Genomic DNA, 115,343 nt, shown 5'->3' with positions numbered 1-115,343 from the left:
GAGAAAAAAAACTACTTTTTTCATCAAAGCTCCTTAAAATTTCGCGATATTGTAACAAATTTATATGCTAAACTCGCTTATTTCATTAAAATTTAGATATTTATAAATTTCATCTTTATTTAAGCTAAGGCTATCTTTTACTATCTTTTTATATTCATCTACACTTGGTAAACGCCCAAGTAGCGCACAAACAGCGGCTAGCTCGGCACTTCCTAGATAGACCTTCGCGCCCATACCCATTCTGTTATCAAAATTTCTAGTCGAGGTAGAAAAGACAACGGCATTGTCATTAACTCTTGCTTGATTGCCCATGCAAAGCGAACAGCCTGGCACCTCTGTCCTTGCATTTAATCTTTTAAAAATTTCATAAACGCCTTCATCTTCAAGTGTGCTTTTATCCATCTTTGTTGGTGGCGCGATCCAAAGCCTAGTTGTAAGCTTGCTCTCACGCTCCAAAATTCTAGCGAGCGCCCTGTAATGGCCGATATTTGTCATACAGCTCCCCACAAAAACTTCATCGATCTTATGCACCCTAGAGTCATCAGCTAAAATTTCACTTAGCGTTGCCACATCGTCCGGATCATTTGGACACGCCAAAATCGGCTCATCTATCTGCGATAAATCGATCTCTAAAATTTCAGCGTATTTTGCATCTTTATCGGCTCTTAAAAGAGTTGGATTTTCAAGCCATTTTTGCATTTTTTCTTTTCGTCTAAGCAGAGTCTCACGGCTCTCGTAACCAGCTTTTATCATCGCGTCAATTAGTGCAACGTTTGAGCGAACATACTCCACGACACTATTAACGCTCAAATTTACCACACAAGCCGCGGCCGAGCGTTCAGCTGAAGCATCACTTAGTTCAAATGCCTGCTCTACTTTTAAGTTCTCAAGACCTTCTATCTCTAAAATTTTACCCGCAAAAATGTTCTTTTTATCTTTCTTCTCAACGCTTAAAAGCCCTTTTTTGATCGCAAAATACGGTATCGCATTTACAAGATCCCTAAGCGTCACGCCCTCTTTTAGCTCGCCTTTAAATTTGATCAAAACCGACTCTGGCATATTTAGTGGCATCATCCCAAGTACCGCTGCAAACGCCACTAGGCCGCTGCCCGCTGGAAAACTAATGCCAATAGGAAATCTCGTGTGACTATCGCCGCCAGTGCCCACCGTGTCAGGTAGAACCATGCGGTTTAGCCACGAGTGGATGACGCCATCACCTGGCTTTAGGCTCACGCCGCCGCGTAAATTTATAAATTTTGGCAAGCTCTCATGCATCACAAGATCACTTGGCTTTGGATAAGCGGCCGTGTGGCAAAAGCTTTGTAGAACAAAATCCGCGCCAAAACTAAGGCTAGCAAGCTCTTTTACCTCATCTCTAGTCATCGGCCCTGTCGTATCTTGCGAGCCAACAGTTAAAATTTCTGGCTCTACATAAGCCCCAGCTCTAACGCCAGCAACACCGCAAGCTTTGCCGACCATCTTTTGAGCCAGCGTGTAGCCACCGCCCTGCTCTTTTGGCTGATCTGGCTTTATAAAAATTTGCTCCTCGCCAAGCCCTAGAGCCTCTCTAGCCTTTTTGGTCACTTGGCGTCCTATCATAAGTGGTATCCTTCCACCTGCTCTTATCTCATCGCTTAGAGTATTTGGGTTTAGCTTGAAATTTGCCACGAGCTTTTTCTCGCCGCCAATAAGCTTATAAATTTCGCCTTTAAATGGCCAAATTTCTATCTCATCGCCCATTTCTAGCTCATTTACGTTTGCAACTATCGGCAGTGCGCCGCTGTCTTCAGCAGTGTTGAAAAATATCGGAGCTATGGTCGTGCCGATCACGATGCCACCTGTTTTTTTGTTTGGCACGCCCTCTATCTCATCGCCTAAGTGCCACTGGATAGAGTTTATACCGCTCTTTCTGCTGCTGCCAGTGCCGACCACGTCGCCAACATACGCCACGCTCTTGCCGCGACTTTTTAGCTCTTTTAATATCTCCAAACCCTCTGGCATCTTTTTAACGAGCATAGCCTTTGCGTGAAGCGGTATATCAGCCCTTGTGTATGCCTCACTAGCTGGGCTTAGATCATCAGTATTTGTCTCGCCAGGCACCTTAAAAACTACTGCCTTTATGCACTCATCAAGTGGCTTTTTATGCCTAAACCACTCCGCATTTGCCCAAGAAGCAAGCACCTCTTTTGCAAATTTATTGCTATTTGCTAGCTTTGTTATCTCGTCAAAGTGTTCATGCACCAAAATGATATTTTTTAGCTCATTTGCCGCAGCTTGTGCGATATCTTCATCGCTATTTTTTAGCGCTCGCACCAAAATTTCTACGTTATATCCGCCAAGCATCTTGCCTAAAATTTTAATGGCACGCATCGCGTCAAGGCCGTTAACAGCAAACCCGTCTATTACTTCACCAAGAAATACTGCCTTTATCTTCGCTGCGTCGTCAACGCCAGGATTGATACGAGTTTCAAGCAAACTTATAAGAAATTTTAGCTCGCTTTGTGTCTTTTCATCGCCACTAGACTTGCTGGCAAGCTTGATTAGCTCGCAAACTTCACTTGTTTGCTTGGCGTTTAGCGCAAGCGGTGGCACGCCCTCTTTTTCTCGCTCGCTCACGTGTTTTTCGTAGTCGGTAAAAAAGCTCATAAAATTCCTTTGTGGTTTTTTGCTCGTTATTTTTAGTCTAAAAATCGCTAGTTTTGCTTGCATTTTATCAAAAAGCAAAACAAACTAAAGTAAAATTTGCCCAAATTTTCAAATTTCAAGGAGCAAATGTGTCAAAAGCTTACCTAAAATCGCCTATCGGAATTTTGGAGATCATCACTAGTGAAAATGGAATTTGTGAGATAAATTTTGTAGATAAATTTGAAAAAATAGCGGTAAAAGATGAAAATTTAAGGCTTTGCCTTGATGAGCTAGAGGCTTATTTTAAGGGTGAGCTTAAAAAATTTAGCATTAGACTTGATATAAAAACAACTAATTTTAGAGCAAAAATTTACGAGGCTTTACAAAAAGTACCATACGGGGAAACGACCACATACGCAGCCCTTGCACTTGCCGTAGGTCATAAAAATGCCTACCGAGCAGCAGGATCAGCCAATGCTAAAAATCCAGTGCCTATCATCGTCCCTTGTCACAGAGTGCTAGCTATCAGTGGGCTTGGCGGATACTCTGGCGGAGATGGTCTACCAACTAAAATTTGGCTTTTAGAGCATGAAGCAAAGCATAAATAGCTAAAAATTTACAGCAAAATAAAAGTCCATAAAATTTTAAAATTTACAAGCGAACATTTTTAAAATTTATCAGAGTATTTGAAACGCATGCAGTGCTTTAGCGCCATTGAATGCACCTTGAACGTGAGTGATTTAGCAGATTTAAAAAGTAAAATAAGAGGACGGCCTCGTAATTTGAGTCCTCTTGTCTCTCTTTTGAATAAAAAGGAATTTACAAATTTAATCAAGCCGTCTTTACAAATTTTAAAACTTCATTCACTTGCAAGAGCTGACTACTAAAATCTGAACTTACTACTTAGCTCAAATTTTAGAGCCAAAATTACTCGTTTATGAAATTTTAAAATTTACTTGACACTCACTTGATTTAATAAAGCAAATTTACAAATTTTAAAACTTTACTCACTTGTCTTAGCAACTTACCAAATTCAGGTTTCATTATTTGCTTGTCACTGAATTTAGAAGCGTGATATACTCGCTCATAAATTTTAAAATTTATTTTTCTTTAGTGTGCTGTATGTGATTATATTGTTTAAATTATTAATTGTTTTTATGCGTTATATGGCTTTTTGTTTGGATTTTAGGATCGCCAAAATTTATAAATTTCCCTAGCCCAAAATGAGATGTAGGGCTAGAGTAAGGATTATTTTTTAGCTACAAGAGCGTTTTTTAGCACGTCATCGATCGTATCTACGGCGATGATCTTCATGTCAGCTTTTACTTCGGCTGGGATATCTACTAGGTCGCGGTCATAGTTTTTGCGAGGTATCAGAGCGGTTTTGATGCCAGCTTTGTGAGCGGCGATTAGCTTCTCTTTTAGCCCACCGATAGGTAAAACTCTACCAGTTAGCGTAATCTCACCAGTCATTGCTATGTCGTGTCTTACCTTTGTGTCGGTTAGTATAGATGCGATCGCGGTTGCCATCGTGATGCCAGCACTTGGTCCATCTTTTGGTACAGCGCCCTCTGGTACGTGCAAGTGAAGATCATAGCGCCTATAAACATCGCTAGCTTCGAGCTTGCGCTTGTCGTCATCTAGTTTTGGCACGATTGCCATTGGTACTTTTAGTTTTTTGTTATCGATCAGCACTTTAACGACGCTAAATGCGATGTGAGCACTCTCTTTCATTACATCACCTAGCTGACCGGTGATTTGCATGCTGCCTTTACCCTGGATCCTTATAGCCTCGATCCTTAGTACGTCGCCTCCAACGCTAGTCCACGCTAGGCCATTTACTAAGCCGATCTGATCTTTTTTATCAGCTGGCTCTATCTCATAGACCTTTTTCTCTAAAAATTCTTTTAAATTTTTAGCCGTAACGCTGATCTTGCCCTCATTTTTTTTGGTGAGGATATTTTTGGCGACTTTTCTTAATATATCAGCGATCCTACGACGTAAATTTCGCACGCCACTCTCTCTTGTGTAGTCGCTGATAATTAGCTCAAGCGCCTCTTTACTGATGCTCACATCGCTTGGTTTTAGGCCGTGCTTTTTAAGCTCCTGAGGCAATAGATATTTTTTAGCGATCTCAAATTTCTCTTGTGGAGTGTATGAGCTAAGCTCGATAAACTCCATCCTATCTCGAAGTGCGGCTGGTATCATACTCACGTCATTTGCTGTAGCGATGAAAACAATCTTGCTAAGGTCAATATTAAAATTTAGGTAATAATCTCTAAATTTATTATTTTGCTCAGGATCTAAAATTTCAAGTAAAACTGCAGTCGGATCGCCTCTATAGCTTCTTCCAACCTTGTCGATCTCATCTAAGACAACCACTGGATTCATCTGCTTAGCTTCTATGAGCCCTTGCACGATACGCCCTGGCATAGCGCCTATGTAGGTGCGGCGGTGGCCTCTTAGCTCGTTTACGTCCTCGAGTCCGCCAAGAGCGATCCTAACTAGCTCACGCTTTAGCGCCTTTGCGATCGAGTTTGCAAGGCTTGTTTTGCCCACGCCTGGAGGGCCTGCAAAGCATAAAATGGCGCCGTTATTTACCTTTTCGCCAACACCTCTAAGCTCCAAAAGCTCACGCAAAGCAAAATACTCTTCTATCCGCTCTTTTGGTTTTTCAAGACTATAATGATCGGCATTTAGATGCTTGCTCACTTCGGTGATAGAGGACTTTTTCTTAGCTATATTTTCAAATGGAATTTCTAACACCCAATCAAGGTAGCCTTGTAAGGTATTTGCGTCAGCTGAGTCTGGATGCATACGACTAAGTTTATCTATTTGTTTTTTGATCTCTTTGTAGGCGTCCTCGGCCATAAATTTCTTCTTTGCATCAAGCTTTTTGCGGTACTCTTCAAGCTCCTCTTCACGGCTCGTATCCGCTCCAAGTTCGGCTTGGATTTGCTTTAGCTGCTCTTTTAAAAAGTACTCTTTATTTGTCTTGTCGATCTTTGAATGGACTTTATTTTTTATCTCTTTTTGAAGCTTGTTTGCCTCGATCTCTTCGATGACATAGTCGATGAGTTTTAGCAGGCGTTGCTCTAAATTTTCCTCGACAAAAAAGCTATAAGCGATCTGTTTTTTTAGGCGAAGCGCACTTGAAACTAGGTCGCAAACTCTGATCGCCTCAGCACTCTCTTCTATCGTCTTTAAAAGATCAGGCGGAAAAAAGTGGCTAAACTGCGAAAGCTCTCTTACTTTTTCTCTTAAAACTACGATAAGAGCGTCAGTTTTGACCTGCGATGGGCGCTTGACGTGGAGCATATCGACGATGCCACGGAGTGGGTTTATGCCTGATTGTTTTAAAATTTTACCTTTGTCGATGCCCTGAAATAGTACTTTTACGCGTCCATCAGGTAGTGGCACACGGCGCATTATCGTGCCGATCACACCAGCATCATAGATACCATCAAAGTCTCTAGCGCCGTCTTGCTGAGGCTTTGTAGGCACTACAAGGATCGGAGTCTCTTCTTGTATGGCAAGTTCAAGTGCCTTTAAATTTTCATCGTCGCTTAAAAAAAGCGGAGTTATCATAAATGGATATAAAAATAGCTCGTCCTCAACGATGATAGGAATTTCGGTTGGGAAGCCTTTATTTTCGTTTATTTGCAAAATTTCTCCTATTCAAACAGTTTTCTATACCATGCTACATCAGGCTTGATAAGGTCAGAATTTCTAAACGGCGACTCTTCTAGCTTTTGCTCATAAATTTTAGCCGAAACATCACGACCAGTCCTATTGTAAAGATCAGCTATTTGCATATCTAGGAAGTAAAGCGCGAGTTTAAATTTAATAAGCATAGTCTCAATAAGTGGCTTATATTCAGTATTTGGATACATATAAAGAAATTTTTCGATCTCTGTTACGCTATCTTCCATTAGCTTTTGGTTACGGTTTGGCTGAGTAAATGAGTCAAAATTTGCTTTTATCTTTAGATACTGAGCAAACTCTGTTTTTGGGCCGTTATCGCCGTATCTTTTAATGTACTCGTCAAGATAGTGATTTGCCATTAGATACTCTTCATCATTTGCGTGAGCTTGGGCAAGGATAAGTAAAATTTGCTCCAAAAGGGGACTTGCTACGTGTTCGCTTGCCATTGAAACATAGTGTTTATCGGCCGCTTCAAGATCACCATCTTTTATATCAGCGATAACCTGAGCATACCACTCATCAGGAGTTAGATTGTAAAGCTCGGTATATTTTTCAGCACAACCACTAAAAAGCCCCAAAAGAGCCACAACTGCTAGAAATTTAGAAAATCTTTTCATGCTTTTCCTTAAAAAGTTTAAATCCTCGTATTCTACATTTTTTGCTATTATTTTTGTATAAATTTTTTAAAACTATGATAAAATACGGCAACTTTACAAAATAGGAGTTAGTATGATTTTTAGTGTTAAAAGCCCTATTTTAGGCTTTGAGCATATCAAGACGATGGAGTTAATTGAACTTGATAAATTTTTTGTTAAGCTAGCGAGCAAAGATGATGAGACATCTTTTACAATGATAAATCCTTTTGCATTAAGAAGCTACGAATTCGATATTCCAAGCTATTATGAAGATCTTATGGAGATTAAAGAAAGCTCTCAACTTAGAATTTATAACATTATCGTTGTTGCACTCCCGCTTGAAAAATCAACTGTAAATTTTGTAGCTCCTATCGTTTGCAATATGGACAACATGACCTTATCTCAAGTAGTTTTAGACATTGCCAAATATCCTCAGTACGGGCAAGCTGAAATGATAGAAAATTTTATACAAAAATAGTAGCTAAAAGCTTTTAGAAAATCTAAGGAGAGATTTTTTATTGTTATTTAGAGGATTTGTTGTGAAGATAGTATACTTACTCTGTCTTATTGTCACGTTTGGTTTTTGTGCACCCAGAGCTTGTACTACAGCAGAAGCAGCATCTATTGGTTGTAGTGGAGCAAATTATTCTTGCTTTATAGACGCTGAAGAGTACCAAGACAACTCTTCTAAAAATATCCCACATTGTATAAGAAAATCTGATAGAACTTGGACGATAGATACTAACAACTTTGTTTCCGGTGTAGCACAAGATCATTATCACATTTATGCAAGACAATCTTCTCCGTGGGGGTATGAACCATTAATTGGTATGTGGGATGATCACTCTAAAGGCTTAAGACAAAGATCAATAAATGGCAATCTAAATACCAGAGTAAATGGCGATATAGCTACCATTGGTGCTACTATTATGATTCCACAATACACTGGATATAATTTTGTTCCAGATCCATCTAACGTAACAAAAACATCATCTACAGCCGATAGAATATTTTTAAATACTGGTAGTTTTACGTCTAGTAATTACACACTTTGTCAAACAACATATATTTATAATCCTAGCAAGCATCCTTATTGTCAAAATTCATCCTCTTCCACATTTGATTTTAGTGAGAAAAATACCTTTATACAAAATAATTTAAAAGGCAAAAACGTAGTCTATGCAAGGCTTTATTGGGGTGGCTCTCTTTATCAAAACTGGGCAATAAAAAATCTTGGGTCAAATTTATATGTAAGTGCCTTAAATTACATAAAAGGATATAGCAGGATTGATTTTAAAGCTCCTGGAAAGAGTGTAATCACAATAGATGCTGATCCAAAAGATGTCTTTTGGTTTGGTTCATTTAGTGAGTATAAACCAAAATCAATGACTCTTGAATCATATAATCAAAACGAGTCTAATAGCTACTATGTAAAGGCTGGAATAAACTACCAATATGTTGCAAGCGCTGATGTAACAGATATAGTTAGAGACTCTCTTGGTACTAGTGAGTCAGATAGGACATTTTATGCTGGCAATATCAGATCAACTACGATTCCCTTTAGTGATGAATTTATAGACCCAAATGATGGCATATATAAAGTAAACAATTCCACTAATAGAAAATTAAAAAAAACATACGGCACACTACTGTTTTCGCCAGTCCAAGGACAAAATGGCTACTGGATACAATCCATTGCACCACAATTTGCAGCTTGGAGCTTGGTCATCATTTATGACTTTGATGATAAAACTGCCGCAGCAAACAATATAGAGCCAAAGCTTGTTAGTATATTTGATGGATTAGAAAGACTTGCAGCAGACTGGATGAAGTCAAGCGATCCATTTGGTACTGTAAAAAGCTCAACCATAGATGTAAAATTTGAAAATATCTATACACCAAAAGCTGGAAATATAGATGCTTCGCTTACAATGTTTTCCTTTGGTGGCAAGCCAGAAACAAAAGGTGAAGATATCAAGATAAAAAATGGTGGCAGCTATCAGAGTATCACCAGCGGATATAACGCACAAGGCGATCAGTTTAACTCAACTATGACAAAATTTGGGCAACTTATAAATCCAGGTAAAAAATTTCACTCTCAAGCAGACTTAGATATATTTGATATATCGGACAAAATGTCATATGCTCAAAAAGAAGCGGATATAAAATTTACAGTTACAACGATTAAAAGCTCAGGCGGTGCTAATGTCGTAAGTGCTGACCGCATAAATTTAGCTCTAGTTGGCTTTTCTTCTCGTATATACAAACCAGATGTTTGCTATATGGAGTATATTTATGCAAAAAAACCTAGCGATAGTACTTTTACAAAGGTGCAAGAAAATACACCAACGGTAGTGCCAGCAAATACTATTTTAAAAACTTTCGTTGAAGTTACAAATAATACAAATGAAGCCGCCCAAGACTTTGCACTAAAAGCCACAATAGATCCAAGCCAAATTTATAATCCAAACTCAACTTACATATACGCAGATAAAGCATCGCAAGGGCCTAGTGATCTGCTTACTATGTCAGGACAGGTACACTATAACGACAACACAGGCTTGCAGCAATTAAGCGGAAATGACTTAACTTTTTACTTAGGACAAGGTGCAGCTACAAATAAGGGTGGAGAAATGCTAATTCATCAAGGCAACTACGCTTATGCCATATATGAAACGACCCTTAAATCTAAATTTGAGCCAAATAGTTACAAAGCCACGGTCGCAAATGCTGATATAAATTTACAGCCCTATGACACATACATAAGAAGATGTAGCAATCAAAACTACAACATTACTTTAGGCGTTAGTGCCAGTCCAAATAATTTCGTCGCAAGTAATAGACAAGACGATGATTCAGCGACTTTTAAAACTAAATTTAAAAATAGACTTCTAACAAAAATCGTTTCTACGCCATTTAATGTCTATATCACAAACTATGATACGGATGGCAACAAAAAAGTACCAGATGCCCCAGTAGATGTAAAAGTAGAGTTGGTCGAGTCTTGCAGTGCTCCAACAAATTTATATGAACAAGATATAACATTTAATGGCGTAACTGATATTTTGTTGTCAGGCATTAGTATTGATAGAGCCTATAAAAGCGTAAAATTTAGAATTTCTCATCTTGATCCAGTGACAAATACTACAAAGGTTGAATGCGAAAAATTAGATGATTTTGCCATAAGACCAAGTCACTTTAGGCTATGGGATACTGACAAGAATACGATCAATAATAACAATGTTTTAATAGGCGGCAAAGTTTATAATAACATTGCTCTTGCGGCTATGAAACCTCTTGATAGTGGCTTAGCAAATGGTTATATAAATAACATAAGTGGCTCAAATGGAGAGATAAAACTTGTACCAGCATATAGTGCGACTTGCGATCCTAGCATTATAGAGAGCGAGAACAAACTAAGCGTAGATTTTAAGGATCCAAATAAAGCATTAGGTAAAATTTTCCGTCACACATCAAGTGGACCTGTTGGCTTTTCTTACTCAGATATAGGCGATACATATTTTTATGTATTAGACAAAGACTATACAATAACTGATCAGCATACACCATCAAGAGCTGATGATTGTGTAAAAAACTCAATTAGCAACGATCCATCACAAGATACTGCTCAAGAAGGAAGGATCGGATGCAATATAAAGCTAGAAGGTAATAGAGATTATTTATTTAGACCAAAAGATATACAAATAAGCAAGTTAAAGATAACAAAAGATAACGATATAACATATCTTGATAATGAAGGCATACAAAAAGCAAAGCTTGACTTTGAAGTAACTGCTAGGCTGTTTAACGATGACCCTGCAAAGCTTTATAATGAAGATTGCTATGCAAAAAATATGAACTTTGATATAAAGCTAGACAGAGTTCCTTTAAATTTTACAGATAACGATGGCAATGCCGGCACACTAGCAAAAGCAAATGAAGAAATTTTATTTTTTGAAATTCCTGGCTCAAATACTAGAAAAGCAATAGATCCAAGTGCTACAAAATCAACATTTTATGTAGAAAAAAATACTTTTGTAAATGGCGTAGGCAAAGGAGAAGTATATTTTAATTTTGAAAGAAAAGTAAATCATGCTAAAAATCCTTTTACTATTTCAAGTAATGATTTTAGCTTTAGTGGCATGTCAGACAGCACCGATACAGTAAAAAAATATGAAAAACCAGCAACAGAAACGACAGCAAAATTTTACTTTGGTAGGGTTTATGCACCATTTTATGAAGGGCTTTATAGCGGTTTTTATGCCAAAATTTATTATGGTGCCTACTGCGATGGATGCAATAAAAATATCTATATGAAAAATGATGGCAAACTGTGGCAAGACTTTCCAGCTGCACCATTTTGGGCTACCAATCCAAAACATAGCGCAGGAGTACTTAACTATCATGACTTTGGCTTTACAAATACTTACAGCGGCACTGTTTTAAGAAATGATGTAAGCAGTATAAGCAATGGCGAGCAAATAATTTTTATAAGAAACCCGTCGGCAGTTACCGATGTGGCTAAAATGAGAGCACCTAGCTGGCTTCTTTATAGTGAATTTGATGAGAAAACCGAAACAAATAATTTCAATCTAAATTTTCTAGTACCAAATGGCGAATGGGCTGGTAAAGTCCTAAAGAGCAATAACATAGAAGATAAGACAAGCGGCGCAGTTGGAGGTTTTATAGGAGTAAAATCAAATAGTGATAGTAACCTAGATATAAGCGACAAGACAAACAGGAGAATAGAGTGGTAAAAAGGGGCGGCTTTTCATTGATAGAGCTTATCTTGTCAGTGCTTGTAGTAGCCATAGTAAGTGCAAGCCTGCCACTAGCGGTAAGAACTACTTCAAATTTAAGCGAGCAATCCTTAATGCAAGAAGGACTAATGAATGCTAAAACTTATATGTCATTAATATTAAAAGCACCATTTAGCGATCAAGTCTTAATAGCCGGTAAAAATACTATGCCATCATCTATAACGACTCAAGAGGCTATAATTTTTCCACTTATTATCTGCGACCAAGGGGCAAATCCGGATTTTTATGAAAAAAGCGGTGTAAAAGGAGAAGGACATAGGATACTTGCATATCCGGTGCAAAATTCATCTGCATGTGCCACAAGGCCTATTGATTCAAAGCTTCCAGAATCAATCAAAAGCGTAAATTTTAAAGTAAAATCTATCAAAAATTTCAATACCCAAAAATCCATCTCACCAACTGCTAGCACTACTAAACGTGACTTTATCATAGATACAGAAACGACTCCAACCATAACAAATGGAGCTGATAAATTTGTAGTTAGCACTCCTTTAAACGATAGTGACGTTTTACAGATAAAGCTAGATACGACTATGAAAACTACAAAAGAGAGCAAAAGTGTGCTTTATGGATATGCCTTTAACATAGGTGAAAGTAGCACTCTAAGTGTAAAAGAATGGAAATGAAAAAAATAAAAAAAGCTTTTACATTAATTGAGCTAATAATAGTTATCACCGTACTTGGCGTTATCTCACTTATGAGCTTTAATACGCTTATGAATTTATATCAAAACTATTTTCAAAGCAAAGTAATAAACGAACTAGAAACACAAAGCGAAATCGCTCTAGAGCAAATTTCAATGCTACTTAGCCACAGAATCAAGCAAAGCGTTATCGCTAGAAAAAAAAATGGAGATTACCTAGCTCTAAATGATAGTGGTGTAAATTTAAGTAGCGACTTTGAAATTTTAGAATTTATCCCAGCTGCTTATGAGCTATTTGATGGCATAAACGAATATAAAGGAGATGATACTAACGGAGATCCCATCTTTGAAGAAGGTATATATAGTGGATATGTAGATCTTGCAAATAGCTCTATTGCAAATGGATTAAAAAGCCCTGGAAGCAAATTTAATGATGCTTTTAGAAACGGCGTAATGGACTTGACCTGCGAAAATGATAGCAATGAAGAAGATGTAAATAGTGGCTCTAGGTGCATAAATGCCGATAATGAAAATGGTGGTTTAGTAGCGATATTTTCTAGCATACTTTATAGAGTTGGTAGCAGCTTTGGTTATCAAGAAAATTTAGACCAAAGGCACTTAGATATCGCAAAAGTTGGCATACAATCAATCGACACACTTAAGATTTCAAGTGATTTTAAAAATAAAAAAATTTCAGAACAGTATAAACTAGCTTATACAGCCATTGCCATAGCACCAGCTGAGCAAAGTGCCGAGGATATACAAAATGGCTCTTTTGACCTTAAAATTTACTACAATTATAGGCCATGGCTAAATGAAAGCTTTAAAAAATTTAACTCAACATCTACAAAGGATATCAAAGCCGAAAGTGCAACGCTAGCTAAACATGTAACAAGATTTGTCTTTACAGAAAAAAATGGAGTCATCGCGCTAAAGCTCTGCCTTAAAGCAGAAAAATCAGAAATAACCATTTGCAAATCAAAGGCGGTTTATTAATGAGAAAAGGATTTACGTTAATAGCAGCGATATTTTTTCTAGTTGTAGCAGCTTCTATCAGTACTCTTGCCCTTTCGATAGCTAGCACATCAGCTAGACAAAGCAGTGAAATTTATCTAAGGGAGCAAGCACAACTCGTTGCTCAAGCAGCAGCAGAGTATGCGATGTTTGAAATTTTTAGAACCGATTTCTCAAACAAATGCTTAGATAAAGTAAATGGAGGATTTAACGATATGTTCGACTTTAAAGTAAAAATAACTTACTTTGGCGATATTGGTATATGCACTCCACCGACCATTATGCCAGGAACAAACGGAGTCGCAAGTACTGGCAACATGATCTTTGATGTTTTTGTAACATCAAAAGATAAAAAAACGCCAAATCCTATAAATTTTCACAAACGAACTATTCAGAAACTTTAAAATTTTATAAAGATTTTAGTTTAATTTGTTTTTAGTTTTAGCGTGTTATAATCATCTTACTTTCTATAAAGGAGATTACGATGAACATAAGCATTGTAGGAAAACAATTTGAGCTAACAGAGCCAATCAAAAACTATATCCAAGACGCTTTTGATACTCTTGGCAAATACAATCTCGACATCATCTCAGCAAGATGTGTTGTAGCAGCCGATGAAAAACAAGGGAAAAAAGGCTTTAATGCAGAATTTTCTCTAAATATGGCCCATAAAGATACGATAGTCGTTCGCCAAAAAGACAAAGATCTTTACGCTGCGATCGATCTTGCTATCGAAAAAGCATCAAAAGTTTTAAGAAGAGAGCATGATAAGAAATTTACCGTAAAAGGCAAGGCTGACGACAAAGAATTTCGCTCAAGAATAGGCGAAGAAAAGATCGAAGGTGTTGAAGAAATCGTGCCTATGGAGCTTGAAATTTATAAACCACTTGAAGTTGAAGAAGCACTTGATAAACTAAAATCAAGCGATAAACAATTTTACGTATTTAACGATGTTGACGCAAAAATGCGTGTAATCTACAAAAGAACAGACGGAACTTTCGGTCTTTACTAAAAATAGGGGCAGCTTGCCCCTAAAATTTATGCCAATCTACTATAAATTTCTTCTTATAGTTCAAAACCCTGCTTACAAAGACTGCTACGCCAGCAAATGGCTTTAAATTTTTAAAAATAGAATAGATATCCTTGCGTGAGATAGGTATAGATACAAGGTGAGCTTTCGTGCGAGCGCCTCTTTTTAAAAGATCTTGGCGAACTAAACTAGGTCACAAATAATAAATGGCAAGGCAAAGAATTACATGCCATAAAAAAGTGGGTGATTTTCTTAAAAATAATCTAGATGTAGAATTTTATTTTATAGACTGAGAAAGCGTAGAGGAGCATAGCAGAGCAAGCGAGCTAAAAATACCTGATAGCGTCAGAAATTTTTAAAGATAAAAGAGAGACAAGGCTCTCTTTTTGATTTTTAAAATATCAAATAGCTAAAACAAATGCTATCTATTTCTCTAAATTTTCACTAGTTTTTGGTCTAAAGGCCTTATTTATCTTTCTTATCCAAACTATTAGCGAGATAAACAAGATAAAGTAAAATACATAGCTAGCTACCGGCCAACTAGTATCAGTGCCACTTTCTTTTAGTGAGATGATATTTCCAAATTCTTGAAGCATAGAAATTCTATATCCATAATATTTTACAGTTACGTTTTTATCGCTATTTGCAAAGCCTTGAGCCTTGGCTTGTACATCAGCTGAGTTAAATTTAAAATAAAAAGGAAAACCCCATGCAGTATCTTCATTTCTATAAGCCATGACTTTATTTGAATTATTAGAATCTTTAGTGTAGATAAAATAAACATCTCTGGTAGGGCCATCTGCTGGATTTTTAGCATCGATGATACCATCTTTGTCCATACGTTTGACATCGCCACCTGTGATCTGCACATTTGCATAGTGTGGAAACGAATAATCAACTACAAGAGCCAAAAAAGAGTGTAAGAGTACAATAAAAATAACGCAAATTCTTTTAAAAAATGTAATCATTTTTTTCCTTTTAAATTTGCGTTATTTTATGAAAAGATAGCTTAATAAAGGGGCAAAATACCCCTTTAGTTTTAAGCTTTTTTATTAAGCATAAATTTTAGAAGTTGTGCAAGGAAGCTGATTCCACCAATTATTAAAATAGTATCGCCAATCATTCTTACCCATCTTAAATTTTGTAAGTGTGATTGTTGTAAAAGCTCAGCGCTTCTTGCATACCACATACCATGCTCTAGGCTTGCAAATGCTTGATAAATTCCTATTGGAAGTAGTGAAAGCACGATCATTAGCATAAGGCCTATATTTAAGCCCCAAAAGCCTACTTTCATAAGTTTTTCATCAAATTCTTGGCCTTTGAATAGATAAGTAGCTACTAGCCAAACAAATCCAAGTGCCAAAAATCCATAAACACCAAATAGCGCAGCATGTCCGTGAACTGGAGTCGTATTTAGGCCTTGGATATAAAATAGTGAAATTGGAGGATTGATTAAAAATCCAAATACACCAGCACCTAGCATATTCCAGAAAGCAACTGCGATAAAGCAGTAAAGTGGCCATTTTAATGTCTTAGCCCAAGTTTGAGCAAACTGAAGCCTGTAATGCTCATAAGCTTCAGCGCCAAGTAATACAAGAGGAACTACCTCAAGTGCTGAGAAACTAGCGCCAACTGCCATTATAGGTGTCGTAGTGCCCGCAAAATATAAGTGGTGGAAAGTTCCTGGAATTCCGCCTACTAGGAAAAGTGATGCACTCGTAAGTGTTGAAAACGTAGCAAATCTCTTTGAAACAAGACCAAGACTAACAAACACAAAAGCAAGTGAAGCGGTAGCAAAGACTTCAAAAAAGCCTTCAACCCAAAGGTGTACAACCCACCAGCGCCAGTATTCCATCACTGGAAGTGGACTTCTTTGACCGTAAAATAATCCTGCTCCATAAAATAATCCAACTGCAACAGCTGAAGCTGCAAAGATAGCAAGTAAATTTTTGTCACCTTTGTTCTTAAATCCGCCGATAAATCCGCGAAGTAAAAGTAGCATCCAAATAACAAGGCCAACAAATAAAATAATTTGCCAAACACGTCCAAGCTCGATATATTCATATCCTTGGTGTCCAAACCAGAAGCTTAAATTTATAGGCATAATATTTGCAATCGCTAAATACTCACCAGCAAAACTGCCAACTACAAGGATTAGTAGTGCGTAAAATAATAAATCTACGCCAAGCTTTTGGAATTTTGGATCTTTACCGCCATTTATAATAGGAGCTAGGAAAAGACCGCCTGCTAAAAATCCTGTCGCAATCCAGAAGATACTAGCCTGAATGTGCCATGTTCTAGCAAGTGAATAAGGAATATAAGCTGATAAATTTATACCGTAAAATTCCTGTCCTTCGACTGTATAGTGAGCTGTAAAGCCGCCTATTAAAATTTGGAATGCAAAAAGAGCCAAAGTTACAAAAAGATATTTTTTAAGAGCTTTTTGAGATGGAGTTAGGCTTAATTTACTAAGTGGATCTTCGCTAATAGCTTCCAACTTTTCATCATCTTTTTTGCCATAAAAAGAGCTAAACCAAACAAGAAATCCAATACCAGCAATAAGTATTACAACGCTTGCGATTGACCAAAAGATATTTTCGCTTGTTGGTACATTATCGATTAGTGGCTCATGTGGCCAGTTATTTGTGTATGTAGCATCGCTATTAGGTCTATTTGCTGCGGTTGCCCAGGCTGACCAGAAGAAAAAGTTATTAAGATCATCTCTATCAGAAGCATTTGGAAGAGTATTTTCTTTCATCGCATAAGCTTCTCTTAAAGATTTAAACTTAGGGTCATTTCCAAAAAGTGATGAATACTCTTGGCTTACTTGTTTCATAGCCTTTAATCTATCACTACTAAGTACGATTTTATCGTCTTTTACGCCATTTTCTCGGTACTCTTTTTTAAGTAGAACTTTTAGATTTGCTTTTTGCTCATCATTTAAGTCAGCATATTTTGAGTGATAAATTTCATCTGCTTTTAACTCTAAAAATATAACTAACTCTTTGTGAAGCCAGTCCGCACTCCAATCAGGTGCTTGATATGCGCCGTGTCCCCAAACAGAGCCAACTTGCATACCACCTATGCTTTGCCAGGCCTCTTGACCTTTATAGATGCTCTCTTTGTCGATCACGACATTGCCATTCTCATCTGTAAAATTTACAACTGGTGGCGAGCTTCTATAAACCTCAACGCCGTAGTAGCCTAAAATACTAAAGCAAATTACTAGTACTGCAACAAGTGCTAGCCAATACTTTTTGTATTCACGCATTGATTCTCCTTTTTTTAAAAATTTTAAGGCGAAGTTTATCTCATTTTAAAAAAGCAAATAATGACATATGTCAACAAAAGGAGAGAATTTATCCTATTAGATTTATAAGAATTTACAAGATATGTAAATTTTTCATAATATATATGCAAAATTTACATAGAATTAATATAAATATTATTAATATACATGTTTATACTTCAAAAATAAAGGAAAAAATATGCAAACAAATTTTATGCATAAAGTAACCAAATTTAGCCTTGTTGCTTCATTATTTATGGCTCTTAGTCTAAACGCAGCTGAGTCTGCAAGAAGCATTACCGATATGCAAGGCGTCAAAGTAAGCGTGCCTGAGAAGGTTGAGAAGATCGCTGCACTGTGGAATGCAAACAACGAGATCATCCTAGCACTTGGCGGCATGGATAAGGTTGTAGCCACAACTGATCTGATCAAAAACAACAAGTGGTTTGAGCACGTCTATCCAAAACTTAAAAATTTACCAGCTGCACTAAATGGCAAAGACCTTCAGATCGAAGAGCTTGTTAAACTTGCACCTGACGTTATCATAGTGTATAACAAAAATTTTCAAGATGAACTTATCAAAAATGGCTTTAGCGCGGTAAATTTGATCTTTAGAGACTATCCAGATATGGAGAAAAGCATCTATGCAACAGCTGAAGTCATAGGCACTGATGACGCTAGAAAAAAAGCTGAAAAACTTGCTAATAAAATCCACGATAACTCTGAGTTTGTAACAGCAAGAACAAAAAGCATCCCTGATGCTAAACGTCCAAAAGTACTTCACTTGCTTGGCGGCGCAAATTTGCTAAAAGTTGATGGTACAAATACTATCCAAAACACTTGGATCAAGCTAGGTGGCGGTGTAAATGCTATTAATACTGAGGGTTCAATGATCGAAGTTAGCGCCGAAGAGATCATCAATGCAAACCCTGATATCATCATCGTTGGCGGCAATGACACAGACGCACAGATCAAAAAAATAAAAGAGCACCCTGCATTCTCTGGCTCAAACGCTGTTAAAAACGGCAAAATTTACGGCAACCCAAAAGGTGTATTTAGCTGGGATAGATATGGCGCTGAAAACGTACTTCAAATTTTATGGGCAGCAAAAACTATCCAACCAGATCTATTTAAAGATGTTGATATGAAAGTAAAAACAAAAGAGTTTTATAAAGAGTTTTTAAATCACGATCTTAGTGACAAAGAGTATGGCTATATCTTAAAAGGTCTAAATCCAGACGGTAGCAGCAAATAAGATATGAAAAACACAAATTTTTCAATAGTTGTTATCTTTTTAGCTCTACTAACGCTTCTTTGCGCCTTTGTCGCACTTGGCGTTGGTAGATTTTACATACCTTTTAACGACGTCTTTAGCGTACTAGCTCACAGCTTTGGTTTTGGAGATGGCGCAGCTAGCAACATCACAAACGTGATAGAAAATTTACGCATCCCACGTATCATCGCAGCCATCCTTGTTGGAGCTGCTCTTAGCGTGAGTGGTGCAGCCTATCAAGGCGTCTTTAAAAACCAGCTAGTAAGCCCTGATCTTCTTGGCGTCTCGGCTGGTGCTTGCGTGGGTGCTGCAACTGCGATCATCTTTGATCTATCGCTATTTTGGGTGCAGGCTTTTGCATTTGGCTTTGGCCTAGCAGCCGTTGCTATCACTCTAGCCATACCTAAGATGATGGGGCGCACGAGCACACTTATGCTAGTTCTTTCTGGTATCATCGTAAGCGGCCTCATGGGCTCAATAATCGGCTTTTTAAAGTATGTCGCAGACCCTGAGACAAAGCTACCTGACATTGTTTATTGGCAGCTTGGTAGCCTTGCTAAGCTTGATAGCGATAACTTAATATACATCGCTCCAGTGATGATCATCTGTGCCATTTTGCTAATAGCCATGAGCTGGCGTATAAATTTACTCTCTCTTGGCGACGAGAGTGCAGCAAGACTAGGCGTAAATGTGGCTTTTGAGCGCGCTGTCATCATCATCTGCGCCACGCTTCTAACCGCGTGTAGCGTCTGCATAAGCGGTATAGTCGCTTGGGTGGGACTTCTCATGCCTCACTTAGCGCGCATGCTAGTTGGCGCAAATAACATAAAAAGCATGCCTGCAAGTATATTTATGGGTGCGATATTTTTGCTTTTTGTTGATACTTTAGCGCGCAGCATAAGCGTGAGCGAAGTGCCTCTTGGCGTACTTACTGGCTTTATCGGCACGGTATTTTTCGTCTGGGTCTTGTGGCGAAATAAAAAGGTTGCGTGATGCTTGAAGTTAGAAATTTAAACTTTAGCTACCCAAACGGGGCTGGCAAACTAGAAAATGTAAATTTAAAAATAGGCGCTGGGGAAATTTTAACCATACTTGGTCGAAACGGAGCTGGCAAATCAACAACTTTAGGCTTAATAAGCGGCTCACTAAAGCCAGTTTCTGGAGAGATCTTTCTTGATGGCAAAAATGTAGATAGCCTAAGCAACAAAGAGCGCGCTAAGATCATGGCATACGTCGCTCAAAGCGAGGTTACTGAGTATGACTACACCGGGCTTGAGTTTATCACGATGGGCCGTGCGGCGCACCTTGGTATCTTTGCAAGACCTAGCAAAGAGGACGAAGAGATCGCTAGAATTTACACCAAAAAGCTTGAGATCGAGTATCTTGAGGATCGCTTCATCACGCAGATGAGTGGGGGTCAAAAGCAGATGTGTATGATCGCTCGTGCAATGGCTGCGCAGCCAAAGATGATCATATTTGACGAGCCAACGAGTGCGCTTGATTTTGGCAACCAGTATAAATTTTTACGTACGCTCAAGTGGCTAAAAGAGCTTGGCTACTCGGTCGTGCTAACCACTCACAACCCTGACTTTGCCGTACTTCTTGGCGGATATGTCGCACTTGTAAAAGGTGATGGAAACGTTGAGTTTGGCACGATTAATGAGATCATCAGAAGCGAAAATTTAAGCAAGCTTTACGGACTAAATTTAAACGTAAGCTACATCGACGAAGTAAAAAGAGAGTGCTGTTTAACATATCCTCTTTAAATTTATACTCTCAAAAGAGAAATTCTTTTGAGAGCGCTTTTTGTATTATTTTTCTTATTTAATACTACCTTTGGAGTAAAAATGAAAAAAGTAGTTTTGATTTTATTTTTTGCATTGATGGCAAACGCGGCGGATAAATTTGATTGTTCTAAACGCTACTGCAAAGAGATTAAAAGTTGTGAAGAAGCATATCACTATCTAAGAAAATGCGGACGCAGTGGGTTTGACCGTGATCGTGACGGTATACCATGCGAGAATGTATGCAAAGAGCGTAGAGTAGAAAAATAATTTTATAAATTTTACAAAGCTTAGCCTTGGCACTTACTTCAAATTCGATAAATTATAAAAATTTAAACAAGTCAAAAGAGCCAGTAAAAGAAAATCAAAAATTTTAAGTTAAGTTAAAAGCAACTGGGTATTATTTTTAGCAAGTGCTGCTACTCTAGCCTTTGCAGCCTGTGTGATATCATCCTCGTAGTCGTAGAAGTTAAATGTCGCTCCATGCTGAAAAAAGCCGTTTAGTATATCGCCGCTTTGGCGGTTTTTCAGATCAAGCTCGGCCACCTTAAAGCCGTCGTTTGTCGCGCAAAATTCTTTTAGTCTAGCTGGCGCCTCTTTTAGCTTGGTAAATAAAAAGCAGTATCCATCGCCGCCATTTCGCCCCACCCTGCCTCGCAGCTGATGAAGCGTGGCAAGCCCCAGCCTCTCAGCGCCCACGATCACTATTGTATTTAGCCTTGGTAGCGAGATGCCGACCTCAACAACCGTCGTAGAGAGCAAAATTTCGCCCTCTTCTCTAAACCTCCTTAAAATTTCCTCTTTCTCTTTGTCCTTGCCATGCGTGACGAAGACATTTTTGAAATTCTTTAGCCAAAAGCCCTGCGCCTCGCTTAGACTTTGGTAGTTTGAGCTCTCGCTGCTATCAACTAGCGGATAGATGATAGCTACTTGAAAGTCGCCCGCAAGCTGCTTTTTGATGTGAGCGAGCAGATAGCCAAACTCGCTAGCGCCTAAAATTTGGCTCGTTATATTTTTCTTAAACGGCATCTGCTTTAAAAAGCTAAAATTTACGATCTCAGACTGGATAAGACTAAGCGTCCTAGGTATAGGCGTAGCTGAAAACTGCACGAAATTTGCTCGCTCATACTCGTTTGAGGCAAGCTCTTCTATCTTTTTGCGCTGGTTTGAGCCAAAGCGGTGCTGCTCATCGACCATGACAAGTGGCGAGTTTGGCAGCTCGTGAAATAGAAGCGCATGCGTGCCGATGATCAAATTTACCCCGCTAAAGTCTATCTTTTTCTCCCCACTTCGCACCAGCATCACATTCATAAAAGCGGGCAGCAACCTCTTTGCTTCGTTATAAATTTGCTCGCTTAAGATGCTTGTTGGCGCCATCAAAATGGCACTTTGCGGATATACGCTAAGAGCGGCTGCTAGGATCACTAGCGTCTTGCCGCTTCCCACGTCCCCCATTATGACGCGCCTTTTTGCCTGCACGGCACTAAGGTCGTCTCTTATATCATTTATCGCGTTTATCTGGTCGTTTGTTGGCGTAAATGGCAAGCTTTTAAGCCAAGAGCTTATATCAAAAAGCTTGATCTTAGGACTTTTAAAGTAGGTTTTTTTAGCGCTTAGCTTTTTTATGTAGTTAAAAATTTCTACAAATTTTAAAATGTGCACACCCTCATTATCGTTTTTTAGGCGGTATAAAATTTGTACGCTTTGCTCATCTAGCCTTTGCAGATCAGCTAGAAATTGAGCCTCTTTTCCATTTAAGCCCTCGGCTAATAAATTTTGTAAATTTATATATTTTAAAACAAGTTTTTTGACTTCATCATCTTTTAGCTCGGTCTTAAATTTAGGCACGATCTGGCCTATTTTTGTGGTGATTTTTGGATTTACGATCTGCCACGAGCCAAAGGCGTAGGAGCAAAGCCCATATATCGCCATCTCTTTGCCCATCTTAAAAGCGCCGTAGTGCCAAGACTTTGCGTTAAAAATGACGATCTTTACGCTACTTTGCCACTGCTCACAAAAGGCAAGTGCGGTTAGCATTCCAGGGCGCGAGGTGAGCGAGGTGACCTTTATATTTATGCAGACCTGCCCTTCTCTTGGGCTCTTAGCGATCGTCGTATCCTCAAAGCCCTTTGGTAGCACAAGAGCAAGGTCAAGCAGGCTAAGCACGCCTATTTTTAGAAGTTTTACCCTGTCGCTTGCTTCAAATTTCATTTTTTAAGACGCAAAAACTTAGCTGATTGATCTCTGCGTGGGCTTTTATGAAGCTATTTAGCTCGCTTAGCGAAAGGGCTGAAATTTTATCCAGATCCTTTAAAAATGACCCAAGCTCGCCATGCTCATAAAACTCACTTTGTGCGATGTCAAGGCGCTTAAATAGTGTCTCAAGTCTAAGAGGCAACGAGCCAAGTAAGAATTTCTTTGCCTGCTCAAGCTCGTCCTTACTAACGCCTTTTTTACTAAATTTTAAAATTTCCTCTTTTATAACGGCGATGGCCTCATCTTTTTTTTCATTTTTTGTCTGCATGTAGCCGTAAAGCTGACTGTAAGAGAGATTTAGCAAATTTCTAGCGTAGGCGCTATAAGCAAGACCTCTTTTCACGCGGATCTCCTCCATGAGCCTCGAGCCAAAGCCACCCTCGCCTAGGATAAATGTCGCCACTGCAGCCTTGTATTTTTCTTCAGATTTTACGTTAAATGGTGCACCAAAGTAGATATATGCCTGCTCGCTTTGCCTTGCTATCTCGCTGGTTTCGCACTTGTTGCTTGGACTAAAACGCTCTAGCTTTCGCACCTTGCCAGGCTCTAAAATTTCCAAAACCTTAGCCACTTCCTTTGTCTGCTTCTCATCGATGTCGCCGCCTAGCACGCAGAGCAAATTTGAAAGGTCTAAGTGCTCATTTAAAAATTTACTCACATCTTCAAGCGTGATCGCTTTAACGCTCTTTTTTGTGCCAATGCTTGGCTGAGCAAGCACGCTTTTTGGGTACAAAAGCTCAAAAAGCCCTTGCCTTGCCACGTAGTCAAAGTCGTTTTCATTTGCTGCGATCTCGCCAAGTGTGACGGTTTTGCACCTATTTAGAATTTCTTCTGTTAAATTTGGAGCGCTCAAGAGCTCTTTTAGCTTACCGCACGCAAAAACAAAGTGCTCTTTTAGGCAGTTTAGATCGATGCAAAATGTCTCAAAGCCGCAGCTTGTATTTAGGCTAATCGCTCTTACTTCAAGCTCTTTGGCAAATTTGGCCGAGCCTAGCTTCATATCGCCCTCGTTTAGCAAATTTGCACTTAGTCTTGCAAGGCCTGCTAACTTGCCATTTTGTGAGCTGCCAGCTGCTTTGAAAACTAGTTTTAGGCTCACTACTGGCATTGCTTTTGAGCTTTCAAAAACGACTGGAATTTTTATATTTTTTACATTGATATCTAAAATTTTCATCTAAAATTTCTCCAAAATATCATAGTTTGTGTTGCGCTTAGCTGGAATTTCTCCGACATCTTTTATAAGCTCGATCATCTGGTCTTGATTCATCCTAAAGCTAGCCCCTGCGGCCTTTACGACGTTTTCTTCCATCATTGTTGAGCCAAGGTCATTTGCACCAAAAAGAAGTGCGAGCTGCCCTACGTAGCTGCCCTGCGTGACCCAGCTGCTTTGGATATTTTTAAAGTTATCCAAAAAAAGCCTTGAGACTGCAAGAAGCCTTAGATAGACGTTTGAGCTTTGCTTTTTGATCTCTGGGATTTCTTGCATGAGCTTTGTATTTAGCCCTTGAAAGCTCCAAAGTATAAATGCCCTAAATCCAGCCGTTTCATCTTGTAAATTTCTAATGTGCTCCCAGTGCTCCACGATCTCACGAGTGCTCTCAACCGTGCCAAACATCATCGTCGCAGTCGTCTTCATGCCAAGCTCGTGCGCCTCTTTGTGTATGCGAAGCCAGTCTGCGGTGTCGCACTTTTTAGGGGCGATGATGTCACGAACGCGGTCGCTTAAAATCTCCGCTCCAGCCCCTGGCATCGAGTATAAGCCCTTTTCGTTTAGGCGTCTTAAGACCTCTTTTGTAGAAATTTTTGAAATTCTTGCGATGTAGTCGATCTCAACGGCTGAGAAGCCATGTATCGTGATGCTTGGATAGTGCTTGCTGATGTAGCTAACAAGCTCCTCGTACCACTCGATCTTTAGCTTTGGATGAACGCCACCTTGAAATAAAATTTGCGTGCCGCCAATGGCGATAAGCTCCTCGATCTTCTTACCGATCTCCTCAAAACTTAGCACGTAAGCGTCTTCTTCTTTTGCGTGGCGATAAAATGCGCAAAATTTACAATCCACCCAGCAGACGTTTGTATAGTTAATGTTGCGATCTACGATGAAGGTCGTTATATTATCTGGATGAAGCTCTTTTTTTCTAGCTAGCGCCATCTTGCCAAGCTCGTGAAGCGGTGCATTTTCTATAAGATCGATGGCTTCATTTACACTAAGTCTTTTCAAATTTAACCTTTTATTTTGCTTATTTTTGGGCGAGAGTTTAGCTAAAAATGCTTTTAAATATGATAAATCAGGCGTTATGAAAAATTAATTTTTAAAGGCTAAAATGTGAGAAATTCTTTAAAGGAGCGAGTTATGAAAAAGATAGTATTTGCCGTTATTTGCGGACTATTTTTAGTTGGTTGTGCTAAAAATGAGCCAAAGCCAGCAAGCCACGAAGGTTGCGGTTGCCCTCATCATCAAAAAATGACACAAGAAAAGATGCCAAGTTGCCCTCATCACGGCATGCAAGGTGCTATGCACGAACAAATGCCAGCAGGCTGCCCAGCTCACGCAAAATAGTAAAAGTGCCAAAAAGGCACTTTTATTTTAATATCACCTTGTCACCTTTGGTGCCAAGAACCGTCACCTTCTCTCCATTAGCTAAATTTCCGTCGTATTTCCAAAGTGTGCCTTTAAAATAGACCATATTTTCTCTAATTTCGCCAACTCCGGCTTCGTCTAAAAATTCCTCGTTAAAGCTCTCTTTTCTGGACATAAATTTACTCTTTAACGGCGCTTTTAAGAGCACAAGGAGCACGATCGCAATCGCTGCTGTAATTAAAATTTGATAGCTCCAAGCAAAACTAAAACCAAAATTTATAGCTCCAACTACGATAAAAGCTATGCCAAAAAATAGCAAATAAAACGAGAAAAAGATAAACTCGGTGATGCACAAAACCACACCGATTGCTATCATTATAAAAGGGCTGATCACGCCTTATCCTTAGCTAGGAAATTTTTCAAAACGCTAAGGGAGCCAATAAGCTCAGTCGCTTCATAAGGGACTAAAATTTTATCTTTTGAACTATTTTTAGCTAGCTCACTAAATGCCCCAACTCTATCACGAGCGAGCAAAAATTCTGCTGCATTTGCGTTTTTGCTCATACTATCATTTATCATATCCATAGCCTCTTTTTGAGCCGTTGCGATAGCGATTTGCTCGTATTTTTTCGCATCAGCCATACGCTCGATCGCCTCTGCTTGAAGTACTTTTTCTTGTTTTAGCGCTTCGGCGTTGCGTATTAAAGCCTCTTTTTCAGCCAAGGCTTTTAGCTCGATCGCACGTTTTTCACGCTCGGCTTTCATCTGCATATTCATCGCCTCTTCGATACCAAGTGGGACAGAGATTTCAGAAATTTCTACGCGCATGATCTTTACGCCCCAGTTGCCAGCAGCGTCGCCAAGAGCCACTTGAAGTGCGGCATTTAGGCGGTCACGTGAGCTTAGCGTATCGTCAAGATTCATCGCGCCTATCTCGCCACGAAGCGTAGTCATGGCTAAATTTGCTATGGCACGCTTGTAGTTATCTACATTATAAACCGCCATTTTTGCATCAAAGACCTTTAAAAAGACGATACCATCGACGCTTATATTAACGTTATCTTTTGTGATGACTTGCTGTTTTGTGATGTCTACAAGCTGCTCTTTTACGGTGATTATCGCTCTTATTTGATCGACAAATGGGATAATTATGTGAAATCCGCCGTCAAGCACTTTATGGAATTTACCAAGTCGCTCGATGAGTAGATTATCAGCTTGTGAGACGATCTTGATGCCAGCCTTTAAAAACAAGAACGCAAAGATAACCAGAACTACGACTAAAACGCCAAATGCTTCGATTTGCATTTTTACTCCTTTAATTTATAATTTGTTATTTTCTCAAGTATTATAATACATTTTAAATTTTATTTTCAAAAAGGATTAGCATGAAAAATTTTATATTTGCACTAAGTGCGGCTCTACTTTTGGCAGGTTGTGCCTCATCTAGCCAAAACGCAAACGTCCCACAAGGCAAATGTGAAGTAAAAGGTAGCTGCATGGCTCCAGTAAGCAGCATCGAGGGCACTTACAAGGCATTTTTACCTTGCGCTAGCTGCATGGGTATTGACTCACGCTTAACATTAAAAAAAGATGGTACATTTGAAAGCGTGATGGACTATAAGTCAAAAGACAACTACAAAGCCGTTAGTAAAGGCAAATACTCAATCGAAAATGGTGTGATAACAACTATTGATGAGTATAAAGAAAAGAGCTTTTATAAAATAGAAGGCGAGAACCTAAAAATGCTAGATATGGATCAAAAAGAGGTCACTGGCGAGCTAAAAGATAAATACATCTTTAAACGCGTAAAATAAATTTTAAAGGCAAAATGATATAATTTTGCAATTTTTAAGGAGTTGCAAATGAAATATCTTTTTGCCATACTTATCTCATTTTTCATCCTTGGCTGCGCAAAAAATGAAAATTTAGAGCCAAAACAAAACACACAAAATATAGCAAAAGAAGACAAACCGCTAGTTCAGGCAAATACACCCAAAAAGCCAGAAAAGCTAATACTTCCAAACTCAATTTATAGTAGTTTTCACACTATTTTGCCTTGCCCAAACTGCGAAGGCATAAAAACCATCATTACGCTAAATAAAGACAAAACCTATACAAAAACAATGCTTACTATGGATAAAGAAGTAAGCTTGGTTGAAAAAAATGGCACATTTGATGTTGATGATAGTGCTATCATTTTAAAAGATGAAAATGGCAATCTTAGCTATTTCGCACCAAATAAAAACTCACTTCTTCAGCTTGATGATAAGAAAAATAAGCGAGTTGGCGTGCTAGCTCAAATTTATAATTTTGAACCGGTAAATAAAGCTTACAAAGATAGTTTTTTTGCTAAATTTTATAAATTTAAAAACAAAGATAACTTTTTAGACATTGTAATCGTACCAAGTAAAAATGGTGCAAAAATAAGTTTTTATTCATCATTAAAAAATGGCTCGCCACTTTGCGAGTTTAGCTCTGAGCTACTTTACGACAAAGGAATTTTTTACCTTTTAGATGAAAAAGGCATTGCTCTAAGCATACACAGGATAAATAATGCAATTTTTCTAGTGGCAAACAATAAAATTTGTAAAAATGCTCACATAAGTGGACGATATAAAAAAGATAAAGATCAAAAAAATCTCTTTGGTAAAAGCTTTTTTGCAGAGCTGACAAACGAATCAGCAAATAGAGATGTGATAAAAATTTACGGCTCAAAAAACATAAAACGTGATAACACAAAAAAAGAAAACAGCTACATCGTAACAAGTAAAAGTGAAAGAATTTTTGAATACACCTTGCTAAATGGCATTATCACAAGCATTGAAATTTACTCAAACGAGTTTAAAACTCCAGAAAATATCAGCCTTAAATCAAATTTCAAAGATATAAAAAATTCTCTTGTTATCTCTAAATTTAGTAGTGACAAAAACAATATCTATCTAAAAATAGATAGCCACGATATGCTAATCACACTAAAAAATCCACTTGCCAAAGATATAACAAGCCTAAACGATATCCCAGATGAAACAAAGATAGAGCAAATAACGCTAATGTGGAATCAATAAGTTGAAAGGATATCTTAAACTCTTAAAAGAAGAGAAAAATTTTCGCCTCTTAAGCATCATTCAGCTTATATGCTATTTTGGCGTATGGTTTTCGCACACAGGTATTTTTACCCTTCTTATCAAGCTTGACGCTCCTGTTTGGGCGATTACGCTAAGTGCAGCGATGGCATTTATCCCAGGTGTTGTCATAGCTCCATTTAGTGGAATTTTAGTTGATAAATTTAGCCCAAAACCAATGCTTGTCATCATGATGGCAGTTGAGACGATAAGCGTTTTCATGCTTCTTTTTATAGACTCACTTGATTTTTTATGGTTACTTTTACTTATCATTTTTATTAGAAATGGCACTGGCGGAATGTATTTTCAAGTAGAGATGAGCGTACTGCCAAAAATTTTAAGCAAAGAAAATCTCAAACTCGCAAATGAGATCCACTCTATCATCTGGGCAGTCTCATACACTGCTGGCATGGGGCTAGCGGGAGTTTATATACATTTTTTTGGGATAAAAAGCGCATTTTTACTTGATGGCATACTATACATTCTTAGCTTTGGATTTTTATATTTTTTAAATTTGCAAGGTCTAAAGCCAGAATTTATAGAAAAACCACTAAAAATGCTAAAAAATGGACTTGTGTATTTAAAAGAAAATAGACTCATCGTGCATCTTATATTCTTGCACGCCTTTGTTGGCATTACCGCTTATGACGCATTGATCGCACTTTTGGCTGATTACAAATATGCAAATTTACTCTCAACATCGCTAGTTATAGGACTATTAAATACTTCAAGATCCATTTCACTTATGTTTGCTCCAGCCATACTTAGTAAATTTATAAATAAAAATACGCTTATTTTCGTATATATCGGTCAAGGCCTTGGTATTATTATTTGGGCTTTATCGCTTTGGAATTTTTATCTATCGCTTATTGGCATTATCTTTGCTGGATTTTGCACATCAAGCCTTTGGAGCTACACCTATACGATGCTTCAGCAAAACTGCAAAAAAGAATTTTATGGCCGAGTGATTGCATATAACGATATGGTTTTTCTTGGCTTTAGCGCTCTCATTTCATTTATCATTGGTCTGCTTTATGATATTGGACTTAGCGTTGAGATGATTGCAAGTTTTATGGGAAGCCTCTTTTTTATAGGGGCTTTTTACTATCACATAGTATTAAAAAGCTACAAAATAAGATAATTGATTTTAAATTAAGTCGCCTAAGTTAAAAGGCGACTTGGCAAATTTTTATTTTTTTAGATAGTAGGTAGTTCCATTTGAAAAGCGTTTTTCATAAGCTGGAGTGTAAGGCACAAGATCAGCGTGCCCAGCGTAAAGCCTACCATCTGGCTTAAGCAATTTATGAAGCCTCTCAACGCATTTTAATCTAAAATCATCATCAAAATAGATCATCATATTTCTTGAAAGCACAATATCAAATTTTCCTAGATTAAAAATAGCATCATCAAAAACATTTAAAATTTTAAACTCACACCTTGGTAAAATTTCTTTTTTTATCTTAAATTTATCATCGACTTTTGTAAAAAATCTCTCTTTTTGAAAATCACTTAACCTATGCAAGCTCCTCTCACTAAAAATGCCATTTTGACAGCTTGCTATGGCTTCTGAGTTTATGTCTATACCTACGATTGAAATTTCATGCTGTTTAAATCCCATCTCATAAGCAAGCATCGCAAGCGAATATGACTCATCTCCAGTAGAGCAAGGAGCACACAAAATTCTAGCTCCTCCAAGCTCCTTTGCGTAATATATCACATCTTTAAGTTGAGGCAACTCTCTATAAAAATAAGTCTCATTTACAGTTACTAGATTTAAAATGTCTTGTCGCAAGCTTGAGTTATATCTTATCATCGAAACAAGATCTTTAAAGCTTTTTATCTGGCGATCTCTAATAAAAATGGTAATTCGCTGCAATGTGATATCTCTTTTTGGCTCCAGATCAACTCCGCAAAGGGTTTTGATAACGTTCATAAATTCATTAAAACTATCCATATCTTGTGAAGTATTTGTTTGCATTGTTTTTGTATCTTTTGCGTCATTAGTTAATAGCATTTAAAAAATCCTCCAGCTCTTTTTTTATCATAGTTAGATTTAATGATTTTAAGCTTTGATTTAGCTCCTTTGCACGTTTTGGCATACCATAAACTATCGCGCTCTCTTCATTTTCAGCTATACATTTTGCTCCAGCCTTATAAAGCTTATCAAGCCCAGATGCACCATCATCTCCGATGCCAGTTAGCAAGATAGCTAGGACATTTGCGCTTTTGCAAATTCCAACTCCAGATTTAAACAACACATCAACATTTGGCGTATATATAGTCTTTTCTTCTGTATTTGGCTTTGCGCTAATTGGTAAATTTGGTGACACTACTACATTTTGTTCACAGACATATACGGTATTTTCTTTTAAAATTTTCCTCTCATTTAAAATTTCAACATCCAAGCCACACTCTTTTCCGATTTGCATAGCAAAAGAGTTTATAAACATTTTATTCATGTGCTGGGCTATCACGATGATAGCTCCATTTAGTTTTACGTTTTTTAATAACTTTTTTAAATGCCCAGGCCCGCCAGTAGACGCCCCTATTAATATTAATTTTTGTGCCACAAATAGCCTTTAAAATTTTAATTTAATATTTAGCTTACGCCACTTTTTTGTATATCGTCAATATCCTTGCCACTCTTTATATGCCTTGCTAATTTTTAAGCAAATTTATAGATCATTTCTTTGTGATCTTATATAAAAAGCTAAAAATTTCAGCAACAGCTTTATATAAATTTGGCGGAATTTCTTGATCAACTTCAACCTTGCTTAAAATTTCAATAAGATCAGGATCCTCTTTGATCGGTATATCATGCTCTTTTGCAAGATCAATTATTCTATTTGCTATCTCGCCAGCGCCACTAGCCAGCACTCTTGGAGCATTGTCTTTAGATCTGTTGTAACCAAGAGCTACTGCTTTTTTCTTATTTACTTGCATTAAATTTTCTTATCAAAGCCCACATCAAGGCCACCAAATTTTTTAAATCTATCATTTAGCTTTACTTTTGACAAAGTTTTGATATTAAAGTTTGAAACTATAAGCCCAAGCTTTGATATTGCTTGTTTTAATTCGCTAGAGTTTGAGAGGATTAGCTCCTTAAACTCATTTGTTTGCGTAGCTACCGAAAGATCAATATACCTTTTATCAATAAGTCCAACCATCACATTTATCTGTCCAAATTTTTTAAAATTTAGATCGATCTGAGCGTAAAATTTATCCTTTTTGCCTTGCTTAAATGCGATATTTCCACCCTCAACGCCGTCCCAAATATAAGGCATATAAGTTTGGATCCCGCCTTGAAGGCTTGATATCATTTGATGCATCTCGATCTGCGAAATCATCTTATTTGCAGCATTTACGCTTTGCTGGTTTTGACTCTTTTCACTGATGTTTAAAAGCGTACTTTTTATATCTTGACTTAGCACCTTTGAAATTTCGCTGCTATTTTTAGTCGTAATGTCATTTATATCGTTTGTAGCGAGATTTAGTTGTTTCAAAAGTGCCTTGCTCTCACTTAGTTCATTTTTAGCCAAACTTGCCTTAGCATCAGCAAGACTTAGGCTATGAGCAAGACGTCTCGCTGCACTTTGGAGCTTATCTTGCAAGCTACCATCCTTTGAGACATCGCTCATCTCATTAAACGCCTTTACAAGCCCTACTTCATCACCTATGTTATTTAGCGTTTTTAGATCATTTTTTATGCTATCAAGGATAGTTTTTAGCTCTTTGTGATTTTGGCTAAAACCAAAATTTTGATTTAGCTTTTCATTTGCTAGGCTTGCGACTTTCTCGCTTAAATTTGAGATGAAATTTTGCATTTTGCCTATTTGATTTTTTACTAGCTCGCCATTTTGATCTTTTGAAAAATTTTTATCTAAAAATTTAACCACACTATCAAGCTTATCAACATCTTTTAAGAGGGTTTTTATGCTTGAGTTATCAAGGATGTTTTTTGCGTCACTACTCGCTTTTTCAAGTATAGAAGCAAGCTTTGAAAAAGAGTTTTGATTGTCTAATTTTTCATCATTTAGGGTTAAAATTTGATTTAGTAAATTCCCGCTTGAGAGATTTTTTATATCGCTTAGTAGCTTCTGAACCGAGCTTGGAAGCTTCTCTGGGCTAAGTGCATCTTTTAAATTTGCTTCAAGCATTACGCCTGAGTTTTTGATCTGGTCATTTAGTGAGCCAGCTTTTAGATCGGCTATTGGTTTTAGAAATTCTTTTAGTTTTAGAGCAAGGCTCTTTATCTCAGGGCTTTCGTTTTGCGCTGCTTCTGTTTCTAAACTTTTTGCAAGGTCTGATAGCTCGCTGGCTAAATTTGGAGCGATTTTCGTATCTTTTGCCTGAGATAAAATTTGTTCAGCCTTGCTAAGACTTGAAGCACTTTTTAGATCATCAAGTACTCTTGCAACGAGTTTTCCAACATTATCAAGTGTCTCTGAAATGCTCTGCTCACTAGGCGTTTGCACACTTGGCTGATTTTTAAAAAGCGAGCCTTCATTTTTACGAACTGGCACATTTTGAGTAGTATTTTGTCCAGTTTGAACCGAAGTATTTGATATATTCAAAGAATTTCCTACGTCCATTTTTTACTTTTTATTTTTTCTATCGGCAAAATTTCCATTTTGCTCAATAGTAGCTATGCCAGCCGTTCTTGCAACGAGCCTGTCGTTATACTCTTTTCTCATGTGCTGTGGTATTGTCTTTTGCGTTAGTGCAAATAAAATAAGTCCAGCAAAAAGCACCAAATAAACATAGATAAAGCCAAATGCTCCAAAAATTTTCATCGCATAGCTCATAAGAAGCGGTGAGAAAAGCGAAGCCAAAGAGTAGCTAAATAACAAAGCACGTGCGACTTGCACGCTTTTAGTTTTATCTGTGATCTCATCATTTGCTCTAGCTAAAGAAAGCCCATATGTACAAAAAATTCCAGCCCCAAAAAAGAATGAAAGTAGATATTCAATCGTTAAATTTTTGCCATTTAGCAAAAACAAAACCGCACTTATTAAAGCCACGCTGCTACAAAGCAAAATAGCTGGCCTTCTGCCATATCTATCAGAGAAACTACCGATAAAAACTTGAGCTAAAAAGCCTCCGATCATCGCAACCGTCATAAAAAATGACGCCTCTTTTGTGCCGTATCCTTGAAGCAAAACAAAAAGGCTTGCCATCGAAAAAAAGCCATTTATCGCTAAGCCTGCAATGAGCGCGCCAACAAGAGCAAGCGGGACGATACCAAAAATTTTTGGGATGTTTATAGGCTGACGCTCTGGGATTTGAGGCTGATTTATACGAATCAAATTTAATGGAATGCTTGAGAGCATGATAAAAGCTGCACTTATGATGAAAATTTCAAAGGTATTAAGATCAAGCGCCAAGATCAAAATGCCAAGTCCAAAACTCGTGTAAAAAACGCCTTCATAAAAGGCTATCACGCGAGATCTTATCTTATTTGGAATTTTTGCATTTAGCCAGCTTTCTATAACCATCAAAAGTGCGTAGTAGCAATATCCCAAAAATGCACGCAATATCGCCCAAAATACTAAATTTTGATTTACCGCATGAAGCATAGCTGAGACTGCAAAAATGGCTGAAAAGATGGCAAAGGCTCTAATGTGGCCAGTAGTTGAGATGACTCTGTGAGCTGTAATGGTGCTAATTAACGCACCCACAAAAAAGCCTGTATTGATTAATCCAATCTCTAGCTCGCCCACTCCGTTTTGCTTAAGAAGTGCGCTACAAGATGCGATGACTAGGCCATTTCCGATAAAAAGCAAACTCATGCCCAAAAATAGCGGTCCCATCGAGCGGATGATCCTAAAGCTACTTGCCATCAGTGTCCTTTGCAGTATTAAATTTATTCTCCATAAGTCCAAAAACAAATGCACCAATAGGCATCGGAGCAAGCCCCACTAAAAAACCAGATACATTTAGCAAATTTTCATTTTTTAAAAAGATAAATCCAAAAAAAAGTATCGCATAAGCCACCAAGCGGTAAGGCATAAAGGCTGCTGCGAAACTCTTATCTTTAAATGAAAATCTCTGCTTTTTTAGCCTTGCTTTCTCATCCTTTAAGCTAAAATCTTTTGCCTCATTCTGGGGCAAAATTTCTTCTTCCTCTTCGTCCTCTTCTTCTATCTTGGCTAAAATTTCATCTCTTGCATTTTCTAGCCGAGAATTTATGCGGTTTTTATAGGCAAAAAAGCTAGCCGTTAGGATGATAAGCGAGACAAAAAATGAAATTTGCGAGCTTATAAAAAATTGATTTGATATAAATTTGCCAACCGCGCTAAGAGCTAGCCAAAGCGCAAAGTAGCAAATAAAAAGCCTGCTAATCGTCCTCGTCATCATCGTCTTTTGTGTAGCCTTTGTATCTGCTTTCATCTTTTAGCTCATCTAGGCTTTTTATCTGTGCTTTGTAAGCTTTATAGACGTTTAAAATAGCAGCTGCGATGCCAATAGCAAAGCCTATCCAAAGAGCTGGTGTGAAATTTGTAGCCTTTTTTATAAAATACCCTAGCCCGGTGCCAAGCAAGATAGCAACTACGATTGAAACGCCAAGGCTTAGCTGCTCAGCACCCGCTACGATATCTTTTATCTTAAATTTTGCCATTAGGCTTTTATCTCCAAAAACGCCTCTTTAGCTGCGCTTACCGCTAGATCGATGTCGGCTTCACTCATCGCATCGCAGACAAACCCAGTCTCAAACTGACTAGGTGCAAGATAAATTCCACGCTTAAGCATCGCTTGATGAAATTTAGCAAAAAGTTTTGTGTCGCTCTTTAACGCATCGTCATAGTTTTTAACTGCACGATCTGTAAAGAAGTAGCCAAACATAGAGCCACGAACATCGGTTTGCATAGCAATACCTGCGCTTTTTGCCGCCTCTTTAAAGCCGTCCATTAGTTTTTTAGCTAGTTTTTCAAGTCTAGCATATAAATTTGCGTCGCTATTTATCTTAGAAATCGCTGCTATACCAGCACTCATCGCTACTGGGTTGCCACTTAGCGTGCCTGCTTGATAGACAGCTCCATCTGGGCTTAAGCAGTCCATTATCTCAGCTTTGCCACCAAATGCAGCGACGTTCATACCTCCGCCTATAACCTTGCCAAATGTAATGAGATCAGCGTCCACTTCGTGAAATGGATATGAGCCAAGGCGTGAGGCTCTAAAGCCGCTCATAACCTCATCAAGGATAAGCACAGCGCCAAATTTATCGCAAAGTGTTCTAAGCTCCTCTAAAAATTTCTTATCAGCTGGCACAAGCCCCATATTTCCTGCGATTGGCTCGATTATGACGACGCCTATTTTGTCTTTATTATTTTCAAAGATAGCTTTTACGCTCTCTATGTCGTTGTAGATAGCTAAAAATGTATTTTTCACAACGTCTTGTGGCACGCCGCCGCTTGAAGCGTTGCCGTATGTCGTAGCGCCACTTCCCGCTTTGATAAGAAGTGCGTCACTGTGTCCGTGGTAGCAGCCTTCAAATTTGATAAGTCCGTCTTTTTTAGAGTAGCCTCTAGCCACTCTGATAGCGCTCATCGTAGCCTCTGTACCAGAGCTAACGAAGCGAATTTTATCTATTTGTTTAAACTCATCGCATATTAGCTTTGCTAGAGCGGTCTCTTTTGGTGACGGAGCGCCGTAAGAGACGCCTTGTTTTACAGCAGAGATGATCGCTTCTTCTATGTCTTTGTCGCAGTGACCAAAGATGAGCGGTCCCCAGCTTTGGATGAAGTCAAGGTATTTTTTACCCTCGACGTCGTATAGATAAGCACCCCTAGCATGATCTATCATTACAGGCTCACCACCAACACTACCAAATGCACGAACAGGCGAATTTACGCCACCTGGGATATATTTTTTGGCTTCACTAAATGCCTCTTTATTTGTCATTTTTTATCCTTTTGATTTTGTGTTTTTAAATTTATTTTTTGATTATCTTTTTGATTTGTTACTGATTTAGTCGGTGTTTTTACCACTGGTGTAGTAGCTTTTGCTGGCTCAGCTGGTTTTGCTGTGGTAGTTTTAGCTGACTCTGCTGGTTTTGTAGCAGGGGCGGCTTTAGCAGATTGCTCTGGCTGTTTTTGCGTCGTATCAGTGGAAACTGGCTTGCTTAAATTTTGCGCTTTTGCTGCTTTTGAAGGAGTATTTATCTTATTCGTAATGTATTCATAAAGAATCGTAGTCTCCTCGTCTGTCAAAAAATAGCTTGGCATGACGCCTTTTGGCTTAGTTAGAGCGGCTTTAAAGCTTTCAAAATCTATATCATTTATCTTTGGCGCTCTAAGCTCATCGTCAACCGTTTTGTTTGCCTTTTTGTCAAAGTGTTTGTATTTGGAGATTAGACTGCCCTCGCCCTTTGTGCCGTGGCACTTGTCACATCCTATGCCGCGTGGATTTAGGTAGAGCATCTTGGCGTACTCGGTCTTTGTGATAAAATCAGCACCAAAAATCGCCACACAAAAAAGCAAAATCAAAAAAACAGACCGCATAAACCTCTCTTTTAAAAATTTAATTTAATTTTAGGTATGATACCACCCTTGTGATTAAAAAAGCTTTTAAATAAGGATCCAATATGAAAATTTTAGACGGCAAAGCCGTATCTTTAAAGGTCAAAGAAAGCGTAAAATTAAGGGCTGAAGAACTGAAAAAAATTGGCGTGGAGCCAACCTTAGCTGTTATCTTAGTAGGCGAAGATAAAGCATCTCAAACATACGTTAGAGCCAAAGAAAAAGCCTGCAACGAATACGGCATAAAAAGCGTAGCTCACCGTCTAAGCGAAAATACAACCCAAGCAGAGCTTCTAGCACTTATAAATGTGCTAAATTTAGACGATAGTATCCACGGCATCTTAGTGCAGTTGCCACTTCCAAAACATATAGATACAAATACCGTTTTAGCAACGATCGATCCAGCAAAAGACGTAGATGGCTTTCACGCTGTAAATGTTGGCAAACTTGTTAGTGGGCTAGATGGCTTTGTGCCTTGCACACCGCTTGGCGTGATGGAAATTTTAAAAGAGTATGGCATTGATGTGACTGGACTAAACGCGGTTGTTATAGGTAGAAGTAATATCGTTGGCAAGCCTATGGCAAATTTGCTTTTAAACGCTTCAGCAACAGTTACGATCACTCATAGCAAGACTAAAAATTTAAAAGAAATTTGTAAAAATGCTGACCTCATCGTTGCGGCCATTGGCAAGCCATTTTTCTTAAAGGCAGATATGGTAAAAGATGGCGCAGTAGTCGTTGATGTGGGCATAAATAGACTTGATGATGGCAGACTTGTAGGCGATGTGGATTTTGACGAGGTCGCACCAAAATGCTCATACATCACGCCAGTTCCAGGGGGCGTAGGTCCGATGACCATAGCCATGCTTTTAAATAATACAATCCTTGCAGCCCAAGCTAAGATAGCTAGCCACAAAAGAGCGTAATAATGAAAAAATTTTTTACTAAATTTTATGACTTTTGCTCGAGCTGGACTGGCACTATTATCATTGTTTTACTAGTCATTTTTTTTGTAGCTCAAGCCTTTGTTATCCCTTCAGGCTCGATGAAAAATACGCTTTTGGTTGGCGATTTTTTATTCGCCAAAAAATTTGTTTATGGTATACCAACACCAAGAATTCCGTGGCTTGAAGTAAAAATTTTACCTGAGCTAAACGATAATGGACATCTCGTAACAGGTGATGGCCCAGCAAGAGGAGATATAGTCGTCTTTCGTTATCCAAAAGACGAAAAGACTCACTTTGTAAAACGCTGCTTTGCCACAAGCGAAGATGAGATAGTATTTACCGAAAAAGCCTTGTATTTGCGTCCAAAAGAGGGAGATGATTTTATAAAGGCAAATTGCCGTGAAAATGCTGGAGACAAGAAAAGCAATCTAAACTACTCATGCAGTGATGTAGTTGATCTTGACGGTAGGCTTTTCATCAAAGAGCCATATAAATTTAGTGGCATCCACTATGACGAAAGTGTAAATTTATTTGAGCAAATGGTCTTTATGCTAAACACAAATAAAGCTAGCGTTTTTATGAAGCCAACCATTGTTAACTCGCTACCTCAAAATACAAATTTTGGCTTTAATGCATTTTACGTAAAAGTGCCAAAAGATGAATATTTTATGATAGGTGACAACCGCGATCACTCAAATGATAGCCGTTTTTGGGGAAGTGTGGCTTACAAGGACATAGTCGGAGAGCCTTGGTTTATATATTTTAGCTGGGACAAGAACTACAATGTGCGTTGGGAGCGTATCGGACGTTTTGTAGATACGATAGAAAATGACGAATTTTTCACAAAACAAGCTCTAAAAGAAGGCGAAGTAGATGGGCTTCATTGATAACATAGACATAGTCAAAGTCGCCACTATCGTCATCTCTTTAATAATCGCCATCGTAGGTCACGAGATCGCGCACGGATATGTCGCTTATAAATTTGGTGACAACACAGCAAAAAATCTTGGCAGACTTAGCATAAATCCCATAAAACACATCGATCTTGTTGGCACTATCATCGTGCCACTGGTGCTTTATCTAAGCACTGGCATGATGTTTGGCTGGGCAAAACCAGTGCCTGTAAATACCTACACAGTCGTACGAAATGGCGGCTACAAGGCAGCTATCTACGTAAGTCTAGCTGGTATTTGCTACAACGTCATCCTAGGCATCTTGTCGCTTTTTGTGCTAAAGGCTCTGCTAAACATAGAAACCTTTGAAATTTTACTTCAGTTTTTATTTACACTTGCGCTTTTAAATTTGATGTTAGCCATCTTTAACCTCTATCCGATCCCGCCACTTGATGGCTTTCACGCGCTCGAGTACGCGCTTAGAAATTTTGGCTTTCACGCACTAGCTGAAAAGCTTGAGGGCATCTCGCGATATGGCTTTGTCATCCTTATCATCATCCTCATTTCACCTCTAAAAGATACTATCTTTTATCCGACAAGATACGTTTTAGATATCGCAAGCGCCTTTATAAATGGCTAAATTTAGAGCAAATTTGCTCTAAATTTTTGGCTTTGTGATCTTATAAGAGTACTCTTTTTTAAATTCCTCTTTTGGTGCAAGGCTAAATTTAAGCTCCACCTTGCCATCTTTGCTGATATCTTTTTTATCAAAGCCCTTTATCTCGACCTTTACAGCCTCGTCAGCAGATACTGGCACGCGATCGACTAAGGTGACATCGACGCTCTTACTTGAGTTATTTTTGACACTTATCTCATAGCCCTCTTCGCTTATGCGCTCTTTACCAAGAAACGAGCTCTTTTTAAATTTATTTAATCGCTCTTTTTTAAGCTCGATTAGCTCGTTTTGTCCTAAAAAGAGCTGCACTGGCTCATCTTTTGCTTTCATCTCAAACTCGCTAGGACTACCAACACTCACACCATTAACGTAAAACTGCGTTTTAGCTGGTGTTAGATCATCATTTAGTTTAAAGCTAGCTACGTTATATGCCTTTAGCGAGCCGTAAAAATCAGCAAAAACACTAAAATTTGCATCTATTTTTTGTGTGTCATAAGTTATATATTTGCTCTCACCTTTTGCTAAATTTATCCCATCTATCTTCCAAATTTTGGCAAACTCATTCTCATCTCTTTGCACACGCATATCAGCGACCTCAGCGGTGATTTTCGCAGCTCTTAGCATATTTTTTGAAGCACCATATCCATCAGCTTCCACCTCACTCTCCTCGTACCAAGGGTAAAACTTGCTTGGAGCAAGCGCCTTTTGATACCTGGTCGGATAAATAGCTAGTTTTAAATTTTTAACATCGCTAGCATATGGGTTGCTGAGCAAAATTTCTTGTTTTATCAAGATATTTTTGTTTTTTGTGTCTGCATAAATTTCATTTAGCGTCTTTAGGGCCTCATCATCCATATATGAAAGCGTTACCTCTTTTGGACTGCAAGCAAATTTCATATCAAGCTGCAAAAACCCAGCCATCTCGCTCTTTGGCTCATTTTCTTTAAGCGTTTCAAGCTCACTTTTAGCAGCTGAGATTTTTTCGATATTTTCTAGGCTAAATTTATAAAACTCATCAGCTCTTTTTGTCACATCGTTACTTTTGTTTTCTCCTATCAAAGCTTGCTCTATAAACCTACCTCTTGCATTTAGCGCCTCAAGCTTGCTACTTAAATTTGCAACTTCTTGCTTCCATTTTATGTAACTTGGACTATTTTCTTCGCTGATTTTTTTTAGATTAGCATTCACGTCACAATCACCATTTATAGTGATGCTCTCACTCTGCACACCCTCTGGCACAAAGGCGCTAAAAGAGCTATTTGCGTCACTAAATTTTTGAGTGATTATGGTTTGATCCGTGTAGATCTCTATCAAATTTTCATTTGCAAAGGCTAGCGCTGAAGCCATTAAAAAGAGCGTCTTTTTCATATTTTTCCCTTTTAAGAATTTCTAAAATTATAGCCTTTTCTCACATGCAAGCAAAATTTTATTTTAATGCAACTTTGACTATAATCTGCAAAAAATTTATTGGATTTTTCATGAAAATAGATAAAATTTTTATAGCCTGCGATCATGCTGGAGTAGAGCTTAAAGCAGAGCTAAAGGAAGTCATAAAAAAGCTTGGACATGAAGTCATTGACCTTGGCACGAATGACAAAAATAGCGTTGATTATCCCGATTATGCGCACTTACTAGCAAGCAAGCTTGAACCTAAATGCTACGGCGTACTCATTTGTGGCACAGGTATCGGCATCTCAATCGCTGCAAACAGGCATGAAAACGTAAGGTGTGCCCTTTGTCACGACGAATTTACTGCAAGACTTGCAAGAGAACATAACGATGCAAACGTTATCGCTTTTGGAGCAAGAGTGATCGGAGCTGGTGTGGCTACAGCAGCACTTGAAATATTTTTAAAGACAGAGTTTGCAGGCGACAGACACGAAAGAAGAGTCAAAAAAATAGAGCTTAAGGAAGCCAAATGATAGGCGAGTGGATCGTTTTTACCGCTCTTGTTTGTGCTGCGATCTACCTAACTGTCATGGTTTTTTACTTCAAAACGCTTCTAAAAAAAGAGCGTGCGACAAAAGATTTTATGAAAAATAACCTCCAAGACACCGAGGTCGTCATAAGAAAATTTCAGATCCAACTTCAGCGAAGCCTAGGCAACATCGACATCTTAACAGACGAGCTAAACAAAACTAAAAACGACGTGACCTCGCTTCGCACAAGAAATTCCCAGTACCGCTTAGAAAACGATAAGCTAAGACAACGAATTCGTGAGCTTGAAGGCAAAATCGAAGCACTACTATAACATCAAATTTAAGGAAATTTATGAAAATTTTAGATCAAAAGGGAAGAGAATTTTTACTAAACTCTATTCGCTGCATAAACGACTTTCCAAAGCCTGGCATAGTCTTTCGTGACATCACGACGCTACTAAACAACAAAGAGGCATTTAACTTTTTGATAGATCATTTGGTGGCGAGATATGAGGATTCAAATATCGACTATATCGCTGGTATAGAGTCTCGTGGCTTCATCTTTGGCGCGGCGCTTGCGGCAAGACTAAAGCTGCCTTTTGTGCCTATTCGCAAGCCAAAAAAACTGCCTTTTATCACGCTTTCTCAAAAATATAGCCTAGAATACGGCGTCGATGAAGTGCAAATTCACATCGATGCTTTTGGAGAAAAAGCAGGCGCTAGAGTGCTTTTGATGGACGATCTCATAGCTACTGGAGGCACCGCAAAGGCTTCAGTTGAGCTTATCAATCAAACTAACGCAACCTGCGTAGAAGCGTGCTTTCTCATAGATCTAGTCGATCTAAAAGGGAGCGAAAAACTAAAGTCGCTTACTAAAATTTACAGCGTTTTAGAGGTTTAGAATGGAAGAATTTTTTATAGAACTGCTTAAAGAGTACGGCTACATCATACTTTTTGTCTGGTGTATCATGGAGGGCGAGATGGCCTTAATAATGGCTGGAATTCTCGCTCACACCACGCACATGCACATCGCACTTGCTATCTTTGTGGCTGGACTTGGAGGCTTTGTGGGAGATCAAATTTACTTCTACCTTGGCCGTTATAACAAAAAATACATCGCAAAAAGGCTCCATGCGCAGCGGAGAAAATTTGCAGTGGCACACATAATGCTGAAAAAATACGGCTGGCCGATCATCTTTTTGCAACGCTATATGTATGGTTTTCGTGTCATCATACCGCTTTGCATAGGACTTACCGGCTATGATGCTAAAAAATACGCCTTTATAAATTTAATCAGCGCTTGGTGCTGGGCGGCGATCACCACCATACCTGCTTGGATACTTGGCGAGCATATATTAGTGCTGCTTCAAAAAGCAAAAGAGTACTGGTACGTCGCTATCCCAGTGGTTGCTATATTTATGGGACTTTTAATATATACATTTAAGCGCATCGAAAATAAAATTTTAAACGAAAGGAGAGACAGAAGACATGCAGTTTCAAATAGTTGATAAAAAATTAAAAGATATAAAAGCTGATATTGAACTAATTTTCGTAGTAGATAAGGAGTTAAAACATAAATTTATAAGCGATAAAGAGGCTATTAAATTTAATAATTATAAAGGCGAGAGCGTACTCATCCTAAGTGAGGTAAAAAAGGCTTACGTGCCGCTTTCTAAGCTTAATCTTGACGAGCTAAGGCTTGCGGCGGCTAAAGCTTATAACGCACTAAAATCGCTAAATATTAAGAGCATAAAGCTAGCTTCTTACGTAGCAGAGTGTCAAAAACTAAGTTTTGAAGCACTTGCTGAGGGCTTTTTGCTTGGAAGCTATGAGTTTAACAAGTATAAAGAGAAAAAAGAAAAATACACCCTTAAAGAGATCATCTTTTCTACTGAAGAATTTTCTGGCAAAAAGGTCGATCTAAAAGCTGCAAATGAAGGCTTTAAAGAAGCTGAGATAATAGCAAATGCTACAAATTTCGCAAAAGATATCGTAAATGAAATCCCAGAAATTTATACACCACAAAAGATGGCCGAGGATGCGCAAAATTTAGCCAAAAATATCGCAAGCATAAAGTGCGAGGTCTATGACGAGAAATTTCTAGCAAAAGAGAATATGAACGCATTTTTGGCGGTAAATCGCGCAAGCGCGCATAAACCAAGGCTCATCCACCTAACTTACAAGCCTAAAAAGCCTAAAAAACGCATCATCTTTGTTGGCAAAGGCCTAACATACGATAGCGGTGGCCTTAGCTTAAAGCCAGCTGATTATATGCTCACTATGAAATCAGACAAAAGCGGTGCAGCAGCAGCTCTAGGCATCATAAAAGGTGCGGCGGAGCTAAATTTACCATTTGAAATCCACGCTATTTTAGGCGCAACTGAAAATATGATCGGTGGTAACGCTTATAAGCCTGATGACGTGCTAATGTCTAGAAGCGGCGTTAGCATAGAGGTGAGAAACACCGACGCAGAGGGACGTTTGGTGCTGGCTGATTGTCTAAGCTACGCGCAGGACTTTAAGCCAGACATCCTAATCGATATGGCAACCTTAACTGGCGCTTGCGTCGTGGGACTTGGCGAATACACAACAGGCATCATGGGCAATAGTGAGAGTCTAAAAAGCGAGTTTAAAAACAAGATAAAAGATAGCGGCGAACTAGCGACTACACTTGATTTTAACCCTTATCTTAGCGAGCTCATCAAAAGCCAGATCGCAGACGTTAGCAACTGCGCCTCAAGCAGATATGGCGGCGCGATCACAGCTGGCATGTTTCTAGCTAAATTTATCAAAGATGAGTACAAAGATAAGTGGCTACACCTTGATATCGCAGGCCCGGCATACCGCGAAAAGGCTTGGGGATACAACCAAGCAGGTGCGAGCGGGGCTGGCGTGAGGATGAATTTATACTTTTTACAAGCACTTAGCAAGGAGAATTGATGGGACTTTCAGTTGGAATAGTAGGCCTACCAAATGTGGGCAAATCAACGACATTTAACGCACTTACAAAAGCGCAAAACGCCGAGAGCGCAAACTATCCGTTTTGTACGATTGAGCCAAACAAAGCCATCGTGCCAGTGCCTGATAAGCGTCTAAATGAGCTTGCAAATATAGTAAATCCTAATAAAATTCAGTATTCAACCATCGAATTTGTCGATATCGCAGGCCTTGTAAAAGGGGCGAGTTCAGGCGAGGGACTTGGCAATAAATTTTTATCAAACATCAGAGAGACAGAGCTTATCCTCCATATAGTTCGTTGCTTTGAAGATGAAAATATCACCCATGTCGAGGGTAGCGTCGATCCAGTAAGAGACATCGAGATCATCCAAACTGAGCTAATACTAGCTGACATCGAGCAGCTAAACAAAAAGATAGAAAAACTCACAAGAGAGGCGAAGGCAAATGCAAAAGGTGCTAAAGAGGCACTTGAGATAGCAAATTTACTTTTGGCTCACCTAAATGAAGGCAAAAGTGCAAGTAGCTTTGAGCAAAGAGATAGCGAGGCATTTTTGGCACTTAACAAAGAGCTAAGACTTTTAAGTGCAAAAGAGGTAGTTTATGGTGCAAATGTCGATGAAGAATGGCTTAGTGAAGATAATAAATTTGTAAAAGCGTTAAAAGAGTACGCTAAAGCTTCAGACCACGAGGTGATCAAACTTTGCGCCAAGGTCGAAGAAGAGCTAATAGGTCTAAGCGATGAAGAGGCTCACGAGTTTTTGGCATCTCTTGGCACGAGTGAGAGCGGACTTGAAAAGATCATAAGAACATCTTTCGCAAAGCTAAATTTGATAAGTTATTTTACTGCTGGCGTCGTTGAAGTAAGGGCTTGGACGATCACAAATGGCTGGAAAGCACCAAAAGCAGCAAGTGTCATCCACAACGACTTTGAGAGGGGCTTTATCAGAGCTGAAGTGATAAGCTACGACGACTACATCGCACATGGTGGAGAAAATGGAGCCAAAGATGCTGGCAAGATGAGACTTGAGGGCAAAGACTACGTCGTACAAGATGGCGATGTTATGCACTTTAGGTTTAATGTTTAAATTTAGCCCTCTTTTGGGCTAAACAGCTAAAGTTTATTTAAGTCTTAAGCTATAGGTCAAATTTAAACTTCTTTATTATAGTTAATAAAAATTCTTTTAAAAATATACTAAGTTATATCGTCTTATTAATATCTTTATTGATACATAAGCTTCTCTATACAAGTAATGATGTAAATGCCATCAACTCTGTGATATCAATATGGGTTTTATAAGTAAAGATAATAGCTCTTAGTTGCAGAGTTTGACGATATTGACTATTTAGTAAATTTTAAAATAATACACTCATTATATTTTACAAGCTTTCATACCTATAATAAATTTTGAAAACTATGAGTTTTATGATTATAAAAAACATGATACTATTTTAAGCTCATATTATAATGGATATATAAAAAACCACCAAAATCTAAGCAAATAGGGCACCAGCCAAGTAAGGTATAAAAATTTTACTTATATGCCTAGCGTATTTATTTTATAAGCCCGATAGTCTCAGCAAATTTAAGCTCTTTATTTTCAAAGAGATTGTATTCGATCGCATCTTTTTCGCTAAGTATCACGATAGTTGAGCCAAGCTCGAAATTCCCAAGGTGCTCGCCCTTTTTGATATGTAAATTTTCATACTCGTAAATTTGTGTAAAATTTGCCATCGCATTTGTCTGTATACGTTCATCAAAACAAAATTTCATCTTTCCGACATTTAGCGCACCTACAAAAACAAGCCAAAGCTTCTTACTATTTTTTATCTCACAAAATAACGCTACGCGTTCGTTCTTTGTATAAAGGCTGTCTACTTTTGCAAGCCATTTTGCAGCCACGCTGTAAAGTTTACCCGGAATGTATACGGCTTTTTTAATGGCAATATCGCAAGGCGCATGATAATGATGATAATCTTTTGGACTAAGATAGATATTTGCAAAATCATATTCGCCCTCAAGCTCACTCTGCCCCAATAGTTCACTTACACTATACTCCATGCCTTTTATGCTAAAGGCCCTTAGTTCCTTTGTGCTGCCAAAACTAAGACAAGTACCATCAACTGGGCTTATAAACATCTCATCTGCTACATCAAAATCTCTTGGTTTTATGAGCCTTCTAGTAAAAAGCTCATTTAAATTTTTATATTCATTTGCTGGCTTAAACTCGCTCATATCTATCTTAAACAGCTTTATGTAAAAAGAATTTATGGCCTCTTGAAGTGGTTTAAAAAAGTTAATCTTTGCAACCTTTCCAAAAATTTGAGAAAATAAATTGTCTTTATTCATTTTATTCCTTACTTAAATTTAATATTGCAATCTCACTTGGAGCAAAAATTCTAACAGGAGGCCCCCAAAATCCAGCACCACTGCTAACATAAGCTTGCATTTTATCATTAATCTTATAAAGGCCATGTAAAAATCCCTGATCAAGTAAAACCAAAAGACCAAAAGGAAAAATTTGACCAGCGTGCGTATGACCGCAAAGCACTAGATCAACGTCTTGCTGCATTGATTTTATAAATTTTGGCTGATGAGAGAGCAAGATAGTAGGTAGCAACGGGTCGCATCCTGTCAATGCTTCATCCAAATTTGGCTCTAAATGTTTAAACCTAATGCCAGCCAAATCGTAAACGCCAGCTAGATTTATACTCGCAATTTTTTTGTTTTTATTACCTAAAATTTCTATGCCAAGAGAACTGATCTTTTCTAAAATACCATCTACCCCGTGATAATACTCATGATTGCCAGGGACATAAAAAGTCCCATAAGTGCTTTTAAGACTTTTTAATGGCTCCAAAAAATCTCCTATAAAAGCAGCATTTACATCAACTAAGTCGCCCACTATCACTACGATGTCAGGATTTGCCAAATTTATGTCATTGACGAGTTTTTTCATAAAATCTTTCTGCAGAAATTCTCCTATATGCACGTCCGTTATCATGGCTATTTTTAGGGTGCTTTGTAAATTTTTTATTTTTATATCTACTTGTCTGATCTTTGGTGGTGTTAAAGCATTGAAAATACCTTTTAAAAAACAAGCAATTACAAAAATAACAAATGTAATATCAAAACAAAATTTTATAAATTTTCGTCTTGTTGGACTAAAATTACTCTTAGAAAAAATACTACGTAAAATATCGTAAAATAGACTAACAGCAAACAAAAATAGTGAAAATCCTATGAGCGTACCAGCGATCAAATAAAGCTCAATGCTTAAGAATGAAAACCTGATCTGAAGAACAAATATAAACTCAAGAATACAAATAACATATAAAAGTATCCTGATTTTTGCAAGATGTGGTATAAAAAATGAAACCTTTTTTATGAAACGGTTATATGAATAAAAATTTATAAGAAAACTAAATATAAATGCTCCAATAATAATTCTCAAAAGTCCCAAAAATTCTCCTTGTAAAAATAAAAAATTATATTTTATATTTTTAAATTTGTACTATAAAAATTAATATCTTACTTTTAATGTTATTAGTCTTAAAAATTGTATAGTTTTGAACGTATAAAAAATGATTTAAGTTGAGTAAATCTAATAGTTATTTAAGAAAGTAAGGTGGGAGAAAACCCACCTTATAAAGAATTATTTAACTTTACCAGTTTCCATTCTTTGTTTGTGTATCTCACGAAGTTTTCTAATATCATTTTTAACTTCGAATACTCCATGCCAGTGTGAGTAGTCAGGACCACCCATTAAAGCACCTTGTCTCATACGGCGACCTTCGTGGTGCCACATATGATAGTAAACATCTTGGAATTCATCTTCCCAAGCGTCTGCGAGTAGTAAGTTTTTAGCTTTCAACTCTTCAAGCATCTTAGTTGCTTCAGCATTGTAAACGTTATAAAGCTCTACTTGCTTATCACCCATAATGAAGAAGTTATCTGTATGAGTTGATGTATGGCAAGCTTTACAAACTAGCTTCATCTCAGCTCTTGCTGCTTCTGGTCCATTTGGATGACCTGCAAGTGGCGTTCCTATGGTTAGTTTGCCAGTTTTTTCGTAAACAACAGCAGCTTGTTCATCACCAGCTGTTCTTAGCTTACTGCTGACGCCCCATAGGTTCCATTTTAGTCTTCTTGAAACATTGTGAGTTGTTGTTGTTTCACCAACACCACTCATGTGGCAAGCTGCACAAGTTGGAGCTCTAAAGTCTGGTACATCCCATGTATCAGGAGCAGCATCAAAATTCCATTTGTGAGCTTCGCTATTATAGATATGTCCGTGCATTGAGTTGTTAAAGATCTCAATATCTGGGTGATCAGGTCCAAGGTGGCAAGATGCACAAGCAGCTGGTTTTCTAGCTTCAGCTATGCTAAATGTGTGTGCGCTGTGGCATGATTTACATCCGCCTACGCCACCATCAGGATAAACATTACCTATACCGTAGTTTGGCCAAGTCTCTTTTGTAGGTTTGTGATCAGCGTCTAGTTTGATGACGGTTCCGTGGCACTGTGTACAACCAGTAGCGTCTGGAGCCATTTTGTATTCTGGATGATCCATACCTTCATAGTGATACATTAGTTTTACCATCGCAGGGTTAGCATACATTTGCATAGCACCTCTTGCGTGACCACTCTTAACAAATTCTTCAACCTCATTCTCGTGGCACTTAGCACAAGTTTTTGGGCTAACTAGCATTGATACGTGGTTGTTAGAATCTTTTGGATGCACCTTAACTGAAGCCATAGGATTATCTGCATTTACAGAGTGGCAATCCATACAACTTACACCAACGTGAGCGTGGCGACTATTTTTCCAATCGGCAACTATGCCGGGTGTCTCTTTAGCGTGGCACTCAACACAGCTTTTTGATAAGTCTGACATTTTGTGAGCAACTTTAATGTTTTTTACAACATTAAGGTTTAAAGCGTCAGATTTATTTGCATCCATGTTTGCGGCAAAGCCAAAAGACATTAGACAGGCTAATAACATTAGCGACTTTTTAAACATCTCTCCTCCTTACTTGGTTTTATTGTTTTCTTGTTTTTTAATTGCTTCAAATTTATCTATATGAAGTCCTAAATTTTTGTGGCCTACGTGATTATGACAATCTACGCACGATTTTTTATTAGGATTTCCAAGAACGAAATAGTCTCTATGCGGTAAGAATGATTTACCAGCTTGAATAACATTTTTTAAATTTGAGTGACAAGTCAAACATCCACTATCATAGACGAAATGAGATGCATGCTCACGTTTTTTGCGCCAGTCGATCTTATCAGTATCTGTAAAAAATGTCTTATAGCCATCATTTATCGATACTTTAAGTTTTGTAAGTACATAGGTATAGGCACTTGTATGATTTAGGTGACAGGCTGAACATTCAGCTTTTATGCCAAGCTTGTTATTGCCGCCGTGTACATCTTCATGATATGCAGCATTCATAGGATCCATCGTGTGACAAATGGTACAGATGTAGCCACTACCAGTCGCATGAAGTGCATCAGCTACGCCCATAGAAGCGATAAGGCCGATTACGATGCCTATTATCACAGATGACCAAACAAAAAATTTCTTCTTAACTTCAGCCAAAATCTCCTCCTGAATTTATCAATATATCGTAAATTTTTACGAAAATTTTAGGTGAATGTTATCTAAAAAAATATAAATTTTTTCTTTAAGTAAATAAAAATATTTATTTGATATTAACTTTCAATAAGAATAAATTTCTTGTAGCCCACCTATATCTTTTTCCAAAATTTGGTTCTTTTCGTCAAGTTTAACCAAACCATTTGTTTTAAATTTATTTAAAATTCTCGAAAAAGTTTCTGGAGTCATATTAAGTATTGATGAAATTTTTGTATGTTTTAGCTCATTAAATAAATCTTCATGATCTAAAATAAACCTAGCCACTTTTTCTTCTGAGCTTAAAATTAACTCTTGATGAAGTAAATTTGTTGTGATTCTTATCTTTTCAGACATTGACTTTAAAAATTTCATACAAATTTCTGGTTTTATTAAAAATTCAGCCGCAAATTTTTCATAATTTATCTTTAACACCTCGCCGGATATGGTAAAAATGGCACTAGCTGGGTAGACAATATTTTCAAAATTTACAACTTCCGCCACGAAATTCATAGGTGCTAACTGATGAATAAAAATTTCTTTTCCGTTTGCCGTGGTTTTATAAAGCTTAACAGAGCCGCTTATTAAAAATATTAACCATTTTGGCTCCTCGCCTTCTATAAATAAAAATTCACCCTTTTTATACTTTTTTACGACACTTATGGCTTCAAGTTTGGCTAAATCTTCTTCGTTTAAGCCTTGAAAAAACGGAATTTTTTCTATCATATTTTTACTCGCCTTTTTAAAATAAAAAACATTTTAGCATATAAAAATAAGATAAATTTTAATAGATTTTCAAAGGGAATTTTCCCCTTGAATTGTATGAAATTATTTTTTAAGAAGATCTCTGATCTCAGTTAGAAGTGCTATATCAGCAGGAGTTTCAGGCTCTGCTGGAGCTGGCTCCTCTTTTGGTAATTTATTTTTAAGTGTATTTAAAGCTTTGATAACGCAGAAAATACAAAATGCGATTATTAAAAAATCAACCATTGTTTGTATAAATGAGCCATAATTTATCGTAACAGCAGGCGCTCCCTCTACCGCTTCTTTTAATGTAAGTTTAAGATCAGTGAAATTTACACCGCCAGTTAAAACACCAACAACTGGCATAATAACATCGCCAACTAGTGATGAAACGATCTTTCCAAACGCGCCACCTATAACAACACCAACTGCCATATCTATGACATTTCCACGCATCGCAAATTCTTTAAATTCGCTTATAAAACTCATTGTTTCTCCTAAAAATGTTAAATTTTTGTTCGGATTTTATTCAAGAAATGCTTTGCTTCGGCTAAAAAAATCAAATTACATAACTTTAAATTTATCAAGCTGGTGTTATAATCCAAACTCAAAATTTAACGTAAGGAATGAGCTTATGTATCGTTTTGCACCCTCTCCAACAGGAGATATGCACATAGGAAATTTACGTGCCGCTATTTTTAATTATATTTGTTCTTTGCAAGATAAAAGTGGCTTTATTTTACGCATAGAAGATACCGACAAAGAGCGAAATATTAAGGGAAAAGAGAAAGATATCTTAGAAATTTTAAGCAAATTTGGCATAAAACCAGAGCAAATTTATATTCAAAGCGAAAATTTAAAATTCCACAGGCAGTTAGCTTCAAAGCTTCTTATCGATAAAAAGGCCTTTGCTTGCTTTTGCACCGAAGAAGAACTCGAGGCAAAAAAACAAAAAGCAAAAGAACAAGGCGTGGCATATAGATATGACGGTACCTGCGAGAGACTAAGCGATGCTGAAGTTTTAAACTGCGAGAAGCCATTTGTCATCCGCATGAAAAAGCCAACACGCACGATGAGCTTTACAGATGCGATCAAGGGCGAGCTGAGCTTCGAGCCAGACGCTGTTGATAGCTTTGTCATCATGAGAGCGGACAAAACTCCAACTTACAACTTTGCCTGCGCAGTCGATGATATGCTTGAGGGCGTGACCTTTGTCATACGTGGCGAGGATCACGTGAGCAATACACCAAAGCAAGACCTCATACGCGAAGGTCTTGGCTACACCGGCAAGATGAATTACGCTCATTTGCCTATACTTTTAAATATTGAAGGTAAAAAAATGAGCAAGCGCGAGAACGAATCAAGCGTAAAATGGCTCTTTGAGCAGGGATTTTTACCTGAAGCAATCGCAAACTATTTGATACTTCTTGGCAACAAAACTCCAACTGAAATTTTTACTATCGAAGAGGCGGTGAAGTGGTTTGATATAACTAAAATTTCACGCTCGCCAGCTAGATTTGACGTGAAAAAACTTGAGCAGATAAATAGAGAACACATCAAGCTTGCTTCAAAAGAGCGTATAAAAGAAATTTTTGGCGTAGATGAAAATTTGGCTGAGCTAGTTAAATTTTATACTCAAGAAAGCTCACTAGTGCCTGAGATAAAAGCAAAAGTAGAAGCTATATACTCACCAAAAATAGCTCCAGATGAGTATAAAAATGAATTTGAAATCATCAAAAAAGCAGCTCGTAATTTAAAAGCGTGCGAGAGCTTTGATGAGTTTAAAAAAGAGCTTATGAGCGCTACAAATTTAAAAGGTAAAAACTTTTTCATGCCGCTACGTGCGCTTCTTACAAACGACCTTCACGGTCCTGAGCTTAGTGAGCTTTACCCTCTTATCAAATATGATCTAGCTAAAATTTTAATCTAGGAGCAAAAATGATACTTTCCACCCTATTTTCAGCGATCGCAAACATTTTGCACCTTATTATCACGGTCTATACTTGGGTCATCATCGCAGTAGCGCTCATTAGCTGGGTCAGACCTGATCCTAGCTCGCCGGTCGTGCAGTTACTTTATAGGCTAACTGAGCCGGTTTATAGCTTTATTAGACACTATATAAAAACAAATTTTAGTGGTATTGACTTTACTCCGCTTATTGTGCTTTTAGCACTTCAATTTTTAGATCAATTTTTAATAAGGCTTTTGTTTGGTTTTGCTGCGTCACTTTAGTATTCTCTCTCTTGTCTGTGTTGCTCTTTTGGCCAAAATTTATACCTACGAAGAGCTAAAAAACGAGCCAAAAAGCCTAGCAAAAGACTATTACATCAACCGTCTTATTAACGAGGGTAGTTACACAAAAGAGCAGATCGCAGACCTTTCGCGAGATGTATTTAGAAAAGCAGGTCTTGTTCAAAAAACAATTGATAAAATTTTGCCTCCAAAAGCAGCTCCTAGTAAATGTCCTGGCATAAATGCAAAAAACATTACCCAAGCAAATCTAAACTGCCAAAATTTGCTAACATCTATTGCTTTTAGCTTAAAACTTGATAATCACACTCGTGAAATTTTAGCGGCCAATCTTGCAAAGACAAATCCAGAAAAATCAAAAATTTTACTCGCATTAAATGAAGTAAATCCGGCTAAAGCTTTTGCAAATTTAAATGATACAAAGAGCTTTCTAGAGCTATTTAACGCCTCTAGCCCGCAAAATAAAAGTATACTTTTTAGCGAAAGCTTTGATGCAAATTTCATGACCAAACTATACTCTCAAAAGGGCTTTACAAATTTATTAAACGATATTGTTTTTAATAAAAAATATGAAGGCTTTAGGAGAAATTTGCTAAGCATCGATCCAACTGTCACCGAAAAAAGTGATGCTTTTACGCTTGGATTAAATGCCATTTTACTAGGACAAGACGATATCGCCTTTAGCCTTTTTGCAAGAGCCAAGAGCACATTTGAAAGAGCTTGGCAAAGAGACAATGCGACCTTTTGGCAGTACCAGATAAGCAAAAACGAAAGCTTTTTAAAAGAGCTAAGTGCTAGTAAGGACGCGAATATCTACTCACTTTACGCAAGAGATTTGGTTGGTGGCGAACCGCTTGAAGTCATCGTACCAAGGCCTAGTAAGCAAAATATCGAAAATTTTGACGTAAGCGATCCGTTTTTATGGAACAAAACTGCAGCCCTTGCAAAGGATATGAATGCCACGCAAGCAAGCGAATTTGCGAAGAAATTTTATACAAACGAAAGCATCGGCGCCTATGCATACTTCATGCAAAAGGCGCATGGCTGGGAGAAGCAATACTTCTTAATGCCAAGCTCTCCTGAGCTTGAGGGCATCAGCAACGAGAGAAAGTCAATAATCTACGCTCTGGCTAGACAAGAGAGTCTCTTTATCCCAAGCGTAGTTTCTACTTCATACGCCCTTGGCATGATGCAGTTTATGCCGTTTCTCGCAAATGCGATCGGCAAAAAAGAGCTAAAAATCCCAAATTTTGACCAAGACGATCTTTTTAAAACAGATGTTGCATTTAAATTTGCAAACCATCACCTAAACTATCTTGATAAATTTCTCTATCATCCGCTCTTTACCGCATACGCGTACAACGGCGGTATCGGCTTTACCAAAAAGCTTATCACAAGAGATGATATGTTTAAAGAGGGGAAATTTGAGCCATTTTTATCACTAGAATTTGTCCCTGTGGCAGAAACTAGAAACTACGGCAAAAAGGTGCTTGCCAACTATGTGATCTATATGGCGCTTACTGGTTCCAATATAAAGATTTCGCAACTTTTCGAAAATTTAACAAAACCGGCTTTGACTGATAAATTTCGAAACTAAGTGCTAGATCATCACTTTGCTTACTTGGTGCGGTCACTTCATAATAGAGCGCCCAAGGCATAGAAAATCCAGCAAATTTTAGCATCTCGTCATTTTCATCAAGTAGCCTTGCATTTGTGGCATTTGAGTCGTTATTTACCTTTATATTATTTAGCTCGCTAGCGTGCTCTTTTGGATTTATAGCCACCAAAAAGTGCTCTTTGCTCTGGTCTAAATTTGAATTGTAGATCGGATTTAAATAGGTAGCGATGATGAGCGTCCTGTCAGCACCATCAATAATCTCACTTTTGCTCGTGTAAGCTAGAAGCTCATTTTTTAACGGCTCATGCACGATTACTTTTTCACCAGCACAGCCAAATATCATCAAAATAAATACAAAAAACGATATAAATTTACTCATAAAAACTCTTGAATCTCTAAAATTTCTGCCATTTTAGCATTTTAATTTTTAAATTTCACTCATAAATTTTAAAGCCAACATAAGTTATAATCGCGAGAAATTTTAACAAAAAAGGTTCTTATGAAAAGACTTGCTATCGCTTTTTCTGGCCCTTCAAATAGCGGAAAAACAACTCTTATTTTAAAAGTTGCAAAGAAATTTATAGATGATGGTTTGAAAGTCGCGATAGTAAAACACGACCCGGGCGACAAGGCTAAATTTGACGTTGAAGGCAAGGATAGCTTTAAATTTTCACAAACTGGGGCAGATGTGGTGGTGATGAGTCCGACTAGAACAACTTATTTCTCACAAAATCCACAAGAAATTAGCGATGTCATTAAAATGCTAGGCGAGTTTGATATGCTCTTAGTCGAGGGTTTAAAGACGCTTCCACTACCAAGATTAAGTGTTTTTAAAGATGAAATAGATGAAAAATATCTTAGCTTTTCAGATGCGATCGCAACATACAAAAAACAAATTCCTTACGAGATAAAAAATATAAATTTAGACGATATAGACGCTATTTGTGCGTGGATAATCAAAAATGCAAAGGCTGTATAATGCAAGAATTAAACCAAATTTTTAACACCATAAAAGATATCGCAAAAGAGATAAGCGAAGTGATAAAATACGCCGATCTTGGCTACACAACTCACGAAAACGCAACCGGCGACACACAGCTAAAGCTTGATGTCAAAAGCGACGAGATCATCACAGCTAAATTTAAGGAGCTTGCCTGCGTAAAAGCGCTAATTAGTGAAGAGAAAGAGGACGAGCTTGAGATCAATAAAAATGCTAAATTTATCATCGCTTATGATCCACTTGATGGCTCAAGCCTAGTTGATGTAAATTTTGCCGTTGGCTCAATCTTTGGCATCTACGAAAACGAGGTAAAACCAGAAAATTTAATAGCCGCAGCTTACAGCATCTATGGCCCAAGACTTGAGCTGGTAATTGCTGAGAAAAAGGGTGCTTTGCCTAAATTTTATAGACTTGGCAAAGAGGGCGAGTTTAAATTTATAAAAGAGCTTGAGCTAAAAGAAAAAGGCAAGCTAAATGCCACGGGAGCCACACAAAAAGGCTGGAGCCAAACGCATAGAAATTTTATAAACGAGCTATTCAACCAAGGCTACAGACTAAGATACTCAGGTGCGATGGTGAGCGATTTGCATCAAATTTTGCTAAAAGGTGGCGGCCTTTTTAGCTATCCAGCAACGAGCGATCATCCAAATGGTAAGCTAAGAGTGGTCTTTGAAGTGTTGCCATTTGCCTTCATATATGAAAACGCAAAGGGCGCAACGACAAACGGCAAAAACCAAACACTTTTTGATATAAAAATAGAAAAAATTCACCAAACAACGCCATGCTTTTTTGGCTCACGTGATGAAATTTCACTTTTACATAAATTTTACGAGCAAAAATAATGCAAGAAACACAAGCAAGCGAGTCACTTGACGCATTTGAGCTAGCCTTAAAGCAAAAGGCAAAAATTTTGCAAGAGTGCCAAAGCCAAAAAGGGCAAAAAAGCTGCTTTAACTGCGAAGTATTTTTTGACTGCGAGACAAGAAAAGAATACGTAAATAGCTGCTACAACTCGATGTCAAAAGGCAATACTGGCAGCGACGGTGGATTTGATTTTTAAAATAAAAGGAAAAATATGAAAGAAAAAGCTTATATAACGACCCCAATATACTATGTAAACGACGTGCCACACATTGGCCACGCATATACGACCATCATCGCCGATACACTTGCTAGATTTAACCGCTTGCAAGGCAAAGAGACCTACTTTATGACGGGCACAGACGAGCACGGACAAAAGATCGAGCAAGCAGCTCGTGCTAGAGGCAAGACTCCAAAAGAGTACGCCGACGAGATTAGCGCTAAATTTAGGTCACTTTGGGATGAGTTTGAGATAAGCTATGATCATTTTATAAGAACGACCGACGAAGGGCACAAGCAAACCGTACAAAATGTCTTTGAAAAGATGCAAGCAAATGGCGATATTTACAAAGGCGAATACGAAGGCTTTTACTGCGTTAGCTGCGAAACTTTTTTTAACCAAAGAGACCTACTAGAAGACAATCACTGTCCAGACTGCGGCCGCGTGACGTCTTTAGTCAAAGAAGAGAGCTACTTTTTCAAGCTTTCAAAATATGAAGACGCGCTTTTAAAATGGTACGAAAATGACGAGCTTTGCGTCATCCCAAAAGGTAAGAAAAACGAGGTCGTAAGCTTTGTAAAAGGTGGACTAAAAGATCTTTCTGTAACCAGAACGAGCTTTGACTGGGGCATAAAGCTACCAAAGAGCGCAAACGATGAAAAGCACGTTATGTACGTCTGGCTTGACGCACTTATAAACTACCTAACAACACTAGGATATTCAAGAGATGACGCTAGAATGGATCTTTGGCCATACACTACTCACATCGTTGGCAAAGATATTTTACGTTTTCACGCAGTTTACTGGCCGGCATTTTTGATGAGTCTTGGATTGCCATTACCAAAACATGTAGCAGCGCACGGCTGGTGGACTATAAATGGTGAAAAGATGAGCAAAAGTAAGGGTAATGTTATAAACCCAAGAGAGGTCGCAAACGCTTACGGACTTGAAAATTTCAGATACTTTTTGCTTAGAGAAGTACCATTTGGTCAAGATGGCGACTACAGCCAAAAGGCTTTGATCGAGCGTATAAACTCAGAACTTGGCAACGGACTTGGCAACTTGCTAAGCCGCATTGTTGGCATGAGCGCAAAGTATAGCGACTATAAAATCGGCTCAAAAGATGTGCTCAAATTTCACAAAGCTGAGCTTGATGAAGCAAAAGGCTACCTTGATGAGGCTATTAAAAATTTAGAAAATTTAGCTACAAACCGCTATTTAGAGGATCTTTGGAAGGTCGTAACGCTTGCAAATGCAGCCGTTGCGAAGTATGAGCCATGGTCACTTGTAAAAGCTGGCAAAACTGACGAGGCAAACGCACTTGTGGCACTTTGCGCAAATTTACTTGCAAAAGTAGCGATACTACTTAGTCCAGCTATGCCAAAAACTTGTGCCAAGATAGCTGACACGCTTAGCTTTAGCATAGACACAGTATCTTATGAAAGCCTTGTATTAAAAAATGAAATTTCAAATTTTGTGGCAAAAGCTACAGAGCCACTTTTCCCAAGGATAGAAAAAGAGCTAATGGGAGAGGCAAATGAGCCAAAAGTAGAGGCAAAAGCTGAGCCAAAAGAGGAGAAAAATGAAGAAGGTATCATTAGCATCGATGACTTTGCCAAGATCGTGATAAAAGTTGGCGAAGTGCTCGAGTGCGAGAGAGTCGAGGGTAGTGAGAAACTGCTTAAATTTAAGATAGATCTTGGCGAGGAACAGCCACGTCAAATTCTTTCTGGTATCGCTAAATACTACGAGCCTAGCTCGCTTGTGGGCAAACAAGTTTGCGTTTTAGCAAATTTAAAAGAGCGAACGATGATGAAAAAATATGTCTCACAAGGTATGATTCTAAGCGCATCTGATGGCTCGCTAACGCTTCTTGGTACGCAAGGCAAAGTTAAAAACGGTGCGATCGTTGGCTAAATGACAATAGAAAATTTAACTCGTCTAATAAATGCCGAGGCTCTAAATGCACCGACAATAACTAGCGTAAGCGAGTTTGTTTTCGAGCTAAAGCATGTAAGACGTGGCTTTGCGTATATTTGCTTAAACGCAAACGATAGCGACATAGAAACAGCGATTAAACAAGGCGCATACGCCATAATTAGCGAAGATAATGTGCCAATTATCGACAAAGAGATCGCCTTTTTAAAAGTTAGTAGCTTACAGACCGCCATGATAAAGCTCATGAGATTTGAGGCTACTCACAAAGATTTAAAATTTTGCGCCGTAAATCCTTTTATAAATGACTTTTTAGAAAAATCAAAACTTGGCTCTAACGCACACGTCATGTCAAAAAATATCACTGAGCTTTTTAATCAAATTTTTCATGCAAAGGTCTTTGATATCTTTTTTGGCGATGATACAAGAACACTTCAGCGAATATCGCCTCTTTTTGAGACCATTTACACAGATACTACTATGCACGAGATAAATCCGAGCTCGATATTTTTTACAAACACAGTCTTTAAACAAACATACTATCAAAACTTAAACATACCACGAGTTTTTGCTGGGATGTTTTATGGGCTTTTAAAATTTCTTGATAGCAATAAAATTTCATTTAAGCCTTACGAAGGTAGGATTTACGGGCATTTTGATCCGATTTTTATAGATAAAAATTTTCTTCCTACTAGTTTTGGAAATAGCTTTAGAGCCATAATTACTGAAAGCGATGAAGATTTATTCATAAGCCAAAGTATATTTTTAAATAAAAAATTTAGCCCTAATGAGATAAAAATTTGCTTGCCAGAAGGCTCATTATTAAAAGTACAAAACGCAATCTACTTTAAAAATTTAAGCGAGATAAAAAAGCTTAAAAATTTTATCTATATATTGATTTTATGCCAAAAAGAGGAGCTTTTAGAAGAGCTTCACAAAACATCTGAAGAAAATCTACTCTTTTAAATTTTTATTATTTATAAGATCGATTAGCCTAACATCCTCGCTTCTTACGATTAGACTTTTAGGCAGCTCAAATTTTTTTATCACTTCGCACTCTTTTTCTCTCATTTCGCCATCATCTTTTTCATGATCAAATCCCAAGATATGAAGCAATCCATGTGTAAAAAGTAGTGCGGTTTCGGCCTCTTCACTATGATTTAGCTCAGTTGCTTTCTCTTTTACCATATCTTTGTTTATAACGATTGAGCCAAGTGGGGCGTGAATGACAAGCTCAAGCGGAAAGCTTAAAACATCTGTCGTTTTATCAATGCCTCGCTCGGTTTTATTTAGTTCTCTCATTTCTTCCTTATCGACAAAAACTAGCTCGATTTCTCCTAGTGTCAAATATTCACAAATTTCATCTAAAATTTTTGGATAGCTCTCTTCGCAAAGTATCATTTTAGGCTCTTTCCTTAGTAACTTTTTGTATAATTCTAGCAAAAATAAAAGGCAAAATATGAAAAAAGCAGTTTGTATAATGAGCGGCGGTATGGATAGCACGCTTTGTGCTGTAATGGCAAAAAAGGCTGGATATGATATCGTAGCGCTTCATTTTGACTATGGACAAAGGACGATGAGGCGCGAGAAGCGTGCGTTTGATGAGATATGTGAGCGACTAGGGGTTGCTAAAAAGCTTAGCCTTGATGTTAGCTTTATAGCACAAATCGGTGGAAATTCGTTAACAGATACCAGCATGAAAATAAGAAAAGATGGGGTAGAAAAAGATGTGCCAAATACTTACGTGCCTTTTCGAAATGGCATTTTTATCTCAGTCGCTGCTGCCCTTGCTGAAAAAGAAAATACACAAGCTATCTATATCGGAGTCGTAGAAGAAGATAGCTCAGGATACCCAGACTGCAAAGAGAGCTTCATAAAAAGAATGAACGAAGCTATAAATTTAGGCACATCAGATAGCTTTTCTTGCCAGATAGTTACACCTCTTGTAAATTTAAGCAAGGCTGACATTGTATTAAAATCGCTAGAACTTGACTCACCAATAGAGCTAACCTGGAGCTGCTATGAGAGTGAGGACGAGGCATGCGGACTTTGTGATAGCTGTAGGCTAAGGCTAAATGGCTTTAAAAAGGCAAACGCCACTGATAAAATCACATATAAAAATCAAAAATTTTCCTTATGAGCCTCTAAAAGTGGCAAATTATTAAGCAAGGGTATTAAAGATATATCAACGCTTAGGCTCTTACTACCTACCAAAAACATAAATTCTCGGTCAACCTTGCCAAAATTTAATAAGGAGGATTAAAAAGTAGTTGATAAATTTAGCCAAAACGCACCAAGCATAAAGTAAAAATTTTTAAGTAAGTGGTCACTACCACGACTTTTTAGTGATCTTATTTTTTCTTATTGTCTTGTTTTTTATTTTTATCGCTTTGGATTTTTTCTAAATTTATATATCCCATTTCAACAAGTTTATTATAAATTTGAGCGATTTTTGGCCCAGCCGCACTTCCGCCATGGCCACCATGCTCGATAACCATTGTGATGACATATTGCGGATCTTCATAAGGCGCATATGTAGTCATCCACGCATGAGATCTTTGCAGATACGCCATATCCTCTTCTTTCATACGTTTCTTTTCAGTTTGAGAAATTCCAACGACCTGGGCAGTACCGGTCTTTGCGGCAACTTTAACTAGGCTTCCAATAAAATGCCTATTTGCCGTACCTCTTGGGTGATTTGCCACTTCATACATTGCATGCCTAATGGCTGGTAACTGTGATTTTTCAAACGGCGTAAAAGCATCATCTGTTGGCGTAAAATCAACATCCTTGTCATCAATGCTCTTTAAAAAATGTGGAGTCACATTTAACCCAGTTGCAAGGCCTGCTGTATATTTTGCCACTTGCATAGGCGTGACCAAGAAATTTCCCTGTCCGATAGAAGTGATAAGGGTCTCGCCTTGAAACCACGCTTTGCCATACTTTCTCATCTTCCACTCTCTACTTGGCAAAGTCCCCACAAACTCATTTGGCAAATCAACCTCTGTTTTTCTACCAAATCCCATACGCTCAAGTATCGGAACAATAGCGTCTATGCCGATCTTTTGACTACCTTTATAAAAATAATCATCACAGCTCTCTCTAATTGCCGTATTCATATTAACATTTCCATGTCCGTGAGAGTTCCAGCAGCGGAATTTACGTCCTCCAAGCTCATACGAGCCACTACAAAAAAAGCTATCGTATTTACTCATGCCATTATCCAAAAATGCAAGTGCCATACCCATTTTTACGACCGAACCTGGCGGATAAAGGCCGTTTATTAGCTTATTTGTAAAAGGATGATCGACGTTTTTTACAAGCTCTTCCCATTCAGGCTGAGAAATTCCAAGCACAAATGGATTTAGATCATACTCTGGAAAGCTACCAGCAGCTATGATAGCACCGTCTTTTAGACTCATAACTATGACACTTCCTGCATCCTTGCCAAAGACATCAGCCACAAACTGCTGAAGCTCAAGATCGACTGCAAGCTTGATGTTTTGACTTTGTGGTGCTTGATAGCTTATCTGCTCGATCTCTTCATTTAAGGCATTTACCTTTATCTTTTTAAATCCTTGAATTCCTTGTAAGATCGGATTATAAAACCGCTCCACACCACTTCTTCCAATATAATTTGTAAGCTTTGTCAAAGGATCATTATCCATATCTTTTTGATTTGCCCTACCGACATAGCCGATAATGTGAGAAGCCAGATCGTTATACGGATAGTGGCGTTTTGAAGCGGGTCTTATCTCTAAATTTTCACGCAAAGAAAGTGATGCAAAAAATGGTAAAAATTTATCATAATCAATAAATTCGACCACATTTATGAAATCTTGGTTATAAGCTGAGTCATTTTTTATGTATTCATTTTTAAGCTTTGTAACATTTAGATCGCTAAATAGTGAGCCAATGTAAGCTAGCTCATCATCTAAAATTTTTACTTTTTTATTGGCGCTTAAATGAGGTCTAATAGATACTGAAAAGCCAAGACGATTAACAGCCATTGGCTTATCATGTGCGTCAAAGATGATACCCCTAACTGGCGGAATATAAATAGTCTTTATCGCGTTTTGTTCTGCGATCTCGTTGTAGTAGGTATTTGAGTTGATGCTTAGGTGATAAATTCGTCCCAAAAGTATAATCCAAAAAAGAGCGATCACACTAAAGACGATGCGCATCCTCATAGCACTTTATCCCTAAAAAGAACGATAGCAAGGATACTTTCAAATGATATAAAAAATAGATATTCAGACGAAAATGCTAAATTTTGCTCATTTAAAACGTAAGCAAATAGATTATTTACAAGAAAGGTTAAAGCATATCCAGCTGCTACAAAGATGATAAGTAGACAATTTCGCCACTTCATCGTGGTATAGAGCCAGTCTAAAATAAAATTATAAAAAAGCAAAAATGCAATAATCGTTGAAAAAAGATGAAATCCATGAATTTGCTCAGCAAATATTATAAAAATTATCGCAAAGTACCAATTGTGCTTAAACTCGTCGTATTGCTTTTGTTTTCTTGAGTACTCCAAAATCATATAAGTAAAAAAAATACCAATGAGTGGCGGCAAAAAACCAAATTGCGTAGTTGCGATCTCATATGAGAATAAAAAAACAGCCCACCAAAATTCTTTAAAAATTTTAATATCTAAGCTGCTTATGGTTTGCATTTTATCTACCAAGAGCGTTATTTATGATAGCTTCTCTAGCCTTTTCGATACCGCTTTTATTAAGAGTTGAGACCAAGATACCGCTTGGATCAAATTTCATTACCGCACTCTTTTGGCTTTGATTTAGCTTATCGCTTTTTGTATATAAATTTAAAATTTTCTGATCAGCCCTTAAAAAGCTTTTTAGATAAGCATCTACATTTACGTCTATGTCTAAATCAAAATGCCTAGCATCAATTAGATGTATAAAAAGCCTTATGTCGCTTCTAAATTTCAAAAACTCATCTAAATTTTTACGCCATTCATCATGCTTTGACTTTGCTACTTTTGCATAGCCAAAGCCTGGCAAATCAACCAAGATGAGCTTAAATTTATCTTTTTCTTCCTGCTCATCTTTTTGCTCACAAAACTCAGCCTCAAAGAAATTTATAAGTTGAGTTTTGCCAGGAGTCGATGAGCTTTTGGCTAGATTTTTTTGATTTACAAGTGTATTTATGAGGCTGCTTTTACCAACATTTGATCTCCCCAAAAAGACAACTTCGCTTGTTACGAAGCTTGGAGCCTCTTTTATACTTGGGCTTGATGTGATAAATTTAGCACCTAGTGGCCTTATCACTTATCTTTTTCCTCTACCTGAAAGATAAATTTAACAGGTTTTTTCTCATCACTATTTACGCTATATGTGCCATCTTTTTGATTGACAACGATCTTTTCGCCATAAACATTTTTATCAGTTTCTACCTCATGTAAATAGCCATTTCCACTAACAGTATAGATCTGTTTTGCTGGCTCATATGTAAGAGTATTGCCTTTGCCATCATAGTGCTTATCTTTTATAAAAATTTTTGCTCTAGCATTACCAGTAGCTACATATTTTACAGGTTGGCGTTTTTTGTCAAAATAGACGACCACCTTATCTGCCTTAAGCTCATCAAATGAGCCCTTTTTGATATTTACATTACCTATAAATTCACTAGTTTGCTTATTCTCATCTGCAAAAAAATCATTTGATGTGATTTCAACTTGCTCTGCATTTAAAAATGTAAAACCCAATATCACCGCTAAAATCGCTGATTTTCTTCTACCCATGCCCTTAACCCTTTTACCTGCGTTTGTTTTTTAGCAAGATCATAGCTTCCACTCTCGCCCAGTGCCTTATCATTATTTCTTATGAGCGTGAAATTTGCTTCAGATCTTACTATTTTTGTTTTTGTTCCATATATCACTTCGTCACTTATAAATCTCAAACTATCGTTGTTTTCATAGTTTGCATTCTTTTGAAAGATGATTTCGTCATTTTGTGAGATTGCTTTGTCTGAGCTTAGAAAATGTTTTAAATTTCCTCTTAAAATTTTTGCTTTAAAACTCAAAAATTCATCTTTATCATTGTATCTATTTAGCTCATCAGCCTCGTAGACTCCGCTTATTTTCGTGGAATTTATCTCATAATCTATCACATCATTTATCTGCATATTTGATATCTTTGTGTCGATCTTTAAAACATTTGCAAGGTATGGATCTTGAGCTGCCAAAAATATCATCACGACACTAAAAATGGCCACGACGAAGTAGAAAATTTTTACAACCAACGCTTCGACCACTCGTCATATAAATTTTCTGATTTTATAATAAGCTCGATCATTTCTCTAACCGCGCCATTGCCACCTTTGTGCTTTAGTTTTGTCTTTACATCAAGCTCTTTTATCGCGTCTTTTGGCTTAAAGCTCCAAGCAACTGCATTTAAAATTTTATAGTCATTGTAGTCATCGCCGATAGCTGCTGCGTTTTTAAAGCTAAGCCCTTCAAATTTTAATATCTCACTCGCCACTTCAAATTTATCGCTAACACCTTGATAGACGTGATTTATCTTTAGATCTTCAGCCCTTCGCTCAACGATGGCTGACTTTCTACCTGTAATGATAGCTACCTTTTTGCCAAGCTTTAGCCAGCTTTCTATCGCGTAGCCATCTTTTACATCAAAAAATTTAAGCTCTTCACCATTTGCGTTGTATATGACCTTGCCGTCAGTCAGGCAGCCATCAACGTCTAAAAATATAATCTCTATCATAAAACACCCTTTGTGCTCGGAGTGCCTATCCTTGCGTTTTTGGCAAGTGCTCTACGAAGTGCGACGGCAAATGATTTAAAAGTAGCTTCGATGATATGGTGAGTGTTTTTGCCACGAATTTGATTTAGATGAAGCGTGATGGCTGAATTTATAGCAACTGCCCTAAAAAACTCCTCCACAAGCTCAGTGTCAAACTCGCCAACCTTGGCATTTTCATTAAAATTTTCATATACAAGGTAAGCTCTGTTGCTAAGATCTAGTGTACAAAAAACAGCCGCCTCATCCATAACAACGCTTGCCTCGCCAAATCTCTCAACACCACTTAAAGGATACAAGGCCTCTTTTAAAAGCTGACCCAAAACTATGCCTACATCCTCAACGCTGTGGTGAAAATCCACATGCGTGTCGCCCTTGCATGAAATTTCAAGATCAAGCAAAGAATGCTTGGTAAATGCCTCAAGCATATGGTCAAAAAAACCAATGCCAGTATCTATCTTTGCAACCCCAGAGCCATAAATTTTAAGCTTCATTGAGATTTGTGTCTCTTTTGTATTTCTAGTTAGTTCTAAAATTTCTTCTCTCACGCCCTAACCTCTTACTATAAATGCACCTTGGAATTTACCGCTTCTTGCATAATCCCTGGCCTCGTCCTCACTTCTAAAGCCATTTAAAAATACTCTATAAATGGTAGATCCATCTATAGTAAATGTCTTAACTACCGACTTATAGCCATCTATGCTTTGATGTTCTCTTTGATATCTGTTTGCGCCCTCAAGGTTTTTAAATGAGCCAATTTGCACCATAAAATCTCCACCTACAACCCGTTGCTCTGACGAAATAATAATGCCTCCAGTTGGAGCTGTCGGAGAGACTGGATTTGGCACTTTTATGCCAGTGCTTGTCGGTTTTGCTTGAGTGTTAATGCTTGCAACAGCATTTATATCTTCATTAAAGCCTATGACTTCCATACTGACTGGAGCTGTGCCTGTACCGATAATATCAAGTTTAGTTGCAGCTGCCTTTGAAAGGTCTAAAACTCTATCAGCCACAAAAGGTCCACGATCATTTACGCGAACAATGACGCTTTTTTGATTTCTTAAATTTGTTACTTTAAGGATCGTATTCATCGGCAAAGTTTTGTGTGCTGCAGTCATGTTGTACATATTATAAATTTCGCCGTTTGAGGTTGTTTTACCATGAAAATTTGGACCATACCAGCTCGCTGTACCACTTGCCCTATCACCCACACTTACAACGGTTGGGTAGTATGTTTTGCCATTTATCGTGTAAGGTCTCATTGTTGCTTTTTGGATAGAAGCTGAATTGTTGCCCTTTACATTAGTTGGGCCACTTGGTGTAAATGGTGCCCCGCTCCAAGAGCAACCAGTAACTAAAAGAGTAAAACTTAGCCCTATATAAAATTTTAGGCTCTTATGGTATGACAATATTTGCTCCAACATTTAAATTTGAACTAGCAAAAGAATTTGCATCTTTTAAATCTTTTTCGCTCACATTAAATTTTTTAGATAAAGAAGCTATCGTATCACCAGTTTGGACTATATAGTTTTGAGATTTATTTTGGGCAGAAAATGGAATAATTAGTTTTTGATTATAGCTTACGGCATTTGTGCTAAGCTCGTTGTAGTCCTTGATTGCTCTATGACTAACACCTGTTTTTTTAGAGATAGAAAGTAGTGTTTCGCCTTTTTTTACGACATAGGCATAAAAATTATTTTTACCATTAAATGGCTTGAAATTTTCTGCAAAAAGCTGCTTTTTATTTTCAGGGATATAAACATAATAATCTTTTAGAGTTGGCGGAGTAAATACAAATTTTAAATGCGGGTTGTTATTTTTCATCTTTTTTGTACTAAGACCGATACTATCCCCTATTTGAGCTAAATTTGTACCGCCAGGTACTTTTACTTTTACAAGCTTTAGTCCTCCGTTTATGTTTAACAAAGATGAATCTTTAGACATCAAGAAGTCCGCGTCTTTTGCGGTATATGCTGCTCTTAAAATTTTAATAACAAAATTTCTAGTTTCAGCTGGAAGGTATTTTTTCTCCGCATCAAGAAGCGTTACAAGGTCATCTGTACCAGCTTTTTGTATAGCTCTTTTTAACGCACCATCGCCGCAGTTATAGGCCATAGCTGCTAGATACCACTTGCCAAATTGATTTTTAAGCGACTTTAGATAATTTGTTGCTGCAATAGTAGACTCTACTGGATCTTTTCTCTCATCGACATACTGTCCTACCTTTAGACCATGCAGTCTAGCCGTTTGCTCCATAAACTGCCACATACCAGTAGCTTTTGCGTTTGATACTGTGTGATTTGAAAAGCCTGATTCTATCATAGCTAGATAAAAGAATGACTCAGGTACGCCGGATTTTTTGATCTGCTCTTTTACCATCGGTATATACATATAACCATTTTTTAGAGCTTCTGTAAATGTTTCAAGTTGTGATTGTTTGATACCTTGTCTCATCTTTGCATAGTGAGAAGTCTTCATAAAGCTAGCGTCAATATCCAGCTCTTTTAAAATTTTTACCTGAGTATCGTATGAGCTTTTTTCAGGTGTATTTGCCAGTAGCAAGGTACTACATGCAAACATTAAAAATATTTTAAGCATTGCTTTCATTTCTATCCTTTTTCGTGTCAAAACTTAAGATGCTAGCATCTTAAACAAGCACAATGCCCAAATTTCAGACAAAGCACTTAAACAACCTTTTGGCATTATTTGAAGTTTTTTCACAAACAACTTCAAACTCAAGGTTTAAAATTTCAGCTATCTTTTTAGCAACAAATGTCGTAAACGCCGGCTCATTTCTCTTGCCGCGATTTGGTTCTGGCGTGAGATAAGGAGCATCAGTTTCAATAACTATCCTATCAAATGGGATTTTTGGCAAAATCTCGACTAAATTTTTAGCATTTTTAAATGTCAAAACACCACCTATACCAAAATAAAAATTCCCAAATTTACAAAGCTCTAAAAGAAGTGGCGAAGCATTATAACAGTGCAAAATCGCTCCAGCTTCAAGCCTTGGTGCATACTCTTTTAAGATGTTAAAAGAGTCCTCATTAGCCTCCCTAATGTGAAGAATAACGGGTTTTTTTAACTCAACAGCCAAATCAAGTTGAGCTAAAAAAATACGTTTTTGATCCTCTTTTTCTTTTATCTTTTCATTTTCATCTTTTGGTAAGCGAAAGTAGTCAAGACCGCATTCACCAATCGCCACACACTTTTCATCTTTAGCAAAATTTCTTAAAATTTCAATACTAAAATTCTCTTTATCATATGGATGAACTCCGGCGGCAAAGAAAATGTCAGAATTTTCATGCGCTATTTTAGCCGCTTTTGGTAAATCATTGATATCAGCTCCCGGGATAATAAAGCCTTTTAGCCCTAAATTTCTAGCTTCATCTAAAATTTTATCAAGGTCAGGATCATAAACTTTACTATCCAAATGACAATGCGTATCTATAATCATAAAGCTATTTCTACTCTGTTTCTACCATTTTCTTTTGCGGTGTAAAGTGCTGAATCGCAAGCCTCAAGCATATCGTCTATCTCGCAATGCCCATTGCCAAAAGATACACCTATTGATATAGTAACTTTTACTTTTTCCTTTTTTATAGTTACTTCATTTTCAGCTACTTTGGCTCGTAAATTTACAAAAAATTTAACAGCTTCTTCTTTATTTATTTTTTTAAGGACAACGCAAAATTCTTCGCCGCCAAATCTAGCAACGATATCGCTTCCTTTTGTATTGTCATTTAAAATTTTTGCGATTGATTTTAGTACCTTATCTCCGCCATCATGGCCATATTTATCATTTATCTTCTTAAAATAATCAACATCAATCATTGCAAAAGCATAAGGCTCATTGGTCTCTTCAGCTGCTTGAACATACTCTTCTACGTCAGAATAAAAAAATCTTCTATTATAAACTCCAGTCAAGAAGTCACGATTTGCAAAATTTGCTATCTTGTTTATATTTTCCATAGCTTCGATCGTATTATTAACACGACATATTAACTCTTCTTTTGAAAATGGTTTTGCTATAAAGTCGCTCGCACCATTTTTTAAAAATATTGATGCGTCAGTCTTTTCGCTAGGAGATGTCATAACGATTACGCCAAGACTATTTTTATCTTTTTCTTTTCTAACCTCTTTTAAAACCTCAAGGCCATCTTTTACTGGCATTCTATAATCAGTTATTATAAGATTTATATCAGGATTATCTGCAAAATAACTCATTGCCTCTTCGCCATGAGCCGCAGCCAAAACTTTAAACTGAAGGCTAGTTAATATCTTTTTTATCATATTTCTAAAAGGGAGCGAGTCTTCAACAACCAAAACCTTGTATTGTCTATTTTTGCTCAGTCTATTTATCATTTGAAAGATATAGTTGATATCGTCCATGTTTCCTTTATAAACATAATCAACAATATCTTTATTTATAAAATTTTGCCTTGTTTCATCATCAATGCTACCTGTTAAAACAATAGCTGAAAGTCCTTTGGAAAGCGCATAATCAACAATTTCGCCATTTGGAGCATCTGGTAAATTTAAATCCAAAATAGTCATAAAATAATCTTTGTCATGCTCGCTAATTAGCGTCTTAGCCTCGGCAAAACTGTATGCGACATCAATTGTCATATCATCAATGCTCTTTTCCATTTGCATAACAATCAGCTTTGCTAGCGCCTTATTATCATCAACTACAAGAATTCTTTCCATATTATTCCTACAAAAATTTTTATCAAATTAGTGGCGATTTTATCAAATAAATTTATTTACAAAGCTTAAATTAATAATTTAAATTAAGCTATTTTAAAAGCCCTTTAGCAAAATTTATTGCTTCTTCGCTTATATGTTCGCCGCTTATCATGCGCGCAAGCTCATTTACTCGCTCATCTTTATCAAGCTCTCTTACGACCGAGCTCTCACCGTGACGTTCTACCAAAAAATGTGAATTTGCCTTTGAGCTAAGCTGCGGCTGATGCGAAATGGCAAAAATTTGATAAAAATTTGCAAGCTTAAGCAAGACATTTGCGATGCTCATCGCCTCTTTTCCGCTTAAATTTGCATCTATTTCGTCTAAAATAATGACGTCACCACCAGTTTTTGTGATCTCGCTAGAGGCAGCTATGAAGGCTAGTCTTAAGCGGTTTAGCTCGCCTGAGCTTAAATTTTTAAGTGAGGTCTCATTTAAATTTAAACAAATCTCATCAACTCCCAAGATATCAAGCTTTTTAGCCTCAATACTCAGCGTAATATCTGGCATATAAAGCTCTTTTAAATATGAATTTATCATACTCTCAAGCTCTTTTAAATTTACGCTCCTTGCCTTGCTTAAAGCGCTGGCTAGCTCATTTGCCTTTTTGCTTAAAATTTCAAATTTCTTCTCTAGCTCACTCTTTTCAAAGCTTAAATTTTCATATCTAGCAAGCTCTTTTTCCTTTTTATCAAGCGCTTCTAACGCCTCCTCTTCGCTGCCATATCGCCTAATGATAGCATTAAGAGCTTCTATTCTATCAAGCACGCTCTCTACGTCGATATCGTCAAGCTCCTCCATATTTAGGCTATCTCTTGCGACCCTTAGCTCGTTCATTGCATCTTCAAAAAAGCCATTGTCAAGGTCACTGATGCTTAGCGCCTCATTTACGCTGTGCTCTAGCTCAAATATCCGCTCAGCCCTAGCCCACGCCTCATTTATCTTATCCTTTTTACTAAGCCTCTTTTTAGTCTCCATAAGCTCTTCAAACTCACCTTTTTTAGGCCCAACACTTCTTATCTTCTCGATCTCAAAGCTAGCAAGCTCTTTTAGCTCCTCGACCTTTTTCTCTTCCTCTTTTATAGTGGCTAGCTCTTTTGAAATTTTAGAAAATTCCAAAAAGGCCTCTTCAAATTCCTGCTTTGTCTCTTTAAATTTCTCATTTTTTGAAATTTCTAGCCTGTCAAGCAAATTTAGAAATTTCTCATTTTCAAACTCGTTTGCCTCTTTTGCCGAGAGGTATTTGATATGCTCGCGCGCCACTTGGGCTAAATTTTTCTTTGAGATGGCTTGTTGGTTTATAAAATACCTCGTGCTCTTATCTTTTAAAAGCTTGAAAATATTGACCTCTTCATTTTCTATGCCAAACTCATCAAGCTCAAATTTATGCTCCACGTCAGCTTCAATGAGCCTTGCCTCGCTATCTTTTAGGCCAAAAACAGCCATGATCGCACTCATTAGTACAGACTTGCCAGCGCCGCTAACGCCCGTAAATACACTAAGACCCTCTTTGAAATTTAGCTCAACATTTTTAAAATTTAGATAATCTTTAATCAAAATTCGATCAATCATTATAACCCCAGTGAAGTTTCTCTTTTAAAATTTGAAAATAATCTCTACCGATATGGCGTATCAGCCTAGCTTTTTTATCGCTGAGGCTCATGCTAACGGCTGAAATTTTACTCATATCAAAGCGGTCTTGTCCGTCTATTACTAAAATGGCGTCACTATTTGTTCTAAATTTAACCATGTGATTTTTCGTAAGCACGACTGGACGCTGTGTAAGTGAGTGCGAGCAGATAGGAGTTACTGTAAAAACTTCGCTCAATGGATAGATAATAGGACCATTTGCGCTCATGTTATATGCCGTTGTTCCAGCAGGTGTCGCTACTATAACGCCGTCTCCAAAATATGAATTAAAATATTTTTCATTTAAAAGTGCCTCGATATGTGTCATAGAACCGCCATTTTTACTAACAATGACTGCATCGTTAAATGCTATCTTTTGCTCAGTTTTGCCATCATTTTTGTGAAGCGTCACATCAAGCATAAAAGGCGTTTCCACCTCAAATTTATCATCAAAAAAGTCTTTAAAAAATTTCTCACTCTCGCCAATCGTGATGTCCGTTAAAAATCCGAGCCTACCAGCGTGTATGCCAAGAACAAGCGGCGAGATATGAGCTAGTTTTCTACAAGTTGAGATTATAGTGCCATCACCGCCAAGCGTGATTAAAAATTCGCACTCTTTTGCCAATTTTATAAGCTCAAAACCATTTTTTTCTATACGCTTGGCACAACTTTTCTCAAGTAAAATTTCTGCGTTATACTTTTTTAAAATTTTTTCTAATTTTTCTAAATCTTGCCTAAACAATGGATAATCTTTCGCGATAAGTCCTACTTTTTTTGTGCAAAAAGTATTAAATTTTTGTTCATTTTTCATGTAAATGATTGTAACATATTTTATTTTAACAAAGCTTTTCAAAAGAAAAAAGCGATTATAATTGCCTAAAAAACATTGCAAAGGAGCATTTTATGCGAAGTCATTATTGCACCGATCTTAGCAAAGCTGATATCGGCAAAGAAGTAATACTTTGTGGCTGGGCAAACACATATAGAGATCATGGAGGCGTCATTTTCATCGACTTAAGAGATGTTAGTGGGCTTATTCAGTTAGTTTGTGACCCAGCTGACAGCAAAGAAGCACACGATATTGCTGCAAAAGTAAGAGATGAATATGTCTTAAAAGCAAAAGGAAAAGTAAGAGCTAGAGGCGAAGGGCTGACCAATCCAAAGCTCAAAACTGGTGAGATAGAAGTGATAGTAAGCGAGCTGATCATTGAAAACCCAAGTGAAGCGCTGCCATTTATGATAGGTGATGAGAGCGTAAATGAGGACATTAGGCTAAAATATCGCTTTCTAGATCTTAGAAGTGAACGCTTGCAAAATATCTTTAAAATGCGCTCTCGTGCAGCGATCGCAGCTAGAAACAGCCTAGACAAAATGGGCTTTATCGAGTTTGAAACTCCAGTTTTAACACGTGCAACCCCAGAAGGTGCTAGAGACTACCTAGTACCAAGCCGTGTATATCCGGGTCAATTTTATGCACTCCCACAAAGTCCACAGCTATTTAAGCAGCTTTTGATGTGTTCTGGCTTTGATAAGTATTTTCAGATAGCAAAATGCTTCCGTGACGAGGACTTAAGGGCTGATCGACAGCCAGAATTTACTCAAATAGATATCGAAATGAGCTTTGTCGAGCAAGAAGATATCATAAATATGGCTGAGACGATGCTAAAAGATATATTTAAAGCCTGCGGATACGATATTAAAACGCCATTTAGACGCATGAGCTACAAAGAGGCAACCGAGACTTATGGCTCAGATAAGCCTGATCTTAGATATGATCTAAAAATGATTGATGTGATCGATATTTTTGAACGTTCAAGCAATGAAATTTTTAGCTCTATTGCAAAAGATAAGAAGAAAAACCGCATCAAAGCGCTAAAAGTACCAAATGGCGACAATATCTTTAGTAAGCGCGAGATGAATAGATTTGAGGAATTTGTACGTAAATTTGGCGCGCAAGGCCTTGGCTACTTCCAGATGAAAGAAGATGGTTTAAAAGGCCCTCTTTGCAAATTTTTCGAGCAAAGTGACCTTGACGAGATCGTCTCAAGATGTGAGCTAAAAGTTGGTGACGTTGTATTCTTTGGTGCTGGTAAGAAGAAGATCGTGCTTGATTATATGGGACGATTTAGAATTTTTCTAGCTGAGCAAATGAACATCATCGATCAAGACAAACTTGAGTTTTTATGGGTGCTTGACTTCCCAATGTTTGAACAAAATGACGATGGAAGCTACTCTGCGATGCACCATCCATTTACAATGCCAAAAAATATAGACGAGCCTGATCTTGAAGATATCCTCTCTATCGCTCACGACGTTGTGCTAAACGGCTTTGAGCTTGGCGGCGGAAGCATAAGAATTCATAAAAACGATATCCAACAAAAGGTCTTTAAGCTTCTTGGTATAGATGAAGAGGAACAGCGTGAGAAATTTGGCTTCTTGCTTGATGCCTTGACATTCGGTGCGCCTCCACATGGTGGTATCGCGATCGGCTTTGATAGGCTAAATATGCTTGTAAATAAAGCAAGCTCGATCCGTGACGTCATAGCCTTCCCTAAAACACAACGTGCTCAGTGCCCACTAACAAAGGCACCAAGCCACGCTAGCAACGAACAGCTTAGGGAGCTAGGACTAAGGATAAGAGAAAAAGAGCAAAAGGCTTAAAGTTTGCCTTTAAAAGAGATGGAATTTTGTTTTTAGATATTTTTTTAGACAAATTTCCATCCTAAATTTAAATTTATAAAAAAGATGCCTCCGACTTGGTGGCTAATTAAATTAAAACTTGTCTAAGTATTTTGAGATGATTTTTGTGGTTGCGACGTAAAATTTTGCGCAGATAGAACGATTAGTTCATCAAGCTAAATTTTACTAGCTCCGCAAAAAGCGCTCAAAAGACAAAGGCAATAAAAGGGAAAAAATGAAGAATTTATTTTTAATCATCGGCGCTCCAGGCAGCGGCAAAACAACAGACGCATCGATTATCGCACAACAAGATGAGAAATTTGCACACTTTTCAACTGGCGATCTTTTAAGAGCCGAAGTTGCTAGTGGTAGCGAGCTCGGCAAACTGATAGACGGCTTTATATCAAAAGGAAATTTGGTCCCACTTGACGTCGTCGTAAATGCGATCGTCTCAGCTATCAAAAGCTCAAATAAATCAAACATCATAATCGACGGCTATCCAAGAAGCGTTGAGCAAATGACCGAGCTTGACAAAGTCTTAAGCGAGCAAGATGAAATTTCGCTAAAAGGCGTCATCGAAGTAGATGTTAGCGAAGATGTGGCAAGAGCTAGAGTGCTTGGCCGTGCAAGAGGCGCTGATGATAATAACGAAGTCTTTAACAACCGCATGAAAGTCTATCTTGATCCGATCAAACCTATCCGCAAATTTTACAGCGAAAAAGAGCTACTTCACGTAGTAAACGGTGAGCGTGGCATCGACGAGATCGTAGCTGATATTAAAAATTTGCTAGCTAAACTTATATAAAATTACAGACCTTGCATCAAAATGTGCGAGGTTTTAAAACTTACCATTTATTAACACCAAAAATGTAATATCCTTTAAATTTCACAACCAATTTTAAAGGATAAAAATGAAAAAGATCATAATCGCTGCAATATCTGCTAGCATCGCAATGGCTGGAGGCTTCACATCAAAATACTCAAGTGAAACGATAAGCGTAAAAGAGGCTTTGAAACTAAAAGATGACGCTAAAGTCGTACTTGAGGGCAAAATAAAATCACACATAAAATCAGACAAATATGAATTTATCGATAAAAACGGCGATGTCATTATTATTGAGATCGATAACAAAAAATGGGACAACATAACAGTAAATGAAGATACACCTTTACGAATAAGAGGTGAGATAGATAAAGACTTTACAAAAACAGAGATCGACGTAGATAGCGTAGAGGTTGTAAAGTAGTTAAAATTTACACGGATTTAATGCAAAAAATACTAAAATCACGAAAATTTCTAACACAAAGGATGAATATATGGACGTTTCAAAGATCAAATTTGGCTCAAACCCAGACAAAATCAATGCCGTAATCGAAATACCTTATGGTTCAAATATCAAATACGAGATCGATAAAGATAGCGGCGCAGTCGTGGTTGATCGCGTGCTTTACTCAGCGATGTTCTACCCAGCAAACTACGGCTTTGTGCCAAATACACTTGCAGCCGATGGCGATCCAGCTGATATTTTGGTGCTAAACGAGTATCCACTCCAAGCTGGCAGCGTAATCCCTTGCCGATTGATAGGCGTTTTGGTGATGGAAGATGAAGCAGGTATGGACGAGAAGATTTTGGCTGTGCCAGTTACAAAGATCGATCCAAGATATGAGGCGATAAAAAGCTACGAAGACTTGCCAACTGCGACACTAAATAAGATTAAAAATTTCTTTGAAACTTATAAAATTCTTGAGCCTAACAAATGGGTTAAAGTCAAAGAATTTAAAGACGCAGATGCTGCAAAAGAGATTTTAGACACTGCAATAAAAAATTATAAATAATTTATAAGCCCTATTTTTAGGGCTTTTACTTTAAAATTTGTTCTTTTTATGCGCTATACTAAAAAGGCAATTTTTTATATTTAGATAAGCTTTTTCTTGTATAATACGATTTTCTTTCAACTGTGGGTTCATAGCTCAGTTGGTTAGAGCATCCGGCTCATAACCGGATGGTCCCAGGTTCGAGTCCTGGTGAACCCACCATTTACATTAAAAACACTTAAAATCAATTTTTAATCAATATATTTTTAAAGTTTTATTCAAAATAGATATTCATAATTTTATTTACAGAGCTAGCTTTTATTTTTATATTTCTTATCTTCACATAGTTTAAATATAAAACTAAATTTTATAGTGCCTATTTTTACAAAAAGCTATTTGCATTGACAAAATGCTAGTAAAATACACTCACCATCCTACACATCCACTTTGCCAAGCTCATTTATAGCGTTTTGTAAATTTTTCATAATCTCACTCAAGATAACCTTTGGCTCAGGCAAATTTTCTAGCTCTTGTAGTGACTCATCTTTTAGCCACGTGATATCAAGATTTATCTTATCTCGCGATAAAATTTTATCGATACTAAATTTCTTAAATTTCTCGCTCTCTTTGCGCTTGGCTATATTCTCGGCGTTGTAGCATTTGGTAAAATCCTCTAAATCACTTCGCTTTAAAGGATTTGTAACAAGCGTGAAATTTTGATTTGTGCGAAAATCATATATCCAAATTTCTTTCGTAGCGTATTCGTCGCTGCCAATATGCACCTTATCAAAAAACAGCACATTAGCCTTAACGCCTTGCGCATAAAATATCCCCGTCGGAAGCCTAAGTATCGTATGTAGCCTAAAATTGCCAAGCAGCCTTTGCCTTACTCTCTCGCCCGCTCCGCCTTCAAAAAGTACGTTATCAGGTAGCACTACGGCCGCTCGCCCGCCTATTTTTAGTACGCTCATTATATGTTGCAAGAAATTTATCTGTTTATTCGACGAGCTTACTATAAAATCATCTCTTTCATAGCTATCTCTTTCCACACTCACGCCGCCATCGCTATCCATTATCTTGGTTGAAGACTTTTTGCCAAATGGCGGATTTGTAAGCACCATATCATATCTTTTATCGCCCAGGCTAAGCAGCGAGTCTCCGACTTTTACCGGGCTTTGCTCCGTGCCTATGTCGTGCAGATATAAATTCATAGCGCAAAGGCTTACCACAAGCGGTGTTATGTCAGTTCCGTTTAGTAAATTTTGTTTTAAATTTGCTAGTTTTTCTCTATCTTTGCTCTGTTTCTTCATATATTCATAAGCCGCTAGCAAAAACCCGCCCGTCCCGCACGCCGGATCACACACGCTCTCATCGATGCTAGGTCTCATCACAGCTACTATCGTATCTATGAGCGCTCTTGGCGTGAAATACTGCCCCGCACCGCTCTTGCTCTCGGTCGCATTTTTTTGGAGCAAGCCTTCATATATCGCGCCTTTTACATCTACATTTAGCCCAAGCCACGTTTCATCGTTTATCATGCTTACTATTCTTTTTAGCTTGGCGGGTTCATTTATCTTGTTTTGTGCCTTTTGATATATCGTGCCGATGATTCCGTCCATTTTAGAAAGCAAGGCAAGGGCGTTTGTATATGCGCTCTCTAGCCTTTCGCCATCAAGAGAATTTAGATACTCCCACGAGCAGTTTTGCGGGATTTTTGAATTTGCTCCTAGATTTTTAACCTTCTCATCGTCCATTTTCAAAAATATCAGATAGGTAAGCTGAGAAACATAATCCGTATAGGTAACGCCGCTATCTCTTAACACACTCGCGTAATTCCAAACTTTATTTATTAAGTTGTTTTCACTCATTTTTATCCTTTATTAACTCGCCGTTAAATGCCTTGCTTAAAATGCTTTGCTTTAAAATTTCGGCTTTTTTTAGATTTTGTTCTATTAAATTTAGAGCGTTATCCGCTGCTTTGAAGCATTTTTCTATTTGGGCGACGATTAAATTTTGTTCGGATAGTGGAGGAAGGAGGATTGGTAACGCTTCAAATTTACTTTTGTTTAAAATTGGCAGAGTCGTTGAACTTGCATTTTCAAGTATTAAATTTTGAAATTGTGCCGATATTACATAAAAATAAACATATTCTGGAAGTAAATTTTCTTTTGGCACAATAGCATTTATTTGCTGATTACAACTCCCCTCAACTCTTATTAAGCCAGTTTTACCAATAGTAGCTCCTATGCAGGTCACTAAGACACTTTTGGGCGGTAATTGTCTTGAAATTTGCTTACCAGCTTCAGATAAATTATCTCTTGCAAATTTTACAAGATATCCATCATTTAAGTCAGTAGGCTTAAAAAAGGGATATTCATTTCCGTAAAATTTGGGTTCATTTTTTGGCGGAGTTGAGCCAGTCATAATATCTGAATTGTCGCACAGCTTTTTAACCTGCCACGAGTTTAAATTTGAGTTTGTGAGTTTGCCGTTAAAGGCGTGGGAAAGGACGGATTGTTTATAAATTTCAATAAGTTCTTTTGATTTTTTAAAATTTGAAATAGCAAAATCAATCTTTTTAAAACAACTCTCAATATTTTTCACAATCAAATTCTGCTCATCCAATGGCGGCAACAGAATTTCAATATTTTTCATACTTTCTTGATTTAATTTCAATCTAGTTGTTCCAGAAACATATGGTGCATAATTAATAGAATTTAAAAAATAGCATACAAAATGATTGGTCGAAATCCCGTTTATTGCTTTTAAAATGTGAGCATGATTATTTACCCAATATTTTCCACTTACTATATATGCTTTCTTTTTAAAAGAGTCTAAAAACGGCGCACCATCTTCGCCTAGTAAAATAGCTTCAAAATCAAAAATATAATCATCTATAAAGCCAACCTGTCCAGTTGCTCCAAAATAAGGAAATCTTTGCGTTGATAAATTCAACCTCATCTCTCTTTCGCTAGAATTAATCGGCTTTCGCTTATTATCTAAAATCTCGCAAATTTCCCCAAGCTTTTTAACCTGCCAATGTTTTGGGATTTTATTCGGATAATTCATCGCTTTTTCCTATGCTTTCGCATAACGCTTTAAATTGCTCTGGATCTTTTAGCTTTATAGTTTTTAAAACAAATTCGGCTATTTTCTTACTTTCTGGGATATCGAGTGGTTTCATTCCACGTTCTAAAATTTCTCTTAAATGCGAAAATTCGTTTGCATATCTATTTATTGAAATTTGAATCGTTTTGTCGCTCTCGGATTTAAAAAATTTCTCTATAACTTCCGTTCCAAATGATTTTTCTGTGGGATATTTAAAAAATAGATAAATTTCTAAAAACTTTCTTAAATTATTGCCGAAATTATAAACTAACGTGGTTTTTATATCTTCATCTGTTATTTCACCTATATTTTTATGATTATAAATTTGCTCAAACAAGTAGTTAAATTCGGTCGTATAATTTTTTAAAAATTTCGGCATATCTTTTATCTGGCTGCTATTTTCATTTTTTTCTATAATATATAAACTTCTCTTATTGCTTGACACTGACTTTAATTTTTTTAAGTATTTTAAAAAATCTAGATTGTGCGTCGAAATAAAAAGCTGGTTAAATTTTAAATCTTTATTTTCAAAAAGCTCACTATCAATAAGCGAGAAAATAAAAAATATGTGGTTTGAATCAAGGCTAGAAATTGGATCGTCTATCCATGCGACAGACTTTTTATCTGCATTTTGTAGTTTTGCCATAAAGTAACAAAATCCCACCAAACTACACTCGCCTTCGCTTAGATTATCAGCCTCTGCGCCGTTTCGATAAATTTTGAATTCGGCTCTGTTTTCCTCTACGGCTCTAAATTCCAAAACATTATTACCAAAATGCGATTTAAGATATTCATTTATCTTATCGGCACTAGCTTGTTCGTTGCTCATAGAGTTTCTTAGCTCTTTGATCTTATTTTCATATTCTTCTATTTCTTGTTCTTTTATTGTTAAATTTACTTTAAAAGAATTAATGTCAGTATCTATTTGCTCAATATCTCTTAAATTCTCTAAATAGTTTATTTCTTTTATAAATTTTGCGATTATATGAAATTTTATTTTTTCACTAGTTTCCTTTTTTGTTGTTTCTAAATTTTTCGTTTTATCATTATTTTTATTCATTAAATCATAGGTTTTTTCTAACATCTCACTCATTTTTTGGGAGTGATTTTGAAAATTTTTAAAACTAATATTGTCATATGGATTATCTCGTTTTGTTTGTAACAACCTTCCAAGTTCAAATATTTCTCCAAAATAATTACTAATAGTATTTGAGAATTCAGTCTTTAATTTTTCACATTCATCTTTATAATCAGTATAAAAATTGCTAGTTTCGAGTTTATTTGTAATATTTAAGAAACTTTGATGTCTGCTTCTAATCTTTGATAGTTTTTCTAATTTTAAATTTATATCATTACTATTTTTGTCTATACCGCTATCTTTTAAATTATCTATTAACCATTCTAGTCGCTCTTTTGACAATTTATTTTTGCAAAATTTGCACTCTTGTTGCGATTCTGTGTCATGCTCGTGTAAATCTAAGCCTTCGTTTAGCCATTTTCTTAGATTTGTTTCAATATATTCTTTTGGCACGAATTTTTGCTCTATAAGTTCTTTTGAGCCTATTAATATATCGCTAAATTCATCCTCGTTAAAAGTAAAATTTATCAGTAATTCTTCTTTTACTTCATCTTTTAAACTATTCCTACATTGATTTTCTATTTCTGGAGTTAAAATATGTTCTTCTAGATTATCTTTTATCTTTTCTATATCTTGTCTTATTTTTGTAAGGTTATAATTGATTTCACTTATGGCTTTATCATTCTTTATCTCACTTGCTTTATTCCTTAATTTATCATCTTGATCTTTACCTTGTTTCTCTTTCTCTTTTTGTCTTATGGTTTTTTCTATTCTTTCTTTATCGCCATACAGACCGCTAGCTACAACACCTTGTTCTTCATTGCTAATTTCTCCTAGCTTATTTTGCAATTTTTCGATTTCCTCAAAAATTTTGCTATTATCTTTGTTTATAATTACACTCGAAAACGATTTTATATTTCCGTCTTTTTTGCCGTTGATTAAAAATCTTAAATTATCGTTGATAAAATCTTTGTTATAGACAACAAGCGGTAAATTTGCGCTTTGTATATCATCTTGGCTAAATTTCTTGCCATCAAATTCTATCTCAAAGGCCATATTTTCATAATCTTGATTTAGCTCTTTTTGCTCAAAACAGCGCATTATTCTAGATAGCATGGTCTTACCTGCGCCGTTGTGTCCATAAAATATATTTATATTTTTAAAATTTTCTAAACCATCTTCCCATGTGTAATTTTTATAAGAAGCACAATTTATGCTTTTAATCTTATTAATCATTTAAAATCCTCTCTTTACTTTTACGCCACTATCGCTAAATTTAGCTCATCAAGCAAATTTTCAAAGCCATCAAACAGCTCTTTTGCCCTACAAATTCCGCCCCTATCGCCTAAAAACTCCTGTATATCATTTGCGTTTAGGCAAGAGTTGGTAACGATAAAATCTTTAATAAGACGCAAAAACTCAAGCTGTTCGGTACTAAATTCCAAACCGCGCTTTTTTTGCCTGCCAAGCCAAAGCTCAAAACGTGCGTTTGCAACCGAGCTAAATTCGACTAGCTCCGCGTCTTTGCCGATAGCAAATTTTACAAGCTGGATTAAATTTGTTAAGCACTCGGTAATACTCACCTTTTTTACTTTTACTCTCTCTTTTTGCACCACAAAAAATGCCTCCCAAATTTGCTCAGGGTATAAAAGCGAACTTTTTAGCGCGTTATCTAGCTCTTTGATTAGCGCATATGTGAGCGGTGCGCGCTTGTAGCTCGCGCTGTAGATGATGCTAAGGGCGTCTAGCTCATCCTTGTGAGTATCTATAAAATCCTTGAAATTTGCTATTAGCTTGTTTGCTTTTTCTATGCTAAATTCCGCGATTAGCACTTCATCTGTCGATACTAAGTCGATATATATTTTTGATTTTGCGCTAATATCAACCAAAAGTGTCCGTAAAGAGGGCGAATTAAACGGCTTTACGGCGCTATCTTTAAGAGCCGTTATCTCATCGTCACTTTTACTGCAAATTTTATCAGGATCTAGAGTGTCTAAAATTTCGTTGGCTATGTTTGATAGGGTTTTGCCGTCGATTAGGGCTTTGATACGATCTAGATCATCTTTATCCGCGTTTGCTTCTATTCGCACGATTCTGCCCGCTAGGCTTGAGAGAGTATCATCGCTTATATCGCCTTTTGCGACGTTTTCTAAAAGCTTTTTAAGGCTTAAGCTCTTTTTTCTTTCAAGCGGAGCGGAAAGGCTCTTTTTACTCTCGGTAACACCGACCGCGTCTATGATGTAAAATTTATCCTTTGAAGTAGCATTTGGAGTGATGGTTTGCAAGTCGTTTGGATTTATGGTCCTAACGCCGCGTCCTTTCATCTGCTCATAGTAAATTGACGATTTTACATCGCGCATAAAAATTATAACTTCAAGCGCTTTTATGTCCGTGCCTGTAGCTATCATATCGACGGTTACGGCTATGCGAAATTTCGGATCTACTTTAAAAGCTTTTATTAGGCTTTCCGGGTCTTGGTTGCCGATATTGTAGGTTATCTTTTTGCAAAACTCATTTCCTTCGCCAAAAACTTCTCTTGCGTATCTTGTGATATTTTCTGCGTGATTGTCGTCTTTGGCAAATATCAGAGTTTTTGGGACGAAATTTGGCTTGCGGTTGGGGAATAGCTGAGTAAAAATGGCGTTTTTATAGCACTCTAAAATGGTTATGATCTGATTTGGCGATAAAACCGAGTAGTCAAGCTCTTTTGAAGAGTATTCCATATCTTCGTCTAGGCTTTCGTATCTTTGCTCTCTTGTTCTTTTATCCATTACAGGCGTTTCTCCTGCCTCTATAACGCTTCCGTTTTCGCCTATTTTTGTTCTTATCCTAAAAATTTCGCAATCAACATTTATCCCATCGGCGATCGATCGCTCAAGTGGATAATACGAGACTAAATTTTTATTAAAATAGCCTAGCGTCTGCTTTGATGGCGTGGCGGTTAGTCCTATCAAAAATGCATCAAAATACTCCAGAACCTGTCGCCACTCGCCATAAATACTCCTGTGACACTCATCAACTACGATAAAATCAAACGTTTCGATCGGGAGCTTTGGGTTATAGACAATCTCTTTTAATTTTAAAGGCTTGGTTTCAAAGGCCGAAATTTCCTCGTCTATTTCGCTATATTCGGCCTCGCCTTGAAGTATAGAGTATAGCCTTTGGATGGTGGTAATAACTACTTTTGCGTCTTTGTCGACACTATTTGAGCTTAAATGCTGAACTATATAGACTTCGCTAAATTTGCGATTTTCATCGTTTAGATGGAAATTTTCAAATTCTTTTTTTGTCTGTTTGCCAAGATTATTTCTATCCACTAAAAACAAAACTCTTTTTGCGCCTGCAAATTTGATAAGTCGGTAGATAAAATTACAAGCAGTGTATGTTTTGCCTGCGCCAGTTGCCATTTGCACAAGTGATCTGGGCTTTAGCTCTTTAAGAGAACTTTCCACTGAAGCGATCGCCTCAAACTGGCAATCTCTTAAATTTGCCCTTGAAAGTGCTGGTAAATTTTTAAAACTATTTCTCAGAGTATCGCTAACTTGCAAAAGACTATTCAAAAATTCGGGCTTATGAAACGCAAAAACTCGCCTTGAGCGCGAAGTCTCATCGCGCAAATCCGTAAAATAAATCTCTTTTGCATTACTCTCATAGATAAATGGCAAGGGAAGCGTGTGATATCTGACGCTATTTGGTAGGTTGTTTGCATATAAATTTGATTGATTTTCTATACCGCTTAGAGAGATCCCGCTCTTTTTAGCCTCTATAACGCCGCAAGCTTTGCCATCTACAAAAATCAAATAATCAGCCTTGTTTCCATCTTTCATCACAAATTCACGAACAGCTACTCCAAGAGCCGCAGTCCTATCAAATTCGCTCATGTCTTGGATAACAAAACCAGCACTTATAAGCAACTCATCAATATCTACTCTTGCAATATCTTCGGGATTCATTTGACAACTTCTTGTTTAAAAATAAGGTAATTATATCCAAAGCATTCCTAATTTTTTATACATTGTATTGCTATTTTAAGAGTATTCTATATGTGTTAGGACTTTTAAAAATATGGTAATAAATGGCTCCGGATGCTGGGTTCAAAAATATATAATTCTTAAACACTCCAAAATATTCTATAAATCCCTAAAATACGCCATTTAATAGCTTAAGTATACTCTAAGTTACACTAGAATATCATGCATTTTTATAAATTTTGGGAACAAATAGGGAACAAATTTAGGGGGTATTATGGCAGGAAAACTTAAAAATTACAACTCATCATTCGGAGTCAAATAAATACCCGGGAATTTTCTTTAATAATCTAGCTAGCGGCGACGTAGTTTTTTATATGAGAGTTACACTTGAGGGTAAAAAGGCAAACGTCAAAATCGGATCGAAATCCGAAGGTGTAAATATAACCTACGCATATAACAAAAAGAAAGAATTCGACGCAAAGCAAAGAAACGGAGAGCTTCCCGATAGCATATCCAAGAAAATAGCTGCCAAGAATAACAAAAACTCGCTTAAATTTGATGAGATCGCAGACGCCTTTTTTAATTTTAAACTAGAAAAAGAACCTGATAACGCCATCAATATAAAAGAGCAAAGGCGAGATTATGAAATTTACCATAAGGATAAGTTAGGCGGTCTAGCCACGACGCAGATAACGCCCGAGACGATAAGCGAGCACCATAAGGATATCTCTCAAATCATCTCTCCTAAAACCAAACGTAAATTATCGCAATCTCGCATAAATGCCATAATGGGTATAGTTAGGACGATTTTTAATCACGCTATAAAAAATGACCTTATCGATCATATTAGCCCGTACAAAATAGAGCTAAAAAAAACCAAACAACAAGTGAGAAAGGTTTTTGGAGCTTATCGAGATAGAACTTTTACGCAAAGAAGTAGCGGGCAAGAAAGACTTCGCCCTAGGGCTGTTTGTTGAGCTTGCTTTATGTACGGGAGCTAGAGTAGAAGGAATTTTAAATATCAAGAAAAAAGATTTGTCGCTATCTACTAAGTCTGTTACCATGAGCGATTTAAGACAAAGAGCACGTATACAGGGTTTTTAAGCAAAAGGGCGTTAGAAATGATAAATCAAATTTATACCGCCCTATCCCCGAACGACTTTTTAGTAAATAAACCCAAAGCCACTATCCAAAACGTCTTGCAGCCGTTATTAAATAAGCTCTTTAATCAAAATTTAGATATAAGCGACGCAACCAATAGAGTAGTTATTCATACGCTTAGGCATACGTTCGCTTCGCATCTCGCCATAAAAGGCACTCCGATACTAACGATAAAAAAGCTGATGAATCACTCCGATATCAATCATGCTCTAAGATACGCTAAACTAATGCCCGATAGCGGAAGGGAGATGGTGGAGACGTTGTATGAGTAGGTTTATATCAAGTCGTTTATTCAGCAATAAGCATATAAAACAAACTGCATTTTATATCATATATGGCACAATAAGACTTAGTCGCATAAAATGGTTACGATGCGGAGCGTAAAATTTGCAAACGAAGCCATAAAAGATGAGTTCTTGGAGCTGCCGACCGGTCTCAGGCAAAGAGGTTATAAAATGTTCGAGCTCTTAGAGGCTAGGGGTAATACCTTAGGGGAGCCGTACACCAAAAGCCTAAATGACGGACTATTTGAGATACGTATAAAGTCGGATGAAGGTATAGCTAAAAGCATATATTGTTATGAAATCGGCAAAAGGATAATAATCCTGCTAACTTTTGTCAAAAAAACGCAAAAAACGCCAAAAAGCATACTAAATTTGGCGGAACAAAGATTAAGGGAGTTTAAAGATGGGAACCGTTAATTTTAGAGAAGTTTTAAAAGAAGAGCTAAAAAATCCGGAATTTAAAGCGCAATACGATGCGTTAGAGGACGAATATAAAGCCATAGAAGCTTTAATAGACGCCAGAAGCGAAGCTGGGCTAACTCAAAGCGAGGTAGCTAAAAGGATGGGTATAACCCAATCAGCCGTAGCTAGAATAGAAAGCGGGGCGTATAATATCAAGTATAAAACATTCTTTAACTACATAAAAGCTTGCGGTAAAAGAGTGGCGATAGTGTAAGTAAGATTAATTATCTAGCAAATACTCAAGTCAATACAGGAGAAAAAATATTAAGCTTTGTCGATTCTCAAGACAGGGTTCTTGCGGATACGATAGTTAAGATTTGGAAAAATAAGGCTCTTATAACATTGATGATTAAAATTGTATTTTAGCTAAATATAGTAAATTTACAAGTCAGTAAAGGGCAATACCACTAAACAACAATGAAAATTTATAAATTTATATTTTAAGTTATTCTTAATACTCTTAAACAACATTTAACAAAAATAAATATATAATTCAAAATTTAAAATATTTTTAAAAGTTATAAAATAAACATGGGTAGAAATTTAGAGATTGATCGACTTCGAGCCGTTGCTGTACTTATGGTAATATGGGCACATATAGATATATTATTTTTTAATCAAGTTTCTTGGTATCCCGATATAAGACAATACACTATGGGCGAAAATGGCGTCATGCTATTTTTTGTTATATCTGGTTTTGTTATAAGCAAAACACTTATAAAAAGTATTGACAAGGCAAAGTTTGAATCAAAGAGTATAAAAAATGTCATTATATCGTTTTTTATAAAAAGACTAACAAGAATAACTCCTATGGCTGTTTTATGGATCATCATAACCTTGCTTTGCACTGCATTTTTAAATAAATCAAATGTTTTTGGCTATATGGAGTATAACATAAGGGGGGGGGCGGCGGCGGCTCTAAATATTTTTAATTTCTACAATACCTATTATGACCATGGCAAAAGCATATTTGGTGTTTATTGGACTTTATCAGTCGAAGAGCAATTTTATATCATATTCCCATTTTTCTTAATTTTATTTACCAATATAAAATTAAGAATTATTTTATTACTTATCACATTATATTGCGTTGTATTTGTATTGCCTTTTGAGCTTTTTAGTATAATAAGAGCAGAAGGTATAATTGCTGGCATACTTTTATATTTGATATTTGATAGGAATGTAGATAAAACGAATTTCTATCTATCAAAGTTAGGTGGAAAAGTTTTTTATAATCTTGCAACCATAGCATTAATTTTTATTTTATTTGTTGTATGTAGGTTGTTAAATTCCCATCATACTTTTATTGTTACATCGCTACTTTCATCTAGCTTTTTGGTATTTCTAGCTATACAAAACAAGGGCTATATTTTATCTTATTACATAATCTCTGGATTTTTAGATTGGGTTGGCACTAGATCTTTTTGTTTATATTTGGCCCATACCATATATTTTAGAGCATCGTTTGCTTTTTTATATGATACTCCATACAATACCCCTATATGGCGTTCATTAATTAGTATCGTACTTACAATATTTGTGACAGAAATTTTTTATAAAATAATAGAAGAGCCAATAAGAAAATATGGGCGCAATTATACAAAGAAGCATTATAGCTAATAATAATTATATTTTTTATGTTTTACCATAGTGTTTGAAATTATTATTGATATACTTTTCGAACCTAGCTTGCAAAGGGCTAAATTACTATGATCTTAATGTTTGCCTTATGGCTTCACTAAAAAATCAAACTAAGATACCACATCGCTTCGCAGCCTTACTTCACACTAACAAGTCTAAGCTATGTGTTGCTTTATTTTAAAAATGGGGCTTTTATTAAAACAAAGCTTCGTCCATTTGGGCTGGTTTTTCTAACCCCATCAGCTTTAACACCGACGCGGCGATATTGTTTAGACCGCCCGCTTTTACCGCCTTTACGCCCTCACCCATCACTAAGCAAAATACATCAAAAGTCGTGTGATTGGTTAGCAGATTGCCCTGCGCGTCCTTCATCTGCTCGCAGTTGCCGTGGTCGCTCGTGATGATTAGCGCGTAGTTTTTCTCTTTTGCTTTTGCTACGATGCGCCCCAACGCCGCATCCACGGCCTCGACCGCCTTAACTGCCGCGTCAAATTCGCCAGTATGGCCGACCATATCGCCATTTGCGAAATTTACTACTATAAAATCCTGTCCGTCCTCCATCCCTTTTAGCACTGCTTCGCACACGGCCTGCGCGCTCATTTCAGGCTTTTCGTCGTAGGTTTTTACTTTGGGGCTTGGCACCAGCACTCTCGTTTCGTTTTGTGCGAGCTCCTCGACGCCGCCGTTAAAGAAAAAGGTCACGTGCGCGTATTTCTCGGTCTCGGCGGTGTGCAGCTGCGTTAGGCCCGCGTTTGCGACGACTTCGGCAAGGGTATTTTTTAGCTTTTCGTTTTCAAATAACACGGGAAAGGCGAAATTTGCGTCGTATTCGGTCATCGTGAGTAGATTTTTGACGACGAACGGACGCGCGAATTTGCTAAAATTTTCATCGCCCAAAGCCGCCGCGATCTCGCGCACGCGGTCGTTTCTAAAATTTATAAATATCACGCCGTCATTTTCACCGATACCCTCAAATCCGCCAAAGCTAGCCGGCACGATAAACTCGTCCGTCACGCCCGCCTCGTAGCTTTGCATGACGTATTCTAGCGGCGATACGGTTTGCGTGTTTTCTCCTTGCATCATCGCGTCGTAGGCTGTTTTCACGCGCTCCCAGCGTTTATCACGGTCCATCGCGTAAAATCTACCGCTAACACTAGCCAGCTTAAAGCCTTTATTTTGCGCCTTTTCTTGCAGCGATTTTATGAACGCCAGCCCGCTTTTCGGGCCTACGTCGCGCCAGTCGGTTATCGCGTGGGCAAACACCTCGCAACCGTTTGCGACCGCAAGAGAACACATCGCGCCAAAGTGGCTCATGTGCGAGTGCACGCCGCCGTCTGAGTAGAGTCCGACGACGTGAACGCGTTTGCAAGCTTTAAATAAATTTAAAAGCTTTTCGCTTTTGGCTAGCGAGCCGTTTTCAAAACCGAGCGAAATTTTTACCAAATTTTGATACAAAACCCGCCCACTGCAGATACACATGTGCCCGACCTCGCTGTTTCCCATCTGTCCGTCAGGTAGGCCCACTGCCAGGCCCGAGGTTTTTATGAGCGTATTTGGCCGTTTTAAACAACCAGTCGTATGTGGGCTTTTTTGCCGCTGCAAACGCGTTAAATTCACTACTTTCATTATATCCGATGCCGTCTGTGATCACCAAAATAGTTTTTTGCGCCATTTTTAAATTTTCGCCTTAAATTTAGATATTTTTTAACGGCATTATACTAAAATTAGTTTTTTTAAATAAAGGCTTTTATGTTTTACTATATTTATGAATTCTCAAATTTTAATATCTTTCAGTACATCACCGTTCGCGCGGGATTTTCGTTTTTTATCGCATTTTGCTTGACCGTTTGGGCGCTGCCCAAATTTATCGCGTGGGCAAAGGCCAAAAACGCCGCCCAGCCCATCTACGAGCTAGCTCCGCAAACGCACCAAAAAAAGGCCAAAACGCCGACACGATGGGCGGGCTGGTCTTTATCGGAGCCGCACTTCTTGCTAGCGTGATTTGCGCGCGTCTTGATAACGTCTTCGTCCTTGCTTCGCTGATCTGTCTAGCGGGCTTTAATTTTAAAATTTGTACTAAAATATCAAATAAAAAAACAAAAGTAAATTTCCCTATAAACCAAAATTTACTTTAACTTAATAAAAAATAATAGCTTCTAATTCTATCATACAGCCTTAGAATTTGATACCATTTATCATAATATTAAGGACAAATAACCCCTACATAGGACAATATGTTAATACTTACTTAGCAAACTCAAATGAGTTAGCTGTAAAGTCTTGACAGACGGCCTATATTTTTCTTTGGTCAGGCAAAAAGAAAAATATAAAAACTTAGACGAAACTTTATCGCTCGAAAATGATTTTTCGTCGATAAAAGGTCTAAGTTTTCATATAAAAAGCCCTTAATGAATATAATTAAGGGCTTTTTATATACGGTCGGCGTGTTTGAGTCATACACGAGCCATATAACAGTAAAATACGGCTTGATAAAAATTAGTTTTTTTAACTTGACTCTATAATATAAATTTCCTTCTCGGTCTTACGTCAGGCCGCAAATTATATTTATAATTTTTCAAGATTTAACCTACATATGCGGCAAGTTATGTGCGATCTAATTCTAGCCTTATACTATTTTTAGTATTCCTTCATTTCTTATATAAATAATAGATAATGATAAAATCTTAGTCAAAAAATATCTTAAGATATATGCTAAATTCGCATATATAAATCATCATCGGATACCGATAAAAACGTGCTAAAAAGCGTTTAAGTTTTTGCTTGATTTAAGCAAGATTTCACTACAATCAAATCTTAAATTTAGATTTTCAGGCTATCATTTCGCAAAAATTAAGGAAAATCATGCAACCTATTTTTACGACCCAAATCACCAAATTTAAAGGCGCGCAAAAAAGCGCCGTAGATGATATTTTGGTGCGCGAGATCAAGCTTGAGATCTACATAAACGGCAAGCGTTTCGGTGCGCTCATGGCGACTCCGACCGATCAGGAGGCACTAGCTGTAGGCTATCTCATCAGCGAAAATTTGATCGCAAGCCCTGAGGATATCGAGAGTATAGAGCTCTCAAGCGACGCTATAAGCGTGCGGGTAAAGGCTAAAATCAACGAAAAGCGCCTCGAGCAGTTTGACGAGGAAAAGGTGATAATCAGTGGCTGCGGACGCAGCTCTACGGCAAATATCGATCCCGAGGCTATGGCGGCGCGCTCTATAAAGGCCGACGTCAAATTTAACAAAGACGAAATTTTGCGCCAGATGGGGCAGTTTTACACACAGTGCGAGCTTTACGAGATGACGGGCTGCGTGCATACGGCCAAGCTTTTTGTTAGCGGCGAGCAGTTTTACATCGGCGAGGATATCGCTCAGCACAACACCATAGACAAAGCCGTCGGCAAAGCTATACTAGCTGGCTCGCAGCTACAAAATTCGTTTTTGATGGTGAGCGGGCGCTTGAGCTCCGAAATGGTAGCAAAAGCCGTTATGCACGGCATTCCAGTGCTCGTCTCGCGTACGGCTCCTACTAGCCTAGGCGTCGTGATAGCGCGTAAATTTAACCTCACGCTGTGCGGCTTTGCGCGCGGCGAAACCATAAACGTGTATAGCGGCGCGGAGAGAATCTATGAGTGAGCAAATCCGCGAACTGATAACAAAACTGCTAAATCCAAAGGGCAGGCTGGACTGCGGCGCGGCGTTTAAGATCGCCGCAAAGCTAGGCGTAGAGATCGGCGAGGTTGGCGACGAGGCTGAAAAAATGGGCGTAAAGATCGACAACTGCGAGCTAGGGCAGTTTGGCGGGCTAGAAAACGGACGCGGTAAATACACCGTTATGACGCAGCTAAAACAGATGACCGACGAAAAGGGCAGAATACTGTGCAAAGACGCTAGAGACGCGGCTGCGGGCGTGGGGCTAAAGACGATCCGCGGGGCGCTAAAAGACTATAAAATCGACGTAAAATACTGCCAACTGGGGTGTTTTAAGGAGAAGAAAGGAAAAAAGATGAGAGTAAAAACCAAAACCTGGATAGAAAACGACGAGGGCGAGCTGATCTTCGGTAAGGGCAAAACCGAAGTCCTAGACGTCATCGCCGAGGTCGGCTCGATCTCAAAGGCCGCCGAAATCCTAGGCATGAACTATAAAAAATGCTGGAATCATCTGCAAATTTTGCAAAAAAATCTAAAAGAGGAGCTCTTTACCACCAAACAAGGCGGCGGCGAAAACGCAGGCACGACGTTAAACGAGCGCGCGCATGAGCTCATAAACGCCTATAGGCAGCTACAAAACGATATCGAGGACTTTGCGGATAAGCGCTTTAAGGAGTTGTTTCTGAAAAAAGACGGTGAGAAAAAAGACGCGAGCAAAGACGACGCAAACGATAAAAATAAATAAAACCACATCAAATTTAAGGGAGAAAAAATGTACGTAAAACTAAACGATAGGGTCTATCTAAACAAAGACAAGATCACGCGTATCAAGGTAGATAGCGTCCAAGACGGTATCAGGATTCGCTTCTACGAGGGGCAAAATCAGGTCGCTAAAAGCGGACGCTTCGAAACTGAGGCAAAAGCTATCGAGTGGCTAGAGAAAAATTTTATAAATAAATAATAAAATGGTCGTGAGCCTCTGCGGCTCGCGATTCTCTGCTTTATTAAGTTAAATTTGCCGCTTTGCGGTTAAATTTAGCTTGCTCAAATTTAATCTCCAAATTTACTAAATCATTTCCACAGCAAAAGCCCGAAATTTGCGAAAATTTACTATAATTACTGTATCAAATTTAAAGAGTAAAAAATGGCAAATTTAGACGAAATAAGAAAAAATATCATCCTAAAACCGGGCGTGCATTATTTTGATTTCGCGGCTTCCGGGCTTGCTTATGAGCCCGTAGAGCGCGAGATAGCAGATGTTCTCAAAACCTACGCCAACACCCACTCCGACAGCAGCTCCAGCGCCATCATCACGCAGCGGCGCTACGAGGGCGCGCGAGAGAGCCTAAAAAAGCTGCTGGGGCTTGACGAGCGGTTTTATCTCATCGCCTGCGGACAGGGCGCGACGGCTGCGATCAAGAAATTTCAGGAGATACTGGGCATCTATCTGCCGCCTGCGACCAGAGGCGCGATCGGCGAGGCAAATTTACGCGCCGCGCAGCTTCCGCTCGTGCTCGTTTCGCCATACGAACACCACTCAAACGAGCTTAGCTTTCGCGAGGGGCTTTGCGACTACCTGCGCGTGCCGCTTAGCGAGGGCGGAGAGATCGATTTGCTCGCACTTGAACGCATCCTAAAGCTAAACTCAGCACGCCGCATCATCGGCTCGTTTAGCGCCGCCTCAAACGTTACGGGCGTCGTCAGCGACTACAAAAAAATCAGCAAGCTAATCAGAGCCGCGGGCGGGATCGTGGCCTTTGACTGCGCGGCGCTCGGCTCGCACGCAAATTTAGACTGCGATCATTTTGACGCGATTTTCCTCTCACCGCATAAGTTGCTAGGAGGGCCTGCTAGCTGCGGGCTTTTAGCGATCAAAAAGGAGCTACTTAACAGCGACGTGCCAACCTTTGCCGCGGGCGGGACGGTCGCCTACGCTAGCCGCGAAGGGCACGTATTTTTGAAAAATCCCGAGCAGCTAGAGGAAGGTGGTACGCCGCCTATTATCGGACTCATGCGGGCAAATTTGGCTTATGCGCTGCGAAACGAAGTGGGCTTCAAGCAAATAAAAAGCACCGAGGACGAGCTCGCGCGGCTTTTTGAGAGCGAGCTAGCAGGCATTGACGAGATCATAAACTACGCTCCAAAGGGCGCGCCGCGGCAGCCGATAATTTCCTTTAACGTGCGCGGCGTTTCGGCGTATGATTTTGCAGCGAGCCTTAGCAACGACTTTGGTATCCAGACGCGCGCGGGCGTGATGTGCGCTGGTCCGTACGCTCACGATCTGCTTGGTATCAAGGAGGGGCGCATGCCCGAGAGCAAGCCCGGCTTCGTGCGCGTGAGCCTGCACTACACACACACCGAGCAAGACGTGCTATATCTAGTTGGCGCGATAAAATCTTGCATCAAAAAACACCGCGAGCTTTGGGGCGAGGAAAAGGCGATGTATGAGATGTTCGGCGGAAAGATTTAAATTTAAGCGGGTTAAATTCAGCTCGCGAAAAGGTCAAATTTTAGCAAATCAAAAATACGCGATCAAATTTGATTAAATTTAAAAACTAAAAAGGGTAAATTTAAGAAAGAAAAAGGGCGCAAAGCGCGCCCGAATCACGCAAATTTAAACCATAAATTCGACTCAAATTTGCGCGTAAATAAAATTAGTTCTTGCGAGTATTCGCATCAGGCGTGAAAAGCGGCTTATTTAGCAGCTTAAAGTCGCCGATAAATTTCTGACCCTCTTCGCTCGTCGCCCACTCTATAAATTTATTTGCGTTTTCGATGTCGGCCTTAGCGCAGTGCTTCGGATTTACCGCGATTAGCGAGTAGAAGTTCTTTAGGTCGTTGTCGCCCTCGTTGATGATGACCATCTCAGGCGCGCCTTTTTTGGTGTCCTCGTACTTGATGTAGGTGCCACGGTCGGTGAACGTCACGCCCTTTTGCTCGGCTGCAGCGTTGATGGTAGCTAGCATGCCTTGGCCGGTTTGCATATACCAGCCGTCTTTTTCAGGCACTTCGCCGATGATTTTTTTCCAGATACCTTTTTCTTTGTTGTCAGTGCCTGATTTATCGCCGCGAGAGAAAAATTTGATATTCTCTTTTTTGATCAGCTCAAAGCTCTCTTTTATGTCTTTGCCTTTAAATTTATCGGCGATAGATTTATCGGCGATAACGACGAAATCATTGTACATTACGGCTTTTCTCTCGACGCCAAAGCCTTTTTCTACGAATTCTTTCTCAACTTTTGGCGAATGCACGAAAAGTATGTCCGCATCGCAGTTTTCGCCAAGTTTTAAAGCAGCGCCCGTGCCTACGGCGGTCCATTTGATATCGACGCCGGTTTTTGCCTTATACGCAGGGTAGATCGCGTCTAGTAGCCCCGTGTTATCGGTGCTGGTGGTGGTAGCCATGATGAGTTCGCTATCGCCCGCAAACGCCAAAACGCTCGCGATTAGCGAGCATAATATTACTTTTTTCATTTTTCTCCTTTTTTAAAAGTATGCTATTATAGCATATTAAATTAACCATATAAACATACGGAGAAATAATATTTGGACTTTCTACTAAACGGATTCTTAGAGGCCTTTAGGCTGCTTTTTAGTGGCGATGAGGAAACGTATTCGGCGATCAGGGCGACGCTTTACACTTCGAGCGTTTCGATATTTTTTACGATTTTAGTCGGTTTTCCGCTAGGCTTTACGCTGGGATTTTACGATTTTCGCGGACGGCGAGTATTACGATTGCTTAGCGATACTGCGCTTGCGATGCCTACCGTTGCGATCGGACTTATTTTGTATGCATTTATCACGCGAAACGGCCCGTTTGGCGAGTTTGGGCTGCTTTTTACGCTAAAGGCCGTGATGCTGGGGCAGTTTGTGCTAGCACTACCTATCATCATCTCGCTAAGCGCTAGCGTCGTGGAAAATATGGACAAAAAACACTATCTAACCATCATAAATTTACGCCTGAGCGCGCCGCGGCTAGTGGGCTGCGTGCTTTACGAGCTAAGGTATGCTCTGATGGTGGTCGTAGCGACGGCGTACGGGCGTATCGTGGCCGAGGTCGGCGTGGCGATGATGATCGGCGGAAATATCAAATATTTTACCCGCACGATCACGACTGCAGTGTCGCTGGAGACGAACAAAGGCGAGTTTGCCATGGGTATCGCGCTGGCTTTGGTGCTCATCTTTATCGCGTTTGCCGTAAATTTGACGATACACGCGCTAAAAAGGCTGGATAAATGAAATTTGATAAATTTAGAAATTTTACGCTCGCAAAATGCGGGCTAGGCGCGTCAAATTTGAGCCTTTGTGCAAATTTAACGAGAAAGGCGCAAAGTGATAAACGTTAGAAATTTACGCCTAAACTACGGCGTGAGCGAGATTTTAAACATCCCGCGCCTTGATATCGACGTCACCAAAATCACCGCGCTAACTGGCAGCAACGGCAGCGGTAAAAGCACGCTGATGCGAGTAATTTCATTTTTACAAAAACCTACTAGCGGCGAGGTGCGGCTGTGGGGAAGCAGCGCGCCTAGTCTAAATTTACTGCGCGGCGTTAGCGTTTTGTTGCCAGAGCCTGCACTTTTAAAACGCTCCGTGAGGGAAAACTTTAGGGCTGTTTTAAAAAGCCGCGGAATACTGGGAGAATTTGACGAGCGAGCGAGCGAGGCGTTAAATTTGGTCGGGCTTGACGAGAGCTTTTTAAACAAGCGCCACTTTGAGCTTAGCTCGGGACAGACGCAGCGCGTTAGCTTTGCGTTAAATTTGGCGCTTAGATCGCGGCTATATCTACTCGACGAGCCGACAAATAGCGTGGATGTGGGCACTTCAAAGCTTTTTGGCAAGGCGGTGCTTTACATGCGGCAAAGATACGGCTGCGGTTTTGTGATCGCTAGCCACGACGACAAATGGCTAACCGCAATCGCTGAGGAAAACGTCTTTTTGCACAAGGGTCGCGTGTGCGAATTTGAATACAAAAATGTATTTGACTCGCGGGACGGGGTTTTAAAATTTGACGAAAATGCGAGCGTAAATTTGCCGCAAAATTTACGTAACGCCGTAAAGATCGCCGTAAATCCAAGCAAAATAACGCTAAGCAAAACGCCGATAGATGGGTATTTGGGCGGCATCTTGCACTCGGTTTCGCTCTATCTTGGCAAAGAGCTTTTGGTAAAAATCAAAATCGGCGACTTTTTGATTAAAACGTTGGCGCCTAATTCGCAAAATTTTAACGTCGGCGAGAGGATTTATTTTAAATTTGACGAAGGAGCGTTTTTGGGGCTTGAATGAGCCTCAAATTTTGCAAATTTCGCCCCTGATTTTAAATTTAGACTCGTTTAACGCCCGTTAAAATAGCCGAGTTAAAAGTAAATATCAAAATGAAGCGTAAATGCAAGATATATGCGTAAATTTCATATTTATTTTACCTCCTAAAATTCGCCGTAAGCAATATGCAACTAAGGCATATTTAAGCATATATTAATTTTTTTGATTTATTTTTTTTTAAGTATAAGAAATAAGCCAAAAAGTAGTATAGTTTCACAATCGAGAAAAATCTCAAAAAATAGACAAAAATGATAAAGGAAGGCGATGACTAGCAAGGGCGAATTTGCGGCGGGACGTGGGCTTTATTACTCGCTATTTTCGCGTTTTTTCGTTTTTAGCCAAGAAGCCGATAGATTTAGCGGCGTAAACGCGATGCTAGGCCTTGCCTCGGCGCACGCTCTAAACGAGGAATCGGCCGCCGCGATAATGCGCATACAGGCAAAATTCGACGAGAAAAATTCGCAAAATTTAGCGGATGAATTCGATGAAATTTTCCACGCTCTGCCAAGTCCGCTTAGAAACTCGCTGTCCTACTACGACGAGGGCTACGAGGTCGGACACGCCTGCGCAAAAGTGCGTAAAATTTTAGCCCGCACAGACATTAGGCGCGACGAGGCTAAATTTAAAGAAAACGAAGACAACGTGGGCTTCGTGTTTGCGCTGATGAGCGAATTTATCGCACGAGAGAGCGAGCAGGAGCTATACGGCGAGCTTGAGGAGCAGCTTTTTAAAGAGATTATAAATCCAAACATCGACGAGTTTATAGAGAGTCTTTTTAACCACGAAAGCAGCGAAATTTACAAAGACGTCGCGGTACTTCTGCAAGGATTTATAGAGTTTGAGCGCGTAGTTTTAAGCGCACCGCGTCCTATAAATCAAGGTGAAAACAAAAAGACCTTGGACGGAGTTTCAAGATCCGAGGCCATAAGAAGGCAAAAAAACCGAGTGAGAAAGCTAAAAGCTATGGAGGAAGAAAATGCAAAAAAATAGGCGAGAATTTTTAAAAAAGGCGGGGCTAGTCGGCGCAGCAGCGGCTACGGCCGGAGTAGCGACGGCAGCGGCGTCAAACCTAAAATACGGTAAAAGCAAAAAGACCGAAGTGCTTTATAAAAGAAGCAAAAACTGGGATCTATACTACGAACAAGCGAAATAATAAAATTTAAGAAAGGATAAATATGTCTGAGGCAAATTTACGTCTTATGCCCCACTCAAACGCAGTCGGGCGAAGATCGTTTTTAAAAATGGCCGCACTAGCAGGCGTAGCGGGCGGCATGAGCGGGCTGGCCGCTAGCGGCGTAACTAGAAGCGCCACAAAAGAAGAAATGGCAAATCCGTTTCCAAACTCTAAAATCGTAAAAACCGTTTGTACGGTTTGCTCCGTTGGATGCGGAGTGCGCGCCGAGGTAGAAAACGGCGTTTGGGTACGCCAAGAAGTAGCCCAAGATCACCCGGTAAGCGCTGGCGGCCACTGCTGTAAGGGTAGCGACGTCATCGATATGGTGCGCTCTCACTGCCGCGTAAAATACCCGATGAAAAAAGTAGGCGGCAAATGGAAACGCATCAGCTACAAAGACGCGCTTGATGAAATCGGCGCCAAACTAAAAGCGTATCGCGAGAAAAACCCTGAACAAGTGATGTTTCTAGGCTCTGCAAAAGATTGCAACGAACAAAGCTATTATATAAGCAAATTCGTAGCGATGTTCGGGACTAATAACCTAGATCACCAAGCACGTCTTTGACACAGCTCTACAGTCGCCGGTGTGGCGAATACTTGGGGTTACGGAGCTATGACAAATCATCTTGGAGATATCCAAAACGCGAAGTCTATCTTTATAGTGGGCGCAAATCCGGCGGTAAACCACCCGGTCGGCTTTAGGCATTTTCTAAAAGCGAAGGAAAATAACGGCGCAAAGCTGATCGTGGTCGATCCAAGATACACGAGAACTGCGGCTAAGGCTGATTATTTCGCTCAAATTCGCACCGGCACGGATATACCTTTTATGTACGGCATGATGAATATCATCTTTCAAAACGGCTGGGAAGATAAGGAATTTATAAACGACCGCGTCTACGGTATGGATCTGATCCGCGAAGAGGCTGCCAAATGGACGCCCGAAGTCGTAGCCGATGTTTGCGGGATCAAAAAAGAGACGCTTCTTGAGATAACCGAAGTTTATGCAAAAAATCGCCCGGGATCGGTCGTTTGGGCGATGGGTCTAACTCAGCACACCATAGGCAGCTCAAACACTCGTATCGCTCCGATCCTGCAACTAGTGCTAGGAAATATGGGCGTTAGCGGCGGCGGCTGTAATATCCTTCGCGGTCACGACAACGTTCAAGGCGCGACGGATATGGCGAATTTGCCGACCGAGCTACCCGGGTACTATCCAAAAAACGAAGCCAACTGGAAATACTTCGCTAAGATGTGGAAGGTCGATTTTGAATGGCTCCAAAAGAATTTCGTTAAGCCTGAAATGATGTTTAAGCCCGGATTTACGCTGTCAAAATGGTGGGCAGGCGTGCTTGACGGTAAAAACGGCAACGAAGTAGTAGATAATGCCGGCGACAGTATAAAAGCCTTAGTAGTAATCGGCAACGGCATCACCTCTACCGCGCAACAAGTAAAAGTAAAAGAAGGCCTAGACGCGCTTGAGCTTTTGGTTCTAGTAGATCCTTTCGTAAACGATGCCGGCGTGATAACTGACAAAAAAGACGACGTCTACATACTGCCTGCAGCGACGCAGTTTGAAACTAGCGGCACGGTCGTAGCGACGAACCGTAGCGGCCAGTGGAGAAGCCAGGTCGTAGAGCCTCTCTTTGAGAGTATGCCGGATCACGAAATTTTATTCGAGCTTGCCAAAAGGCTAGGCTACTATGACGAGCTAACGCGCACGATCAGAGACGCCGAAGGTAAGATCGAGTGGCCTGAGGTCGCTACGCGCGAGATCGCAAATATAATAAAAACTATCGGCATGACGGGTTGGACTCCGGAAAGGCTCAAAAAGCACCAAGAAAACTGGGATAAATTTGACGAAAAAACAAGTCTAGGAAAACCGGGCACCGTAGTCGAAGGCGAATACTACGGCTTACCGTGGCCGTGCTGGACTGAGGATCATCCGGGCAGCCCGATACTTTACGATATAAACAAATCCGTTAGGCAAGGCGGTATGGGTTTTAGAAACCGCTTCGGCTTAGAGCATAACGGAGTTAGTCAATTAGCCGCAGACGGTAGCGCGCCCGTAGATTCGTTTGTCAAGGGCGGATATCCGGAGATCAAAAAAGATAACATCGAAAAGGTGCTAGGCATCACGCTAACCGAGGATGAAAAGGCTAAAATAGGCGGCAGCTGGATACATGACGATAGTAATATCATCGCTAAAAAATGCATGGAGAAAAACATCGCTCCGTACGGTAACGCGCGAGCTAGGACGATCGTTTGGACTTTTGCGGATCAAATTCCTCTTCACAGAGAGCCGCTGCATACGCCTAGATTCGATCTGGCGCAGAAGTATCCGAGCTTTGAGGATAAGAAACTTCAAAACCGTGTCGATACAAAATTTAAATCCGTCCAGCTAGCAAAGGACTACTCAAAAGAGTTTCCTATTATCCTCACGACGGCTCGACTCGTAAATTTTAGCGGCGCGGGCATGGAGACGAGAGCTAGTATGTATCTAAGCCGCTTGACGCCTGAGATGTTTGCGGATATCCACCCTGAACTTGCGGCTAAACACGGCATTAAAAACTGGGATTTCATCTGGGTTCATTCGCCTGAAGGTACTAAGGTTAAGGTGCGCGCCAGAGTGGTACCGTCCGTTAAACCAGACACTATCTTTATGCCGTTTCATTATGCGGGTTATATGCAAGGCGCCGATATGACGGGTAATTTCCCGGAAGGCACGAAGCCTTATGCGGTAGGCGAGAGCGCAAATACCGTCACTAACTACGGATATGATATAAACACTCAAATCCCTGAAACCAAAAGCGGTCTATGCCGCATAGAAAAGGCGTAAAATGAGCGAATTTAACGATAATAATAGACTTAAATTTTACTGCGACGACGATAGATGTATCGACTGTAACGGCTGCGCGGTGGCTTGCGATGAGGCTCACGAGCTGCCTCTTGGCATCCGCCGCCGCCGCGTCATCACGCTAAACGAAGGCGTACCGGGCGAGGAAATATCGACCTCGATAGCCTGCATGCACTGCGAGGAAGCGCCGTGCTCGCTGGTTTGCCCGGTTGATTGTTTTTATATCAGAGCCGACGGCATCGTGCTACACGACAAAGATATCTGCATCGGCTGCGGATACTGTCTATACGCGTGTCCGTTCGGTGCGCCTCAGTTTCCGCGCGAGGGAGTGTTTGGCGCCAAAGGTTCGATGGATAAGTGCACGATGTGCGCAGGCGGTCCGCTACCGACGAATAGCGAAGCCGAGCGCGAAGAGTACGGACAGGATAGAATTTCCGAAGGAAAGGTGCCGGTTTGTGCGGCGATGTGCTCGACAAAGGCACTGCTAGTAGGCGAATCGGCTATGATAGAAAAAATCTACGGCGATAGAGTCAAGGCTCGCGGCTACGGCTTTAAAGACCTAAAACAAACTCCAACCTGGAAGCTCGCCTACTATGCTGGCGATAGGCTTAAAATAAAATCTTAAAATTTAGCTCGCTCTCACCGAGATTGCAGGGGCGAGTAATCTCATCAAATTTGACGCGGTTTGTCTGCGTCAAATTTGACTCATGCTTCTTTGATTTCATTAAATTTTACACGGATAGTTCGTTAAATTTGACTTATACTTCTTTAATTTTATTAAATTTTACGCGATAGTTCGTCAAATTTGAATGCAGGTAAATTTGAAATAAAATTGATAAATTTAGGTAGAAAAGGGCGGTCTCCCGCCCTAAATTTACGCTCTAATAGGAGACAAATACGGATTTGCCGAGTGCATCGACATCTCGTTTTGCTCTCTAAATTTGATAAATTCCTCCTCGCTTAGACGCCTGATGTTTGCTATCGTCATCTTTAGCGGCGTGATACCTGAGAGCGGATCGGGATCGCCGGCGTTTGCTAGCTCGTTACCGTCGGCCTCGCTATAGTGGAAGGTCGTAAATATCGTGCCTTCTTTTAGATCCGGATTTACGCGTAGTTTGGCCGCGATCTGACCGCGTTTGTTTTGTACGAGCGCGTAGCAGCCCTCCTCTAGCTCTCTCTCGCGAGCGATATCGGGGCTTACCTCGATGAGCGCGCCCTCGATGCCCGCACCGTATTCAAGAGCCGGACACTCTCTGGTCATCGTGCCCGTGTGGTAGTGATAGACCTTGCGTCCGGTCGTAAATAGGCACGGATATACCTCATCAGGCACCTCGCTAAGCGCGCCGCTACCGACCGGATAGCCGTCCGGGATATTCATCTTGGCTCTAAATTCGGCCTCGGCCTTTGCGCGCTTCTCTTTATCGTCTACGTAAAGCACCGGCGCGAAGCGGAATTTACCGCCAGGCAGCATGGACTTGTGATCTGCGTAAAGCACGGGCGTACCCGGATGCTCCTCGTCTGGGCACGGCCAGCTGATACCGCCTAGTTTGCCTAGTCTATAGTAGCTGATGCCGCCGAAAAATTTAGGCATAAGCTCCCTTAGCTCGTTCCAAATTTGCTCAGGGCTCGCAAAATCAAATCCCTCTAGCCCCATGCGGTTTGCGATGTTGCAAACGACCTTCCAGTCAGGCTCCACGCCGCTAACTGGCTCGCTAGCCTTGCGCGTGCGTTGGACGCGGCGAGAGGTGTTGATAAAGGTGCCATCCTTTTCGCCCCAGCCCGCGGCAGGTAGCACGACGTCGGCTTTGTGCGCGCTCTCGGTAAAGAATAGATCCTGCACGATAAAGCAGTCTAGGTGATGTACGGCGTGGACGAAGTGCTCGGTCCAAGGATCGCTCATTACGGGGTTTTCGCCGTAGACGTAGAGGACTTTTAGCTCTCCGCTATCCATTTTATCGGGTGCTTGCGTTAGTTTAAAGCCAGGAACCGGATTTAGCTCAAAGTGCCATACTTTGCGCGCTTGCTCCTGCGCGTAAGGGCTGTTTACCGCTCCTGCCGGGATGACGTTAGGCAGCGCGCCCATGTCGCATGCGCCTTGGACGTTGTTTTGACCGCGCAGAGGATTTACGCCCGCGCCCTTTTTGCCTAAATTTCCCGTTAAAACGGCTAAATTTGATAGCGAAAAGACGTTTGACGTGCCGTCGCTAAACTGCGTGATACCCATCGTGTAGCAAATCGCCGCCGCGCCTGCTTTAGCATACATTCTAGCTGCCTCTATGATGAGCTCTTTTTTTATACCGGTTTCTCGCTCGAAACGCTCAGGCGTGAAGTCCTTAACCGCTTCTTTTAGATATTCAAATCCCTCGGAGTACTTCTCGATAAACTCGCTGTCTTGCAAATTTTCGGCGATTATGACGTGCATCATCGTATTTAGCGTTTTGATATTCGCTCCGATCGGGATTTGCAAGAAAATATCGGCTTTTTTAGCCATATCGGTGCGCTTTGGATCTACGACGATCATCTTTGCGCCTCGCTGAAGGCCGCGCTGCATCTGCATAGCGATGATCGGGTGACACTCGCTCGTGTTGGTACCGATGAGTAAAAATACGTCCGTATCGGTCGCAAATTCGACTAAATCGTTCGTCATCGTTCCGTTTCCTAACGTGCTGGCAAGACCTGCCACTGTAGGAGCGTGTCAAAGACGGGCGCAGTGATCGACGTTGTTACTGCCCTGGGCGCGGAAAAATTTCTGGAAAACGTAGTTGTCTTCGTTATTTGAGCGCGCAGAGCTAAAGCCCATGATCGAGTTTGGGCCGTATTTTGCGACGGTGGATTTAAATTTATCCGCGAGGAAATCATAAACCTCCTCAAAACTCACTTCTTCAAGCTCGCCGTGCTTGTCGTAGACGCCGTTTAGCTTTCTCATCATCGGTCGGCTTAAGCGTTTAGGAGAGTTTACGAACTCCCAACCGAACATTCCTTTTAGGCAAAGTTCGCCGTCGTTTACGTGGTGATCTTTGCTGGGTTTGGCGTCTACGATTCTACCGTTTTGCACGATAAGATCGATGCCGCAGCCCGTACCGCAATATGGACAGGTGGTCTTTACGATCTCTTCCATTTTTGCTCCTTTCTGGTATTACTGAAATTTATGAGATTATTATATAATGGCAAATATAAATTTAGTTTTAAAATTAGTATATTTTTTTAAGGATTATTTAAGTAATATGCAAATTTAGCATATTACTCTTTTGGCTAAATTTGTCTTTAAAATCGTATTTTGAAAGTAAAATCACATATTAGTCATTTTGATAAAATTTGTCCTACCGGTACCACTCTATAACAATCTATTAAAGATTTCTCGCTGCCGATAACTTGCTTATATCTCCATCCTATCCCTACTATACTTGTCTTTTATCTCATTTTTACCTCATTTGGTTCGTCATCTAGCAACATACTAAAATTCGGTATTAGATTGCTTATTTTTGAGATAAAATTAATAACCTTCGTTTTAAAGCTTTCTAATATAGTTAACTTATCCTGTAAATTTTCTATCCTTTCGTCTTTAACTTTTACTTCTTCTTCTAGCTCAGATATTTTTTGAACTTTGCCATTTATAGAAGTTTGCAGTTTAGCTATTTGTAGTTGTTTATTATCGTTATCTTTTTTTAAGGTTTCTTCCTTTGTTTTGGATACTTCTAAATATTCGTTTCTTTGTTTCAAAGACTGATTTGTTTTTTCTTTGCTTTCCAGATCTGCGTTGGCTTTTTTGAGCTTAATTTGTAGGACATCGCTTTGATCGGCTTTTTGTTTTAGTTCGCCGTCGGTAATTATACTTATCTTATTTTGCATTTGCTCTAATACCAAATTTGCAAGATCTTCTACGAAAGCTTTGTCGTCCTCGGCTTCTATTCTAAAATATTCTTTACCGAATATAGATTTTTCTTTTTTTATATGCTTCTTTGCTTTCTTAACTACGAGTTGCTTTATTTTCTTTTTTAGCTTTTGCTCGTCGCTATACTCTTTTTCTGTTTTGTGCATTTGCTTTAGGTTTTTATGTCTTGCCTTAGTGCCGACCTCGCCCCGCAAAGCGATGCCTTCAAACGCCGCCCCTCCCATTTCTTGCATACTTTTGCCAAATTTTAACGTCTCGCCTTTGCCGTTAAACCTAAGGTTTTTATGGTTTTCAAATTGGTAATTGGTAAAAATAAGCTGATAATGCTTGGTCTTTTCGTCGTTATGTTCAGCGATTAGCAGGCATTTAACGCCATATTTAGCGCAATAATCGTTTGCGAATCTTCTAAATCTATCAAGTGAGACCTGAGCGTTGATAAAATTTACTTCGGTTTTATTTAGCCCTTCTTTGGATTCTTTATTCCGATCGGTGCCGAAACTTATGACTATTTCGGAAAACCCGACCATATTTTCTCGCCAACGATTCTTTACCACCTTGCCGTTTTTATAGATTTTAGTTTGGGCTTCGTAGTCGGCCTTCATTTTTTCGTGGTATTTTTTCAAGAGTACTTTTATATACTTTCTATCGCTAAATTCCCTATCGCTATTAGGCATCTCTCGCATATTGCCGTTATCGTTATATTCGCTAAGCACTATGTATCTATTATTACGGCTGTTGCCTCTAAGATATCCAATCTTAGAGGCGTGCTTAACCTCTCTAACATTGTGCTCATACCTTATAATAGCCTTTTTGAGCGTCAAGAATTCGCTTCTTACACAAAGAACTAGGCTGTGTCCGCCTATTTGAAGAGCATCACTCATTTTTAGTCCTTTTCTTTATTATCTACTATAGAAATTAAGAGCATGTTTTAACCCTTTTTTGAAAAATATAAGTCGCAATGTCCGTTATCGCAAACGCTATGCGAGAATTCTTTGCATCTCCCATCTTTATATAACGCGGAATATCTCTGCCCTGCGATATACGAAGATCAAGAGTAGATACGCCGATGCCAAGAACCCCTGCGGTTTGCTTTCTGTCTAGAACTACCTTTCCTTTATATTGGCTAGATATGTGCTCAAGAAGCGTTTTGTACTCTACATCGTTATATAGTTCGTTAAGCATCCCATTTTCTCCTTATGCTTATTCTTATATAACTAATTATATGTACTTTTCATTTACTCTTGTTATTTTGAGTAGTTTTTGGATAGTTTTTGAAAAATTTTTAATACCCTATGATTCCTTAGGGTATTTTAGAGTAATTTAGGATAAAAAATGTTTTCTTGTTTTTAAAAACAAAAATAAAGCATCTTAGATTGACTTAGAAAACATGGCGAGAAATTGGAATATTAAAAAATTTCGGGAACAAACAGGGAACAAATTTTATAAAACTAAGAAAACTTAAAGCTCTTGAAACATTGTAAAAATCGGGGTTTTAAAAGGATTTTTGAATATAAATGGCTCCGGATGCTGGGTTCGAACCAGCGACCAAGTGATTAACAGTCACCTACTCTACCGCTGAGCTAATCCGGAACACTTGAAAAGAGCTCGTATTATAGACGAAAAGATATGTTTTGTCAATAAATTTTAGCTTAATTTATAAAAAATTGTACAGAGCCCAATAAATTTTTATAAAAGGCTACAACTAGCCTTTTATAAATCCACTTGCAATAACCTTATCGCCATCATACATAACACAAAGCTGGCCTTGTGCCACACCAAGTGCATTTTGATTTAGCGTTAGTTTTGCTGTTTTATTCTCTTTATCAACCTCAACAAAAGCATCAAGTTTAGGGCTTCTATATCTTATCTTGGTTTCGCACTCAAATTTATCTTTATCTATAAACAAATTTACGTTTTCAAGCTCGACTACCTTTTGAGCCAAGTCATCTTTTGTTCCTACAACGATCTCGTTTTTATCGGCATTTATCTTTATAACGAAATGTGGCTCATGAGCACCAAAAACCTCAAAACCACGGCGCTTACCGATAGTATAGTGCATATAACCTTGGTGGCGACCGATTATTTTGCCGTCTTTATCAACTACGTTTCCTGGCAAATTTGTATTGTAATGCCTATTTAAAACCTCGATATAAGTATCTTCCACAAAGCAAATTTCACTACTTTCTGCCTGCGTAGCAAATTCTTCAAGCACTTTTACACTTCTTGCAAGCTCTTTTATATCTTTTTTAAATTTATCCCCAAGCGGGAAAATAACATCTTTTAATATCTCTTTTGGCACTTGGGCTAAAAAGTAGCTTTGATCCTTGCTAGGATCTTTTGCGCATGTGATAAATCCATCAATAACTTGCACATAATGCCCAGTAGCAAGCTTCTCACAGCCATTTGCCTTTGCAAAATCAAGCAGTGCACCAAGCTTTATAAATTTATTGCACAAAGCACAAGGATTTGGCGTCTTGCCCTCTTTATAGAGCTTCACAAAAGGATCATAGACAAACTCGTTAAATTTATCCTGCAGATCCAAAATATGCACCTTTATGCCAAGATACTCGCCTACTTTTTTTACTTTTCTGATATTTTCTTCGTGATATCCTGGCTTTTGATGTAGCATCATATAGCAACCTTGTACTTCATGACCAGCTTCTTGCAGAAATTTAGCCGTCATAGTGCTATCTACACCACCGCTCATTGCGACCATTATTTTCATATTTTTTACCTCTTTGAAATTTAAAAGGGGATATTTTATATCTTATTTTTAAATAGCCAAAATTTCATCTACAATAAGCTCTAAATCATCGGTGATTTTGTATAAATTTATATCTTCTTTTTTTATTGTTTTTTGGCTAACTAGCGTATTTTTTATAAATTCATCAAGCCCTTGCCAAAACTCGCTCCCAAAAAGAAAAATTTTTACTTTTTTACTACCAACTTGAGCAAGTACTAAAATTTCAAAAAGTTCATCAAGGGTGCCAAAGCCACCCGGAAAGACGACAAATGCGACTGAACGATCGGTAAGTGCAAATTTTCTTGGGCTTAAATTTGAAAAGAGGTATTTTGCCGTAACGTAAGGGTTTGTATTTTGTTCAAACGGAAGCCTCACATTTAGGGCTATGCTTGGCGATTTTGCACTATCAAACGCGCCCTTGTTTGCGGCTCTCATTATGCCGTCTCCGCCACCAGTTAAGATGGCATATCCTAGCTCGTTTAGCTTATAAGCTAGTTCATAAGCCTTTTTGCAGTAGAAATTTTCTTCATCAAATCTAGCCGAGCCAAAGAAGGTAACATTTTTATTTTTATATTTTAAGACGTTTGGAAAATTTAAAAGATCGCTAACTAATTCATTATTCATTATTTTAACTGTTGAAGCCTCTCGCGTTTTGAGCCTATCTGAGTGATCTGGATGCCAAAGTTTCCATCGATTATTACAACTTCACCAAGAGCTATTACCTTATCGCCGATCAAAATTTCTAGTGGATCATTTGCTAATTGATTTAACTCGATAACTGAGCCAATATCCATGGTAAGCACATCTTTTAAAAGCATTCTTTTTGAGCCGATACGAACACGAATAGGCAGCCTAACATCCATTATAAGCCCGATATTTCTCATCTCTTCAGCGCTAAAGTCACCCTTAGCTACGTGAGGAGCGCTCGCTGGTGCAGCTGGTGCTTCGGTCTTTGTTGGCTCAAAAAATTTCATCAACGAATGATCGCAAGCAAAACCGATATGCTCACTTAGATCTTCGATTTTGACATTAAATAAAAATAACTTTTCATAAACACTAAAATCAAGCGAAGAATTTTCATCTAAAAAATTTACATTTATTACTTCAAAATTTATCTTTGGCATGCCCTTTTGAGCACCCAAAGATGTACTAAAAGCACTAAAAAGATTTGAAAATATCTCTTTTGCGGCGTCAAGCTCATCACTGCCTAAATTTTCATTCTTTGAAATTTCCTCTTCACCCATCATCCATTCGCTAATGGCACTTATTAAAACTGGAGTACATACTATCTCTGTTTTAGCATTGATATCGCCACTTAAAGAGATATTAGCCATCACTACCGGCGGTTTTATGCCATTTTGCGTTGGTGCATCAAATTCATTTCTTTCACCAACCTCAGGAGCTCTGCCCGTAAGTCCTTCGATAGTAGCTTTTAATTCGTTAGAAAATATATTAAAAAAATCATTCATCATCTTCGTCGTCCTCTTCTTCTTCCATTTTGCGCTCATTAGCTTCATACGCCATTAGCTTTGCTTTTCGCTCTTCTTCGTATTTTTCTAAGATATTTTTGATCTCATCTTTATCAGAGCGTATTAACTGCTCAATTCTTATAGATTTTCTAAATCTATGAAGTCCGACTTCAGCTAAGAAAACTTCTTTTTTATCGATACAAACGATCGCCTTATCATCAGCTCCTCTATCAAGCCTTAAAATATCGCCTTCTTTTAAATTTAAAAACTCATTTACGCTGATGATCGATTTGCCAAGTATAGCTTCGTATAAAATTTCTGCCCGTCCGATAAGTGTTTTTAGCTCTTTGTTTCTACTTTTTTTTGCACTTGTTTCACCAAGCATGATGTCTCTGTTTGCAAGGCGTGAGAGTATCGGTTCAAGGTAGATAACCGGATAGCATAAATTTATCATACCGCTTGAGCCACCAACTATGATCTCCATAACGACCATGATGACGATCTCATTTTGAGAGACGATCTGTACGACATTTGGACTGCTCTCCTTAGCTTCCACATTTGGGTACATATCAGTTATCATTGACCAGCTCTCTTTTAGACGCTGCATGATCATTCTAAGCACCGCATCAAGCAAATTTACTTCAATGTCGGTTAGCTCTCTATTTGCTTCAAAATTTTCACCAGTTCCGCCAAGCAAACGATCTATCATCGGAAAAGCGATGCTTGGATTTATCTCCAAAACACAGTTTCCATCAAGCGGCTTTATAGAAAAGACATTAAAGCTCGTTGGACTTGGCAAGCTCATCAAAAATTCGCCATAAGTCATTTGATCAACACTGTGGAGTCTAATCTCGACAATACTTCTCATAACACTAGAAATTTGACTAGCCAAATTTCTAGCAAGCTTATCATGGATGCCTTTTATTGCACGAAGCTGCTCTTTACTAACGCGGTTTGGACGCTTAAAATCATAAATAATAATCTGTTTTTGTTCGCCTTGCGATCTCTCTTCGACCTCGATATTACTCGTATCGCCGTCTTCATCGACAACTTCAAGTAGCGCGTCTATCTCTTCTTGACTTAAAATATCAGCCATTAAACCCCCAAGCTACGCCTGATACGATCAAGCAAACGTTTATGAATTTGTGAAATTCTACTCTCGCTGATATTCATGATCTGGCTTATCTCTTTTAAATTTAGCTCTTCATAATAATAAAGCTGAACCAACATCTGATCTCTTTCGTCAAAATCTTTTAAAGCTTCTTCTATTTTTAAAATGAGATCCTCTCTCTCAATGCTTTTCTCGACATCATTTTGACCAATTAGCTCCATTTGCTCGTCTATTGGCAAAATAGTAATGATACCGCTAACGCCTCTTGCCTCTCTTATCTTCTCAATATCTTCATTAAGCTTTTCGGCCAAATACTCATCGCTTGGCTCTTCTTCAAATTCATTAAAATAGTTATCTATCTCGCTATTTATACTCTTTACTAGCTTTCTATCGCTTCTGCTAACAACATCAAGCGTCCTTAGATAATCAAGCATAGAGCCATAAATTCTCTTTTTGCCATAACCCCAAAAAGAGTCATTTTGCTCCTTGTCATACTTCCTGCTAAGCTTTATCATCTCTTCAACACCAATGCTTATTAGGTCATTTGTATCTATGCTTGATGGTAGCCTCTCTTTAAGTCTAAACGCCATTGCACGCAGTGCTGGCATATATTTTAAGACGATCTCGTCTTGTTCCTTTTTTATCGTGTTTTTATAAGCGTTAAGCTGCTTTTGCTTTAACTCGTGCATTTCGTTTACCAGAATCAAAATTTTCAGCAGTCATTTTTACCATTATATTTTCCATACGCTTTTCTCTAGTATTTAGCTCAGAGATGAGATAGTCTGCGATCTCTTCGTGTTTTTGTTTGTCAAAAATTTTAGTTAAAGCCCTTTTCACATCGATGTAGTTCATGATAACAATATGAATTATAAGATAAAAAAACAAAGTAATAACTAGTGTATAAACAAGCATTTCGATAGGCTCACTCACCTTTAGCAAGGTAAAAACTATACCTATAAAAAAACCACAAACTGTAAAAAATGCTATAAAATTTTCTGCACGCAAAGCTCAATCTCCATCAAAATTGTTCTATCAAACGCTTAAAGAAGCCCCCAAAGCTCCTATTTTGCTCATCGTTAAGCACTTTTCGTTCCAACCTATAAAGCAAATTCGAAGCTATCTGTTTTATCTGAGCACTAGGCTCAGCATAAGCAGCATCGTCTGTAAAAAGCGTTCGTTGTTTTATGCTTCTTGAAACATTCTTATCAGAAGCCACAAATCCTATAAGCTCTAAATTTAAGCTAGGCCCGATATTTGCATTAGCAACGCGTTTTATATTTTCATAAATTCTAGTCGCTTCTGCTTCATTTTTCACCATATTTAAGAGCAAGAGCTCGCTATTTTTAAACCTTGAGACGATCTTTATGACAGCGTATGCATCAGTTATCGCCGCAGGATCAGGCACAGTCACCACCACGACCTCATCGGCCGCTTCTAAAAATAGCTGTGTGCTACCGCCTATGCCAGCTCCGGTGTCAATGATCAAAAAATCAAGCTCATCAAGCTCGCTCGCCTCATCTAAAAACCTCTCAAATAAAAATTGATTGTTAAATTTCAAAATTTCATCGCCGCTTTCACCAGGAATGAGGATCAAATTTTTATTTATAGGTATCAAGATATCTTTTAGACTGCACTCACCTTTTAGCACGTGAAGCAGGTTTTTACCCATTTTTACATTTAAGATGACATCAAGGTTTGCAAGGCCGATATCAGCGTCAAATAGCCCTACTTTGTAGCCATTTTTTGATAAGACATTTGCTAAATTTGCGCTTATCGTACTCTTACCAACACCGCCCTTACCGCTAGTTATCGCAATAAAATGCGTATTTTTGCTCTTGCTTTGAGACTGGACTAAATTTTGTAATTTTTGCGCTTGATTATTCATCGCTAGCCTTTTGCTTTGTAAAGCCGTCAAACACGCACTCTACTAAAAATTCGCTCTTTGCCTCCACAAGATCATCAGGTACCTCTTGACCCACGCTAAAGTAGCTAACCGGCGTGTTTGTCTCATATATCAGCGAAAAGACATTACCAAAAATTTTTGTCTCATCAAATTTTGTGATTATAAGTGTATCGATCTCTAAAAATGAAAATCCATTATAAATTTCTATCAGATCCTCAACCTTTGAGCCAGCCGAAAGGACCAAATTTACATCAATCTTTGCGCCACTATGCTTTAAAAATTTATCAAGCCTTTCAAGCTTTTCTTTGTCATACTGTGAATTTCCAGTCGTATCAATAAGTATCACATCACAATAATTAAGCTGTTTGATAGCATTTTGAAAGTCATCTATCTCGATAACATCGAGAATAGGAAGCTTCATCATTTTAGCGTATTGAAATAACTGCTCAACCGCTCCAATACGATATGTATCAAGCGTGATGATACCTGTTTTATAGCGTTTTTCATTGCCGTATGCAAAACGAGCAGCTAGCTTTGCAAGAGTCGTAGTCTTACCAACTCCGGTTGGGCCAACTAGCATCATGATACGTTGTTTTTTATCGCTTGGCTCTTTTCTGCAAGGTAGCATATTTCGCAAAAGTGAGTAGAAGTATCTCTTTACAGCAGTTGGATTACTCTTCATTGAGACTGGTAAATTTTCAAGCGTCGTTTGCATGATAGCCTCTAAATGCTCATCTTTCATGCCACTTTGTTTTGCGAGTTTATAGATGCTAGCAAACTCTGGTGGGATCGAGAGATTGTTGCGATTTGGAGCTTTTTCGTCCCAGATCATGTCAGTTATCAGCCCTATTTTATCGCTTAGCACGCTTACTTGCTTTGCCATGTCGTCTATTTTTTTATTCATACCATTTGGTATGCTCGACTCTTTATCTTTGACATCATCGATATTTACATTTGCGATCGTGCTTATCTCTTTTGCAGCAGCTGAGATATTTAAAAGCACGCTCTCATTTGGATCGTAAGGCTCGGGTGATGCTGTCTTTGCCTCAAATTTAGCTGGCTCTTCTTTTATCTCAAATTTTGGCTTAGCAGGCTCATAGTTTTTATTAAATTTAGAATAGGCATTTTCGTAATTTATGGCTTTTGTATTTGGTTTTGCGGGCTGCTTTACGTCGTCCTCTTCGACGCTTACTAAAATTTCATAAAGCGGTTTTTTATTTATCGTTTTGGCTTGAATTTGTTTTGTAGTAACTAGTATGGCCTTTTCGCCGCACGTTTCTTGAGCCTTTTTCAAAGCCTCGATGGTGCTCTCACCTGTAAAAGTATGAAATTTTGTAGCCATTTATATCCTTTTAACTCTCATAAGCCCTAGTGGCACGATCACGCTAAGCCTCTTATCGGCTCCTGGGTGCGGGACGATAAGGCGTGGCGTCTTATAGACTTTTTTACTAAAATACAAAATATCCAGATCAAGCGTACGTGGTGCATTTTTAAATGTCCTCACACGCTTAAATTTACTCTCATAGTGCCCTAAAATTTTTAGCAAATTTCTAGGGCTCATAGATGTTTGTAAATTTATAACAGCGTTACTAAAATCATCCTGCGCTTCGTAGCCAAACGCCGCATTTATAAGGATCGGCGAGACTTCAACTACATGAAAACGCCTATCTTCACTAATCACTCTTATAAATTTATCAAACCTCTTTACGCTGTCACCGATGTTGCCGCCCATACCAACTAGCGCCTCATATTTAAACTCATCTCTTTTCTGAAAAAAACTAGGGCAAAAACGGCTTTTTACGATCTTTCTTGCTCCAGCTAGCTTCATAAAATTTCGCACCCACCTTCTCTTGCGACCACCACGTCTTCGATGCGCACACCAAATTCATTTTCTAGATAAATTCCAGGCTCTATGCTAAAGACCATGCCCTCTTTTATGAGCATTTCGCTCCTTGCTGAGATGACTGGAAGCTCGTGTATATCGACACCCACACCGTGTCCTGTCGAGTGGAAAAAGGCCTTTTCATATCCAGCCTTTGCTATTACATTTCTTGCAGCAAGATCTATCTCGCACGCCCTAATGCCAGCTCTTGCGACCTTTATTGCAGCAACCTGAGCCTCTTTTACGATCTCGTAAATTTCTTGCATCTTTGCGTTTTTAAATTTTTGCTCTTTTGAGAAGTTAAAATTTTCATCAAAGCAAGCAGTTCTGGTGCGATCAGAGCAGTAACGCTTAAATTTAACTCCAGCGTCAAGCAGCAGCAAATCGCCTTTTTTTAAAATTTTATCTCCAGGCAGCGCATGCGCCTTTGCGGCGTTTTCGTTTATCGCCACGATCGGATCAAAGCTAAGACCTAGCTCATTTTTTTGCCTAAAGATAAGCGAGGCGTTAAAATGAAGCTCTTTTTCGCTCATTCCTTCGCCATTTTCACGCACAAATTTAGCAAATTCATCAAAGCATTTTGCTCCAAATTCGCTAGCCTTTTTTAAAATTTTTATCTCATCTTCGCTTTTGCAAATTCTCTTTAGCCTAGAGAAATTTGCCTTTGGCTTGAAATTTATCTTAAACCCCTTGCTAAGCGCGTTAAACTCGCTTAAGCTTAGCTCATCAGGGTTAAAAACGAGACTGCTTGGCTTCATTTTTCTTAAAAATGCCCTAACCTCGTTTATTAAATTTCTCTGCGCCAAAAGAACGACCACGCCTGCATTTACGCAGCTTTTTGCCTCAAAATAATACCTAGCGTCCGTGAAAAAGTATTTCACGCCATCAACGCATAGCAAAAACTCATTGTCGCAGCTGTAGCTGCACTCGTAAAATACGGCGTTTTCGTCCTTTAAGATGAAATTCATTGTGCTTTTTGATTTGCTCTTACTGCTTTGATTTGTTCAAAAATTTGAAGCATGCC

Annotated in this window: 111 protein-coding genes, 2 tRNA genes and 4 pseudogenes (2 of these 117 cut by a window edge); 54 read left to right on the top strand and 63 right to left on the bottom strand. The window is 38.6% G+C overall.

All coding sequences use genetic code 11. The annotated features are described in order from the left end of the window. Positions 1–24 carry the 5' end (the start) of an ankyrin repeat domain-containing protein gene (locus CYP28_RS03375; protein ID WP_103593082.1) on the bottom strand. Its footprint begins 1,188 nt before the window's first position, so 24 of the gene's 1,212 nt are visible here — the first part of the coding sequence; it begins with the start codon at positions 22–24; the stop codon falls past the left edge of the window. Positions 25–60: 36 nt separating this feature from the next. Further along, a complete protein-coding gene (locus CYP28_RS03370) occupies positions 61–2,646 on the bottom strand; it encodes a bifunctional aconitate hydratase 2/2-methylisocitrate dehydratase (RefSeq protein WP_103593081.1) in 2,586 nt (861 codons plus the stop codon). Positions 2,647–2,774: 128 nt separating this feature from the next. Between CYP28_RS03370 and CYP28_RS03365 the strand changes: the two genes are divergently transcribed. Beyond that, positions 2,775–3,233: a methylated-DNA--[protein]-cysteine S-methyltransferase gene (locus tag CYP28_RS03365; protein ID WP_103593080.1), complete on the top strand. Its 459-nt coding sequence runs from the start codon at positions 2,775–2,777 to the stop codon at positions 3,231–3,233. Between the two features lie 640 nt (positions 3,234–3,873). Here the strand turns inward: CYP28_RS03365 and lon are convergent. Both lon and CYP28_RS03355 read right to left on the bottom strand, forming a co-directional pair. Further along, on the bottom strand, positions 3,874–6,291 hold the full coding sequence (gene lon / locus CYP28_RS03360; RefSeq protein WP_103593079.1) for an endopeptidase La: 2,418 nt from the start codon (positions 6,289–6,291) through the stop codon (positions 3,874–3,876). Positions 6,292–6,299: 8 nt separating this feature from the next. After that, positions 6,300–6,947: an outer membrane protein assembly factor BamD gene (locus CYP28_RS03355; RefSeq protein WP_072594822.1), complete on the bottom strand. Its 648-nt coding sequence runs from the start codon at positions 6,945–6,947 to the stop codon at positions 6,300–6,302. Between the two features lie 112 nt (positions 6,948–7,059). Here CYP28_RS03355 and fliW point away from each other — a divergent pair, with 112 nt between their 5' ends. The 6 genes from fliW to hpf all read left to right on the top strand — a co-directional run bounded on the left by fliW (position 7,060) and on the right by hpf (position 14,454). Then, positions 7,060–7,443, top strand: a complete 384-nt coding sequence (gene fliW / locus CYP28_RS03350) for a flagellar assembly protein FliW (protein ID WP_021090460.1) — start codon at positions 7,060–7,062, stop codon at positions 7,441–7,443. A gap of 61 nt (positions 7,444–7,504) precedes the next feature. Further along, positions 7,505–11,722: a hypothetical protein gene (locus tag CYP28_RS03345; protein WP_141089913.1), complete on the top strand. Its 4,218-nt coding sequence runs from the start codon at positions 7,505–7,507 to the stop codon at positions 11,720–11,722. Next, positions 11,716–12,411 (top strand): type II secretion system protein, encoded by a 696-nt coding sequence (locus tag CYP28_RS03340; RefSeq protein ID WP_103593077.1) that lies wholly within the window; start codon positions 11,716–11,718, stop codon positions 12,409–12,411. Before CYP28_RS03345 ends, CYP28_RS03340 begins: the two co-directional genes overlap by 7 nt. Next, the gene (locus CYP28_RS03335; RefSeq protein WP_242047007.1) at positions 12,408–13,424 is read left to right on the top strand and encodes a type II secretion system protein; all 1,017 of its coding nucleotides are present in this window, start codon (positions 12,408–12,410) and stop codon (positions 13,422–13,424) included. The genes CYP28_RS03340 and CYP28_RS03335 overlap by 4 nt, the downstream gene beginning before the upstream one ends. Continuing rightward, a complete protein-coding gene (locus CYP28_RS03330; protein WP_103593076.1) occupies positions 13,424–13,846 on the top strand; it encodes a hypothetical protein in 423 nt (140 codons plus the stop codon). Before CYP28_RS03335 ends, CYP28_RS03330 begins: the two co-directional genes overlap by 1 nt. Positions 13,847–13,926: 80 nt before the next feature. Next, positions 13,927–14,454, top strand: a complete 528-nt coding sequence (gene hpf, locus CYP28_RS03325; RefSeq protein ID WP_087579818.1) for a ribosome hibernation-promoting factor, HPF/YfiA family — start codon at positions 13,927–13,929, stop codon at positions 14,452–14,454. A 443-nt stretch (positions 14,455–14,897) separates the two neighbouring features. Here hpf and CYP28_RS03320 read toward each other — a convergent pair whose 3' ends face one another. Further along, complete coding sequence (locus CYP28_RS03320) at positions 14,898–15,440, bottom strand: DUF1523 family protein (protein WP_103593075.1); 543 nt, start codon at positions 15,438–15,440, stop codon at positions 14,898–14,900. Between the two features lie 71 nt (positions 15,441–15,511). Further along, positions 15,512–17,743, bottom strand: a complete 2,232-nt coding sequence (locus CYP28_RS03315; protein ID WP_103593074.1) for a nitric-oxide reductase large subunit — start codon at positions 17,741–17,743, stop codon at positions 15,512–15,514. A 217-nt stretch (positions 17,744–17,960) separates the two neighbouring features. On the opposite strand from CYP28_RS03315, the gene CYP28_RS03310 reads away from it, so the two are divergent. The 4 genes from CYP28_RS03310 (at position 17,961) to CYP28_RS03295 (ending at position 21,088) form a co-directional block, all read left to right on the top strand. Next, positions 17,961–19,016: an ABC transporter substrate-binding protein gene (locus tag CYP28_RS03310; protein ID WP_087584767.1), complete on the top strand. Its 1,056-nt coding sequence runs from the start codon at positions 17,961–17,963 to the stop codon at positions 19,014–19,016. Between the two features lie 3 nt (positions 19,017–19,019). Then, positions 19,020–20,027: a FecCD family ABC transporter permease gene (locus CYP28_RS03305; RefSeq protein WP_103593073.1), complete on the top strand. Its 1,008-nt coding sequence runs from the start codon at positions 19,020–19,022 to the stop codon at positions 20,025–20,027. Next, positions 20,027–20,800 (top strand): ABC transporter ATP-binding protein, encoded by a 774-nt coding sequence (locus CYP28_RS03300; RefSeq protein ID WP_103593072.1) that lies wholly within the window; start codon positions 20,027–20,029, stop codon positions 20,798–20,800. Before CYP28_RS03305 ends, CYP28_RS03300 begins: the two co-directional genes overlap by 1 nt. An 81-nt stretch (positions 20,801–20,881) precedes the next feature. After that, entirely contained in the window at positions 20,882–21,088 is a 207-nt protein-coding gene (locus CYP28_RS03295; protein WP_103593071.1) for an excalibur calcium-binding domain-containing protein, read from the top strand. A 108-nt stretch (positions 21,089–21,196) separates the two neighbouring features. Here CYP28_RS03295 and recG read toward each other — a convergent pair whose 3' ends face one another. From recG to CYP28_RS03280, 3 genes are read right to left on the bottom strand one after another with little or no spacing between them, the layout of a single operon-like run. Beyond that, positions 21,197–23,029, bottom strand: coding sequence for an ATP-dependent DNA helicase RecG (recG, locus tag CYP28_RS03290; RefSeq protein WP_103593070.1), 1,833 nt, complete (start codon positions 23,027–23,029; stop codon positions 21,197–21,199). Then, positions 23,019–24,248 carry a M16 family metallopeptidase gene (locus CYP28_RS03285; protein WP_103593069.1) on the bottom strand — a complete coding sequence of 410 codons (1,230 nt, stop codon included), beginning with the start codon at positions 24,246–24,248 and terminating at the stop codon, positions 23,019–23,021. Before CYP28_RS03285 ends, recG begins: the two co-directional genes overlap by 11 nt. Beyond that, entirely contained in the window at positions 24,249–25,295 is a 1,047-nt protein-coding gene (locus tag CYP28_RS03280) for a dehypoxanthine futalosine cyclase (RefSeq protein ID WP_103593068.1), read from the bottom strand. It lies immediately after the preceding gene. 132 nt (positions 25,296–25,427) lie between these two features. Here CYP28_RS03280 and CYP28_RS03275 point away from each other — a divergent pair, with 132 nt between their 5' ends. Then, entirely contained in the window at positions 25,428–25,634 is a 207-nt protein-coding gene (locus tag CYP28_RS03275; protein ID WP_103593067.1) for a hypothetical protein, read from the top strand. Positions 25,635–25,656: 22 nt separating this feature from the next. Here the strand turns inward: CYP28_RS03275 and CYP28_RS03270 are convergent, their stop codons facing one another. Both CYP28_RS03270 and CYP28_RS03265 read right to left on the bottom strand, forming a co-directional pair. Further along, positions 25,657–26,049 (bottom strand): NfeD family protein, encoded by a 393-nt coding sequence (locus CYP28_RS03270; RefSeq protein WP_021090625.1) that lies wholly within the window; start codon positions 26,047–26,049, stop codon positions 25,657–25,659. After that, entirely contained in the window at positions 26,046–26,960 is a 915-nt protein-coding gene (locus tag CYP28_RS03265) for an SPFH domain-containing protein (protein ID WP_054196349.1), read from the bottom strand. Before CYP28_RS03265 ends, CYP28_RS03270 begins: the two co-directional genes overlap by 4 nt. Positions 26,961–27,040: 80 nt before the next feature. Here CYP28_RS03265 and CYP28_RS03260 point away from each other — a divergent pair, with 80 nt between their 5' ends. Genes CYP28_RS03260 through CYP28_RS03250 form a run of 3 tightly spaced genes read left to right on the top strand, consistent with a single transcriptional unit; the run spans position 27,041 to position 29,918 of the window. Further along, a complete protein-coding gene (locus CYP28_RS03260) occupies positions 27,041–27,469 on the top strand; it encodes a copper resistance protein NlpE (protein ID WP_103593066.1) in 429 nt (142 codons plus the stop codon). 48 nt (positions 27,470–27,517) lie between these two features. Beyond that, positions 27,518–28,720 (top strand): copper resistance protein NlpE, encoded by a 1,203-nt coding sequence (locus CYP28_RS03255; RefSeq protein ID WP_103593065.1) that lies wholly within the window; start codon positions 27,518–27,520, stop codon positions 28,718–28,720. A gap of 1 nt (position 28,721) precedes the next feature. Continuing rightward, positions 28,722–29,918 carry an MFS transporter gene (locus CYP28_RS03250; RefSeq protein ID WP_103593064.1) on the top strand — a complete coding sequence of 399 codons (1,197 nt, stop codon included), beginning with the start codon at positions 28,722–28,724 and terminating at the stop codon, positions 29,916–29,918. A gap of 48 nt (positions 29,919–29,966) precedes the next feature. Here CYP28_RS03250 and CYP28_RS03245 read toward each other — a convergent pair whose 3' ends face one another. The 9 genes and pseudogenes from CYP28_RS03245 to CYP28_RS10300 form a co-directional block, all read right to left on the bottom strand. Then, on the bottom strand, positions 29,967–30,791 hold the full coding sequence (locus CYP28_RS03245) for a CheR family methyltransferase (RefSeq protein WP_021090925.1): 825 nt from the start codon (positions 30,789–30,791) through the stop codon (positions 29,967–29,969). Continuing rightward, positions 30,778–31,347 (bottom strand): CheB methylesterase domain-containing protein, encoded by a 570-nt coding sequence (locus tag CYP28_RS03240; protein ID WP_021090732.1) that lies wholly within the window; start codon positions 31,345–31,347, stop codon positions 30,778–30,780. Before CYP28_RS03240 ends, CYP28_RS03245 begins: the two co-directional genes overlap by 14 nt. Positions 31,348–31,459: 112 nt before the next feature. Then, entirely contained in the window at positions 31,460–31,720 is a 261-nt protein-coding gene (locus tag CYP28_RS03235; RefSeq protein ID WP_021090972.1) for a FlhB-like flagellar biosynthesis protein, read from the bottom strand. Next, positions 31,720–33,351, bottom strand: a complete 1,632-nt coding sequence (locus CYP28_RS03230; RefSeq protein WP_180997962.1) for a flagellar hook-length control protein FliK — start codon at positions 33,349–33,351, stop codon at positions 31,720–31,722. The genes CYP28_RS03235 and CYP28_RS03230 overlap by 1 nt, the downstream gene beginning before the upstream one ends. Positions 33,352–33,372: 21 nt before the next feature. Then, positions 33,373–34,617: an MFS transporter gene (locus CYP28_RS03225; RefSeq protein ID WP_084040818.1), complete on the bottom strand. Its 1,245-nt coding sequence runs from the start codon at positions 34,615–34,617 to the stop codon at positions 33,373–33,375. Further along, positions 34,607–35,167, bottom strand: a complete 561-nt coding sequence (locus CYP28_RS03220; RefSeq protein ID WP_258032511.1) for a hypothetical protein — start codon at positions 35,165–35,167, stop codon at positions 34,607–34,609. The genes CYP28_RS03225 and CYP28_RS03220 overlap by 11 nt, the downstream gene beginning before the upstream one ends. Next, positions 35,115–35,396, bottom strand: coding sequence for an AtpZ/AtpI family protein (locus CYP28_RS03215; protein WP_103593061.1), 282 nt, complete (start codon positions 35,394–35,396; stop codon positions 35,115–35,117). Before CYP28_RS03215 ends, CYP28_RS03220 begins: the two co-directional genes overlap by 53 nt. Beyond that, on the bottom strand, positions 35,396–36,679 hold the full coding sequence (gene hemL, locus CYP28_RS03210) for a glutamate-1-semialdehyde 2,1-aminomutase (protein WP_103593060.1): 1,284 nt from the start codon (positions 36,677–36,679) through the stop codon (positions 35,396–35,398). Before hemL ends, CYP28_RS03215 begins: the two co-directional genes overlap by 1 nt. Before the next feature lie 263 nt (positions 36,680–36,942). After that, positions 36,943–37,278 (bottom strand): annotated as a pseudogene (locus CYP28_RS10300) (c-type cytochrome); the annotation flags it as partial. Between the two features lie 83 nt (positions 37,279–37,361). On the opposite strand from CYP28_RS10300, the gene folD reads away from it, so the two are divergent. Genes folD through CYP28_RS03190 form a run of 3 tightly spaced genes read left to right on the top strand, consistent with a single transcriptional unit; the run spans position 37,362 to position 39,776 of the window. Then, positions 37,362–38,222 carry a bifunctional methylenetetrahydrofolate dehydrogenase/methenyltetrahydrofolate cyclohydrolase FolD gene (gene folD / locus CYP28_RS03200; RefSeq protein WP_103593058.1) on the top strand — a complete coding sequence of 287 codons (861 nt, stop codon included), beginning with the start codon at positions 37,362–37,364 and terminating at the stop codon, positions 38,220–38,222. A 2-nt stretch (positions 38,223–38,224) separates the two neighbouring features. Continuing rightward, positions 38,225–39,130: a signal peptidase I gene (lepB, locus tag CYP28_RS03195; protein WP_103593057.1), complete on the top strand. Its 906-nt coding sequence runs from the start codon at positions 38,225–38,227 to the stop codon at positions 39,128–39,130. Further along, entirely contained in the window at positions 39,117–39,776 is a 660-nt protein-coding gene (locus tag CYP28_RS03190; protein ID WP_103593056.1) for a site-2 protease family protein, read from the top strand. Before lepB ends, CYP28_RS03190 begins: the two co-directional genes overlap by 14 nt. Before the next feature lie 18 nt (positions 39,777–39,794). On the opposite strand, the gene CYP28_RS03185 is transcribed toward CYP28_RS03190, so the two are convergent. Continuing rightward, positions 39,795–41,180 carry a DUF4139 domain-containing protein gene (locus CYP28_RS03185; protein ID WP_103593055.1) on the bottom strand — a complete coding sequence of 462 codons (1,386 nt, stop codon included), beginning with the start codon at positions 41,178–41,180 and terminating at the stop codon, positions 39,795–39,797. Between the two features lie 110 nt (positions 41,181–41,290). On the opposite strand from CYP28_RS03185, the gene rpiB reads away from it, so the two are divergent. From rpiB to ychF, 6 genes are read left to right on the top strand one after another with little or no spacing between them, the layout of a single operon-like run. Further along, positions 41,291–41,734: a ribose 5-phosphate isomerase B gene (rpiB, locus tag CYP28_RS03180; protein WP_103593358.1), complete on the top strand. Its 444-nt coding sequence runs from the start codon at positions 41,291–41,293 to the stop codon at positions 41,732–41,734. Then, positions 41,731–42,063 (top strand): hypothetical protein, encoded by a 333-nt coding sequence (locus CYP28_RS03175; protein ID WP_002939538.1) that lies wholly within the window; start codon positions 41,731–41,733, stop codon positions 42,061–42,063. Before rpiB ends, CYP28_RS03175 begins: the two co-directional genes overlap by 4 nt. Positions 42,064–42,083: 20 nt before the next feature. Further along, entirely contained in the window at positions 42,084–42,632 is a 549-nt protein-coding gene (gene apt / locus CYP28_RS03170; RefSeq protein WP_103593054.1) for an adenine phosphoribosyltransferase, read from the top strand. Between the two features lies 1 nt (position 42,633). Then, positions 42,634–43,239, top strand: a complete 606-nt coding sequence (locus tag CYP28_RS03165; RefSeq protein ID WP_103593053.1) for a DedA family protein — start codon at positions 42,634–42,636, stop codon at positions 43,237–43,239. After that, entirely contained in the window at positions 43,220–44,671 is a 1,452-nt protein-coding gene (locus CYP28_RS03160) for a leucyl aminopeptidase (RefSeq protein ID WP_103593052.1), read from the top strand. Before CYP28_RS03165 ends, CYP28_RS03160 begins: the two co-directional genes overlap by 20 nt. Next, complete coding sequence (gene ychF / locus CYP28_RS03155; protein ID WP_103593051.1) at positions 44,671–45,774, top strand: redox-regulated ATPase YchF; 1,104 nt, start codon at positions 44,671–44,673, stop codon at positions 45,772–45,774. Before CYP28_RS03160 ends, ychF begins: the two co-directional genes overlap by 1 nt. A 467-nt stretch (positions 45,775–46,241) precedes the next feature. Here ychF and CYP28_RS03150 read toward each other — a convergent pair whose 3' ends face one another. The 6 genes from CYP28_RS03150 to mscL all read right to left on the bottom strand — a co-directional run bounded on the left by CYP28_RS03150 (position 46,242) and on the right by mscL (position 51,558). Next, entirely contained in the window at positions 46,242–47,036 is a 795-nt protein-coding gene (locus CYP28_RS03150) for a phosphatidylserine decarboxylase (protein ID WP_103593050.1), read from the bottom strand. Position 47,037: 1 nt separating this feature from the next. After that, a complete protein-coding gene (locus CYP28_RS03145; RefSeq protein WP_103593049.1) occupies positions 47,038–48,150 on the bottom strand; it encodes a metallophosphoesterase in 1,113 nt (370 codons plus the stop codon). A 192-nt stretch (positions 48,151–48,342) separates the two neighbouring features. Continuing rightward, positions 48,343–49,710: a multiheme c-type cytochrome gene (locus CYP28_RS03140; RefSeq protein WP_021090702.1), complete on the bottom strand. Its 1,368-nt coding sequence runs from the start codon at positions 49,708–49,710 to the stop codon at positions 48,343–48,345. Positions 49,711–49,719: 9 nt separating this feature from the next. Beyond that, positions 49,720–50,292, bottom strand: a complete 573-nt coding sequence (locus CYP28_RS03135) for a cytochrome c3 family protein (RefSeq protein ID WP_103593048.1) — start codon at positions 50,290–50,292, stop codon at positions 49,720–49,722. A gap of 120 nt (positions 50,293–50,412) precedes the next feature. Further along, complete coding sequence (locus CYP28_RS03130) at positions 50,413–51,051, bottom strand: Crp/Fnr family transcriptional regulator (protein ID WP_084040852.1); 639 nt, start codon at positions 51,049–51,051, stop codon at positions 50,413–50,415. A 102-nt stretch (positions 51,052–51,153) separates the two neighbouring features. Further along, positions 51,154–51,558 carry a large-conductance mechanosensitive channel protein MscL gene (mscL, locus tag CYP28_RS03125; RefSeq protein ID WP_103593047.1) on the bottom strand — a complete coding sequence of 135 codons (405 nt, stop codon included), beginning with the start codon at positions 51,556–51,558 and terminating at the stop codon, positions 51,154–51,156. A 145-nt stretch (positions 51,559–51,703) separates the two neighbouring features. Between mscL and gltX the strand changes: the two genes are divergently transcribed. The 3 genes from gltX to CYP28_RS03110 are packed head-to-tail and all read left to right on the top strand — an operon-like array spanning position 51,704 to position 54,916. Further along, on the top strand, positions 51,704–52,999 hold the full coding sequence (gene gltX, locus CYP28_RS03120) for a glutamate--tRNA ligase (protein WP_103593046.1): 1,296 nt from the start codon (positions 51,704–51,706) through the stop codon (positions 52,997–52,999). An 8-nt stretch (positions 53,000–53,007) separates the two neighbouring features. Continuing rightward, positions 53,008–53,301, top strand: coding sequence for a YggT family protein (locus tag CYP28_RS03115; protein WP_103593045.1), 294 nt, complete (start codon positions 53,008–53,010; stop codon positions 53,299–53,301). After that, entirely contained in the window at positions 53,279–54,916 is a 1,638-nt protein-coding gene (locus CYP28_RS03110) for a lytic transglycosylase domain-containing protein (protein ID WP_103593044.1), read from the top strand. Before CYP28_RS03115 ends, CYP28_RS03110 begins: the two co-directional genes overlap by 23 nt. On the opposite strand, the gene CYP28_RS03105 is transcribed toward CYP28_RS03110, so the two are convergent. After that, the gene (locus CYP28_RS03105; protein ID WP_103593043.1) at positions 54,837–55,316 is read right to left on the bottom strand and encodes a hypothetical protein; all 480 of its coding nucleotides are present in this window, start codon (positions 55,314–55,316) and stop codon (positions 54,837–54,839) included. The two genes, CYP28_RS03110 and CYP28_RS03105, sit on opposite strands and share 80 nt — an antisense overlap. A gap of 120 nt (positions 55,317–55,436) precedes the next feature. Here CYP28_RS03105 and mobB point away from each other — a divergent pair, with 120 nt between their 5' ends. Genes mobB through CYP28_RS03080 form a run of 5 tightly spaced genes read left to right on the top strand, consistent with a single transcriptional unit; the run spans position 55,437 to position 59,919 of the window. Then, entirely contained in the window at positions 55,437–55,916 is a 480-nt protein-coding gene (gene mobB / locus CYP28_RS03100) for a molybdopterin-guanine dinucleotide biosynthesis protein B (RefSeq protein ID WP_084040860.1), read from the top strand. Continuing rightward, positions 55,916–56,779 carry a class 1 fructose-bisphosphatase gene (locus CYP28_RS03095; protein WP_258034132.1) on the top strand — a complete coding sequence of 288 codons (864 nt, stop codon included), beginning with the start codon at positions 55,916–55,918 and terminating at the stop codon, positions 56,777–56,779. Before mobB ends, CYP28_RS03095 begins: the two co-directional genes overlap by 1 nt. Next, entirely contained in the window at positions 56,779–56,997 is a 219-nt protein-coding gene (locus tag CYP28_RS03090) for a hypothetical protein (RefSeq protein WP_021090564.1), read from the top strand. Before CYP28_RS03095 ends, CYP28_RS03090 begins: the two co-directional genes overlap by 1 nt. A 15-nt stretch (positions 56,998–57,012) precedes the next feature. Then, positions 57,013–58,935, top strand: a complete 1,923-nt coding sequence (gene metG, locus CYP28_RS03085; RefSeq protein WP_103593041.1) for a methionine--tRNA ligase — start codon at positions 57,013–57,015, stop codon at positions 58,933–58,935. Beyond that, positions 58,936–59,919, top strand: a complete 984-nt coding sequence (locus tag CYP28_RS03080) for a ferrochelatase (protein WP_103593040.1) — start codon at positions 58,936–58,938, stop codon at positions 59,917–59,919. Here CYP28_RS03080 and ybeY read toward each other — a convergent pair. Beyond that, complete coding sequence (gene ybeY / locus CYP28_RS03075; RefSeq protein ID WP_072594784.1) at positions 59,908–60,354, bottom strand: rRNA maturation RNase YbeY; 447 nt, start codon at positions 60,352–60,354, stop codon at positions 59,908–59,910. The two genes, CYP28_RS03080 and ybeY, sit on opposite strands and share 12 nt — an antisense overlap. Before the next feature lie 25 nt (positions 60,355–60,379). Between ybeY and queC the strand changes: the two genes are divergently transcribed. Then, positions 60,380–61,093 carry a 7-cyano-7-deazaguanine synthase QueC gene (gene queC / locus CYP28_RS03070; RefSeq protein ID WP_258034131.1) on the top strand — a complete coding sequence of 238 codons (714 nt, stop codon included), beginning with the start codon at positions 60,380–60,382 and terminating at the stop codon, positions 61,091–61,093. A 211-nt stretch (positions 61,094–61,304) separates the two neighbouring features. On the opposite strand, the gene mrdA is transcribed toward queC, so the two are convergent. The 13 genes from mrdA to CYP28_RS03005 form a co-directional block, all read right to left on the bottom strand. After that, complete coding sequence (gene mrdA / locus CYP28_RS03065; protein WP_103593038.1) at positions 61,305–63,143, bottom strand: penicillin-binding protein 2; 1,839 nt, start codon at positions 63,141–63,143, stop codon at positions 61,305–61,307. Beyond that, positions 63,140–63,631 (bottom strand): hypothetical protein, encoded by a 492-nt coding sequence (locus CYP28_RS03060; RefSeq protein ID WP_103593357.1) that lies wholly within the window; start codon positions 63,629–63,631, stop codon positions 63,140–63,142. The genes mrdA and CYP28_RS03060 overlap by 4 nt, the downstream gene beginning before the upstream one ends. A 1-nt stretch (position 63,632) precedes the next feature. Continuing rightward, positions 63,633–64,247: a ribosome biogenesis GTP-binding protein YihA/YsxC gene (gene yihA / locus CYP28_RS03055; RefSeq protein WP_021090939.1), complete on the bottom strand. Its 615-nt coding sequence runs from the start codon at positions 64,245–64,247 to the stop codon at positions 63,633–63,635. Next, the gene (gene lptA, locus CYP28_RS03050) at positions 64,244–64,720 is read right to left on the bottom strand and encodes a lipopolysaccharide transport periplasmic protein LptA (RefSeq protein ID WP_103593037.1); all 477 of its coding nucleotides are present in this window, start codon (positions 64,718–64,720) and stop codon (positions 64,244–64,246) included. The genes yihA and lptA overlap by 4 nt, the downstream gene beginning before the upstream one ends. Then, a complete protein-coding gene (locus CYP28_RS03045) occupies positions 64,693–65,232 on the bottom strand; it encodes an LPS export ABC transporter periplasmic protein LptC (protein ID WP_230853312.1) in 540 nt (179 codons plus the stop codon). The genes lptA and CYP28_RS03045 overlap by 28 nt, the downstream gene beginning before the upstream one ends. Beyond that, positions 65,211–65,699, bottom strand: coding sequence for a KdsC family phosphatase (locus CYP28_RS03040; protein WP_103593036.1), 489 nt, complete (start codon positions 65,697–65,699; stop codon positions 65,211–65,213). Before CYP28_RS03040 ends, CYP28_RS03045 begins: the two co-directional genes overlap by 22 nt. Next, entirely contained in the window at positions 65,696–66,271 is a 576-nt protein-coding gene (gene hisB / locus CYP28_RS03035) for an imidazoleglycerol-phosphate dehydratase HisB (protein WP_181000422.1), read from the bottom strand. Before hisB ends, CYP28_RS03040 begins: the two co-directional genes overlap by 4 nt. A 15-nt stretch (positions 66,272–66,286) precedes the next feature. Further along, the gene (locus CYP28_RS03030) at positions 66,287–67,144 is read right to left on the bottom strand and encodes a septal ring lytic transglycosylase RlpA family protein (RefSeq protein ID WP_103593034.1); all 858 of its coding nucleotides are present in this window, start codon (positions 67,142–67,144) and stop codon (positions 66,287–66,289) included. Further along, positions 67,131–68,342, bottom strand: a complete 1,212-nt coding sequence (locus CYP28_RS03025; protein ID WP_084040887.1) for a lytic transglycosylase domain-containing protein — start codon at positions 68,340–68,342, stop codon at positions 67,131–67,133. The genes CYP28_RS03030 and CYP28_RS03025 overlap by 14 nt, the downstream gene beginning before the upstream one ends. Positions 68,343–68,406: 64 nt before the next feature. After that, positions 68,407–69,192: a TatD family hydrolase gene (locus CYP28_RS03020; protein ID WP_103593033.1), complete on the bottom strand. Its 786-nt coding sequence runs from the start codon at positions 69,190–69,192 to the stop codon at positions 68,407–68,409. Continuing rightward, positions 69,189–70,445: a GGDEF domain-containing response regulator gene (locus CYP28_RS03015; protein WP_103593032.1), complete on the bottom strand. Its 1,257-nt coding sequence runs from the start codon at positions 70,443–70,445 to the stop codon at positions 69,189–69,191. The genes CYP28_RS03020 and CYP28_RS03015 overlap by 4 nt, the downstream gene beginning before the upstream one ends. Before the next feature lie 88 nt (positions 70,446–70,533). Further along, on the bottom strand, positions 70,534–72,054 hold the full coding sequence (locus CYP28_RS03010) for an AAA family ATPase (RefSeq protein WP_181000417.1): 1,521 nt from the start codon (positions 72,052–72,054) through the stop codon (positions 70,534–70,536). Next, positions 72,047–72,922 (bottom strand): NAD(+) kinase, encoded by an 876-nt coding sequence (locus tag CYP28_RS03005; RefSeq protein ID WP_103593031.1) that lies wholly within the window; start codon positions 72,920–72,922, stop codon positions 72,047–72,049. Before CYP28_RS03005 ends, CYP28_RS03010 begins: the two co-directional genes overlap by 8 nt. 92 nt (positions 72,923–73,014) lie before the next feature. Here CYP28_RS03005 and aspS point away from each other — a divergent pair, with 92 nt between their 5' ends. The 5 genes from aspS (at position 73,015) to CYP28_RS02980 (ending at position 76,827) form a co-directional block, all read left to right on the top strand. Further along, positions 73,015–74,772 carry an aspartate--tRNA ligase gene (aspS, locus tag CYP28_RS03000; RefSeq protein WP_103593030.1) on the top strand — a complete coding sequence of 586 codons (1,758 nt, stop codon included), beginning with the start codon at positions 73,015–73,017 and terminating at the stop codon, positions 74,770–74,772. 253 nt (positions 74,773–75,025) lie between these two features. Then, positions 75,026–75,595 (top strand): adenylate kinase, encoded by a 570-nt coding sequence (locus tag CYP28_RS02995; RefSeq protein WP_021092793.1) that lies wholly within the window; start codon positions 75,026–75,028, stop codon positions 75,593–75,595. Between the two features lie 106 nt (positions 75,596–75,701). After that, complete coding sequence (locus CYP28_RS02990; RefSeq protein WP_103593029.1) at positions 75,702–76,037, top strand: NirD/YgiW/YdeI family stress tolerance protein; 336 nt, start codon at positions 75,702–75,704, stop codon at positions 76,035–76,037. Between the two features lie 70 nt (positions 76,038–76,107). Then, positions 76,108–76,626, top strand: a complete 519-nt coding sequence (gene ppa, locus CYP28_RS02985) for an inorganic diphosphatase (protein ID WP_103593028.1) — start codon at positions 76,108–76,110, stop codon at positions 76,624–76,626. 124 nt (positions 76,627–76,750) lie between these two features. After that, positions 76,751–76,827 (top strand) — tRNA-Ile (locus CYP28_RS02980). 212 nt (positions 76,828–77,039) lie between these two features. Here the strand turns inward: CYP28_RS02980 and CYP28_RS02975 are convergent. Genes CYP28_RS02975 through CYP28_RS02960 form a run of 4 tightly spaced genes read right to left on the bottom strand, consistent with a single transcriptional unit; the run spans position 77,040 to position 84,744 of the window. Further along, positions 77,040–78,473, bottom strand: coding sequence for a type I restriction-modification system subunit M (locus CYP28_RS02975; RefSeq protein ID WP_103593027.1), 1,434 nt, complete (start codon positions 78,471–78,473; stop codon positions 77,040–77,042). Continuing rightward, positions 78,466–79,674 carry a restriction endonuclease subunit S gene (locus CYP28_RS02970; RefSeq protein WP_103593026.1) on the bottom strand — a complete coding sequence of 403 codons (1,209 nt, stop codon included), beginning with the start codon at positions 79,672–79,674 and terminating at the stop codon, positions 78,466–78,468. The genes CYP28_RS02975 and CYP28_RS02970 overlap by 8 nt, the downstream gene beginning before the upstream one ends. Next, on the bottom strand, positions 79,658–82,027 hold the full coding sequence (locus CYP28_RS02965) for an AAA family ATPase (protein ID WP_103593025.1): 2,370 nt from the start codon (positions 82,025–82,027) through the stop codon (positions 79,658–79,660). The genes CYP28_RS02970 and CYP28_RS02965 overlap by 17 nt, the downstream gene beginning before the upstream one ends. 20 nt (positions 82,028–82,047) lie before the next feature. Next, positions 82,048–84,744: a DEAD/DEAH box helicase family protein gene (locus CYP28_RS02960; protein ID WP_103593024.1), complete on the bottom strand. Its 2,697-nt coding sequence runs from the start codon at positions 84,742–84,744 to the stop codon at positions 82,048–82,050. A gap of 392 nt (positions 84,745–85,136) precedes the next feature. Here CYP28_RS02960 and CYP28_RS10295 point away from each other — a divergent pair, with 392 nt between their 5' ends. From CYP28_RS10295 to CYP28_RS02940, 5 genes and pseudogenes are all read left to right on the top strand, one after another. Further along, positions 85,137–85,739, top strand: a complete 603-nt coding sequence (locus CYP28_RS10295; RefSeq protein WP_180997952.1) for a phage integrase SAM-like domain-containing protein — start codon at positions 85,137–85,139, stop codon at positions 85,737–85,739. Positions 85,740–85,838: 99 nt separating this feature from the next. After that, positions 85,839–86,195, top strand: a pseudogene (locus CYP28_RS10290) (tyrosine-type recombinase/integrase); the annotation flags it as partial. A gap of 90 nt (positions 86,196–86,285) precedes the next feature. Then, positions 86,286–86,624 carry a type II toxin-antitoxin system RelE/ParE family toxin gene (locus CYP28_RS02950; RefSeq protein WP_242047003.1) on the top strand — a complete coding sequence of 113 codons (339 nt, stop codon included), beginning with the start codon at positions 86,286–86,288 and terminating at the stop codon, positions 86,622–86,624. Beyond that, a complete protein-coding gene (locus tag CYP28_RS02945) occupies positions 86,611–86,883 on the top strand; it encodes a helix-turn-helix domain-containing protein (RefSeq protein WP_087576737.1) in 273 nt (90 codons plus the stop codon). Before CYP28_RS02950 ends, CYP28_RS02945 begins: the two co-directional genes overlap by 14 nt. A 317-nt stretch (positions 86,884–87,200) precedes the next feature. Continuing rightward, the gene (locus tag CYP28_RS02940) at positions 87,201–88,289 is read left to right on the top strand and encodes an acyltransferase family protein (protein WP_103593022.1); all 1,089 of its coding nucleotides are present in this window, start codon (positions 87,201–87,203) and stop codon (positions 88,287–88,289) included. 216 nt (positions 88,290–88,505) lie between these two features. On the opposite strand, the pseudogene gpmI reads toward CYP28_RS02940, so the two are convergent. Beyond that, positions 88,506–89,982, bottom strand: a pseudogene (gene gpmI, locus CYP28_RS02935) (2,3-bisphosphoglycerate-independent phosphoglycerate mutase). Positions 89,983–90,059: 77 nt separating this feature from the next. On the opposite strand from gpmI, the pseudogene CYP28_RS02930 reads away from it, so the two are divergent. The 5 genes and pseudogenes from CYP28_RS02930 to CYP28_RS02910 form a co-directional block, all read left to right on the top strand. Then, positions 90,060–90,370, top strand: a pseudogene (locus CYP28_RS02930) (phospho-N-acetylmuramoyl-pentapeptide-transferase); the annotation flags it as partial. Positions 90,371–91,172: 802 nt separating this feature from the next. Beyond that, positions 91,173–91,955: a formate dehydrogenase accessory sulfurtransferase FdhD gene (gene fdhD / locus CYP28_RS02925; RefSeq protein ID WP_103593021.1), complete on the top strand. Its 783-nt coding sequence runs from the start codon at positions 91,173–91,175 to the stop codon at positions 91,953–91,955. Next, a complete protein-coding gene (locus CYP28_RS02920) occupies positions 91,948–92,715 on the top strand; it encodes a winged helix-turn-helix domain-containing protein (protein ID WP_103593020.1) in 768 nt (255 codons plus the stop codon). The genes fdhD and CYP28_RS02920 overlap by 8 nt, the downstream gene beginning before the upstream one ends. Before the next feature lie 27 nt (positions 92,716–92,742). Further along, positions 92,743–92,931, top strand: a complete 189-nt coding sequence (locus tag CYP28_RS02915; RefSeq protein ID WP_002951016.1) for a hypothetical protein — start codon at positions 92,743–92,745, stop codon at positions 92,929–92,931. 183 nt (positions 92,932–93,114) lie between these two features. Further along, a complete protein-coding gene (locus CYP28_RS02910) occupies positions 93,115–94,440 on the top strand; it encodes an aminotransferase class V-fold PLP-dependent enzyme (protein ID WP_103593019.1) in 1,326 nt (441 codons plus the stop codon). A 184-nt stretch (positions 94,441–94,624) separates the two neighbouring features. On the opposite strand, the gene tupA is transcribed toward CYP28_RS02910, so the two are convergent. Next, complete coding sequence (gene tupA / locus CYP28_RS02905) at positions 94,625–95,443, bottom strand: tungstate ABC transporter substrate-binding protein TupA (RefSeq protein ID WP_103593018.1); 819 nt, start codon at positions 95,441–95,443, stop codon at positions 94,625–94,627. 72 nt (positions 95,444–95,515) lie between these two features. Here tupA and tupB point away from each other — a divergent pair, with 72 nt between their 5' ends. The 6 genes from tupB (at position 95,516) to fdh3B (ending at position 101,944) form a co-directional block, all read left to right on the top strand. Then, entirely contained in the window at positions 95,516–96,208 is a 693-nt protein-coding gene (gene tupB, locus CYP28_RS02900) for a tungstate ABC transporter permease TupB (protein ID WP_103593017.1), read from the top strand. A 93-nt stretch (positions 96,209–96,301) separates the two neighbouring features. Further along, positions 96,302–97,255: a tungstate ABC transporter ATP-binding protein TupC gene (gene tupC / locus CYP28_RS02895; RefSeq protein ID WP_103593016.1), complete on the top strand. Its 954-nt coding sequence runs from the start codon at positions 96,302–96,304 to the stop codon at positions 97,253–97,255. Between the two features lie 300 nt (positions 97,256–97,555). Next, the gene (locus CYP28_RS02890) at positions 97,556–98,281 is read left to right on the top strand and encodes a TorD/DmsD family molecular chaperone (protein ID WP_103593015.1); all 726 of its coding nucleotides are present in this window, start codon (positions 97,556–97,558) and stop codon (positions 98,279–98,281) included. After that, a complete protein-coding gene (locus CYP28_RS02885) occupies positions 98,268–98,444 on the top strand; it encodes a twin-arginine translocation signal domain-containing protein (RefSeq protein WP_084040950.1) in 177 nt (58 codons plus the stop codon). The genes CYP28_RS02890 and CYP28_RS02885 overlap by 14 nt, the downstream gene beginning before the upstream one ends. Positions 98,445–98,490: 46 nt before the next feature. After that, positions 98,491–101,301 carry a molybdopterin-dependent oxidoreductase gene (locus CYP28_RS02880; protein WP_103593355.1) on the top strand — a complete coding sequence of 937 codons (2,811 nt, stop codon included), beginning with the start codon at positions 98,491–98,493 and terminating at the stop codon, positions 101,299–101,301. A 1-nt stretch (position 101,302) separates the two neighbouring features. After that, positions 101,303–101,944 carry a formate dehydrogenase FDH3 subunit beta gene (gene fdh3B / locus CYP28_RS02875; RefSeq protein WP_103593014.1) on the top strand — a complete coding sequence of 214 codons (642 nt, stop codon included), beginning with the start codon at positions 101,303–101,305 and terminating at the stop codon, positions 101,942–101,944. A 249-nt stretch (positions 101,945–102,193) separates the two neighbouring features. On the opposite strand, the gene CYP28_RS10805 is transcribed toward fdh3B, so the two are convergent. The 15 genes from CYP28_RS10805 to aroQ form a co-directional block, all read right to left on the bottom strand. After that, positions 102,194–104,437, bottom strand: coding sequence for a molybdopterin oxidoreductase family protein (locus tag CYP28_RS10805; protein ID WP_343219156.1), 2,244 nt, complete (start codon positions 104,435–104,437; stop codon positions 102,194–102,196). A 293-nt stretch (positions 104,438–104,730) separates the two neighbouring features. Further along, the gene (locus CYP28_RS02860; RefSeq protein ID WP_258032501.1) at positions 104,731–106,092 is read right to left on the bottom strand and encodes a hypothetical protein; all 1,362 of its coding nucleotides are present in this window, start codon (positions 106,090–106,092) and stop codon (positions 104,731–104,733) included. Between the two features lie 34 nt (positions 106,093–106,126). Next, positions 106,127–106,393 (bottom strand): helix-turn-helix transcriptional regulator, encoded by a 267-nt coding sequence (locus tag CYP28_RS02855; protein WP_084040956.1) that lies wholly within the window; start codon positions 106,391–106,393, stop codon positions 106,127–106,129. A 333-nt stretch (positions 106,394–106,726) separates the two neighbouring features. After that, positions 106,727–106,801, bottom strand: a tRNA-Asn gene (locus tag CYP28_RS02850). A 112-nt stretch (positions 106,802–106,913) separates the two neighbouring features. Further along, positions 106,914–107,936: a tRNA 2-thiouridine(34) synthase MnmA gene (gene mnmA / locus CYP28_RS02845; protein ID WP_087585565.1), complete on the bottom strand. Its 1,023-nt coding sequence runs from the start codon at positions 107,934–107,936 to the stop codon at positions 106,914–106,916. A 48-nt stretch (positions 107,937–107,984) separates the two neighbouring features. Next, complete coding sequence (locus CYP28_RS02840; RefSeq protein WP_087585564.1) at positions 107,985–108,578, bottom strand: TIGR00730 family Rossman fold protein; 594 nt, start codon at positions 108,576–108,578, stop codon at positions 107,985–107,987. Continuing rightward, positions 108,578–109,426, bottom strand: a complete 849-nt coding sequence (gene fliY, locus CYP28_RS02835) for a flagellar motor switch protein FliY (protein WP_085657666.1) — start codon at positions 109,424–109,426, stop codon at positions 108,578–108,580. The genes CYP28_RS02840 and fliY overlap by 1 nt, the downstream gene beginning before the upstream one ends. Next, a complete protein-coding gene (gene fliM / locus CYP28_RS02830; protein ID WP_054196277.1) occupies positions 109,416–110,519 on the bottom strand; it encodes a flagellar motor switch protein FliM in 1,104 nt (367 codons plus the stop codon). The genes fliY and fliM overlap by 11 nt, the downstream gene beginning before the upstream one ends. Next, the gene (locus tag CYP28_RS02825) at positions 110,519–111,223 is read right to left on the bottom strand and encodes an RNA polymerase sigma factor FliA (RefSeq protein WP_021090868.1); all 705 of its coding nucleotides are present in this window, start codon (positions 111,221–111,223) and stop codon (positions 110,519–110,521) included. Before CYP28_RS02825 ends, fliM begins: the two co-directional genes overlap by 1 nt. Continuing rightward, on the bottom strand, positions 111,195–111,539 hold the full coding sequence (locus CYP28_RS02820) for a hypothetical protein (protein WP_103582471.1): 345 nt from the start codon (positions 111,537–111,539) through the stop codon (positions 111,195–111,197). Before CYP28_RS02820 ends, CYP28_RS02825 begins: the two co-directional genes overlap by 29 nt. A 13-nt stretch (positions 111,540–111,552) precedes the next feature. Further along, on the bottom strand, positions 111,553–112,419 hold the full coding sequence (locus CYP28_RS02815) for a P-loop NTPase (RefSeq protein WP_103593011.1): 867 nt from the start codon (positions 112,417–112,419) through the stop codon (positions 111,553–111,555). Next, positions 112,412–113,779, bottom strand: coding sequence for a flagellar biosynthesis protein FlhF (gene flhF, locus CYP28_RS02810; protein ID WP_103593010.1), 1,368 nt, complete (start codon positions 113,777–113,779; stop codon positions 112,412–112,414). The genes CYP28_RS02815 and flhF overlap by 8 nt, the downstream gene beginning before the upstream one ends. Beyond that, positions 113,780–114,265 (bottom strand): 2-amino-4-hydroxy-6-hydroxymethyldihydropteridine diphosphokinase, encoded by a 486-nt coding sequence (folK, locus tag CYP28_RS02805; protein WP_103593009.1) that lies wholly within the window; start codon positions 114,263–114,265, stop codon positions 113,780–113,782. Then, positions 114,262–115,287 carry a M24 family metallopeptidase gene (locus CYP28_RS02800; RefSeq protein WP_103593008.1) on the bottom strand — a complete coding sequence of 342 codons (1,026 nt, stop codon included), beginning with the start codon at positions 115,285–115,287 and terminating at the stop codon, positions 114,262–114,264. The genes folK and CYP28_RS02800 overlap by 4 nt, the downstream gene beginning before the upstream one ends. Further along, positions 115,284–115,343, bottom strand: the 3' end of a protein-coding gene (aroQ, locus tag CYP28_RS02795) for a type II 3-dehydroquinate dehydratase (RefSeq protein ID WP_103593007.1). 420 nt of this gene lie beyond the right edge of the window; only the last 60 of its 480 coding nucleotides appear in the window; the start codon falls outside the window, past its right edge; the stop codon is at positions 115,284–115,286. The genes CYP28_RS02800 and aroQ overlap by 4 nt, the downstream gene beginning before the upstream one ends.

Origin of the sequence: Campylobacter concisus, from assembly GCF_002914195.1 — a bacterium.
Classification (GTDB): domain Bacteria; phylum Campylobacterota; class Campylobacteria; order Campylobacterales; family Campylobacteraceae; genus Campylobacter_A; species Campylobacter_A concisus_M.
Note: the sequence above shows the minus strand (reverse complement) of the source record. Positions and strands in the feature narration are given on the sequence as shown.

Bases quoted from the DNA above. Each gene is read 5' to 3' on its own strand.
- CYP28_RS03370 (WP_103593081.1), bottom strand. From the start codon at position 2,646: ATGAGCTTTTTTACCGACTACGAAAAACACGTGAGCGAGCGAGAAAAA.
- CYP28_RS03355 (WP_072594822.1), bottom strand. From the start codon at position 6,947: ATGAAAAGATTTTCTAAATTTCTAGCAGTTGTGGCTCTTTTGGGGCTT.
- fliW (WP_021090460.1), top strand. From the start codon at position 7,060: ATGATTTTTAGTGTTAAAAGCCCTATTTTAGGCTTTGAGCATATCAAG.
- CYP28_RS03335 (WP_242047007.1), top strand. From the start codon at position 12,408: ATGAAAAAAATAAAAAAAGCTTTTACATTAATTGAGCTAATAATAGTT.
- CYP28_RS03330 (WP_103593076.1), top strand. From the start codon at position 13,424: ATGAGAAAAGGATTTACGTTAATAGCAGCGATATTTTTTCTAGTTGTA.
- hpf (WP_087579818.1), top strand. From the start codon at position 13,927: ATGAACATAAGCATTGTAGGAAAACAATTTGAGCTAACAGAGCCAATC.
- CYP28_RS03320 (WP_103593075.1), bottom strand. From the start codon at position 15,440: ATGATTACATTTTTTAAAAGAATTTGCGTTATTTTTATTGTACTCTTA.
- CYP28_RS03315 (WP_103593074.1), bottom strand. From the start codon at position 17,743: ATGCGTGAATACAAAAAGTATTGGCTAGCACTTGTTGCAGTACTAGTA.
- CYP28_RS03310 (WP_087584767.1), top strand. From the start codon at position 17,961: ATGCAAACAAATTTTATGCATAAAGTAACCAAATTTAGCCTTGTTGCT.
- CYP28_RS03305 (WP_103593073.1), top strand. From the start codon at position 19,020: ATGAAAAACACAAATTTTTCAATAGTTGTTATCTTTTTAGCTCTACTA.
- CYP28_RS03300 (WP_103593072.1), top strand. From the start codon at position 20,027: ATGCTTGAAGTTAGAAATTTAAACTTTAGCTACCCAAACGGGGCTGGC.
- CYP28_RS03295 (WP_103593071.1), top strand. From the start codon at position 20,882: ATGAAAAAAGTAGTTTTGATTTTATTTTTTGCATTGATGGCAAACGCG.
- recG (WP_103593070.1), bottom strand. From the start codon at position 23,029: ATGAAATTTGAAGCAAGCGACAGGGTAAAACTTCTAAAAATAGGCGTG.
- CYP28_RS03285 (WP_103593069.1), bottom strand. From the start codon at position 24,248: ATGAAAATTTTAGATATCAATGTAAAAAATATAAAAATTCCAGTCGTT.
- CYP28_RS03275 (WP_103593067.1), top strand. From the start codon at position 25,428: ATGAAAAAGATAGTATTTGCCGTTATTTGCGGACTATTTTTAGTTGGT.
- CYP28_RS03265 (WP_054196349.1), bottom strand. From the start codon at position 26,960: ATGCAAATCGAAGCATTTGGCGTTTTAGTCGTAGTTCTGGTTATCTTT.
- CYP28_RS03260 (WP_103593066.1), top strand. From the start codon at position 27,041: ATGAAAAATTTTATATTTGCACTAAGTGCGGCTCTACTTTTGGCAGGT.
- CYP28_RS03255 (WP_103593065.1), top strand. From the start codon at position 27,518: ATGAAATATCTTTTTGCCATACTTATCTCATTTTTCATCCTTGGCTGC.
- CYP28_RS03245 (WP_021090925.1), bottom strand. From the start codon at position 30,791: ATGCTATTAACTAATGACGCAAAAGATACAAAAACAATGCAAACAAAT.
- CYP28_RS03235 (WP_021090972.1), bottom strand. From the start codon at position 31,720: ATGCAAGTAAATAAGAAAAAAGCAGTAGCTCTTGGTTACAACAGATCT.
- CYP28_RS03225 (WP_084040818.1), bottom strand. From the start codon at position 34,617: ATGGCAAGTAGCTTTAGGATCATCCGCTCGATGGGACCGCTATTTTTG.
- CYP28_RS03220 (WP_258032511.1), bottom strand. From the start codon at position 35,167: ATGAAAGCAGATACAAAGGCTACACAAAAGACGATGATGACGAGGACG.
- CYP28_RS03215 (WP_103593061.1), bottom strand. From the start codon at position 35,396: ATGGCAAAATTTAAGATAAAAGATATCGTAGCGGGTGCTGAGCAGCTA.
- hemL (WP_103593060.1), bottom strand. From the start codon at position 36,679: ATGACAAATAAAGAGGCATTTAGTGAAGCCAAAAAATATATCCCAGGT.
- folD (WP_103593058.1), top strand. From the start codon at position 37,362: ATGAAAATTTTAGACGGCAAAGCCGTATCTTTAAAGGTCAAAGAAAGC.
- lepB (WP_103593057.1), top strand. From the start codon at position 38,225: ATGAAAAAATTTTTTACTAAATTTTATGACTTTTGCTCGAGCTGGACT.
- CYP28_RS03190 (WP_103593056.1), top strand. From the start codon at position 39,117: ATGGGCTTCATTGATAACATAGACATAGTCAAAGTCGCCACTATCGTC.
- CYP28_RS03185 (WP_103593055.1), bottom strand. From the start codon at position 41,180: ATGAAAAAGACGCTCTTTTTAATGGCTTCAGCGCTAGCCTTTGCAAAT.
- rpiB (WP_103593358.1), top strand. From the start codon at position 41,291: ATGAAAATAGATAAAATTTTTATAGCCTGCGATCATGCTGGAGTAGAG.
- CYP28_RS03175 (WP_002939538.1), top strand. From the start codon at position 41,731: ATGATAGGCGAGTGGATCGTTTTTACCGCTCTTGTTTGTGCTGCGATC.
- apt (WP_103593054.1), top strand. From the start codon at position 42,084: ATGAAAATTTTAGATCAAAAGGGAAGAGAATTTTTACTAAACTCTATT.
- CYP28_RS03165 (WP_103593053.1), top strand. From the start codon at position 42,634: ATGGAAGAATTTTTTATAGAACTGCTTAAAGAGTACGGCTACATCATA.
- CYP28_RS03160 (WP_103593052.1), top strand. From the start codon at position 43,220: ATGCAGTTTCAAATAGTTGATAAAAAATTAAAAGATATAAAAGCTGAT.
- ychF (WP_103593051.1), top strand. From the start codon at position 44,671: ATGGGACTTTCAGTTGGAATAGTAGGCCTACCAAATGTGGGCAAATCA.
- CYP28_RS03150 (WP_103593050.1), bottom strand. From the start codon at position 47,036: ATGAATAAAGACAATTTATTTTCTCAAATTTTTGGAAAGGTTGCAAAG.
- CYP28_RS03140 (WP_021090702.1), bottom strand. From the start codon at position 49,710: ATGTTTAAAAAGTCGCTAATGTTATTAGCCTGTCTAATGTCTTTTGGC.
- CYP28_RS03130 (WP_084040852.1), bottom strand. From the start codon at position 51,051: ATGATAGAAAAAATTCCGTTTTTTCAAGGCTTAAACGAAGAAGATTTA.
- mscL (WP_103593047.1), bottom strand. From the start codon at position 51,558: ATGAGTTTTATAAGCGAATTTAAAGAATTTGCGATGCGTGGAAATGTC.
- gltX (WP_103593046.1), top strand. From the start codon at position 51,704: ATGTATCGTTTTGCACCCTCTCCAACAGGAGATATGCACATAGGAAAT.
- CYP28_RS03115 (WP_103593045.1), top strand. From the start codon at position 53,008: ATGATACTTTCCACCCTATTTTCAGCGATCGCAAACATTTTGCACCTT.
- CYP28_RS03105 (WP_103593043.1), bottom strand. From the start codon at position 55,316: ATGAGTAAATTTATATCGTTTTTTGTATTTATTTTGATGATATTTGGC.
- mobB (WP_084040860.1), top strand. From the start codon at position 55,437: ATGAAAAGACTTGCTATCGCTTTTTCTGGCCCTTCAAATAGCGGAAAA.
- CYP28_RS03095 (WP_258034132.1), top strand. From the start codon at position 55,916: ATGCAAGAATTAAACCAAATTTTTAACACCATAAAAGATATCGCAAAA.
- CYP28_RS03090 (WP_021090564.1), top strand. From the start codon at position 56,779: ATGCAAGAAACACAAGCAAGCGAGTCACTTGACGCATTTGAGCTAGCC.
- metG (WP_103593041.1), top strand. From the start codon at position 57,013: ATGAAAGAAAAAGCTTATATAACGACCCCAATATACTATGTAAACGAC.
- CYP28_RS03080 (WP_103593040.1), top strand. From the start codon at position 58,936: ATGACAATAGAAAATTTAACTCGTCTAATAAATGCCGAGGCTCTAAAT.
- ybeY (WP_072594784.1), bottom strand. From the start codon at position 60,354: ATGATACTTTGCGAAGAGAGCTATCCAAAAATTTTAGATGAAATTTGT.
- mrdA (WP_103593038.1), bottom strand. From the start codon at position 63,143: ATGAGGATGCGCATCGTCTTTAGTGTGATCGCTCTTTTTTGGATTATA.
- CYP28_RS03060 (WP_103593357.1), bottom strand. From the start codon at position 63,631: ATGCAAACCATAAGCAGCTTAGATATTAAAATTTTTAAAGAATTTTGG.
- lptA (WP_103593037.1), bottom strand. From the start codon at position 64,720: ATGGGTAGAAGAAAATCAGCGATTTTAGCGGTGATATTGGGTTTTACA.
- CYP28_RS03040 (WP_103593036.1), bottom strand. From the start codon at position 65,699: ATGATAGAGATTATATTTTTAGACGTTGATGGCTGCCTGACTGACGGC.
- CYP28_RS03025 (WP_084040887.1), bottom strand. From the start codon at position 68,342: ATGAAAGCAATGCTTAAAATATTTTTAATGTTTGCATGTAGTACCTTG.
- CYP28_RS03020 (WP_103593033.1), bottom strand. From the start codon at position 69,192: ATGATTATAGATACGCATTGTCATTTGGATAGTAAAGTTTATGATCCT.
- CYP28_RS03015 (WP_103593032.1), bottom strand. From the start codon at position 70,445: ATGGAAAGAATTCTTGTAGTTGATGATAATAAGGCGCTAGCAAAGCTG.
- CYP28_RS03010 (WP_181000417.1), bottom strand. From the start codon at position 72,054: ATGATTGATCGAATTTTGATTAAAGATTATCTAAATTTTAAAAATGTT.
- CYP28_RS03005 (WP_103593031.1), bottom strand. From the start codon at position 72,922: ATGAAAAATGAACAAAAATTTAATACTTTTTGCACAAAAAAAGTAGGA.
- aspS (WP_103593030.1), top strand. From the start codon at position 73,015: ATGCGAAGTCATTATTGCACCGATCTTAGCAAAGCTGATATCGGCAAA.
- CYP28_RS02995 (WP_021092793.1), top strand. From the start codon at position 75,026: ATGAAGAATTTATTTTTAATCATCGGCGCTCCAGGCAGCGGCAAAACA.
- CYP28_RS02990 (WP_103593029.1), top strand. From the start codon at position 75,702: ATGAAAAAGATCATAATCGCTGCAATATCTGCTAGCATCGCAATGGCT.
- ppa (WP_103593028.1), top strand. From the start codon at position 76,108: ATGGACGTTTCAAAGATCAAATTTGGCTCAAACCCAGACAAAATCAAT.
- CYP28_RS02975 (WP_103593027.1), bottom strand. From the start codon at position 78,473: ATGAGTGAAAACAACTTAATAAATAAAGTTTGGAATTACGCGAGTGTG.
- CYP28_RS02970 (WP_103593026.1), bottom strand. From the start codon at position 79,674: ATGAATTATCCGAATAAAATCCCAAAACATTGGCAGGTTAAAAAGCTT.
- CYP28_RS02965 (WP_103593025.1), bottom strand. From the start codon at position 82,027: ATGATTAATAAGATTAAAAGCATAAATTGTGCTTCTTATAAAAATTAC.
- CYP28_RS02960 (WP_103593024.1), bottom strand. From the start codon at position 84,744: ATGAATCCCGAAGATATTGCAAGAGTAGATATTGATGAGTTGCTTATA.
- CYP28_RS10295 (WP_180997952.1), top strand. From the start codon at position 85,137: ATGAGAGTTACACTTGAGGGTAAAAAGGCAAACGTCAAAATCGGATCG.
- CYP28_RS02950 (WP_242047003.1), top strand. From the start codon at position 86,286: ATGGTTACGATGCGGAGCGTAAAATTTGCAAACGAAGCCATAAAAGAT.
- CYP28_RS02945 (WP_087576737.1), top strand. From the start codon at position 86,611: ATGGGAACCGTTAATTTTAGAGAAGTTTTAAAAGAAGAGCTAAAAAAT.
- CYP28_RS02940 (WP_103593022.1), top strand. From the start codon at position 87,201: ATGGGTAGAAATTTAGAGATTGATCGACTTCGAGCCGTTGCTGTACTT.
- fdhD (WP_103593021.1), top strand. From the start codon at position 91,173: ATGCAACCTATTTTTACGACCCAAATCACCAAATTTAAAGGCGCGCAA.
- CYP28_RS02920 (WP_103593020.1), top strand. From the start codon at position 91,948: ATGAGTGAGCAAATCCGCGAACTGATAACAAAACTGCTAAATCCAAAG.
- CYP28_RS02915 (WP_002951016.1), top strand. From the start codon at position 92,743: ATGTACGTAAAACTAAACGATAGGGTCTATCTAAACAAAGACAAGATC.
- CYP28_RS02910 (WP_103593019.1), top strand. From the start codon at position 93,115: ATGGCAAATTTAGACGAAATAAGAAAAAATATCATCCTAAAACCGGGC.
- tupA (WP_103593018.1), bottom strand. From the start codon at position 95,443: ATGAAAAAAGTAATATTATGCTCGCTAATCGCGAGCGTTTTGGCGTTT.
- CYP28_RS02890 (WP_103593015.1), top strand. From the start codon at position 97,556: ATGACTAGCAAGGGCGAATTTGCGGCGGGACGTGGGCTTTATTACTCG.
- CYP28_RS02885 (WP_084040950.1), top strand. From the start codon at position 98,268: ATGCAAAAAAATAGGCGAGAATTTTTAAAAAAGGCGGGGCTAGTCGGC.
- fdh3B (WP_103593014.1), top strand. From the start codon at position 101,303: ATGAGCGAATTTAACGATAATAATAGACTTAAATTTTACTGCGACGAC.
- CYP28_RS02860 (WP_258032501.1), bottom strand. From the start codon at position 106,092: ATGAGTGATGCTCTTCAAATAGGCGGACACAGCCTAGTTCTTTGTGTA.
- CYP28_RS02855 (WP_084040956.1), bottom strand. From the start codon at position 106,393: ATGCTTAACGAACTATATAACGATGTAGAGTACAAAACGCTTCTTGAG.
- mnmA (WP_087585565.1), bottom strand. From the start codon at position 107,936: ATGAAAATAATGGTCGCAATGAGCGGTGGTGTAGATAGCACTATGACG.
- CYP28_RS02840 (WP_087585564.1), bottom strand. From the start codon at position 108,578: ATGAATAATGAATTAGTTAGCGATCTTTTAAATTTTCCAAACGTCTTA.
- fliY (WP_085657666.1), bottom strand. From the start codon at position 109,426: ATGATGAATGATTTTTTTAATATATTTTCTAACGAATTAAAAGCTACT.
- fliM (WP_054196277.1), bottom strand. From the start codon at position 110,519: ATGGCTGATATTTTAAGTCAAGAAGAGATAGACGCGCTACTTGAAGTT.
- CYP28_RS02825 (WP_021090868.1), bottom strand. From the start codon at position 111,223: ATGCACGAGTTAAAGCAAAAGCAGCTTAACGCTTATAAAAACACGATA.
- CYP28_RS02815 (WP_103593011.1), bottom strand. From the start codon at position 112,419: ATGAATAATCAAGCGCAAAAATTACAAAATTTAGTCCAGTCTCAAAGC.
- flhF (WP_103593010.1), bottom strand. From the start codon at position 113,779: ATGGCTACAAAATTTCATACTTTTACAGGTGAGAGCACCATCGAGGCT.
- folK (WP_103593009.1), bottom strand. From the start codon at position 114,265: ATGAAGCTAGCTGGAGCAAGAAAGATCGTAAAAAGCCGTTTTTGCCCT.
- CYP28_RS02800 (WP_103593008.1), bottom strand. From the start codon at position 115,287: ATGAATTTCATCTTAAAGGACGAAAACGCCGTATTTTACGAGTGCAGC.